81 protein-coding genes, 5 tRNA genes and 1 pseudogene (1 of these 87 only partly in view) are annotated in these 104,593 nt (G+C 67.3%); 63 read left to right on the top strand and 24 right to left on the bottom strand.

What is annotated here, in order from left to right:
* Positions 1–400: 400 nt before the first annotated feature.
* From BLT45_RS18215 to BLT45_RS18400, 6 genes are all read right to left on the bottom strand, one after another.
* Positions 401–772, bottom strand: coding sequence for a toxin-antitoxin system YwqK family antitoxin (locus BLT45_RS18215; RefSeq protein WP_139188047.1), 372 nt, complete (start codon positions 770–772; stop codon positions 401–403).
* Positions 773–1,204: 432 nt separating this feature from the next.
* Positions 1,205–1,495, bottom strand: coding sequence for a hypothetical protein (locus BLT45_RS16875; RefSeq protein ID WP_093303387.1), 291 nt, complete (start codon positions 1,493–1,495; stop codon positions 1,205–1,207).
* Positions 1,496–1,512: 17 nt separating this feature from the next.
* Positions 1,513–1,938, bottom strand: coding sequence for a hypothetical protein (locus BLT45_RS18210; RefSeq protein ID WP_139188046.1), 426 nt, complete (start codon positions 1,936–1,938; stop codon positions 1,513–1,515).
* Between the two features lie 58 nt (positions 1,939–1,996).
* Positions 1,997–2,368: a hypothetical protein gene (locus tag BLT45_RS16870; protein ID WP_093303382.1), complete on the bottom strand. Its 372-nt coding sequence runs from the start codon at positions 2,366–2,368 to the stop codon at positions 1,997–1,999.
* Between the two features lie 778 nt (positions 2,369–3,146).
* Positions 3,147–3,443 carry a hypothetical protein gene (locus BLT45_RS16865; protein ID WP_139188045.1) on the bottom strand — a complete coding sequence of 99 codons (297 nt, stop codon included), beginning with the start codon at positions 3,441–3,443 and terminating at the stop codon, positions 3,147–3,149.
* Between the two features lie 604 nt (positions 3,444–4,047).
* Positions 4,048–4,407 carry a hypothetical protein gene (locus BLT45_RS18400; protein ID WP_093303373.1) on the bottom strand — a complete coding sequence of 120 codons (360 nt, stop codon included), beginning with the start codon at positions 4,405–4,407 and terminating at the stop codon, positions 4,048–4,050.
* Positions 4,408–7,638: 3,231 nt separating this feature from the next.
* Between BLT45_RS18400 and BLT45_RS16855 the strand changes: the two genes are divergently transcribed.
* The 16 genes from BLT45_RS16855 to BLT45_RS16780 all read left to right on the top strand — a co-directional run bounded on the left by BLT45_RS16855 (position 7,639) and on the right by BLT45_RS16780 (position 20,985).
* Positions 7,639–8,658 (top strand): integron integrase, encoded by a 1,020-nt coding sequence (locus BLT45_RS16855; RefSeq protein WP_305775347.1) that lies wholly within the window; start codon positions 7,639–7,641, stop codon positions 8,656–8,658.
* Positions 8,648–11,041 (top strand): DNA internalization-related competence protein ComEC/Rec2, encoded by a 2,394-nt coding sequence (locus BLT45_RS16850; RefSeq protein ID WP_093303362.1) that lies wholly within the window; start codon positions 8,648–8,650, stop codon positions 11,039–11,041. The genes BLT45_RS16855 and BLT45_RS16850 overlap by 11 nt, the downstream gene beginning before the upstream one ends.
* Before the next feature lie 2 nt (positions 11,042–11,043).
* A complete protein-coding gene (locus BLT45_RS16845; protein WP_093303358.1) occupies positions 11,044–11,697 on the top strand; it encodes a MotA/TolQ/ExbB proton channel family protein in 654 nt (217 codons plus the stop codon).
* A gap of 9 nt (positions 11,698–11,706) precedes the next feature.
* Positions 11,707–12,129 (top strand): ExbD/TolR family protein, encoded by a 423-nt coding sequence (locus BLT45_RS16840; protein WP_093303352.1) that lies wholly within the window; start codon positions 11,707–11,709, stop codon positions 12,127–12,129.
* A 71-nt stretch (positions 12,130–12,200) separates the two neighbouring features.
* Positions 12,201–13,874: a lipid A export permease/ATP-binding protein MsbA gene (gene msbA, locus BLT45_RS16835; protein WP_093303527.1), complete on the top strand. Its 1,674-nt coding sequence runs from the start codon at positions 12,201–12,203 to the stop codon at positions 13,872–13,874.
* The gene (gene lpxK, locus BLT45_RS16830) at positions 13,871–14,881 is read left to right on the top strand and encodes a tetraacyldisaccharide 4'-kinase (RefSeq protein WP_093303348.1); all 1,011 of its coding nucleotides are present in this window, start codon (positions 13,871–13,873) and stop codon (positions 14,879–14,881) included. Before msbA ends, lpxK begins: the two co-directional genes overlap by 4 nt.
* Positions 14,882–14,906: 25 nt before the next feature.
* Positions 14,907–15,668 carry a 3-deoxy-manno-octulosonate cytidylyltransferase gene (gene kdsB, locus BLT45_RS16825; protein WP_093303343.1) on the top strand — a complete coding sequence of 254 codons (762 nt, stop codon included), beginning with the start codon at positions 14,907–14,909 and terminating at the stop codon, positions 15,666–15,668.
* Positions 15,665–16,129 carry a low molecular weight protein-tyrosine-phosphatase gene (locus tag BLT45_RS16820; protein WP_093303338.1) on the top strand — a complete coding sequence of 155 codons (465 nt, stop codon included), beginning with the start codon at positions 15,665–15,667 and terminating at the stop codon, positions 16,127–16,129. The genes kdsB and BLT45_RS16820 overlap by 4 nt, the downstream gene beginning before the upstream one ends.
* A 31-nt stretch (positions 16,130–16,160) precedes the next feature.
* On the top strand, positions 16,161–17,576 hold the full coding sequence (locus BLT45_RS16815) for a hypothetical protein (protein WP_093303332.1): 1,416 nt from the start codon (positions 16,161–16,163) through the stop codon (positions 17,574–17,576).
* Entirely contained in the window at positions 17,573–19,420 is a 1,848-nt protein-coding gene (uvrC, locus tag BLT45_RS16810) for an excinuclease ABC subunit UvrC (RefSeq protein WP_093303327.1), read from the top strand. The genes BLT45_RS16815 and uvrC overlap by 4 nt, the downstream gene beginning before the upstream one ends.
* Before the next feature lie 5 nt (positions 19,421–19,425).
* Positions 19,426–20,073 (top strand): CDP-diacylglycerol--glycerol-3-phosphate 3-phosphatidyltransferase, encoded by a 648-nt coding sequence (pgsA, locus tag BLT45_RS16805; RefSeq protein ID WP_093303324.1) that lies wholly within the window; start codon positions 19,426–19,428, stop codon positions 20,071–20,073.
* A tRNA-Gly gene (locus tag BLT45_RS16800) sits at positions 20,064–20,139 on the top strand. Before pgsA ends, BLT45_RS16800 begins: the two co-directional genes overlap by 10 nt.
* Positions 20,140–20,244: 105 nt before the next feature.
* Positions 20,245–20,318 (top strand) — tRNA-Cys (locus BLT45_RS16795).
* A 29-nt stretch (positions 20,319–20,347) separates the two neighbouring features.
* Positions 20,348–20,423, top strand: a tRNA-Gly gene (locus tag BLT45_RS16790).
* Between the two features lie 111 nt (positions 20,424–20,534).
* Positions 20,535–20,621: transfer RNA gene (locus BLT45_RS16785), tRNA-Leu, on the top strand.
* A gap of 82 nt (positions 20,622–20,703) precedes the next feature.
* Positions 20,704–20,985 carry a hypothetical protein gene (locus BLT45_RS16780; RefSeq protein WP_093303320.1) on the top strand — a complete coding sequence of 94 codons (282 nt, stop codon included), beginning with the start codon at positions 20,704–20,706 and terminating at the stop codon, positions 20,983–20,985.
* Between the two features lie 338 nt (positions 20,986–21,323).
* Here the strand turns inward: BLT45_RS16780 and BLT45_RS18395 are convergent, their stop codons facing one another.
* Positions 21,324–21,470, bottom strand: coding sequence for a hypothetical protein (locus tag BLT45_RS18395; RefSeq protein WP_175455894.1), 147 nt, complete (start codon positions 21,468–21,470; stop codon positions 21,324–21,326).
* Positions 21,471–21,626: 156 nt separating this feature from the next.
* Between BLT45_RS18395 and BLT45_RS16775 the strand changes: the two genes are divergently transcribed.
* The 5 genes from BLT45_RS16775 (at position 21,627) to pbpC (ending at position 33,833) form a co-directional block, all read left to right on the top strand.
* Positions 21,627–23,249, top strand: a complete 1,623-nt coding sequence (locus BLT45_RS16775; RefSeq protein WP_093303316.1) for an FMN-binding glutamate synthase family protein — start codon at positions 21,627–21,629, stop codon at positions 23,247–23,249.
* A 58-nt stretch (positions 23,250–23,307) separates the two neighbouring features.
* Positions 23,308–23,382 (top strand) — tRNA-Val (locus tag BLT45_RS16770).
* 289 nt (positions 23,383–23,671) lie between these two features.
* On the top strand, positions 23,672–26,359 hold the full coding sequence (gyrA, locus tag BLT45_RS16765; RefSeq protein ID WP_093303311.1) for a DNA gyrase subunit A: 2,688 nt from the start codon (positions 23,672–23,674) through the stop codon (positions 26,357–26,359).
* A gap of 87 nt (positions 26,360–26,446) precedes the next feature.
* Positions 26,447–31,390, top strand: coding sequence for an alpha-2-macroglobulin family protein (locus BLT45_RS16760; protein WP_093303307.1), 4,944 nt, complete (start codon positions 26,447–26,449; stop codon positions 31,388–31,390).
* 46 nt (positions 31,391–31,436) lie between these two features.
* Positions 31,437–33,833, top strand: a complete 2,397-nt coding sequence (gene pbpC, locus BLT45_RS16755) for a penicillin-binding protein 1C (protein WP_093303303.1) — start codon at positions 31,437–31,439, stop codon at positions 33,831–33,833.
* Between the two features lie 45 nt (positions 33,834–33,878).
* On the opposite strand, the gene BLT45_RS16750 is transcribed toward pbpC, so the two are convergent.
* The gene (locus BLT45_RS16750; protein WP_093303299.1) at positions 33,879–34,358 is read right to left on the bottom strand and encodes a peroxiredoxin; all 480 of its coding nucleotides are present in this window, start codon (positions 34,356–34,358) and stop codon (positions 33,879–33,881) included.
* 156 nt (positions 34,359–34,514) lie between these two features.
* On the opposite strand from BLT45_RS16750, the gene BLT45_RS16745 reads away from it, so the two are divergent.
* On the top strand, positions 34,515–35,405 hold the full coding sequence (locus BLT45_RS16745) for a DnaJ C-terminal domain-containing protein (RefSeq protein WP_093303294.1): 891 nt from the start codon (positions 34,515–34,517) through the stop codon (positions 35,403–35,405).
* A gap of 186 nt (positions 35,406–35,591) precedes the next feature.
* Here the strand turns inward: BLT45_RS16745 and BLT45_RS16740 are convergent, their stop codons facing one another.
* The gene (locus BLT45_RS16740) at positions 35,592–37,778 is read right to left on the bottom strand and encodes a M3 family metallopeptidase (RefSeq protein ID WP_093303524.1); all 2,187 of its coding nucleotides are present in this window, start codon (positions 37,776–37,778) and stop codon (positions 35,592–35,594) included.
* Between the two features lie 142 nt (positions 37,779–37,920).
* Here BLT45_RS16740 and BLT45_RS16735 point away from each other — a divergent pair, with 142 nt between their 5' ends.
* Positions 37,921–39,954 (top strand): amidohydrolase family protein, encoded by a 2,034-nt coding sequence (locus BLT45_RS16735; RefSeq protein WP_254771929.1) that lies wholly within the window; start codon positions 37,921–37,923, stop codon positions 39,952–39,954.
* A 22-nt stretch (positions 39,955–39,976) separates the two neighbouring features.
* Here the strand turns inward: BLT45_RS16735 and BLT45_RS16730 are convergent, their stop codons facing one another.
* A complete protein-coding gene (locus tag BLT45_RS16730) occupies positions 39,977–40,576 on the bottom strand; it encodes a hypothetical protein (protein ID WP_093303289.1) in 600 nt (199 codons plus the stop codon).
* Between the two features lie 116 nt (positions 40,577–40,692).
* On the opposite strand from BLT45_RS16730, the gene BLT45_RS16725 reads away from it, so the two are divergent.
* Positions 40,693–41,175, top strand: coding sequence for a glutathione peroxidase (locus BLT45_RS16725; protein ID WP_093303286.1), 483 nt, complete (start codon positions 40,693–40,695; stop codon positions 41,173–41,175).
* Positions 41,172–41,579 carry a hypothetical protein gene (locus tag BLT45_RS16720; protein WP_093303282.1) on the top strand — a complete coding sequence of 136 codons (408 nt, stop codon included), beginning with the start codon at positions 41,172–41,174 and terminating at the stop codon, positions 41,577–41,579. The genes BLT45_RS16725 and BLT45_RS16720 overlap by 4 nt, the downstream gene beginning before the upstream one ends.
* On the opposite strand, the gene BLT45_RS16715 is transcribed toward BLT45_RS16720, so the two are convergent.
* From BLT45_RS16715 to BLT45_RS16685, 7 genes and pseudogenes are all read right to left on the bottom strand, one after another.
* Entirely contained in the window at positions 41,564–42,346 is a 783-nt protein-coding gene (locus BLT45_RS16715) for an alpha/beta hydrolase-fold protein (RefSeq protein WP_093303276.1), read from the bottom strand. The two genes, BLT45_RS16720 and BLT45_RS16715, sit on opposite strands and share 16 nt — an antisense overlap.
* Positions 42,343–42,879 (bottom strand): TlpA disulfide reductase family protein, encoded by a 537-nt coding sequence (locus BLT45_RS16710; RefSeq protein ID WP_175455893.1) that lies wholly within the window; start codon positions 42,877–42,879, stop codon positions 42,343–42,345. Before BLT45_RS16710 ends, BLT45_RS16715 begins: the two co-directional genes overlap by 4 nt.
* Positions 42,880–42,958: 79 nt before the next feature.
* Positions 42,959–43,738, bottom strand: a complete 780-nt coding sequence (locus BLT45_RS16705; RefSeq protein ID WP_093303269.1) for a ferredoxin--NADP reductase — start codon at positions 43,736–43,738, stop codon at positions 42,959–42,961.
* A gap of 68 nt (positions 43,739–43,806) precedes the next feature.
* Entirely contained in the window at positions 43,807–44,937 is a 1,131-nt protein-coding gene (locus tag BLT45_RS16700; protein ID WP_093303517.1) for an NAD(P)/FAD-dependent oxidoreductase, read from the bottom strand.
* 134 nt (positions 44,938–45,071) lie between these two features.
* The gene (locus tag BLT45_RS16695; RefSeq protein WP_093303264.1) at positions 45,072–46,724 is read right to left on the bottom strand and encodes a pseudouridine synthase; all 1,653 of its coding nucleotides are present in this window, start codon (positions 46,722–46,724) and stop codon (positions 45,072–45,074) included.
* A gap of 233 nt (positions 46,725–46,957) precedes the next feature.
* Positions 46,958–47,512: pseudogene (scpB, locus tag BLT45_RS16690) on the bottom strand (SMC-Scp complex subunit ScpB); the annotation flags it as partial.
* Positions 47,513–47,557: 45 nt separating this feature from the next.
* Positions 47,558–48,463, bottom strand: a complete 906-nt coding sequence (locus tag BLT45_RS16685) for a segregation and condensation protein A (protein ID WP_093303259.1) — start codon at positions 48,461–48,463, stop codon at positions 47,558–47,560.
* Positions 48,464–48,844: 381 nt separating this feature from the next.
* Here BLT45_RS16685 and BLT45_RS16680 point away from each other — a divergent pair, with 381 nt between their 5' ends.
* The 12 genes from BLT45_RS16680 (at position 48,845) to BLT45_RS16625 (ending at position 66,863) form a co-directional block, all read left to right on the top strand.
* Positions 48,845–49,144: a YciI family protein gene (locus BLT45_RS16680; RefSeq protein ID WP_093303254.1), complete on the top strand. Its 300-nt coding sequence runs from the start codon at positions 48,845–48,847 to the stop codon at positions 49,142–49,144.
* A complete protein-coding gene (locus BLT45_RS16675) occupies positions 49,141–49,410 on the top strand; it encodes a BolA family protein (RefSeq protein ID WP_093303249.1) in 270 nt (89 codons plus the stop codon). The genes BLT45_RS16680 and BLT45_RS16675 overlap by 4 nt, the downstream gene beginning before the upstream one ends.
* Positions 49,411–49,497: 87 nt before the next feature.
* A complete protein-coding gene (gene bglX / locus BLT45_RS16670) occupies positions 49,498–51,762 on the top strand; it encodes a beta-glucosidase BglX (RefSeq protein WP_093303245.1) in 2,265 nt (754 codons plus the stop codon).
* Positions 51,763–51,947: 185 nt separating this feature from the next.
* Positions 51,948–52,976, top strand: coding sequence for a LacI family DNA-binding transcriptional regulator (locus BLT45_RS16665; protein WP_093303242.1), 1,029 nt, complete (start codon positions 51,948–51,950; stop codon positions 52,974–52,976).
* Positions 52,977–53,075: 99 nt separating this feature from the next.
* A complete protein-coding gene (locus tag BLT45_RS16660; RefSeq protein ID WP_093303239.1) occupies positions 53,076–56,120 on the top strand; it encodes a TonB-dependent receptor in 3,045 nt (1,014 codons plus the stop codon).
* Positions 56,121–56,186: 66 nt separating this feature from the next.
* The gene (locus BLT45_RS16655) at positions 56,187–57,707 is read left to right on the top strand and encodes a tryptophan halogenase family protein (protein ID WP_093303234.1); all 1,521 of its coding nucleotides are present in this window, start codon (positions 56,187–56,189) and stop codon (positions 57,705–57,707) included.
* Positions 57,708–58,092: 385 nt separating this feature from the next.
* On the top strand, positions 58,093–59,730 hold the full coding sequence (locus tag BLT45_RS16650; protein ID WP_093303515.1) for a glucoamylase family protein: 1,638 nt from the start codon (positions 58,093–58,095) through the stop codon (positions 59,728–59,730).
* Between the two features lie 81 nt (positions 59,731–59,811).
* On the top strand, positions 59,812–61,092 hold the full coding sequence (locus BLT45_RS16645) for a sugar ABC transporter substrate-binding protein (RefSeq protein WP_093303229.1): 1,281 nt from the start codon (positions 59,812–59,814) through the stop codon (positions 61,090–61,092).
* Positions 61,089–61,973, top strand: coding sequence for a carbohydrate ABC transporter permease (locus BLT45_RS16640; RefSeq protein WP_093303223.1), 885 nt, complete (start codon positions 61,089–61,091; stop codon positions 61,971–61,973). The genes BLT45_RS16645 and BLT45_RS16640 overlap by 4 nt, the downstream gene beginning before the upstream one ends.
* Entirely contained in the window at positions 61,970–62,791 is an 822-nt protein-coding gene (locus BLT45_RS16635) for a carbohydrate ABC transporter permease (protein WP_093303219.1), read from the top strand. Before BLT45_RS16640 ends, BLT45_RS16635 begins: the two co-directional genes overlap by 4 nt.
* 41 nt (positions 62,792–62,832) lie before the next feature.
* Entirely contained in the window at positions 62,833–66,054 is a 3,222-nt protein-coding gene (locus tag BLT45_RS16630; protein ID WP_093303214.1) for a discoidin domain-containing protein, read from the top strand.
* A gap of 137 nt (positions 66,055–66,191) precedes the next feature.
* Positions 66,192–66,863 (top strand): hypothetical protein, encoded by a 672-nt coding sequence (locus BLT45_RS16625; protein WP_093303210.1) that lies wholly within the window; start codon positions 66,192–66,194, stop codon positions 66,861–66,863.
* A 1-nt stretch (position 66,864) separates the two neighbouring features.
* On the opposite strand, the gene BLT45_RS16620 is transcribed toward BLT45_RS16625, so the two are convergent.
* The 3 genes from BLT45_RS16620 to glk all read right to left on the bottom strand — a co-directional run bounded on the left by BLT45_RS16620 (position 66,865) and on the right by glk (position 70,703).
* Positions 66,865–67,521 (bottom strand): bifunctional 4-hydroxy-2-oxoglutarate aldolase/2-dehydro-3-deoxy-phosphogluconate aldolase, encoded by a 657-nt coding sequence (locus BLT45_RS16620; RefSeq protein ID WP_093303205.1) that lies wholly within the window; start codon positions 67,519–67,521, stop codon positions 66,865–66,867.
* Between the two features lie 31 nt (positions 67,522–67,552).
* Positions 67,553–69,463, bottom strand: coding sequence for a phosphogluconate dehydratase (gene edd / locus BLT45_RS16615; protein ID WP_093303201.1), 1,911 nt, complete (start codon positions 69,461–69,463; stop codon positions 67,553–67,555).
* A gap of 232 nt (positions 69,464–69,695) precedes the next feature.
* Positions 69,696–70,703, bottom strand: a complete 1,008-nt coding sequence (glk, locus tag BLT45_RS16610) for a glucokinase (protein WP_093303197.1) — start codon at positions 70,701–70,703, stop codon at positions 69,696–69,698.
* Between the two features lie 432 nt (positions 70,704–71,135).
* On the opposite strand from glk, the gene ugpC reads away from it, so the two are divergent.
* Positions 71,136–72,218: an ABC transporter ATP-binding protein gene (gene ugpC, locus BLT45_RS16605; RefSeq protein ID WP_093303194.1), complete on the top strand. Its 1,083-nt coding sequence runs from the start codon at positions 71,136–71,138 to the stop codon at positions 72,216–72,218.
* A 48-nt stretch (positions 72,219–72,266) separates the two neighbouring features.
* On the opposite strand, the gene BLT45_RS16600 is transcribed toward ugpC, so the two are convergent.
* Positions 72,267–73,469, bottom strand: a complete 1,203-nt coding sequence (locus BLT45_RS16600; RefSeq protein ID WP_093303190.1) for an amino acid aminotransferase — start codon at positions 73,467–73,469, stop codon at positions 72,267–72,269.
* Between the two features lie 278 nt (positions 73,470–73,747).
* On the opposite strand from BLT45_RS16600, the gene smc reads away from it, so the two are divergent.
* The 17 genes from smc to BLT45_RS16520 all read left to right on the top strand — a co-directional run bounded on the left by smc (position 73,748) and on the right by BLT45_RS16520 (position 91,334).
* Positions 73,748–77,251 carry a chromosome segregation protein SMC gene (gene smc, locus BLT45_RS16595; RefSeq protein WP_093303186.1) on the top strand — a complete coding sequence of 1,168 codons (3,504 nt, stop codon included), beginning with the start codon at positions 73,748–73,750 and terminating at the stop codon, positions 77,249–77,251.
* A 34-nt stretch (positions 77,252–77,285) separates the two neighbouring features.
* On the top strand, positions 77,286–78,020 hold the full coding sequence (zipA, locus tag BLT45_RS16590; protein WP_093303181.1) for a cell division protein ZipA: 735 nt from the start codon (positions 77,286–77,288) through the stop codon (positions 78,018–78,020).
* Positions 78,021–78,113: 93 nt separating this feature from the next.
* Entirely contained in the window at positions 78,114–78,473 is a 360-nt protein-coding gene (locus BLT45_RS16585) for a hypothetical protein (protein ID WP_139188044.1), read from the top strand.
* Positions 78,474–78,595: 122 nt separating this feature from the next.
* On the top strand, positions 78,596–78,943 hold the full coding sequence (locus BLT45_RS16580; protein ID WP_093303175.1) for a DUF2200 domain-containing protein: 348 nt from the start codon (positions 78,596–78,598) through the stop codon (positions 78,941–78,943).
* 36 nt (positions 78,944–78,979) lie between these two features.
* Positions 78,980–79,366, top strand: coding sequence for a type II toxin-antitoxin system PemK/MazF family toxin (locus tag BLT45_RS16575; RefSeq protein WP_093303172.1), 387 nt, complete (start codon positions 78,980–78,982; stop codon positions 79,364–79,366).
* A 6-nt stretch (positions 79,367–79,372) separates the two neighbouring features.
* Positions 79,373–79,705 (top strand): low molecular weight protein tyrosine phosphatase family protein, encoded by a 333-nt coding sequence (locus BLT45_RS16570; protein WP_093303169.1) that lies wholly within the window; start codon positions 79,373–79,375, stop codon positions 79,703–79,705.
* A 9-nt stretch (positions 79,706–79,714) separates the two neighbouring features.
* Entirely contained in the window at positions 79,715–80,089 is a 375-nt protein-coding gene (locus BLT45_RS16565) for a VOC family protein (protein ID WP_093303166.1), read from the top strand.
* Complete coding sequence (locus BLT45_RS16560) at positions 80,086–80,445, top strand: GFA family protein (RefSeq protein WP_093303163.1); 360 nt, start codon at positions 80,086–80,088, stop codon at positions 80,443–80,445. Before BLT45_RS16565 ends, BLT45_RS16560 begins: the two co-directional genes overlap by 4 nt.
* Before the next feature lie 23 nt (positions 80,446–80,468).
* Positions 80,469–80,624, top strand: a complete 156-nt coding sequence (locus tag BLT45_RS18390; protein WP_175455892.1) for a hypothetical protein — start codon at positions 80,469–80,471, stop codon at positions 80,622–80,624.
* Positions 80,625–80,712: 88 nt separating this feature from the next.
* Entirely contained in the window at positions 80,713–83,070 is a 2,358-nt protein-coding gene (ligA, locus tag BLT45_RS16555) for an NAD-dependent DNA ligase LigA (RefSeq protein WP_093303160.1), read from the top strand.
* Positions 83,071–83,197: 127 nt separating this feature from the next.
* On the top strand, positions 83,198–84,169 hold the full coding sequence (epmA, locus tag BLT45_RS16550) for an EF-P lysine aminoacylase EpmA (RefSeq protein ID WP_093303157.1): 972 nt from the start codon (positions 83,198–83,200) through the stop codon (positions 84,167–84,169).
* 109 nt (positions 84,170–84,278) lie between these two features.
* Entirely contained in the window at positions 84,279–85,025 is a 747-nt protein-coding gene (locus tag BLT45_RS16545; RefSeq protein WP_093303154.1) for a DUF3011 domain-containing protein, read from the top strand.
* 47 nt (positions 85,026–85,072) lie between these two features.
* The gene (mtnA, locus tag BLT45_RS16540; protein WP_093303151.1) at positions 85,073–86,131 is read left to right on the top strand and encodes an S-methyl-5-thioribose-1-phosphate isomerase; all 1,059 of its coding nucleotides are present in this window, start codon (positions 85,073–85,075) and stop codon (positions 86,129–86,131) included.
* Positions 86,132–86,317: 186 nt separating this feature from the next.
* The gene (locus BLT45_RS16535; RefSeq protein ID WP_139188043.1) at positions 86,318–87,463 is read left to right on the top strand and encodes a GGDEF domain-containing protein; all 1,146 of its coding nucleotides are present in this window, start codon (positions 86,318–86,320) and stop codon (positions 87,461–87,463) included.
* 119 nt (positions 87,464–87,582) lie between these two features.
* The gene (locus tag BLT45_RS16530) at positions 87,583–89,385 is read left to right on the top strand and encodes a sensor histidine kinase (RefSeq protein WP_093303142.1); all 1,803 of its coding nucleotides are present in this window, start codon (positions 87,583–87,585) and stop codon (positions 89,383–89,385) included.
* Entirely contained in the window at positions 89,382–89,822 is a 441-nt protein-coding gene (locus BLT45_RS16525; protein ID WP_093303138.1) for a response regulator, read from the top strand. Before BLT45_RS16530 ends, BLT45_RS16525 begins: the two co-directional genes overlap by 4 nt.
* 3 nt (positions 89,823–89,825) lie before the next feature.
* Positions 89,826–91,334 (top strand): ATP-binding protein, encoded by a 1,509-nt coding sequence (locus BLT45_RS16520; protein WP_093303133.1) that lies wholly within the window; start codon positions 89,826–89,828, stop codon positions 91,332–91,334.
* Between the two features lie 27 nt (positions 91,335–91,361).
* Here the strand turns inward: BLT45_RS16520 and BLT45_RS16515 are convergent, their stop codons facing one another.
* The 3 genes from BLT45_RS16515 to BLT45_RS16505 all read right to left on the bottom strand — a co-directional run bounded on the left by BLT45_RS16515 (position 91,362) and on the right by BLT45_RS16505 (position 92,884).
* Positions 91,362–91,685, bottom strand: a complete 324-nt coding sequence (locus tag BLT45_RS16515) for a hypothetical protein (protein ID WP_093303124.1) — start codon at positions 91,683–91,685, stop codon at positions 91,362–91,364.
* A 144-nt stretch (positions 91,686–91,829) separates the two neighbouring features.
* A complete protein-coding gene (locus BLT45_RS16510; RefSeq protein ID WP_093303122.1) occupies positions 91,830–92,246 on the bottom strand; it encodes a hypothetical protein in 417 nt (138 codons plus the stop codon).
* Between the two features lie 281 nt (positions 92,247–92,527).
* Positions 92,528–92,884 (bottom strand): hypothetical protein, encoded by a 357-nt coding sequence (locus tag BLT45_RS16505; RefSeq protein WP_093303116.1) that lies wholly within the window; start codon positions 92,882–92,884, stop codon positions 92,528–92,530.
* A 195-nt stretch (positions 92,885–93,079) separates the two neighbouring features.
* Between BLT45_RS16505 and BLT45_RS16500 the strand changes: the two genes are divergently transcribed.
* From BLT45_RS16500 to BLT45_RS16465, 8 genes are all read left to right on the top strand, one after another.
* Positions 93,080–95,500, top strand: a complete 2,421-nt coding sequence (locus tag BLT45_RS16500; RefSeq protein WP_093303112.1) for a DEAD/DEAH box helicase — start codon at positions 93,080–93,082, stop codon at positions 95,498–95,500.
* A complete protein-coding gene (locus BLT45_RS16495; protein ID WP_093303109.1) occupies positions 95,497–96,363 on the top strand; it encodes a ribonuclease H-like domain-containing protein in 867 nt (288 codons plus the stop codon). The genes BLT45_RS16500 and BLT45_RS16495 overlap by 4 nt, the downstream gene beginning before the upstream one ends.
* A gap of 84 nt (positions 96,364–96,447) precedes the next feature.
* The gene (locus BLT45_RS16490) at positions 96,448–97,269 is read left to right on the top strand and encodes a hypothetical protein (RefSeq protein WP_093303104.1); all 822 of its coding nucleotides are present in this window, start codon (positions 96,448–96,450) and stop codon (positions 97,267–97,269) included.
* A 170-nt stretch (positions 97,270–97,439) separates the two neighbouring features.
* Positions 97,440–98,561, top strand: coding sequence for an HDOD domain-containing protein (locus BLT45_RS16485; protein ID WP_093303100.1), 1,122 nt, complete (start codon positions 97,440–97,442; stop codon positions 98,559–98,561).
* A gap of 156 nt (positions 98,562–98,717) precedes the next feature.
* Positions 98,718–99,323 (top strand): transcriptional repressor LexA, encoded by a 606-nt coding sequence (gene lexA, locus BLT45_RS16480; RefSeq protein ID WP_093303096.1) that lies wholly within the window; start codon positions 98,718–98,720, stop codon positions 99,321–99,323.
* A gap of 1 nt (position 99,324) precedes the next feature.
* Positions 99,325–99,951, top strand: a complete 627-nt coding sequence (gene imuA, locus BLT45_RS16475) for a translesion DNA synthesis-associated protein ImuA (protein ID WP_093303092.1) — start codon at positions 99,325–99,327, stop codon at positions 99,949–99,951.
* Positions 99,952–99,960: 9 nt separating this feature from the next.
* Complete coding sequence (locus BLT45_RS16470) at positions 99,961–101,379, top strand: Y-family DNA polymerase (protein WP_093303088.1); 1,419 nt, start codon at positions 99,961–99,963, stop codon at positions 101,377–101,379.
* Positions 101,376–104,593, top strand: the 5' portion of a protein-coding gene (locus tag BLT45_RS16465; protein WP_305775346.1) for an error-prone DNA polymerase. Its footprint extends 25 nt past the window's final position; only the first 3,218 of its 3,243 coding nucleotides appear in the window; its start codon is at positions 101,376–101,378; its stop codon lies off the right edge, out of view. The genes BLT45_RS16470 and BLT45_RS16465 overlap by 4 nt, the downstream gene beginning before the upstream one ends.

Below are 104,593 nucleotides of genomic sequence, written 5' to 3'. Positions count from 1 at the left end.
GGGCCAGCGTACAGATTGCGATGAGCATCCTCATAAGCGCTAACGCCTGAATTAAGCCGACCCGCGAAGCGGGTTCGGCTTGAATGAATTGTTAGACCGCATCTCGTTTCCTGATCTTGTCCGAGACCCACCAACACAGGCCCGCCGCAGCAATAACACCGAAGTAGAGCGTGAGTGATGGTGGAAAATCAGCAATCTCTGCTCCAGTACTAGAGGATCCAGTTGAGGCGATCTCATAGACATGCTCGTAGAAATTGTTGATCTGACGCAACCCATAGAAGAGCAGGAATGCCCCAAGAATGTTAAGCGCTAGAGTCAAAGGCTTAACTAGCGATCCTGTCATGCGGTCTAACGCCTGAATTAAGCCGACCCGCGAAGCGGGTTCGGCTTGAATGAATTGTTAGGCCTGCGGCCCGGTGCCATCACCCAGCACTCTCCATACAGAACCATCAGAACGAAACCACGTGTAACCCGGCACCCTCTGGTCCGCACGAAACACTCCTTGCTCCTTGATTTGTCCGTCAGGCCACCACGATTGATAGGCGCCATCGTACTGGCCATTAATTGTGCTGGCGGATACTTTGAGTTGACCGCTCTCGTCCCACTCGCGCAGCAATCCGTTGAGGACGCCGTGAAGATAAAAGCACTCGAAAAAAATCTGTCCGTTCTTGAAGAAGCGTCGTTGAATCCCGTGGGGAACGCCAGATAACGTCTCGCACTCCGACTCCTTCTCCCCAGTCGGGAAGAAATTAACGATAGGCGGATTGTCCATTGACGCCTCCAAGCAGGCCTAACGCCTGAATTAAGGCGACCCGCGAAGCGGGTTCGGCTTGAATGAATTGTTAGGCATCAACCAGGCTTGGCTGAGCCAGTTAGAACGAGAATAGCTGCGACTAAAGATCCGAAGCCGAGAAACGCAGTGGTGAAAGAAAGGCCGTAGGCCAGAACCTTACGAAGCGAGCCAGATGATCTATTACCGCCACGAATGAATAGGACGGCCGCGGGCAGAAAGAGTAGTCCAAGAATACTCCGATAGAAGAACGCGGTCGGGCCATCTACCCCAAGAAGCAGACCCCGATCGAGTGCGACGACCGAGAAAAGAGTGGTCAATGAAAGGAAGTAGGCGAATATCAGAGATCTTGCCATTGATGCCTAACGCCAGAATTAAGCCGACCCGCGAAGCGGGTTCGGCTTGAATGAATTGTTAGCGCACATGCCGACCAACTTGGAGTGCCCTAGCGTGATAGTACGGGGCAAGTGCAGCCCGCTCGATGACCAGCAGAATACCGGTGCAGACGAGAAGTGCGGGCAGCCAGACAATGGTGAACGCGACAAGTTGGAACCCCCAGTTCCAGGCGTAAGTGTCTGGATCAGGTGGGCCAGCCAGATAAGCAACTGTGCGGAAGTAGAACCAAACGACCGCACAGGCAACGACCAGAACGATCTGAGCAGTTGCTAGTACCCAGAACTTTGGTAGCCGAATACTGCTTTTCATGGGCGCTAACGCCTGAATTAAGCCGACCCGCGAAGCGGGTTCGGCTTGAATGAATTGTTGGGCGGCGCACCTCGAATGCGAGCCAACGCGGCATCTAACCACGTGGTGTTCTGATCAAAGCGCACCGCCAGGGAAGCCATCGCGGTCTCAACTATGACAAGCGATTCGTCGGTGCGCTCTGGCGTGGCAAGGCGAAGATGCTTACGAACGTCAAAATCGGGCCAATGCAGCAGACCTACATTGAGAAGAACTCGGTACTCCGGTAGGGATCGAACTTGCGGGCCAAGCTCCAGGACGATCTTTCCAACCCCGCCGAAGCTGAATCGGCTGGGGATAGAGCGACGTATCTCGATCTCGATCGGGTCCCAGATGGGGAGCAATTGCTTGTAGAGCTCCCGATCATGTTCCCGAAGAACAAGTTGAAAGTCGCGCAAATATGGCATAGCCGCCTAACGCCTGAATTAAGCCGAGCCGCGAAGCGGCTTCGGCTTGAATGAATTGTTAGCGCTGCCCCGTACAGTGAGCAACGCGGCTGACCACAATGTAGCCGATGGAGCTGTAGTAGTTGCCGATGCCAACGCGGTCAGGACCAAACGCATAGAACCTTCCGGATGGAACGACGCAGGCACCTTGCTCGGCCGGCAAAGATGCCTGCAACGACGCGGGCACTACAAGATCAATGCACGTGCGGTACGTGTCCGTAGCGGATGTGTCCGGGCAAAGATGGAATAGCTGATAGGCGCCGGATTGCCTGTGCAACTCGCCGGGGACGGAAACGCGTGATCCATCGCGATCCTGGCCAAGCTTGGCCAAAGGGATGGTCGACGTGGCGCAGCCGCCAAGCAGGATGACGAATGGCAAGAGTCCTTTCATAGCGCTAACGCCTGAATTAAGCCGACCCGCGAAGCGGGTTCGGCTTGAATGAATTGTTATGCGCGCGCGTAACTAATGGCATGCCGATATCAAAGTGCGAGCGTAAGTAAAGCGCCCGTTTGCTTGGGGTTCGAAGATGTGGACATTAGCACCGCACGTACCGGTGAGAACTGGTGCGCGCTGGTAGGTGCAGAGATGTAGAGCCCCCGTATCCGACTGTAACCAAACCCAATGATCCCGCTTTGGGTCGAGGAGAGCTGGGCGCTGTTCCGCCAAGTCGGCAACAAGTGCATCAACGTGAGCAGGTGGCAGATCAAGCGCAGCGGCGGGGCCAGCAACGCTACAAAGCTGAGCCGGCGCGGTAGCGCAGCCACTAGACGTTAGAAGACCGAGGACTAGAAAGGAGATACGCATAACGCCTGAATTAAGCCGCGCCGCGAAGCGGTGTCGGCTTGGATGAATTGTTAGGCCCCGGTATCGCTGGCGCCCGGCGAGGATCTTGCTATTACAGCCCGCGTTGACTCAAGGAAGTCGTGGATGGCAGCCGGATCGGTGGTTTGGCCAGGAGCAGTAAGGCCGGCATAGCAAAACAGAAAGTCCGATACTGACGTATCACCACGCGCGAGATAAGCGCTAACGAAGTGCTCCATGACTCGGTATGCGTCTTGGACCGAGATCACTTGTCGTAAAGAGTTATCCAGAACGGGAAGATCATTCATACGGGGCCTAACGCCTGAATTAAGCCGACACGCGAAGCGGGTTCGGCTTGAATGAATTGTTAGAGGGCGGGCACAGGAACAACCGGCACCTCTGGATCCCAATGATAGAGCAGAGAGTATTCGTGCCAACCACTCTCGTTAGAGTACATGGCCATGGCCGAGGCGGCTAGATGGCCGTGGAGCTCGGGCGCCTGGAAAATGGTGTCTTGGATCAGGCCCCAAAGCTCGGCAGAGCGCTCCGTGCCAAACGTGAAGTTGTAGTACGCGCCATCATCGTGGCCATTATCGAAGGAATGGCTCAGGACCAGATCGATCCGGGCGACTAAGGCTTGGAACGAGGTGGTCAGCGCAGCCATGTCGAGTCCGGGCGAGCGCTCTGGCTGTACTTGCACGGACAAAAATTTCACTGCCGCCCTCTAACGCCTGAATTAAGCCGCGCCGCGAAGCGGCGTCGGCTTGAATGAATTGTTAGCGCCCATCTTCGTTGCCATTTGTGCTGTTCATTGGGGTGCCAATAGTGGGCGGCTCCAAAGATCTACCCTTTGACTCCACTTGGGCGCCGCTGACTATAAACGTCTCGAAGTGGCGACCACGACCTCCGCGTTCGATGGCAATGATCCAGTTGGAGCCTTCATGGCAAGCGGCGAAGAAGCGCGAGAGTGGCAGATCCCCCATAAGGAGGTCGGTTGCGTTGAATGGCTCTCCCGCATCAGCCGTCCGGCCCACCCCTGTTGCGGCCTCAAATTGGCCGCGCACCGCGGTAGGTACTTGCTGCCAGCTCCTGACCGGGACGCAGACATTACCCGAGACGACGGCCGCCTCCCCGCCGGTCGCGGGCAGTGTAAGAACAAGGGCTGCAATGAAATTCCACATGGGCGCTAACGCCTGAATTAAGCCGGCCCGCCCAAGGGCAACCGGGTGATGCCGAGACCACGAAGCGGGCTCGGCTTGAATGAATTGTTAGGCGCGCTGCCACACCCCGTAGGCTGCGAGCATATGCGACTCGAAGGCCGGTGAGCCAGTCACCTCCCAAAACGACGAGTCCACCGCCAGTAGCTCAAACACGCGCTCTCCACTGGCAATGCCGACAAAGTGGCCATCAATTGTTTGGTAGATGCCGCGATACAGGTCCCGAAACTCTCCGTCCGACAGTGACAGACCGGAGGACGTGAGCTGCTCAATCTCCAGGGCGCGGTCTCCTAAGCACTGGTCGATGGTTATGTGCCAAGTGTCGGGCGGCACTAATTGATCTACATCAGCAAGGAAGCTCGCGATATCAAAGAGCTTGCTGTTGGGTCCGTGCTGCCGGATAACGACCATGCGCGCCTAACGCCTGAATTAAGCCGACCCGCAAAGCGGGTTCGGCTTGAATGAATTGTTAGACGGCATCTCAACCAAAGTTGACTGAAGTACATCAGCGAGCGAGTAGCAGTCGTGATGAACCTCGAGCCATGAGCGTCCAAGATAGTCGACTACCGATGTCTCGTTGAGTAGAGCAATCGCCGAGCCAGAGTGAATGGCGGACAGAAGTAACTGTGCACCGCTCAGAGCTCGATGACCTTCGTCGACCATCCATCCTCCGAAGGGTGCATCGTGCTCAAGACTGGCCAAGATGAGTCCGATGAGGTCACTGACTAGCCTCTCCGACTGAGGAATGTTGCTCATGCCGTCTAACGCCTGAATTAAGCCGACCCGCGAAGCGGGTTCGGCTTGAATGAATTGTTAGCTGTCAGCCGAGCTTCGTGAATGGCCCCGAGTCGCCAGCTTAGCCACACGACGGTCGCAACGATGCCACCCCACGCGACGAACTGCCAAATAGCGATGTTCGGTGGGTTGTGGGAATAGAAGAGAAAAGCGAATGCACCACCACAGGTGCCACCAAGAATGGTGGCGAACCACCACCGATCGAAGCCGAAACGCCTAGCAAGCAGCAGGGCTGGCACTTGGCCCCGAGCGAGGCTTTCGCATGTGAGGCTGACTAGCTTAGGAGTTTCCATGCACAGCTAACGCCTGAATTAAGCCGACCCGCGAAGCGGGTTCGGCTTGAATGAATTGTTAGGCCCCAAACCGCTGCACCACAGCCTTGCAAGCTGGGAGAGCTAGGGATGACGCCCACTCTGTTGCAGACCTTATCTCGGGTTCTAGCGCTTGCAGTGCCTCTGGATCCCAATTTCTGCGGACCTCGCCGATTGGAAGTGCGTCGGTCTCAGAATCGATTGCGGTGAAAGTATCAAAATCAGTGTCCGATTGATCCACCTGAGCCTCCCAGCGGAGGGAGGACAAGAGGCGGCAACCCTCCAAGACTGGAAATGTGCCGTCCAAGATGCCTGAGCAAATCTCAACCACACGAGTCCGAACGGATTGAATGTACTCCTCGTGGGACATGTGTTGCGTCATTGGGGCCTAACGCCTGAATTAAGCCGACCCGCGAAGCGGGTTCGGCTTGAATGAATTGTTAGGGCGCAGCCGACGCCCCGCGGCGACCAAGTAGCCATCTGATGGAATGTGCTTGGCTACCGAGAACAATAACCGAAGGCGCGAACCAGGTAAGCGCGTACTGCCAAAAGTACCCATGCTTGTGATCAAGAGCAGCCCAAAGAAGAGCGATAAGCCCAGATCCAATCAGGGTCGGGAGCGTGTAAGGGCGTGCAGATGCTTTGCGCGACCGTACCGTAAGCAAAATGATGGCAACAAGGCTCACAAGCCATGCAATTGGAAAGATGATCTCGACACCCATGATCTGCGCCCTAACGCCTGAATTAAGCCGACCCGCGAAGCGGGTTCGGCTTGAATGAATTGTTAGGCCTTGGACTGTGTGACCCGGTACGCATCACCTGAGGCCTGATCGACATAGTTGCCGCCATACATGCTACCCCGGTCTCGAATTAGAACAAGCCCGCTGTAGTAGCAGGTGCGATAGCTTGCAGTGAACTCAGCCTCGCCAGTTGAGTGCGATATCCAAGGATATGTGTACTTGCCGCCCGCGGTCAGCTGGGCAACGTAAACCTTGTGCTTGCGTTTCTGTGGCATGCAAGGCCTAACGCCTGAATTAAGCCGACCCGCGAAGCGGGTTCGGCTTGAATGAATTGTTAGGCCTCAACGCATTAACGCGTACATGTAGTAGGGCGAGATAGGAGGCCTTGGGAATTGTACGCCCAGGTATGTCTTGCGAAAGCAGCGAGATCTTGGCGTGTCCAAGTCTGATACGTACTGAACAACTTTGCCAGATGCATCAAGCACAAGTACCTGCTGTATTGGTTCTGCAGATTTCGCATAACAGCCATCACGCTGATCTAGCTTGTGCGCGTCATTAAAGTCGTTCCAAGTGTTCTCGTAGTCATCGATGTGGCTATCGGGAGGAAGGTTCTCCACTGCGCGATACGCCTCATCAAATGACAACGTCGACACAAATTGATTTGTCGTTGTACAGCCTGCCGCTACCAAGAGAAGGCAAGCAGCGAAGGGTCTGATCACAATAATCCTTCCATTGGGCCTAACGCCTGAATTAAGCCGACCCGCGAAGCGGGTTCGGCTTGAATGAATTGTTAGGTGCCATGCCGGGAGAGCTGAAAGACACCCGACTGAATCTCTTGTGGATTGATGCCGCTTACGCCGATTGAGCATGACTTGATGCGGTTGTAGCCGTCAACGAAGAACACCGCGGTCTCCCCGGGGAGCACAGATGCTCCGCACTCTGCTCCGCGAAGCTCGCCGCCAGGGAAAGTGCCCTTGAAATCACGAAGCGGGGTGACAGTGGGTTGATCCCGCGTCTCGTTGGAACCAAGAAGTGGTGGCGCAACAGAGTCGACGCGGCCATAGAAGACGTAAGTGGAGCCTTGAAATAGCCCCCTGGTCCATTGAGTTTTGGACTCGACAGGGTTGCAGGAGCAGTTCTGCCCAAGCGCAAGACTTGGAAAAAGTAGAAGTGCGGCTGCGACGATTCTCACCATGGCACCTAACGCCTGAATTAAGCCGACCCGCGAAGCGGGTTCGGCTTGAATGAATTGTTAGGTGGGGAACCCGTGAGGTCTTGCAGCTGAGTTGGCTTAAGCGGCATGCCGTCGGGTTGCTTGTCCACGCCTCTAATCCAGAGCTGTCCGTCTGAGCGAGCTTCAACCTCAACGGGGCGCGAGACCGAACAAAGAGCGGGCAGCGCTGGTGAAACCAGAAACCGGTGATTGACCGCGCCAAAATCTAGCGAAGACAGCGAAGTGATCGGGACAGTCGCGCTATCGCTCGGCCCTAGTACAAGATCACGACTCTCCATCGGAAGTGATAAGTCCACCCCGGAAGAGTTGATCAAGGTGACGGCACAAGCCGGATCGCCCGCGGTGGCGAACAGGAATGCAACTAAGCCTGGGGTTGTCGCCATCTTGTCATCCCCACCTAACGCCTATTAGACCCCGTTTAGGAGTGGTAGCGCGGAGTATTGAAGGGTTGCGCTGAGGCGTCAATCGGGGAACTTCCTAGCCGGTATCAATGACTTGCCCGATGGCAGGGAGGCCTTTTCGAGCCCAGGCTGTTTTCGTTATCCGCAGGGAGTGCGGTGGTATGGGTTATCGGCGTGGGGACGGGGCGGTAATGCCTGGGCAGGGGGTGGTGCGTGGGCCTACCCTGATCGACGAGGTGCGTCGAAGGATCCGGGCGAGGCACTACAGCGTTCGTACCGAGCGCGCCTATGTGGGCTGGATCCGTCGCTTCGTCCAGGCCAACGGTCGGCGACATCCGCGCGAACTCCGCGCCGTGCACGTGCAGGCCTTCCTTACCGCGCTGGCGGTGGAAGGGCAGGTGGCGGCGAGCACGCAGAACCAGGCATTGGCGGCGTTGCTGTTCCTGTACCGCGAGGTGCTCGGGTGCGCGCTGGAGGGATTGGAGGACGTCGTTCGCGCCAAGCGACCGCAACGGGTGCCGACCGTGTTGTCCCGCTCGGAGGTGTCGGCGCTGCTGCTTCATGTCGAGGGCCGGACGGCGTTGCTCGCCCGCCTGCTGTACGGCACGGGCATGCGGCTCATGGAAGGCGTGCGGTTGAGAGTGAAGGACGTCGATTTCGAGCGGTGCGAGATCACCGTGCGCGACGGCAAGGGGGGCAGGGACCGGCGCACGGTGCTGCCGTCTTCTCTGGTGGCCGCGCTGCGCGAGCAGGTAGCCTTCGCGCTTGCGATCCATGCCGCGGACGTGGAGGCGGGGGCGGGTGACGTCTGGCTGCCGCAGGCGCTTGCGCGGAAGCATCCCGGGACCGGACGGCAAGCGGGCTGGCAGTACGTGTTTCCGGCGCGCGGCTTGAGTGTGGATCCTCGCGACGGTCGCCAGCGTCGCCATCACGTGGATGAGGATGTGCTGTCGCGGCAGCTCAAGCGCGCCCGCATCGCGGCGGGCATCGTCAAGCCCGTGGGTGCGCATGTGCTGCGCCACTCGTTCGCCACCCACCTGATCGAATCGGGTTACGACATCCGCACGGTGCAGGAGCTTCTCGGCCACAAGGATGTGTCGACCACCCAGATCTATACGCATGTACTGAACCGGGGCGCCGGCGCGGTGCGCAGCCCGCTGGACCGCGTCGATGGTGCGTGAGGCACGCGTCACCCGACCCGTGCCGCCCTTGGGATTGGCATGCGCTGTGGCGTGGCTCGCGGGAGCGGCGTGCACGTTCTGGCGAAGCGACCTGCCCAACGGAACGGCACTCTGGGCAGGCCTGCTCGTGGGGGTGGCGTGGTGGATCACACCCACGCGTTGGCGATGGTGCGGGGCGGCATTGGTGGGTCTGGCCTGGACGGGCCTGCATGCGAGCTGGAGCCTGCAGTCGCAATTGCCGGTCGCATGGGAGGGCCGCGAGATCGTCGTGACCGGGCGCGTCGAGGGACTGCCCGAGCCGGAGGCGCGCCGCACTCGTTTCCTTTTCCGTGTCGATGACGATGCGGGTCAACCGGCACCCTTGCGGGGCAGGTCCGTGCGCGTCGCGTGGTACGACGACCATGGGGCGGACACGATCGGCCCCCGTCGCGCGCTCGGCGCGGGCGAGCGGTGGCGTCTCCACCTGCGGGTGAGGGCGCCAAGGGGGCTCGCCAATCCCGGGGGCTTCGATGCCGAACGCCATGCCATGGCGCAACGGATCAGTGCGACCGGCTACGTGCGTTCGCCGGAACGGGCCACGAGGCTCCGCACGGGTGTGGGTATCGATGCCTGGCGTGCCGGTCTCTCCGCCCGTATCGAAGCGGACGTACCTGCCGCATCGAATCGCTTCGTGCGCGCGCTTGCGCTCGGCGATACGCGCGGGTTGTCGCAGGAGGACTGGCAGGTGTTGCGGGCGGCGGGCCTCACCCACCTGATCGCGATTTCGGGATTCCACGTCGGCCTGGCGGCAGGCGCGTTCGCCCTGGTGGCCGCCGCGGCATGGCGACTGTTCCCGGCGCTTGCGCGCCGGATGCCTCGACCGCAGGCGATCGGGTGGCTGGCCCTGGCCGGAGCGCTCGGCTACGCGGCGGTGGCGGGATTCGCATTGCCTACCTTGCGGACCGTGTTGATGATCGCGGTGGTGGTGCTCGCCCGCACGTCGCGACGCCCCGTGCGCGTGGTGGATGCGCTGGTACTGGCGATGCTCGCCCTGCTCGTCGTCGATCCCTTGTCGCTGCTGGCACCGGGGTTCTGGCTGAGCTTCGCTGGCGTCGCCTGGCTGGCGTGGTGCCTGCCGGCGTCGCTGCACTGGGCGAAGGCCTTCCTGCCCGCGCAGGGCGTCGCCACGTTGGGATTGTTGCCCTTGACGGCCGTGCTCTTCGGGCAGGCGTCGCTCGCCGGCCCGATCGCGAACCTGCTGGCGATCCCGTGGTGGAGCCTGGTGGTCGTTCCGCTGGCACTGGTCGGCACGCTGGCGGAACTGGTCCATCCGGGCGCGGGCGGCATCGCGTGGCGCGCCGCGGCCGCCTGCTTCGATCTGGCGTGGCCGGTCTTCGCCTGGTTGGCGGAGAGCCCTTTCGCTTTATGGTGGTTGCCGGAGCCTTCGGGGTGGGCGTTGCCGTTCGCGCTGGTCGGTGCTGCCTGGATGCTGCTGCCGCGAGGCGTGCCGGGGAAGGTGCTGGCCTCGCTGCTCTGGCTGCCGCTGTTGTGGCCCGATCGCGGATGGCCGCGCGAGGGCGAGGTGGAACTGGTGGTGCTCGATGTCGGGCAGGGGCTCTCCGTCCTGGTGCGTACCGCCCACCATGCGCTGTTGTATGACGCGGGACCTGCGGTGGAAGAGGGGTTCGATGCCGGCGAGCGCGCGGTCGTCCCCGCACTGCGGGCCCTGGGCGTGCCACGCCTGGATGCGCTGGTGGTCAGCCATGGGGACAACGACCATGCCGGCGGCGTCGCGGCCGTTCGCGCCGCCGTGCCCGTTCGGGCCACGCTCGCACCTGCGGCATCTCCGACCGCGGCGGACGCCCCGTGCGTGGGCGGCGCGACGTGGCGATGGGACGGCGTCGAGTTCCGTTTCCTCCACCCTCCGCCGTACTTCCCGTACTTCGGCAACGAGGCGAGCTGCGTGCTGAGCGTGCGCACGGCGCACGGGGTGGCGCTGCTGCCCGGGGACATCGGCACGCAGGTCGAGGCAGGGCTGGTGCGCAGGCAGGCCGGATGGCTCCGCAGCGACGTCGTGGTCCTGCCGCATCACGGCAGTGCCGGCTCATCGGCGGGCGGGTTCGTGCGCGCGGTGGGCGCGCGACTGGCGGTGGGCTCCAGCGGGTTCGGCAACCGCTTCCGCCATCCGCGTGACGACGTGGTCGCCCGCTGGCGTGAATCGGGTGCCGAGGTGCTGGACACGCAGTCCAGCGGGGCGGTGCGCGTCTGGGTGGGACGCGGGGGGCTCGCGGTCCGTGAGCGGCGTCACGACCGGGCGCATCCCTGGGACGCCGTGCGGCGCCAACGGGCCGGTGGGCTATCCTATCGGCTCGAAGACGGACGGCCGGGTGCGCCGGAGGACTGAACGTGCTGGAACTGGTGAAGGCCGGCGGTTGGCCGATGATCCCGCTGCTGCTGCTCGGCGTGCTGGCGCTGGCCATCGTGGTGGAACGCTTCTGGTCGCTGCGCCGCAAGGACATCCTGCCGCCCGGCCTGGGCGAGGAAGTCCGCACCTGGGCCGCCCGCGGCCAGCTGGAGCCGGCCCATATCGAGTCGCTGCGCCGCAACTCGCCGCTGGGTGAACTGCTGGCCGCGGCGCTGGATGTGAGGAACAAGCCGCGCGACCAGATCCGCGAGCGCATCGAGGACACCGGCCGCCATCTGGTCCATCGCATGGAGAAGTTCCTCAATGCGCTGGGCAGCATCGCCTCCGCGGGTCCGCTGCTGGGCCTGCTGGGCACCGTGGTCGGCATGATCCAGATGTTCCTCGGCATCCAGGACAGCGGACTCGGCGACGTCAACGCGCTGGCCGGCGGCATCGGCAAGGCGCTGGTGTGTGCGGCCGCGGGCATGATCGTGGCGATCCCGGCGCTGCTGTTCCACCGCTATTTCCGTGGCCGGGTGACCGGCTATGTGATGGAGATGGAGAAGGAGGCCAGTGCGCTGGTGGATGCCCTGGAGGCCCGCCATCCGCGCGTGGTGCCGCGTCCGGCCGCCACGCCGGCGGCGACGGGTTCCTGAGGCCGCCGCATGCGCATCCGTGACGACCGCGCGCAGGACGAGCCCGATCTCAACCTGGTGCCGCTGATCGACGTGATCCTGGTGCTGATCATCTTCTTCGTGATCACCACCACCTTCGACGCACGTTCGATGCTGCAACTGCAGTTGCCGAGCGCGAACGGCGAGCCCGTGGCCGCGCAGGTGAAGACGCTGAGCGTGCTGGTGAACGCCGATGGCCGCTACTTCGTGGACGAACACGAAGTGCTGCGCACCGATATCGACGCGCTGAAGCAGACCCTGGAACAGGTGGCGGGCAGCGACCGCACCCGTCCCGTGCTGTTGCGCGCGGACGCGCGCACGCCGCACCAGGCGGTGGTCACCGCGCTGGATGCGCTGGGCCAGCTCGGGTTCCGCCGGATCAACATCGCCACGGCGCCGGAGGCGCGGAAGTGATCGGCACCGAGTCGCCCTGGCAGGTCTACAAGCGATTGCTCGGCTTCGCCAAGCCCTACCGCCTGCTGCTGATGGCGGCGGCGTTCGGCGCCCTGCTGGAAGCGGCGGCCGGCAGCGGCTTCCTGATGCTGATGAGCCCGGTCACCAACAACCTGGTGACGCCGAGCGACATCAACCAGTGGATGCCGCTGGCGATCATCGGCCTGTTCGTCGTGCGCGGCGTGGCCGGCTACATCACCGACATGAGCATGGGCAAGGCGGCGCGCAGCATTTCGCGCGACCTGCGCGTGCGCGTGCTGGCCAAGTACCTGCGCATGCCCGGCCAGCGCTTCGACAGCGAACCGGTCCCGTCGATGCTGGTCCGGCTGGGATCGGACAGCGATCAGGTGTCGCAGGCAGCGATCGATGCGATGAAGGTGGTCGTGCAGCAGTCGCTGCAGGTCATCGGCGCCCTCGGCGTCATGCTCTATTACAGCTGGCAGGTGACCCTGACCATCCTGGTGCTGGCGCCACCGCTGGCGTGGGTGATGGACAAGGTGGCCAAGCGCTACCGGCGCATCAGCCACCGCATCCAGGAGAGCGCCGGGCACCTGCTGCAGGCGGCCGACCAGACGCTGTCGAACCAGCAGGAAGTGAAGGTCTACGGCGCGCAGCGGGTCGAGATGGACCGCTACGCCTCGCTGGCCGACACCAACCTCAAGCTGTCGATGAAGGTGGAGTCGACGCGCGCGATCTCCTCGGCCATGGTCCAGCTGATGGGCGCCACCGGCCTGGCGGCGCTGCTGTTCATCGCCGGGCGCGAAGCGATGGCGGGGCGGCTCACCGCAGGCGACTTCGTCTCGCTGATGACGTCGATGATGGCGATCATTCCCGCGCTGAAGCAGCTGACCAACGTCCAGAACATGACCCAGCGCGGCGTGGCCTCTGCGCAACGCCTGTTCTCGGTACTGGATGCCGACGACGAACAGGATGCCGGCACGCGCGTTCTCGACCGTGCGCAGGGCCTGCTGGAATTCCGCGACATCACCACGCGCTATCCGGGGCAGGCGCGCCCGGCCCTGGAAGGCATCAGCTTCACGGCGCGGCCCGGTACGGTCACCGCCATCGTCGGCCGCTCCGGCAGCGGCAAGTCGACGCTGATCAAGCTGATCCCGCGATTCTATGAAGCGGAATCGGGCCAGATCCTGCTGGATGGCCATCCGCTGCAGGAGTATCCGCTCGCCGACCTGCGCCGGCAGATCGCGCTGGTGGGCCAGCAGGTGATGCTGTTCGACGGCACCGTCGCCGCCAACGTCGCCTATGGCGAACTGCAGGGCGCGGACGCGGCCGGCATGGAGGCGGCCGTCCTTGGCGCGAATGCGATGGAGTTCGTGCAGGAATTGCCGGACGGCATGCAGGCGCCCATCGGGAACAAGGGCGGACGCCTGTCGGGCGGCCAGCGCCAGCGCCTGGCCATCGCGCGCGCGATGCTGAAGGACGCGCCGATCCTCATCCTCGACGAAGCGACCGCGGCGCTGGACAACGAATCTGAGCGCTTGGTCCAGAACGCACTGCAGAAGCTGATGCCCGACCGCACCACGCTGGTGATCGCGCACCGCCTCTCCACCATCGAACATGCCGACCAGGTCCTCGTGCTCGACCAGGGACGCTTGGTGGAGCAGGGCACGCATGCCGAACTCCTCGCGCAGGGCGGGCTCTATGCGCATCTGCACCAGATGCAGTTCCGCGAGGGCGAACCGGGGTGAGCAAGCGCGTGGCGCAGACCCCCGGCTACTGGTTCGGCGATGCTCCCGTGCCCCTCTGGGCCCGCGCGCTGTCCGGCGTCTATGCCGCGCTGATCGCCTTGCGCCTGCGCCTCTACCGCGACGGCGTGTTGCGTCGGCAGCGTGTCGGCGTGCCGGTGATCGTCGTCGGCAACATCACCGCGGGCGGCACCGGCAAGACACCGCTGACCATTGCATTGGTGGAGCGCCTGCGCGCCGCGGGATTCAAGCCCGGTGTCGCCAGCCGGGGCTATGGCCGGCGCGACGAAGCCACGGCGCGCTGGGTCGATGCGGCCACGCCGCCCGGAGAGGGCGGCGACGAACCGGTATTGATCGCGCGGCAGACGGGGACGCGCGTGCGTGTCGATCGCGACCGGGTGGCCGCGGCACGCGCGCTCGCCGCCGCCGGCTGCAACGTGATCGTCTGCGACGATGGCCTGCAGCACTACCGGCTGCAGCGCGACATCGAGATCGAGGTCATCGACGGCGCGCGCCGCTACGGCAACGGCCGGATGATGCCGGCCGGTCCGCTGCGTGAACCGGTGGCGCGTTCGGCCGAATGCGATTTCCGCGTGCTCAACCTGGCCTCGCCCGACGCCGCCGCGGCTTTCGGCGAATGGCCGATGCAGCTGCAGTCCGAGGTCGCCGTGCCGCTGCGTGGCGGGCGTCCGCGCGCACTGTCTTCGTTCGCGGGCCAGCGCGTGCACGCGGTCGCGGGCATCGGCCATCCGGCGCGCTTCTTCGCCATGCTGCGGGGCTGGGGCCTGGGCGTGGTGCCGCACGCGTTCGCCGATCATCACGACTACCGCGCGGAAGATTTTTCGTTCGGCAGCGAACTGCCCGTGCTGATGACCGAGAAGGACGCCGTGAAATGCGTGGGCCTGGCCAACGACTGGTTCTACAGCGTGCCGGTGGCCGCCCAGTTGCCGGAAGCCTTCTGGATCGCGCTGCTCGACAAGCTGGGCGCGCCGCCCCGTCCCGTGTCCTGACCCTGCACTGGAGCAGCCGCCCGCCATGCCGTCCTTCGTCGTCGCCATTCCCGCCCGCTACGCCGCCTCGCGCCTGCCGGGCAAGCCGCTTCGATTGCTGGGAGGCACGCCCCTGGTCGTCCACGTGGCACGCCGTGCGCTGGCTGCAGGTGCGGAGCAGGTCTGGGTGGCCACCGACGACGCCCGCATCCGCGATGCGCTGGCCGGAACCGAAGTGCAGGTGGCGATGACCTCCGAGCGCCACGCCTCAGGCAGCGACCGCCTGGCCGAATGCGCCGACATCGCCGGCTGGGACGACGCTGCATTGGTGGTCAACCTGCAGGGCGACGAGCCGTTCGCGCCACCGGCCGGCATCCGCGCCGTCGCCGAAACGCTGGCGGACAGCGGCGCGCCGATGGCGACCCTGGCGGTCCCCATCGAGGACGCGGCGACCTTGTTCGACCCCAATGCGGTCAAGCTGGTCCGTGCGGCCAACGGCGATGCGCTGTACTTCAGCCGGGCGCCGATCCCGTGGCACCGCGACGGCTTCGCGCGGTCGCGCGACGAACTTCCCCCGGGGCAGTGGCTGCGGCATATCGGCATCTATGCCTACCGTGCGGGTTTCCTGCGCCGTTTCTCCGAGCTGCCACCGGGCCGGCTCGAGCAGATGGAATCCCTGGAGCAGCTGCGTGTCCTCGAAGCGGGTCATCGGATCGCCGTGGCGCTGACCCCGGCGCCGTTCCCGCCGGGCGTCGACACCCCCGAAGACCTGGCGCGCGCCGAGGCACTGCTGCAGGGCGGTGCGTGAAACTGCTGATGGTCTGCCTGGGCAACATCTGCCGTTCGCCCATGGCCGAGGGCGCCCTGCGTGCCCGGCTTGAGGCCTCGCGGCTGGCGGGGCGCGTCGAGGTGGATTCGGCCGGGACCGGCGGCTGGCATGCGGGGGAGGCACCGGACCGCCGCGCGATCGCCTGCGCCCGCGGACACGGCGTGGACATCAGCGGCCAGCGTGCGCGTCAGTTGCGGCCCACGGATTTCGACGACTTCGACTGGCTGCTCTGCGCCGACGAGAACAACCTGCGCGATGTGGTGCAGCGCGCACCCGCCGGGCGCCGCGATCGGGTCGTCCTGCTGCTCGACTGGGCCGGGACGCAGCCAAGCGGCGAGATCCCCGACCCTTACACGGGCGGCCCCGAGGACTTCCAGCAGGTCTGGCGACTGGTCGATTCGGCAGCACAGGCGGTCGTGGCCCGGCTCTGCGCCATGTGAGACTTGGGCATAATCAGGGAAGATGACTGACATGACCATGGCTCCCGAGCTGCCGCGTGGCCTGCAATGGCTGAATGCGCCCGCCACCACGCTGCACGAGCAGCGGGGACGGATCGTCGCGCTGGCGTTCGTCAACAGCGCCTCCGCCTGGTGCGCGCAGCGGCTGAACGATCTGGCCGTGCTTCAGGCCCGCTATCTCGGCCGCCTGCAGGCATTGGCCATTCATGTTCCGCGCTTCGACAGCGAACGCGACCCCCAGCAAGCCCTCAAGCGCCTGCGCCGGCACGGCAACGCGCTGCCGCTGGCGCACGATGCCGACTGGGTGGCCTGGCAGCGCTACGGCGTGGATGCCTGGCCGACGGTCCTGCTGATCGATGGCGAAGGCCAGGTGCGTCATCGGGCCGTGGGCGCCGATGGCCTGCAGGAGCTGGAGCGCCAGATCGCCCGCCTGTGCGACGGCCTGCACGCGCCACCGGACGACGACCTGCGCAGCTTTCGCGAAATCCACCCGGAACCGCGGATGCCGCTGTGCTTCCCGACCGGACTGGTGGCCACGCCGGACCGCCTGTTCGTGGCGGACAGCGGCCATCACCGCGTGCTCGAGTGCAACCACCAGGGACGGGTGATCCGCCAGTTCGGCATGGGCACCGCGGACTTCGCCGATGGCGAACTCAACCATGCCGCGTTCCGCCGGCCCCAGGGACTCGCGCTCGTACGCGAGTCGCTCTATGTCGCCGACACCGGCAACCATGCGCTCCGCCGCATCAACCTGCCCACCAGCACGGTGGACACCTTGTGCGGTAACGGCCGGGCCGGCGAGCCCACCGACGGTGTGGTCGACGTGGCGCGGAACGTCGCGCTCAACCAGCCGCAGGCGCTGGTAGTGAACAACAACCAGATCTTCATGGCCATGGCCGGCGACAACCGGGTATGGAGCTACGACCTCGGTACGCGCGAACTCCGCGCACGCGCGGGCTCCGGGCAACTCGACGTCCGCGACGGCAGCGGGCCGATGGCGGCGTTCGCGCAGCCTGCGGGCCTGGCGGCGGTGCTGCAGACGCTCTACGTGTGCGACGCCGTGGGCTCGTCGCTGCGTTCCATGCAGTTGCGTGGCGACACCGTGCAGACGCTGGTGGGGCAGAACGCCTGGACCTTCGGTGCGGACGATGGCCCGCGCGAGGGGGCCCGACTGCAACACCCGCAGGCGATCGCCCTCAGTCCGGACTCGCCGGTGATGTGGATCGCCGACAGCGGCAATGGCAGCCTGCGCACGCTGCGGCTCGGCGGCGGCGACCTGACGACCGTCGCGCTGCCGCGCGCGCTGCACGGGCCGGCCGGTCTTTCCGTGGCCGCCGGCGCGGTGTGGATCGCCGAAACCGACGCTCACGCGGTCCTGCGCTACGATATCGCCACCGGCGAATTGAGCCACGTTCCGATCGACGAATGAGTCGCAGTCCCCAGCCGGCCTTCGACGGCAAGGTCTTCGCGGCCGGCCTGAGCACGGCCCCCGGCGTTTACCGCATGTATGCCGCCGACGACAGCCTGCTGTACGTCGGCAAGGCGGGTGCGCTGCGCAAGCGCGTCACCAGCTACTTCAACAACTCGCCCAAGTCGCCGCGGATCCTGTCGATGCTGACCCAGGTCGCGCGCATGGACGTGACCGTCACCCGCACCGAAGCGGAAGCGCTGCTGCTCGAGAACCAGCTGATCAAGTCGCTGACGCCGCGCTACAACGTGCTGCTGCGCGACGACAAGAGCTATCCCTACGTGCTGCTGACGCGCGAGGAATGGCCGCGCATCGCGTTCCACCGGGGGGCGCGGGCCACGCCGGGGCGGTACTTCGGCCCGTATCCCGGTGCCACGGCGGTGCGCGAGACGTTGAACCTCATGCAGAAGCTGTTCCGCATCCGGAACTGCGAGGACAGCGTGTTCCGCAACCGGTCGCGTCCCTGCCTGCAGTACCAGATCGGACGGTGCAGCGCGCCGTGCGTGGGGTTGGTCCCGGAAGCCGATTACGCGGAATCGGTGCGGCAGGCGGGGCTGTTCCTCGACGGCCGCAGCGACGAACTGACCGGGGAACTCGCCCAGGCGATGGAGCAGGCGAGCGTCGCGCTCGAGTTCGAACGTGCGGCGCACCTGCGCGACCTCGTCGCGTCGATCCGCACGCTGCAGGCGCGCCAGTACGTGGATGGGCGCGCGGCGGATCTGGATGTGCTCGCGTGCGCGATGCAGGGCAGCCAGGCCTGCGTGCTGTTGCTGGCGTTCCGTGACGGCCGCAACCTGGGCACCCGCACCTTCTTCCCGAAGACCAATGGCGAGGATAGCGCCGCCGAAGTGCTGGGCGCCTTCGTTTCGCAGTACTATGCCGAGCAGCCGGCGCCGCAGGAAATCATCCTCGACCGCGAGATCCCGGAAGCGGAGCTGATCGAGCACGCGCTGGCCGCGTCGGCCGGGCGGAAGGTCCAGCTGAAATGGAACGTACGCACCGAGCGCGCGGGCTACCTGGACCTGGCCAGGCGCAACGCGGAAATCGCGCTGACCACCGAGCTCACCAGCCGCAATGCGCAGACCGCGCGCAGCGAAGCCTTGAAGGAGCTGCTGGGTTTGCCCGAGGTGGCCAAGCGCATCGAGTGTTTCGACATCAGTCACACGATGGGCGAGGCGACGGTGGCGTCGTGCGTGGTGTTCGATGCCAATGGCGCGGTGCGCTCGCAGTACCGCCGCTACAACATCACCGGCATCACCCCCGGCGACGACTTCGCCGCCATGCATCAGGCGATCGAGCGGCGTTTCCGCCGCGCGGTGGAGGAGGGCGGGGTGCTTCCCGATGTGCTGCTGATCGACGGCGGCGCCGGCCAGCTGGCGCAGGCGCAGGCCGCGCTGGCGGACCTGGGCGTCGCGGGCGTCACCCTGGTGGGCGTCGCGAAGGGCGTCGAACGGCGCGCCGGCCATGAGACGCTCGTGCTGCCGGATGGGCGCGAGTTGCGCCCCGGGGCAGCGTCGCCCGCGCTGCAGCTGATCCAGCAGGTGCGCGACGAGGCGCACCGCTTCGCGATCACCGGGCATCGCGGCAAGCGCCAGAAAGCCCGGATGACGAGCAAGCTGGAAGACATCCCCGGCATCGGGCCGCGCCGTCGCGCCAGCCTGCTGAAGCATTTCGGCGGCCTGGCAGGGCTGAAGGCCGCGGGCGTGGACGAGATCGCACGCGTCGAGGGCGTGAATGCCGCGCTCGCGGAGCGAATCTACGCTAACCTGCACGGGCTGCCGTCGCCCGAGGCCGGAACCGAGTAAGTTCGATGAAGTTGACCGTTCCCACCTGGCTCACGCTGCTGCGGATCCTGCTGATCCCGGTGCTGGTGCTGGTGTTCTACCTGCCGTACACGTGGACCAACTTCGCGGCGGCCTTCATCTTCATCCTCGCGGCGGTCACCGACTGGCTGGACGGCTGGATCGCGCGCCGGTATCACCTGTATTCAGCCTTCGGGGCTTTCCTGGACCCGGTCGCCGACAAGCTGATGGTGGCGGTGTCGCTGTTCCTCATCGTGCAGGACAACCCCACGATGTGGATGGCGATCTGGGCCGCGGTCATCGTCGGGCGCGAGATCGCGGTGTCTGCGCTGCGCGAGTGGATGGCCGAGCTGGGCCAGCGCGCCACGGTCAAGGTCGCCGCGCTGGGCAAGATCAAGACCATCGTGCAGATGGTGGCGCTGTCCTGCCTGCTGTACGCATCCACGCCGGGCTCGCAGGAACTGGCCGACATCTGGATGGGGCGATGGGTATTCGTCCTGGGCGACTGGCTGCTGGCCATCGCGGCCCTGCTGACCCTGTGGTCGGGCATCCAGTACCTGCTCGCGGCATGGCCGATCCTGCGCGAGGGCGAGAAGAAGACGGTTGACAGTTCCGAACAACCCGCTACAATTTCGCCTCTCACGACGCGGGAATAGCTCAGTTGGTAGAGCACGACCTTGCCAAGGTCGGGGTCGCGAGTTCGAGTCTCGTTTCCCGCTCCAAATTGGCCTCGAGAGGGGCAGCGACAGAACCCCGCATGCGGGGTTTTGTTTTGCAGGCGCCTTGAAAACGCGCCGTGATTGCGCCAGTCTGGCGCGGTCGCCATCGGCCTGGTGGCAGAGTGGTTATGCAGCGGACTGCAAATCCGCGTACGCCGGTTCAATTCCGACCCAGGCCTCCACATCCGGAAAGACGCAATGTCTTTCTCACGCGGGAATAGCTCAGTTGGTAGAGCACGACCTTGCCAAGGTCGGGGTCGAGGGTTCGAGTCCCTTTTCCCGCTCCATATTCGCTCCCCTCGGGGAGTACGCCGAAGCCCCGCATGCGGGGCTTCGCTGTTTCCGCAGGGGCAGGTGCCGCTTTCCAAGCCGGCACGACTGAGGCAGGCTATCCGCGTGCCCGGATGGCGAAATTGGTAGACGCATCGGACTTAAAATCCGCCGGCCGCGAGGCCATGCCGGTTCGATTCCGGCTCCGGGCACCAACATGCAGTCCATCGAATTACGGATGAGTCTGGCGGACTGGGAGAATCACGCGGTCATCGAGTAAGGCAAGGATGGCGAGAAATGACGGCACTTCTACTCACTCTCAATATCCTCAATGCGCTGCTGTTCGCAACGGCTTTGGTCGTGCTGATCGTGAACTGGAAGGCCCATACGCTGCGCGTCGGCAAGGTCATCCTCGGCTTGGTCGCCACGTTCTTTCTCGTATTGACGGCGATGATCTTCGTGGAGGGCTCATTGCCCTACATGAAGAAGTGGGGGGTGGCCTTTGGGGTTCTCGGCTTCTTGAGCAACTATCTCGAGCGGCGCTATTACAGGCGTGTAGCCTCCGGCACCCACCAGTAGCCGCATCCATTTCCGGTCAATGGAGATCGCGCCACCGAGTATCGAGGGCGGCGCTATCCGGTTCGCTGTGGCCAGGAGTCGACCCGACAATGGGAGGCACGATCGGCAGCAAGCAGCCACGCTGAGGGCCGGTGGCTCGTCAGGTGCGTCCCGGGAAGCGCAGCAGCCCACCTGGCTCCCCGTGTCCGTCCCCCGCATTGGTGATGTGCTGCGGGGGACCACTCGCCGGAAGCGTGCGTTGGATCGCGAATTGGAAACGCTTTGATATCAAACGGATACACGCTGGAGTGCCGTAGTCAGTCGCTGCGGTTGAAGGTCCGGCACCGCTTCCCCGCGTTTCAACGCGGCTGGCGCTTTTCCTCTTCGCGCACCTTCCTGCGCACGAACATCGCCACCGCGAAGGCGATGCCCACCATCACGATGCTGCCGCCGATGGCCAGCCAGCCCACCGGCTCGAGCAGGATTTCGCGAAGGATCGGATGCATGTCGTTCTCCCCTTGGTTTGTGGTGCCGCCACGCTCGCACCGCGCCGGGTCCGCGGCATTGATCCGGATCAACCCTCGCGTGCGCATATGCGCAGGCTGCGGCCTGCGGTCGCAGGGCTTGGCTTAGAATCTCCGCTGGCCCACGGGAGACTGCCGATGCAGCGTTACCTCGCCTATGCCGTCGTCCTGGTGCTCACCGTCGCGATGCTCGTAGCGGCGCTGTCCTGGCCATCCGCCTGGTGGGGCGTGGCGATCTTCGGTGCGCTGGCCTTGCTGGGCACGTGGGACGTGCTACAGACGCGCAGCACGTTGCGCCGCAACTACCCGGTGCTGGCGCACTTCCGCTACGGGTTGGAATCGGTGGGACCGGAAATCCGCCAGTACTTCATCGAAGGCGATACGGCCGAAGTACCGTTCTCGCGCCAGCAGCGTTCGCTGGTCTACCAACGCGCCAAGGGCGTGATGGACGTCGTTCCGTTCGGCAGCCAGCAGGACGTGTACAGCGTCGACTACGAATGGATCAACCATTCCATGGCGCCGACACACGTCGATTCGCACGATTTCCGCGTGGTCATCGGCGCGGGTTCCACGCAGCCGTACTCGGCCAGCGTGTTCAACATCTCGGCGATGAGTTTCGGCGCGTTGTCGGCGAATGCGGTGCGCGCGCTGAACGAGGGCGCGCGACGCGGCAATTTCTACCACGACACCGGCGAAGGCTCGATCTCCCCGTACCACCGAGAGAAGGGCGGCGACCTGGTGTGGGAGATCGGCTCGGGCTACTTCGGTTGCCGCGACGAGCAGGGCCGCTTCAGCGAGGCGCACTTCGTCGAGAACGCGCGGTCGCCGCAGGTGAAGATGATCGAACTGAAGCTGTCGCAGGGCGCCAAGCCCGGCCACGGCGGCGTATTGCCGGCGGCGAAGGTCAGCGCCGAAATCTCGGCCACGCGCGGCGTGCCGATGGGACACGATTGCGTCTCCCCGGCGAAGCACTCGGCCTTCTCCACGCCGGTCGAACTGCTGCAGTTCATCGCCCGGTTGCGCGAACTGTCGGGCGGCAAGCCCACCGGCTTCAAGCTCGCCATCGGCCATCCCTGGGAATGGTTCGGCATCGCCAAGGCCATGCACGAGACCGGCCTGCTGCCGGACTTCATCGTGGTGGACGGCGCGGAAGGCGGCACCGGCGCGGCGCCGGCGGAATTCATCGACCACGTCGGCGTGCCGATGCACGAGGCGCTGCTGCTGGTCCACAACACGCTGGTGGGCCTGAACCTGCGCGATCGCGTGCGGGTCGGTGCGGCCGGCAAGATCATCAGCGCCTTCGACATCGCCCGCACGATGGCCATGGGCGCGGACTGGTGCAATGCCGCCCGCGGCTTCATGTTCGCGCTGGGCTGCATCCAGTCGCAGAGCTGCCACAACGACCGGTGCCCCACGGGCGTCGCCACCCAGGACCCCGCGCGCTGGAAGCACCTGGACGTGGGGGACAAGTCGGTACGCGTGCAGCAGTTCCACGACAACACCCTGAAGGCCCTGCGCGACATGCTGTGCGCGGCGGGCCTGGACCACCCGCAGCAGCTGGGGCCGGAACACATCCTGCGCCGGGTGTCGCCGGTCGAAGTGCGTTCGCTGGCGTCGCTGTACCGGTTCCTGGAGCCGGGGGAACTGCTGGACCGGGTGCCGGCGCATGCGGTGTTCCGCGACTTCTGGGCCGAGGCGCGCAGCGATGCGTTCGCGCCGCCGCGGCGGGTCAGCGCCCTGTGCGACACCAAGGATCGCTGAAGCCGGTGCGTTGACCGGCTCCCCGGTCCCCGTTTATCATGCGCGCCCCGACGAATTCGGGCGGTTAGCTCAGCGGTAGAGCACTGCTTTCACACGGCAGGGGTCACAAGTTCGAAACTTGTACCGCCCACCAGTTCCAGCGAGAAGCCCGGCCTTGGCCGGGCTTTTTCGTGTCCGGCGCCCGGCGTTCGAGCCTGCGCCGGCGGTGAATCCGCCAGGCTCCGCGCAAGGGCCGTAACGGACCCCATAAGTGCTTGTTTCTCGGGCCGAAAAGGTCGGTTGGGCGCGCCCGTTGTGATACACTCCGCAGGTTGCAGAACCCGCCGGAATCCCCGCCTGTCGCTGCCTCGCTGGCCCACGCCGGCTAGGCCCGTTTTGGCCCGGATTCAGGCCCGAGACAATCAGCGAAACACGGAACCCGAATGGCCGAGACCGCCAAGGAAATCATCCCCGTCAACCTCGAAGACGAGATGCGTCGCAGCTATCTCGATTACGCGATGAGCGTGATCGTGGGGCGCGCGCTCCCGGATGTCCGCGATGGCCTGAAGCCCGTCCACCGGCGCGTCCTGTTCGCGATGAACGAACTGGGCAACCACGCCAACAAGCCGCACGTGAAGTCCGCCCGCATCGTCGGTGACGTGATCGGTAAGTACCACCCGCACGGCGACCAGTCGGTCTACGACACGCTGGTGCGCATGGCGCAGCCGTTCTCGCTGCGCTACATGCTGGTCGACGGCCAGGGCAACTTCGGCTCGGTCGACGGCGACGCCGCGGCGGCCATGCGATACACCGAAGCGCGCATGGCGCGGCTCACCCACGAGCTGCTGGCCGACATCGACAAAGAGACCGTCGATTTCCAGCCCAACTACGATGAGAAGGAACAGGAGCCGACGGTCCTGCCGACGCGCTTCCCGAACCTGCTGGTCAACGGTTCGGCCGGCATCGCGGTGGGCATGGCGACCAACATCCCGCCGCACAACCTCTCGGAAGTGGTCAACGGCCTGATCGCGCTGATCGACAATCCGGAGCTGGATGTCGACGGGCTGATGCAGTACATCCCCGGCCCGGACTTCCCCACCGGCGGCATCATCAACGGCACCGCCGGCATCGTGGCGGGCTACCGTACCGGCCGCGGCCGCGTGCGCATGCGCGCCAAGGCCGACATCGAGGTCAACGACGACAACGGCCGCGAGTCGATCATCGTCACCGAGATCCCGTACCAGGTGAACAAGGCGCGGCTGATCGAGAAGATCGCCGAGCTGGTGAAGGAGAAGAAGCTCGAAGGCATCAGCGAGCTGCGCGACGAGTCCGACAAGGACGGCATGCGCATCTATATCGAGGTCAAGCGCGGCGAATCCGCCGAGGTCGTCCTCAACAACCTGTACCTGCAGACGCCGATGGAGTCGGTGTTCGGCATCAACATGGTCGCCCTGGTCGACGGCCGCCCGCAGCTGCTGAACCTGAAGCAGATGCTGGAAGCGTTCGTGCGCCATCGCCGCGAAGTGGTGACCCGCCGGACCATCTTCGAACTGCGCAAGGCGCGCAACCGCGCCCACATCCTGGAAGGCCTGACCGTCGCGCTCGCGAACATCGACGAGATGATCGAGCTGATCAAGACGTCGGCCAACCCGCAGGAAGCGCGCGAGCGCATGCTGGCCAAGACCTGGGAACCGGGCCTGGTCGGTTCGCTGCTCGCCGCCGCCGGCGCCGAGGCCTCGCGTCCGGAAGACCTGCCTGCCGCGATCGGCTTCGTCGATGGCCGCTACCAGCTCAGCGAGGCGCAGGCCACGCAGATCCTGGAAATGCGCCTGCACCGCCTGACCGGCCTGGAGCAGGAAAAGCTGACCGAGGAATACCGCCAGTTGCTGGAGGTCATCGCCGGCCTGATCCGCATCCTCGAGAACCCGGACGTGCTGCTGCAGGTGATCCGCGACGAGCTGCTGAACGTCAAGGCCGAGTTCGGCGACGAGCGCCGCAGCGAGATCCGCCACAGCGAGGAAGACCTCGACATCCTGGACCTGATCGCGCCGGAAGACATGGTGGTGACGCTGTCGCATGCCGGTTACGCCAAGCGCCAGCCGGCCAGCGCCTACCGCGCGCAGAAGCGGGGCGGTCGTGGCCGGAGCGCGGCGGCGACGAAGGAAGAGGATTTCATCGACCAGCTGTGGCTGGTCAACACGCACGACACGCTGCTGACCTTCACCAGCCGTGGCCGGGTGTTCTGGCTGCCGGTCTACCAGCTGCCCGAAGCCGGCTCCAATGCGCGCGGCCGTCCGATCATCAACTGGATCCCGCTGGAAGCCGGTGAGAAGGTCCAGGCCGTGGTGCCGGTGCGGGATTACGAAGAGGGCAAGTTCGTCTTCTTCGCCACCAAGGACGGCACCGTCAAGAAGACCCCGCTGACCGAATTCGCGTTCAAGCTGGCGCGCGGCAAGATCGCGATCAACCTGGATGAAGGCGATGCCCTCGTCGGCGTGGCCCTGACCGACGGCGAGCGCGACATCATGCTGTTCGCGTCCAACGGCCGCGCGGTTCGCTTCTCCGAGGCGCTGGTGCGCGCCATGGGTCGTACCGCGACCGGCGTGCGCGGCATGCGCCTGGCCGAAGGCGCCGATGCCGAGGCGGAAGGCGAGCAGGACGAGGGCGAGGCGGATGGCGACACCGCGGCCCCGATCGCCGAAGCCGGTTCCGAGGTGGTCAGCCTGGTGGTCGTCGATGGCGACGGCGACATCCTGACCGCCAGCGAGCGCGGCTACGGCAAGCGCACGCCCGTGGCGGACTACCCGCGCAAGGGCCGTGGCACCCGCGGCGTGATCGCGCTGAAGACCACCGAGCGCAACGGCCGCCTGGTCGGCTCCATCCAGCTGTCCGATCACCATGAAGTCCTGCTGATCTCCGACGGCGGCACCCTGGTGCGTACCCGCGCGGCGGAAATCTCGCAGGTGGGCCGCAACACGCAGGGCGTCACCCTGATGCGCCTGGGCGAGGGCGAGACGCTGCAGGCGGTGGAGCGCCTGGATGCGTCGCTGGACGAGGACGAGGCGGTGGAAGGTGGCGTCGGCGCCTTGCCGGCCGCGCCCGACGCCAGCGAAACCGCTCCGGAGGCCTGATCGAACCCGGAGGCGTGCGGGCGATGACCCCGCCGCCTCCATCCCTGCGTTCTATACTGCCGACACGACCACGGCAGGGAATGGCACATGGGATCGGTACATCGGAACAGGACGAACGCGCGTAGCCGCTGGGTGCGCGCGTTTTTTATTGCCTTGCTGGCCGCCACCGTACTGGCGGGCTGCAAACGCAATGAAACCGGACAGCTGCCCGAAGCGAGCGGCGAACCGATCAAGGCCGAGACGGCCAAGGTCGAGGGCTTCGCCCTGGTCGGCGCCTATCCCGACCAGCACGACGGCGACCTGGCGATCGCGTTGGAGTTCAGCCGCCCCTTGGTCAGTTCCCAGGCGTTCGACGACCTGCTGGTGGTGAAGGACGCCAACGGCGCGGCGGTGAAGGGCAGCTGGGTGCTGGACGACAAGGGTCTCATCCTGCGCTTCCCGTCGGTGGAGGCAGCGAAGGACTACGACGTCACCCTGAAGGCGGGCCTGTCGGCGGCCGACGGCACGCGCCTGGGCAAGGACGACACGCGCAAGGTGCACACCGGCGAACTGGACCCCGCGGTGGGGTTCGCCTCGCAGGGCAGCGTGCTGCCGGCGCGCGAGAGCCGCGGCCTGCCGGTGGTGTCGATCAACGTGCCGGAAGTGGACGTGGAGTTCCTCCGCGTCAGCGAGAAGCAGCTGCCGAAGTTCTTCGCCGAGTACCAACGCGGCGGCCGCCGCGGCAGCTGGGATCTGGACAGCGAGTACGGCGACAACACGCCGATCGGCGAGCTCGCCGAACCGGTCTATCTCAACCGCTTCGTGCTGGGCGGCAAGCCCAACGAACGCGTGCTGACCTACCTGCCGATCCAGGACATCCGCGAACTGCAGGACCCGGGCCTGTACTTCGCGGTGATGAAGCGCACCGGCAAGTTCGCCGGCGAATTCGAGACCGCATTCTTCACCGTCAGCGACATCGGCCTGCACACGCGCGCGTACAAGGACACGCTGTTCGTGCATACCGCGTCGCTGCAGGACGGCGCGGCCATCGGCGGCGTCGAGCTGAAGGTCCTGGATGCGCGCGGTGAGGCGGTGCTGACCGGCAAGACGGACGGCAACGGCAACGCGCTGTTGAAGTACGCCCTGGACGCCGGCCACGTGCTGGTCGCCACGCGCGGCAAGGACGTGTCCATGCTGCCGTTCAACCAGCCGGCGCTGGACCTGTCCGAGTTCGCCGTGGCCGGGCGCGAGCAGGCCTGGTTCGATGTGTTCGCCTGGTCCGGCCGCGACCTGTACCGGCCCGGCGAAACCGTGCGCATCTCCGCCCTGCTGCGCGACCACGACGGCAAGCCCGTGCCTGCGCCGAAGCAGGGCGGCGGCCAGCCTGTGTTCCTGCGCCTCAAGCAGCCGGACGGCAAGGTATTCCGCGAAACCCGCCTGCAGGCGGGCGCGCAGGGCTATTTCAGTTTCGAGCAGGCGATCCCGGTGGAAGCGCCGACCGGTCGCTGGCAGGTGGAATTCCGTACCGATCCGGCCAGCAAGGAGGCGGTGCAGGGCATGACGCTGCGCATCGAGGAATTCCTGCCCGAGCGCATGAAGCTGGATCTGGATACGGCGCGGCCCGTGCTGAAGCCGGGCGAGCCGCTGAAGCTCAAGGCCACCGCCGCCTATCTGTACGGAGCGCCCGCCAGCGGCAACCGCTTCACCGCCAAGCTGGCGGTGGCGGTGGAACAGCATCCGCTGGAACAGTTGCCGGGCTACTTCTTCGGCGACCCCACCCTGGAGCTGCCGAAGGACGCCAAGGACGTCATCGATGCGACGTTGCCCGAGAACGGCGTGCTGCAAGAGGACATCGCACTGCCCGCAGAAGCCAAGCCGCGCAGCACCATCGCCGCGATCGTGTCCGGCAGCGTCTACGAGACCGGTGGCCGCACGGTGAACCGCACGCTCAAGCGGGTGCTGTGGCCGGCGGATGCGCTGGTCGGCATCCGTCCGCTGTTCGACGACACGGACGGCGCCGATGCCAACGCCAATGCCGCCTTCGAGCTGGTGCGCGTGGACGCGGCAGGCAAGCCGCAGCCGGCGAAGGGCCTGAAGGCCACGCTGGTGCGCGAGCTGCGCGACTACCACTGGAACTACGACGAGGACGGCGGCTGGGATTACGACTTCACCCGCCGCTTCGAGAACAAGGACACCCGCACGCTGGAGATCGGTACCGGTGCGGCGAAGATCGATTTCCCGGTGGAGTGGGGCGAATACCGGCTGGATGTGTTCGATCCGGCCACGGGCCTGACCACGCGCTATCCGTTCCGCGCGGGCTGGAGCTGGGACGACCAAAACCGTGGCCTCGACGCGCGCCCCGACAAGGTCAAGCTGGCCCTGGACAAGACCGGCTACAAGGCGGGCGACACGCTCAAGGTCACCGTCACGCCGCCGCACGCCGGCAAGGGCCTGCTGATGGTGGAAGCCGACCGCATGCTGTACGTGCAGGCGATCGAGGCCAAGCCGGGCAGCACGTTCTCGATTCCGGTCACCAAGGAATGGGAGCGCCACGACGTCTACGTCACCGCGCTGGTGTTCCGTGGCGGATCGGCCCCCAGCAAGATCACCCCGGCGCGCGCCGTCGGCGTGGCGCACGTGCCGATGGACCGTCGCGACCGTCGCGTCGCGGTCGGCCTGTCGGTGCCGAAACAGATGCGTCCGGAGCAGGACCTGCGGGCCAGCGTCAGCGTGCCGGAACTCGCTGGCCAGACGGCGCACGTCACCGTGTCCGCGGTCGACGTGGGCATCCTCAACATCACCCGCTTCCCGGTGCCGGACGCCAACGCGCAGTTCTTCGCCCAGCGGCGCCTGGGCGTGGATGCCTACGACATCTACGGCCGCGTGATCGAGAGCTTCGAGGGCGGCAGCGCGAAACTGCGTTTCGGCGGCGACATGGCGCTAGCGGCACTGCCGCAGGCGAAGCGTCCCACCTCGCGCGTGCAGACGGTGGACCTGTTCTCCGGGCCGGTGAAGCTGGACGGCAAGGGCAACGCGCGGATCGCGCTTAAGGTGCCCGATTTCAACGGCACGCTGCGCGTGTCTGCGCTGGTCTATTCGGATACGCGCTACGGAAATCGCGACCGCAAGACCGTGGTGCGCGCACCGATCGTGGCCGAAGCCAGCCTGCCGCGCGTGCTCGCACCGGGCGACAAGAGCACGGTAACCCTGGACGTGCAGAACTTCACCGGCAAGACCGGTGCGTTCAAGGTGCTGGTCAACGGCGAGGGGCCGCTGGACATCGGCGAGGGCAGCCGCAGCGCCGACCTCGCCATCGATGCCAAGCGCACGCTGACGTTCCCGATCACCGCGGGCGAGGGCTACACCACGGCGCAGGTCCGCGTGCGTGTCGAAGGCAACGGTTTCAAGGTGGACCGGCGCTACGACGTTCCGGTGCGGGCGGGTTGGCCGGCGGTGCTGCGCTCGCGCACGCAGGTGCTGGACAGCCTGGCGCCTGTGGAGATGGGCGCAGGCTTCGCCGACGGGCTGATGCCGGGTTCGGTGACGGCGCGCATGACCGTCAGCGCATTGCCGCCGATCCCGTTCGCCAGTGCATTGAAGGGCGCCCTGGAATATCCGTATGGGTGCGCCGAACAGACCACCAGCAAGGGCTATGCGGCGCTGGAACTCGACGACGCCACGGCGAAGCTGCTCGGTATCGAGGGCCTGGAGGCGAAGAAGCGTCGCGAACGCATGGAAGGCGCGTTCGGTCGCCTCGCCTCGATGCAGGTCGCCAATGGGCATTTCTCGATGTGGGGCAACGACGACTACGTCAATCCTGGCCTGACGCCGTACATCGCCGAGTTCCTGCTGGACGCGCGCGAAGGCGGCTTCGCCGTGCCGGACGCCGTGCTGCAGAAGGCGCTGACCCGCCTCAACGAGGACCTGCTGGCCGGAGGCGCGCAGTTCTACGGCTACGACCGGCGCGACCATCTGAAGTTCGCCAACCAGGCCTATGCCGGCTACGTGCTCGCGCGGGTCAACCGTGCGCCGCTGGGTACGCTGCGCGCGCTGTACGACAACGAGCGCGGCAAGACGTTGACCGGTCTTCCGCTGGTGCATCTGGGCATCGCGCTGACGCTGCAGGGCGATCGCAACCGCGGCGCCAAGGCGATCGCGGAAGGCTTCGCCAAGACCGGCGACCGACCGGAGTACCTGGGCGACTACGGCACCAAGCTGCGTGACGATGCGCTGATGATCGCGCTGGTGCACGAACGCAAGCTGGCCAAGCCCGAGTACGACCGCCGCGCGATCTCGCTGGGACGCGAACTGGACGCGCGCCGCAACAGCGGCTGGTTGTGGCTGAGCACGCAGGAGCAGGTGGCGTTGGCGCGGCTGGGCAAGGCGTTGATGGTGGACCAGAAGAAGCTGGTCTCGGGACAGTGGAGTATCGGTGGCGACGCGGAGGCTGTGGCGCCGGTGCGCCTGTTCGGTCGCAGCGTCGATCACGCCGCGCTGGCCCGGGGCGTGCGTTTCGTGCCGGAAGGCTCGCCGCCGCTGTACGCCTCGCTGGATGTGGCCGGCATCCCGCGCAGCGCGCCTGCGCCGGATAACCGCCAGATCGGGATCGAGCGCCGCTACTACACGACCGATGGCCAGGAGTGGAAGGGGGGCGCGCTGAAGGAAGGCGAGGCGCTGATCGTGCGGGTGGGCATCACCGCGAACGTGGCGATGCCTGATGCATTGTTCACCGACCTGCTGCCGGCCGGCCTCGAGATCGAGAACTTCAACCTGGGCGACGCCAAGCAGTGGGCCGAGGTGGTGGTGGATGGCATCGCCATCAGCGATCGCGGCAGCGCTGCCGACGTCAAGCACGAGGAGTTCCGCGACGATCGCTACGTGGCGGCGCTGAAGCTGGATCGTGGCGGCACGGCGAAGCTCTTCTACCTGGTCCGTGCGGTCACGCCCGGTACGTACACGGTGCCGCCGTCGCTGGTCGAGGACATGTACCGTCCCGACATCCGCGGTGTCGGCAAGGCATCGCCGGCGACGCTGACGGTGGTGCAGCCGTGAGGGACACGCCTTCTCCCCGCATGCGGGGAGAAGGAGCCCGTACGGGATGAAGGACGCAGCACGCTTCGGATCCGCGCGTGAGCGCATCGCGAAAGGCCTGCATCGCGCACGCCGGCTGTTGCCGTGGTTGCGTTGGGGTACCGTCGCCGTACTCGTGACGGTGCTCGTGCTCGACCTCGCGTTCCCGCCCCCGCTACCGAAGACGCGCGACACCAGCACGCTCGTCGTCGCGCGCGACGGCACGCCGCTGCGTGCCTTCGCCGATCGTGAGGGCGTGTGGCGCTATCCCGCCTCGGTGGACACGGTGTCGCCGCTTTATCTGCAGGCGCTGCTGAGCTACGAAGACCGTTGGTTCTGGCGGCATCCGGGCATCAATCCCTGGGCACTGGTGCGCGCGGCGGGCCAGTTCGTCCGCCATGGCCGCGTGGTATCCGGCGGATCGACGCTCACCATGCAGGTCGCGCGCATGCTGGACCGGCACTCGCGCACGCCGTGGGGCAAGGCCAAGCAGATGTTGCGGGCGGTGCAGCTGGAGGCGCACCTGTCCAAGCGCGAGATCCTGACGCTGTACCTGGAGCGCGCGCCGTTCGGCGGCACCATCGAAGGCGTCGAAGCGGCCAGCTGGGCGTATCTGGGCAAGCCGGCGTCGCGCTTGTCGCACGCCGAAGCCGCGCTGCTCGCGGTGCTGCCGCAATCGCCCAGCCGGCTTCGCCCCGATCGCCATCCCGAGGCCGCGCAGGTGGCGCGCGACAAGGTGCTGCAGCGCATGGCCGATCTCGGCGTCTGGTCGCCCGCGGAGGTGGAAGACGCCGGCATCGAGCCGGTCGTCGCGCGTGCCCTGCAACCGCCGTTGCAGGCGGCATTGCTGGCGGAGCGGCTCCGACGGGAGCAGCCGCGCGCGGCGCGGATCGTGTCGACGCTCGATGCAGGCCTGCAGCGCACCCTGGAAGAGCGCGTGCAGGGCTATTTCTCGACGCTGCCGCCGCGCACCTCGGCGGCGCTGCTGGTGGTCGACAACGCCACGATGGAAGCGCGCGCCTACGTGGGATCGGTGGCGTTCGGCGACCGGGAGCGGCTCGGCCACGTCGACATGGTGCAGGCATGGCGGTCGCCCGGCTCGACGTTGAAGCCCTTCCTGTACGGCCTGGCGCTGGACGATGGCCTCATCCATTCCGAAAGCCTGCTGGTCGACGCGCCGCAGGCGTTCCATGGCTACCGGCCCGGCAACTTCGACGCCGCGTTCAACGGACCCGTCAGTGCGGCCGATGCCTTGCGTCTTTCGCTCAACGTGCCCGCAGTGGACCTGCTGGACCGCGTCGGGCCGGATCGCTTTTCCGCGCGACTGGCCAACAATGGCCTGGTGTTGCGCTATCCGCGCGGCGCCAAGCCCAATCTGTCGCTGATCCTCGGCGGCACCGGCGCGCGCCTGGAAGATCTCGTCGGTGCGCATGCGGCCCTGAATCGCGACGGGTTGTCGGGCAGGGTGCGCTATACGACGCAGGATCCGCCTTCGGACCGCCGACTGCTGTCGCCGGGCGCGGCCTGGATCATCCGCGAAGTCCTCGAAGCGCACCCACGACCCGGCTATGGCAGCGGCGTACTCGACACCGGCCTGCGGCCGCGCGTGGCGTGGAAGACCGGCACCAGCTACGGCTTCCGCGATGCCTGGGCGTTGGGCGGGACGCGCCGCTATACGGTCGGCGTGTGGGTAGGGCGCCCCGATGGCACGCCGTTGCCGGGACAGTACGGGGCGGTCACCGCGCTGCCGCTGATGTTCGAAGTGATCGACAGCCTGCCGCGCGCGCGCGGCGACGCCGAGCCGCGGGCCCGACCCGCCGACGTCGCGGCGACCGACATCTGCTGGCCCCTGGGTCTGCCGCCGGAAGCCGATGCGCCTTCGCTATGCCAGCGCAAGAGAGAGGCGTGGACGCTGGGGGGCAACGTGCCGCCGACGTTCGCCGAGCGCGATGCGCGGTTGTGGAGCGTGGGGCGCGAGCGTTTCGACATCGACGCGCGAAGTGGCCTGCGCCTGTCCGCCGAATGCGCGCGCGGGCATGAGGTAGGCAGCTCGGAGATCGCGCGCTGGCCGGCGCTCGCATCACCGTGGCTGCCGGCGCAGACGCGGGCGGCCTCCCGGCTCCCGCCGCTGTCGCCCGATTGCCAGCCCGATGGCCGTGATGCCACCGAGGAACTGCGCATCGAAGGCCTCAGCGATCGCGCCACGCTCGCCCGCGCGCCGGGCAGTCCGCATGGCGTGCGGCTGCAACTGCGCGCGCTCGGAACGGAATCGCGCATCCAGTGGTTGCTGGATGGCCGCTGGATCGCGGAAACGCAGGGCGCCCAGGCCTTCCAGCGGGATTTCGGGGAGCCTGGCGAACACCAGCTCACGGCGCTTGCCGGCAGCGGTGCGTGGACGAGGGTGCGGTTCGAAGTACTGCGCTAGGGAGCCCGTACCCGTGATGGCGGGGCCATCGCGGGTGGAGGCGCATCAGCCAAGCTGCTCGAGCATGTGCTCCGCACCCGAGACCTTGTATTCGCCCGGCGCTTCGACGAAGACGTGCTTCACCACGCCGTCTTCCGCATACAGGGAGAAGCGCTTGGCGCGCACGCCCATGCCGTAGGCGCTGGCGTCCATCTCGAGGCCCAATGCCTTGGCCAGGTCGGCGTTGCCGTCGGCCAGCATCTGCAGGCCGTCGGGCACGTGCTGGGTCTTGCCCCAGGCCTGCATCACGAACGGGTCGTTCACCGACACGCAGAACACCTCGATGCCGCGCTTGCGGAATTCCTCGAAGTGCTGCACGTAGCTCGGCAGGTGCTTCTCGGAGCAGGTCGGGGTGAACGCGCCGGGCACGGCGAACAGCACCGCCTTGCGGCCATCGAACAGGGCGATGGTGTCCACCGTCTCCACGCCCTCGCGGATGCGCTTGAGGGTCACTTCGGGAATGCGCTCGCCAACCTGGATGCTCATCGGACTGCCTGGTAGTGGGGGTATGCGATCCAGTGTAGCGCGCCGGCGTCGCGCCACCGTGACTGCGCCGCCTCCACGCCGCCGGCACCGCGGGCGATTAGAATTGCGCGGTGGCGCCCGCCGGTGCGGGCCGCCTCCGGAGACGGCGGAGTTCGCATGCAGTTCAAAGACTATTACGCGGTGCTGGGCGTGGAACCTTCGGCCGGTGACGCGGAGATCAAGACCGCCTACCGGCGCCTTGCCCGCAAATACCATCCGGATGTCAGCAAGGAAGCCGGCGCCGAGGATCAGTTCAAGGCCGTGAACGAGGCCTACGAGGCGCTGCGCGATCCGCAGAAGCGCGCCGCGTACGACCAGCTGCGCGCGCGTGGCTACCGTCCCGGCGAAGAATTCCGTCCGCCGCCTGATTTCGGGCGCGGCGGGCCGGGCTCGCAGGAGTTCGATTTCGAAGAGATCTTCGGCGGCGCGGGCGGCGGCGGGGGCGGTGCGGGCTTCAGCGATTTCTTCGAAGGCCTGTTCGGCCGGCGCGGCCGCGCCGAGCAACCTTCGCAACGCGGACCCCAGGGGCCGCGCGATTCGCGGGCCAAGCTCGCGGTGCCGCTGCAGGCGGTGCATGACGGCGGCAGCGTGCGCGTCAACGTCAACGGTCGCCAGCTCGATGTCCGGGTGCCGACCGGGGTGAAGCCGGGCCAGGTCATCCGGCTTGCCGGGCAGGGCAGCCAGGGCGGCAACCTGCTGCTGGAAGTGGAGTACGCGCCGCATCCCCAATTCGAGGTCGACGGCCGCAACATCATCCACGTGTTGGCGCTGACGCCGTGGCAGGCCGCGCTGGGCGCTTCGCTCAGCGTGCCAACGCTGGGCGGTGCGGTGGAGCTGAAGATCCCGCCGGATTCGGATTCCGGGCGCAAGCTGCGCCTGCGTGGCCGCGGCCTGCCGGGCACGCCGCCGGGCGACCAGATCGTCGAACTGGAAATCACCGCGCCGCGCGCGGAGACCGACGAACAACGCAAGGCGTACGCCGCCTTGGCCAGCGCGTTCGGCGAATGATGCGGCCGGCCTGGCGAAATAATCGCCAGGCCGCTTGACAGCCCCGGCCGGCAAGGCCGCGCGACGCTTATCCACAGATTGGTGCAGTACTCATCCACACCCGGTGTGGACAACGTGGAGCGTTTGCGTGGGCCAAAAAAAAACCACGCCACCCGAAGGTGGCGTGGCCGGCGACGAGGAAGTCGCTTACTTGACCTGCTTGGCCGCCGGCGCAGCTGCCGGTGCCGTCAGGCCGCGCTTCTCCAGCAGCGGCTCGATCTTCGGATCGTGGCCGGCGAAGTCGCGGAACAACTTCATCGCGTCCTGGCTGCCGCCCTGCGAGAGCAGCGTCTTACGGAAATGGTCGCCGTTCTCGCGCTTCAGGCCACCGTGGCTCTTGAACCACTCCACGCTGTTGGCGTCCAGCACTTCGGACCAGATGTACGCGTAGTAGCCGGCCGAGTAACCGCCCATGATGTGGCTGAAGTAGGGCGTCTTGTAGCGCGGCGGCACCGGTGCGTAGTTGATGCCGTCGGCGGTCAGCGCGGCGGCTTCGAACTTCATCACGCCGGCGGCGGCGGGGACCTGGTCGGCGGTGATCTGGTGCCAACGCTGGTCCAGCATCGCGGCGCCCAAGTACTCGGTGGTCTTGAAGCCTTCGTTGAACTTGGAAGCAGCGATCACCTTGTCCAGCAGCGCCTGCGGCAGCGGCTCGCCGGTCTTGTGGTGCTTGGCGTAGTTGGCCAGGATCGACGGCCAATCGGCCCACATCTCGTTGACCTGCGACGGGTACTCGACGAAGTCGCGCGGCACGCTGGTGCCGCTGAAGTACGGGTACTTCACGTCGGAGAACATGCCGTGCAGCGCGTGGCCGAACTCATGGAACGTGGTGGTCACTTCGTCCCACGTCATCAGCGTGGGTTCGCCCGCCGGCGGCTTCGGTACGTTCAGGTGGTTGGCGACCACCGGCTTGTCGCCGCTCAGGCCCGACTGCGACACGTAGGAGTTCATCCACGCGCCGCCGCGTTTGGAGTCGCGCGCGTACGGGTCGAAGATGAAGATCGCCAGCGGCGAACCGTCGGCGTTGAACACATCGTAGGTCCAGGTGTCGGCGTGATACTTCGGCAGGTCCGTGCGTTCCTTGAAGGTCAGGCCGTACAGCTGGTTGGCGGCGAAGAACACGCCGTTCTCCAGCACGTTCTTCATCTCGAAGTACGGCTTGAGCTGCGACTCGTCGAAGTTGTACTTCGCGGCGCGGACCTTCTCGGAGTAGAACGCCCAGTCCCACGGTTCCAGCGCGAAGGTCGGCTGGCCCTTGGCCTTCTGCTCCTGGTCGATCATGGCCTGCAGGTCGGCGGCCTCGCGCTTGGCGTTGGCCACGGCGGCCGGCGCCAGCTTGCCCAGCATCGCGTTCACCGCTTCCGGCGTGCGCGCGGTCTGGTCTTCCAGGCCGTAGGCGGCGTGGTTGGGATAGCCGAGCAGCTTCGCGCGGTCGGCGCGCAACTTCATGATGCGCGAGACCAGTGCGGTGGTGTCGAATTCGCCGCCATGGCTGCCGCGCGCGACCGAGGCCTCGTGCAGGCGCTGGCGCAGCGCGCGGTCGGTCAACTGCGATTCCGGCGGCTGGCCGGTGGTGTTCAGCAGGGTCAGCACGTACTTGCCTTCCAGGCCGCGCTTCTTGGCGACGTCGGCAGCGGTGGCGATCTGCGCTTCGGTCAGGCCGTCGAGCTGCTTCACGTCGTCCACGACCACGGCCGAGGCGTTCACGTCCTTCAGCACGTTGTCGCTGAAGGTCGTGGCCAGCGAAGCCAGTTCGCCGTTCATCGTCTTCAGCGTCGCCTTGTCGGCGTCGTTGAGGTTAGCGCCCGAGCGCACGAAGCTGGTGTGGTAACGCTCGATCAGGCGCACGCCCTCGGCGTCCAGGCCCAGGTCGTTGCGCTTTTCGAACAGCGCCTTGATGCGCGCGAACAGCTTCGGATTCAGGCTGATGGCATCGCCGTGGGCGGCGAACCTGGCCGAGTAGTCCGCGCGCAGCTTGTTGCGCGCGTCGTTGGTGTCGGTCCCCACCAGGTTGAAGAACACGGTGGTGGCGCGGTCCAGCACCTGGCCGCTCTTCTCCATCGCGATGATGGTGTTCTCGAAGGTGGGCGCGGCCGGGTTGTTGGCGATGGCGTCCATTTCCTTCAGCTGCTCGGCCATGCCGGCATCGAAGGCGGGTGCGAAATCGCTGTCCTTGATCTTGTCGAACTGCGGGTAGTGCAGCGGCAGCGGGCTTTCGGCGAAGAAGGGATTGGCGGCCTGGGCGGCCTGGGTGGCCGGCGTGGCGGCCTGGCTGTAGGCGGGCATGGCGAGTCCGAGGGTCGCGGCGAGCGCGATGGCGAGGCGGGTGGTCATGTAGCACGACATCCTGACGGGTAGACATCCAAGGGTAACCCAGGGGGTGGGGCCGGACCCATGACGAAAGGCATGGGCATGCCCCCGGAAAGCCCGTCAATCTGCGGCAGAATGCCTCGAGCGCCCCTTGTCGGAGAGTCCCGTGAAGCCTGTCCTTGCTTTCTGCTGCGCGCTGCTGCTGGCGCCTTCGGCGATGGCCGCCGAGACCCTCAAGTACGTCGCGCTGGTGGATGGCGGAAAAAAGGCGGGCGAACAGACGGTCACCACCGGCGATGACGGCGTCACCCGGGTGGACTTCATCTTCAAGGACAACGGCCGCGGGCCGGAGCTGAAGGAGGAGTACCGGCTCGGCGCGGACGGCACCTTCCAGCGTTACCAGGTGAAGGGAGTCTCGACCTTCGGCGCGCCGGTGGACGAGACGTTCAGCCGTGACGGCGATCGCGGCCAGTGGAAGAGCACGTCCGACAGCGGCACGCATGCCTTCACCGGTACGGCGCTGTACACGCCTCTCGGCGGTACGCCGGCCACGACGTCCGTCGCACTGGCGGCGCTGGCCAAGCGCCCGGACGGCCGGTTGCCGCTGGTGCCGAGCGGCACGCTGACGCAACGCAAGCTCGCATCGATGGACATCCGCAGCGGTGCGCAGTCGCGCACGGTCGACCTGCTGGCGTTGACCGGCATCGGCTTCACGCCGTCGTTCGTGTGGGTGACGCGCGACGCCGAACCGCGCATGTTCGCCTTCATCTATCCGGGCTTCCTCCAGCTGATCGAAGACGGTTGGCAGGGCAGCGCCAACGCGCTGGAAACACGCCAGAAGACCGCCGAACGCGAGGCGCTGGTGGCGATGCAGCAACGCCTGGCGCATCCGTTGCCGGGCACCACGCTGATCCGCAACGCGCGGGTCTTCGACAGCGAGCGGGCGGTGCTGGGCGCGGCGTCGGACGTGGTCGTGCGCGACGGCAGGATCCTGTCGGTGTCGCCCGTGGGCGGGTCGAAGGTCGCCGCCGACGCGGTGGTGGACGCGGGCAACCGCGTGCTGCTGCCGGGGCTCTTCGACATGCATGCGCACGTCGGTGGCTGGGATGGCGGGCTCCAGATCGCGGCGGGCGTCACCAGCGTGCGGGACATGGGCAACGACAACGGGACCCTGCAGGAACTGATCGGGCAGGAGAAGGACGGCTCCCTGCTGCTTCCCCGGATCATCCCGGCAGGGTTCATCGAAGGGGAAGGCGAGCACTCCGCGCGCAACGGGTTCGTGGTGAAGGACCTGGCCGGCGCGAAGCGGGCCATCGACTGGTATGCCGACCACGGTTACCCGCAGATCAAGATCTACAACTCGTTCCCGAAGGCGATCCTGCGCGACACCACCGCGTACGCGCACCAGCGCGGCCTGCGGGTCAGCGGCCACGTGCCCGCCTTCCTGCGCGCGCAGGACGTGGTGGAACAGGGCTATGACGAGATCCAGCACATCAACCAGCTGCTGCTGAACTTCTTCGTCACCCCCGAGACCGACACGCGCACGCTGGCGCGCTTCTACCTGGTCGCGGAGAAGACCGATGGCCTGGACCTCGACAGCAAGCCGGTGCAGGACTTCATCGCGGAACTGGCGAAGAAGCAGATCGTGATCGATCCCACGCTGGCGACGTTCGAATTCTTCCACCAGCGCGAAGGACAGCTGTCGCCGATCGTGGCGGATATCGCCGACCACCTGCCGCCGGACGTGCAGCGCGGCCGGCGTGCGGCGGAGATGGACATCAAGGACGACGAGACCGGTGCGCGCTACAAGCGCAGCTTCGACAAGCTGGTGGAATTCACGGGGCGCATGTACCGGGCCGGCGTGCCGATCGTCGCGGGGACCGACGAACTGCCCGGCTTCACCCTCCAGCGAGAACTGGAACTGTACGTGCAGGCCGGCCTGACGCCCGCGCAGGTGCTGCAGGTGGCGACCTGGAACGGCGCCAAGTACTCGCGCACGCTGGAGGAGGCGGGCTCCATCACGCCCGGCAAGCGCGCGGACCTGGTGCTGGTGGATGGCGACCCGACGACGGACATCGCCGACGTGCGCAAGCTGGCGCTGGTGATCAAGGGCGGGCAGGCGTACTACCCGGCGGAGATCCACGAGGCACTGGGCATCGGCCCCTTCACCACGCCGGTGAAGCTGCAGCCCGTGCGGTGAGCGCCCGGGCCGGAGCGGAGCGCTACATCAGGATCTCGTAGCGGCGCCAGATCCAGCCCAGTTCGTACAGCAGCGCGACCACGGCGAACGCGCCATGGAAGCGGGGGTTCCGCGTCGTGGCCGCCACCAGGCTGCCGGCCACATAGGCCCCGTTGCGGACCCAGTACTCGGTACCTAACTGCTGCGCATAGGCGGTGCCCTTGATCAGGGTGTCGCCTGCGTCGACGACGAACATCAGGGCCAACAGGCCGAAGAACCACCGCCGGCGCCCGTAGTAGTACTCGCGGTAGCCGCCGCCTTCCGGCAGCGATTCCGGGAATACCAGGGCGCACAGCAGGTACAGCAGCAGCGCATACAGCGTGATGTAGAGGTAAAGGCTGAAATTCCAGTGCGCCTGGCGGGACAGGCTGAATTCCCACCACCAGAAATGCAGCAGGTAGACGAACATGAAGGCGGCCCAGACCAGGTGCACGCCGTAGATGCGGTGCGCGTTCGGCCGTTCCACCAGGCGCGCCACGTGGCGCAGCAGGTGCGTGAGGCCCAGGCCGACGACCATGCCCATCAGGATTCGGACATGGATATAGAGATTGGCGTGGCTGGCGGGATCGGCGGCTTCTTGCATGGGCAGCGTCCTGGATCCGTGGCGCGGCCACGGTAGCCGATCATCGGGCGCGTTGCACGGTGCCTTGCCCTGCACGCGCGGGCGGTGTCTGATAGCGCCTTTCCCGGAGAGCCCGCATGACCACTGCCTACGACTTTTCCGCCCAGGACATCGACGGCCGCGAGCGGTCGCTCTCGGAGTACCAGGGCAAGGCGTTGCTGATCGTCAACGTCGCGTCCAAGTGTGGCTTCACCCCGCAGTACACCGGACTGGAAGCCCTGTGGCGCGAGTTCGGCCCGCAGGGGCTGGTGGTGCTGGGCTTCCCCTGCGACCAGTTCGGCCACCAGGAGCCGGGCGACGAAGCCGAAATCCGCAGTTTCTGCTCGCTCAACTACGACGTGACGTTCCCGATGTTCGCCAAGGTCGACGTGAACGGCGATGCCGCGCATCCGTTGTGGAAATGGCTGAAGCAGGAGAAGAGCGGGCTGCTGGGCATCAGTGCGATCAAGTGGAACTTCAGCAAGTTCCTGGTCGGTCGCGATGGCCGGGTGCTCAAGCGCTACGCCCCTACCGATACGCCGGAATCCCTCGCGGGCGACGTCCGCAGCGCGCTCGCGTGAAACCGGTGCCCGGCGCGGCCGACGGTCCGTTGTTCCATATCGAGTTCGCCACGACGGACTACGGGCTGCGCGCCTGGGCGACGGGCGTCAACGGATCGCTGGACACGACGCTGGCGTACTGGCGCACGATCGCCGAAGAGGTGCGCCGGTCGCGCCCGAAGGCGCTGCTGGTCGTCGACGACATGGATGGCGAACCGCCACCGCCGGGACAGTTGCTGGAATTCATCCAGGCGATGCAGGGGCAGGGGATGGAGGCGGTGCGCATCGCTTACGTCGAGCGCCATGCCGAGCAACTGCCTCAGGTGGAATTCGCCGGGCTGTTGGCCAACGAACACGGATTCGACGCCCGGGTCTTCGCCGATGAAACAGCGGCGGCCCTGTGGTTGCGCTACGGCGAGCGCTGATCCAATCGCGCAGGACCCGCCGCAGCGAGCATGCGTTGCGTCAGGGGCGACCACACCTTCCATGCGTGGCCTCCTTCCACCACGACCACGTGGTCTTCCGGCAGCAGCTCCGCCAGCGGCGGCATGGCGCCCGCGAGTCGGTCCTGTGCGCCATAGCCCAGCCACACGCTACCCGTACGTCCTGCGTCGTGCTGCCATGACTGAAGGTGGCGCCAGAGCTCGCGCTGGTAGTTGTCGGCGTCCACTTCGGCGGGTGCGGGCCCGGGCTGCCACCGCGCCAGGCCGGCAGCGCGGATCTCATCGATGAGCGACCGCTTTCCCAGATACGGCGCCAGCAGGATCAGCCCGTCCGCCTCACCGGGGTAGGCGCGGTCGTACATCAGGCTGCCCATCCCGCCCATGGAGGCGCCCACCAGCCAGACCTCGCGGTAGCCGCGCTGGCGGGCCGGCCCGATCACTTCCTGGTGCAGGCGTTGCGGCGCGCGGCCCTGCATGTAGTACGCGAATCCGAGGCCCGTCAGCATCACGTCCGCGTCCGGCCATGCGGCCTGCACCGCAGGCGCGATGCCGCTGGCACGCAAGGCGGCAATGTCGTCACCGCGGCCGGGCAGCACCACGACCAGGCGGCTGGCCGGTCCGTCGGCGGGCACCAGCGCCTGCGGTATCGGCGCGCGCGCATCCCCGCCTCCCGGCAGGCAGGCACCGAGCATGGCCGTGGCGACGAACAGCAGGAGAAGCAGGCCTGCGCCTGGACGGGAAGGCGTCACGGTGCCTGGACTTCGCGTTGCAGCGCTTCTTCCGGCAACAGCTCGAGCAGTTCCTGCATGAAGGACTGCAGGACATTCTCCGAATAGCCGCGATGCCTCTGCACGATCACGCCGTCCTGGCCGATGATGAACATGTTGGGCAGGGCGGTGACGCCATAGCGATCGCTGACCACGCCCCGCTCGTCGTGCACGAAGGTGAGGTGCTGATCCTTGTTGGCGCGCAGGACGGCGTTGAAATCGCGCCGTGGCTCCTTGAAGTTGATCGCGATGACTTCCAGGTGCTCGCGACCCACGATCTCCTGCACCTTGGCCAGCATCGGCAGTTCGCGGCGACAGGGTCCGCACCACGACGCCCAGAACGTCACCACCACCAGCTTGCCCTGCAGGGCGCCGAGGTCGACGACGTTGCCGCCGCGATCCTTCAGGCCTATCGGGGGTGGCGTTTCGCCTATCCCGGGCTGCGGCACCGATTCGGCGGCGTGGGCACAGCTACTCACGGCCAGCAGGGCTGCCAGCCACAGGCGATGCATCATGCGCATGTCCTCCCCAGGACGTTGGGGCGAGGGTAGCACCTGTTGCGCGGTCCGGTGGCGGTCTCGCCGGGGCCGGGACCTACTTCTCCACGAAGGCGCGTTCGAACACGTACTGTCCCGCCGTGCCGATGCGCGGCGCGGCCGTGAAACCGCGGCCATCGAGCAGTGTCCGGAAGTCGGCCAGCATCTGCGGACTGCCGCAGATCATGGCGCGGTCGTGTTCCGCGTCCAGCGCCTCGATACCCAACGTCTCCATCATCTCGCCGCTGGCCATCAGGTCGGTCAGGCGCCCGCGGTTCGGGAAATCCTCGCGGGTCACGGCGGGGTAGTACAGCAGCTTCTCGCGGATGGTCTCGCCGAGGAACTCATGCTGCGGCAGTTCCTTCTCGAAATAGTCGCGATAGGCGAGGTCGTCCACGCTGCGCACGCCATGGGTCAGGATCACCTTGTCGAAGCGCTCGTAGGTTTCCGGGTCCTTGATCACCGACAGCCAGGGCGCCAGGCCCGTGCCGGTACCCAGCAGGTACAGGTGGCGGCCGGGGTGCAGGTCGCTGATCAACAGGGTGCCGGTGGGCTTGCGCCCGATCAGCACGCGGTCGCCGGGTTTGATGTGCTGCAGGCGCGAGGTCAGCGGGCCGTTGGCCACCTTGATGCTGAAGAACTCGAGCTGCTCTTCCCAGTTGGCGCTGGCGATCGAATAGGCGCGCAGCAGCGGCTTGCCGTCCACTTCCAGGCCGATCATCACGAACTGGCCGTTCTCGAAGCGGAAGCCGTCGTCGCGGGTGGTGGTGAAGCTGAAGTAGGCGTCCGTCCAGTGACGGACATCGAGCACCGTTTCGGTGCCGAACGCGGAGGACATGTGGGGGTCTTGGCTATCGAATCAACGGCCTATTGTAGCCGACGACGCCACGCCGGCCTTGATCGAACTCAATCGTGCTGCACGGGAACGCCCGTGTCCGGCTCCGGAACCCCATGGCCGCGCTGGTGGAAGTACAGCTGCTCGGCGAGGCGCCGCATGAAGGGCGTCCTCAGCGCCAGGTCGAATGGCGCATCGAACTGCGCGTGGTCGAAGGCCCAGCGCAGCGCGCGCTTGGTCCGGAAGGCCGGCACGGCATCCGTCGCGACGTGGACATCGCCCTCGCCGGGGTGCTGCAGGCGGCGCGCCATGGCCTCGCCCACCGCGCTGCCATGGCGCAGCCCGGCGTGGATGCCGCCGGCGGTGACCGGCGACACCATGCCCGCCGCATCGCCGGCGAGCAGGACGCGGCCCCGCTGCCGGAGATGGACCGGTCCGCCGCAGGGGATCAGGCCGGCGCGGATGCTGTCCGGACGCCGCGATGCCGGGAGTCCGGTCATGGCGGCGGTATGGCGGAGGAAGCCGTCGATGTCGGGCACGGCGGTCGAGCCGGGCAGATGCCGGCGCGCCAGTCCGGCCTGCACACCGGTCGGGGTCTGCGCCACCCAACCGATGTAACCCGGCGCGTACCGCTTGCTGATGAAGCAGTGCAGGGCATCCGGCTCGCGCAGGGCCACGCCATCGAATTCGTGTTCGACGCCCTGCAGCCAGCGGTCCACCTGTCCCAATCCCAAGCGCGCAGCCACTCGCGACTTGGCGCCATCCGCGCCGACCAGCCAGCGCGTCCGACCGATGCCCGGCAACCGCCAGTGCGCGCCTTCGCGCACCCCATCGCGGAACGGGGTACCCAGGCGCAGTGCGATGCCGCGCTGCACGAGGCCTTCGCCAAGCCAACGCATCAGGGCGGGTGTGTCCGTGGTGTAGAAACGGTAGCCCGGTGCGGCGAGCAGCACGCTCCTGAGGCTGGGCGCGTACAGCCGCGCATGCGGCACGGCGCGCACGAGCGCGGCGGGCAGTCCGGCGAGGCAGGGATGATGCAGGGCTTCGGCGACGAGAATGCCGGTCGTGTGGAGGCGTTCGCCCAGGTCGCGCTTGCGGTCGATCACGCAGACGCGTGCGCCGTGCCGTGCGAGCGCCTGCGCACAGGCGACACCGGCGAAGCCGGCGCCCACCACGATGACGTCGTAAGTCGTTTCCTGCATGTAGGCGGACGCCCGTTTTCCTTGGGCGTCCAACGTGCCGCGCAGGTGCGGAGTCGCCATGAAGCGACGGTGAAGCCAGCGGGCTCACCCTGCCTGCAAGAAGAAAGGCGCCCCGGAGGGCGCCTTCGCTTCACTCAACCGTGGCCGCCACCGCGCGGACCGCGCTGGCCTCCGCCACCGGGGCGTCCGCCCGGGCCGCGGCCGCCGGCAGGACGTCCACCGGGACGCGGCCCGGCATGCTGCGGCCGATTGCCGCCGCCACCAGGACGACCCTGCGGACGCGGACCGCGGGGCTGCTGGCCGTAGGGGTTGAAGCCGGGATTCGCGTGATCCGAGGGGAAGCTCGGCGCATTGCCGGGGTGGCCGTACGGGCGCGCCGCGCGCTGCGGCTTGCCCGCACCCGCACCCGCGCCCTGCGCACCCCGCGGGCCGCGCTCCGCGGCGAAGCCACCGCCGCGGTCGTTGCCGAAGCGATCGCCACCGAAGCCGCCGGCACCTGCGCCGGGGCCGCGCTTGCCCGCACTCCCGGGCTTGCCGCCCGCGCCGGGGCGCCCGCCGGGCTTGCCGCCGTAGGGCTTCTTCGGACCACCGGGACCGGCATTGCGATGACCGGCAGGACCGGTGTCCACGCCGTCCGGCACGTACCAGCTACGGAACGCGGCGGGATTGCCATCCGGCAGCGGCTTCGGGCCCTTCGGCGTGCGCTGCTTGAACGGCTTCTGCGATTGCTTGGCCGCTTGTTCGCCGCTGACGGTCAGGCCGCCGTGCGGCTTCTTGCCGCGACCGCGGCCGCGGTCTTCGCGGACGTGATCGAAGCGGCGCAGTTCGCGGCCTTCATCGGCCGTGTTGTGGCCGTTGACGTAGGCGCTGCCGCTGCGGCCGCCGCCCAGGTGAACGGTGGACTTGGAGGCCTTGCGCTGGCCGATGACCGGCTGCAGCGTGAGCGCGGCGGGCGCGCCGTCTTCCAGACCCAGATCCTTGCGCAGCGCCTCGACCTGCGCGTCGGCCAGTTCCTGCGACTGGCCGCGCAGCAGCGGCTGCGGCAGGCTGACTTTGCCGTAGCGCACCCGCTTCAGGCGGCTGACCTGGCAGCCCTGCGATTCCCACAGGCGACGCACTTCGCGGTTGCGGCCTTCCTTGACGACCACGCGGAACCAGTCGTGCGAGTCGGTGCCGCCGATGCGCTCGATCTCGTCGAACTTGGCCGGGCCGTCGTCCAGCGCCACGCCGCGGCGCAGGCGGTCGACGACGTTGTCCGGCACGCTTTCCTGGCCTTCCGGCGCGCGCACGCGCACCACGTACTCGCGCTCGACTTCGTACGACGGGTGCATCATCGCGTTGGCGAGTTCGCCGTCGGTGGTCAATACCAGCAGGCCGGTGGTGTTGATGTCCAGGCGGCCGATCGCGATCCAGCGCGCGCCCTTCAGCGCGGGCAGCGCTTCGAAGATCGTCGGACGGCCTTCGGGATCTTCGCGGGTGGTGACTTCGCCTTCCGGCTTGTTGTAGATCAGCACGCGGGCCGGTTCGGTCAACGCGCTGGCGACGAAGGTCTTGCCGTCGAGCTCGATCTTGTCGCCGGCCTTGATCGACAGGCCGGTCTGCGCGGTTTCGCCATTGACCTTGATCAGGCCATCGGCGATGCGCTGTTCCAGCGCACGGCGCGAGCCGAGCCCGGCCTGCGCCAGCACCTTGTGCAGGCGCTCTTCCAGGCGTGCCGCTTCGACCGGCGCGCTCTCACGCTTCAGGGACAGCTTGCCCAGCGTGGTTTTCTTCGGGGTGTTGCTCATTGCTTCTGCTCCGACGGTGCCCGGTCTTCCTCGTCGGAAGCAGCGGCGTCGTCATCTTGGGGGTGGGAGTCATCGGCATCGCCGGCGTCTTCGCCGGTCTCGTCCGATGCGTTGTCTTCGTTGTCGCCGTCGTCGTCCGACGCGGCGATATCGTCATCGCCGTTGCCGGCATCATCTTCATGCCCGTCCACCGGGGCATCGCCACTGGCGATGCTGACCGGCAGCGGTGCGCCGTCCAGCGGCAGCTGCGGTTCCAGTTCGCCGATGTCCCTGAGTTCGGACAGCGGCGGCAGTTCGTCCAGGCGCTTGAGCCCGAAATAATCCAGGAAACCCTTGGTGGTGCCGAACAGCGCCGGCTTGCCCGGCACGTCGCGATGGCCGACCACGCGGATCCATTCGCGCTCTTCCAGCGCCTGGATGATGTTGCTGCTCACCGCCACGCCACGGACCTGTTCGATCTCGCCGCGGGTGATCGGCTGGCGGTATGCGATCAGGGCCAGCGTCTCCAGGGTGGCGCGGGTGTACTTGGTCTTGCGCTCCGTCCAGAGCCGGGCGACCCAGCCGTGCACGTCGGCCTTGACCTGATAGCGATAACCGGACGCCACTTCGACCAGTTCCACGCCGCGGTCGGCGCAGGCGTCGGTCAGCTGCAGCAGGGCGGCTTCGACGCTGCCTTCCGGCGCCGGTTCCTCTTCTGGGAACAGGCCATGCAGCTGCGCCAGCGTCAGCGGCTGGGTGGCCGCCATCAGGGCGGCCTCCACGATGCGGTTGATGAGCGATTGATCCATGCGGTCCTGTCGTTCGGGCAGGCAGCGGGCGCGGGGCCGGCTGCGTCAGGGGGTGTCGTTGGCGGCGTCGGTGTCGTCGAACTCGCTGGAGAACTGCAGCGGTTCGTTGGTGTTGTTCAGCGCCAGCGACTTGACGTAGATCGGGGCGAGCGGCGCTTCCTGCACGATGTCGAGCAGCTGCTCCTTGGCCAGTTCCAGCATGGCCAGGAAGGTCACCAGCACGCCCAGCTTGCCTTCCTCGGCGGTGAACATGCTTTCGAAGCGGTGGAACTTGCCGTCCTCCAGCCGCGTCAGCACATCGCCCATGCGCTGGCGCACGCTGAGCGCCTCGCGCCGGATGGCGTGGCCGCTGAACAGCTCGGCGCGCTTGAGCACGTCGTGCAGCGCCAGCAGCATTTCCTTCAACTCCACCGGCGGCGGCAGCTTCACCGCCGCGCGGTCGGGCACGTCCGCGCTCACCGGCGTGGTGTCGCGGTCCTGGCGGGGCAGGGCGTCCAGGTCCTCGGCGGCCTGCTTGAAGCGTTCGTATTCCTGCAGGCGGCGCACCAGCTCGGCGCGCGGGTCGCCTTCGTCGCCTTCCTCGGAGACCGGCCGCGGCAACAGCATGCGCGATTTGATCTCGGCCAGGATGGCGGCCATGACCAGGTACTCGGCCGCCAGCTCGAACCGCAGCTCCTGCATCACATTGATGTAGTCCACGTACTGCCGGGTGATCTCGGCGACGGGGATGTCCAGGATGTCCAGGTTCTGCCGGCGGATCAGGTACAGCAGCAGGTCGAGCGGGCCCTCGAAGGCGTCGAGGATGACTTCCAGCGCGTCCGGCGGGATGTACAGGTCCTGCGGGATCTGCAGCACCGGCTGCCCATGCACGACCGCCAGCGGCATTTCCTGCTGCTGCGGATGCGTGGACGGGTTGGACGGAGTCGCGTCGGACGCGAGTTCTGGGCTCATCAAGAAACAGCCATCGTGCTAATCACAGCCTCGGCATGCGTAGGGCGCGCGGCAGGGGCGGCGCGGTTCCGGCAATGCGCTAACAACATCATGCGTCGCAGGGCGAACGCTTCCCTTAAAGCAACCAGCAATGCACACCGCGGGGGCCGCGGGGGCGGACAGCGAGAGGTCGTCGGGCGCGGGCGGGTGGGGGCAGCGAATCGAACGTCCCGGTGTCCCCGTGGAGGGGTGGGCGGACCGTGGTGGCCGGTGCCTCCCCTGGACGGGCCGCTGCTTCCGGCCGTGCAATGGAAGACAGGGTAAGCGCTGGCCGGGACCGTGTCCAGCGCCGTACGGCGGAGGCGCACGTACAATTCAGGCTTCGACTCGGGAGTGAAGACCATGTGGTATGCCATTGAAGGCCATGACGCGGCCGACGTCCTGACCAAGCGCCTGGAGGCCCGCGCGGCCCATCTGGCCCGGCTGACGGCCCTGCGCGACGAAGGGCGCCTGCTGCTGGCCGGCCCCTGTCCGGCCATCGATGCCGAGGATCCGGGCCCGGCCGGTTTCAGCGGCAGCATCGTGATCGCCGAGTTCGACTCCCTCGAGGAGGCGCGGACCTGGGCCGACGCGGACCCGTATGTCGCGGCCGGGGTCTATGCCCGGGTGGACGTGCGCCCGTTCCGCAAGGTCCTGCCGTGACCCGGATCGAGCGCATCCGCGCGGCGCTGCAGGAGGCCCTGCAGCCGGTCGCGCTGGCGGTGGTGGACGACAGCCACAAGCATGCCGGGCACGAGGGTGCCCGCGATGGGCGTGGCCATTTCACCGTACGGGTCGTCAGCCCGGTGTTCGCCGGCAAGCCGCCGCTGGCCCGCCACCGCGCGGTCTATGCCGCCCTGGGCGAGATGATGCAGACCGACATCCACGCGCTGGCCATCGAGGCCCGGACCCCGGACGAGGCGGGCTGAGCCGGGTCGCGTTTTCCGGCACTGCGGCATGCAGTGCGCTGTGAAAACGTTTACATTCGCCCCCTTTCGTATCGCCGGGAGGGCGCCATGACCCGTAACCACCACCCCCTTGCTCCCACACCCCTGCGGGTCGGCCTGCTGGCCGCGCTGCTTGCCGCCCCCGTCGCGGCCAAGCCGCCGGTCTATGCCACCCCGGCCGAAACCGCGTTCGTCGACGCCCTGCTGGCGAAGATGACGGTCGAGGAGAAGCTGGGCCAGCTGAACCAGCCGCCGGGCGTCGGCAACAACACCGGCCCGGCCGCGATGGCGGGCAACGAGGACCAGATCCGCCGCGGCGAGATCGGCTCCTACCTGGGCACCCAGGGCGCTGCGCTGACCTGCCGTCTGCAGAAGATCGCGGTGGAGGAATCCCGGCTCGGCATCCCGCTGCTGTTCGGGTACGACGTGATCCACGGCCACCGGACCGTCTTCCCGGTGCCGCTGGGCGAATCTTCGAGCTTCGATCCGGATGAAGTCCAACATGCCGCGCGCATCGCCGCGGTCGAGGCGGCGGCGCACGGCATCCACTGGACCTATGCGCCGATGGTCGACATCGCCCGCGATCCGCGCTGGGGCCGCATCGTGGAAGGCGCGGGCGAAGATCCTTATCTGGGCTCGGTCCTGGCGGCGGCGCGCGTGCGCGGCTTCCAGGGCGATGACCTGCGCAAGCCGGATGCGGTGCTGGCCACGGCCAAGCATTTCGTCGCCTACGGTGCGGCCGAAGCCGGTCGCGATTACAACGTGGCCGACATCTCCGAACGCACCCTGCACGAGGTCTACCTGCCACCGTTCAAGGCGGCCGTCGACGCGGGCGCGCAATCGATCATGGCCTCGTTCAACGAGATCGCCGGCGTGCCCATGCACGCGCACCGGCCGTTGATCCAGGACCTGCTGCGCAAGGAGTGGGGCTGGGACGGCCTGCTCGTCAGCGACTACACCGGCGTGATGGAACTGATGCCGCACGGCGTGGCGGCGAATCCGGAGCAGGCCGGCACGCTCGGCCTGCGCGCGGGCGTCGATGTGGACATGGTCAGCCAGATCTACGTCAAGGACCTGCCGGCCGCCGTCAAGGCCGGTCACGTGCCGATGGCCGAGGTGGATGCCTCGGTGCGCCGCGTGCTCAACGCGAAGTACCGGCTGGGCCTGTTCGACGATCCCTACCGTTCCTGCACCGCCGATGGCGCGCGCGAGCGCGCGCTGACGCTGACGCCGGATCACCGCGCCGCCGCACGCCGGATGGCGCAGAAGTCGATGGTGTTGCTGGAGAACGAAGGCAACGTGCTGCCGCTGTCGAAGTCCGTCCGCACCTTGGCGGTGATCGGCCCGTTGGCCGATCATCGTCGCGCGATGCTCGGCAACTGGGCGGTCGCGGGACGCGAGGAAGACGCGATCACGCCGCTGGAAGGCCTGAAGGCGGCGCTGGGCGACAAGACCCGGCTCGTCGTGGCCAAGGGCGCCGACATCGACAGCCAGGACACGTCAGGCTTCGCCGATGCCGTCGCCGCCGCGAAGCAGGCCGACGCCGTGGTGATGTTCCTCGGCGAACACCCGGACATGAGCGCCGAAGCCAACAACCGCACCACGCTCGACCTGCCGGGCGTGCAGGAGCAGCTCGCGCTCGCCGTCGCCGCGACCGGCAAACCGGTCGCCCTCGTGTTGCTCAACGGCCGCCCGCTGTCGATCGGCGGATTGAAGGGCAAGGTGCCTGCGATCCTCGAAGCCTGGTTCCCGGGCGTGGAGGGTGGCCCCGCGATCGCCGACGTGCTGTTCGGCGACGTCAACCCGTCCGCGAAGCTGCCGGTGACCTTCCCGCACAACGTCGGCCAGGTGCCGATCTACTACGCGCACAAGAACACCGGCCGTCCGCCGCGCGAGGAAGAGAAGTACACCAGCAAGTACCTCGACGTGCCGTGGACGCCGCTGTACGCGTTCGGCCATGGCCTGAGCTACACCACGTTCCGCTACGACGCACCGGTCGTGTCGAAGAAGACGCTCGCGCCGTCCGCGCTCGCCCAACAGGTCAGCGTGCGGGTCACCAACACCGGCAAGCGGGCAGGCGACGAGGTCGTGCAGCTGTATGTGCGTGACGACGTGGCCAGCGTCACCCGGCCAGTGAAGCAGTTGCGCGGCTTCCAGCGCGTGGCGTTGAAGCCCGGCGAATCGAAGGTCGTCACCTTCGCGCTCGGCTTCGACGACCTGTCGATGCTGGACGACCGCATGCAGCGCGTGGTCGAGCCGGGCAGGTTCACCGTGTTCGTCGGTGGCAGTTCGGATGCGACGCGCGAAGTCGCCTTCGAGGTGGCGAACAAGTAAATGTGAGGTGCAGCAGCAGGCGTGAATATGCTGCAACGCAAAATACTTGCGGATACCTGCGTGTATCCGCAAGTGCCTGAATTTCAGGCGTTTTCGCGATGGAATAACGCGGGCTTTACACGTTTCCGTGAAAACGGTTACAGTCCGCGCCACTTGTAGCAGTCATCACCGCGGAGGGGCGGGGAATGGCGCGAACCTCGGTCACCATCAAGGATGTCGCACGTGAGGCACGGGTTTCCGTGGCGACCGTGTCGCGTGCCTTGAATGGACATGAGAATGTCGCCGAAGCCGTGCGCCAGCAGGTCCTGGCCACCGCCGACCGCCTGCGCTACCAGCCCCACGCCGCCGCCCGCAGCCTCAGCAGCCGTCGCACCCAGACCATCGGCGTCGTGCTGCCCGATCTCTACGGCGAGTTCTTCTCTGAACTGATCCGCGGCATCGACCAGGTGGCGCGTGCGCGCCGCCAGCACCTGCTCGTGTCGAGCTACCACGGCCATCCCGAGGAGCAAGGCGAAGCCCTGCGCGCCATGCGTGGCCGCGTGGACGGCCTGCTGGTGCTTTCGCCCTACACCGACCAACCCGGTTTCCTCGTCGACAACCTGCCGTCGTCGCTGCCGGTGGTGCTGATCAACACCGATGTGCAGGAAGCCGCCTATCCGGCGCTGACGATCGACAACTACAGCGCCGCCGTGGCGATGGTCGAGCATCTGGCGCAGGCCGGCCACCAGCGCATCGCCTTCATCGGCGGACCGGAAGGCAACTTCGATGCGCGTGAACGCCTGCGCGGGTATCGCGACGCGCTCGCGCGCTTCGTGCCGGGCGCGACGCCGCAGGAATTCGCGGGCGACTTCAGCGAATCCGCCGGCTACGAAGCCGGCAAGCGCATCGCTCAGGCGAAGGAGCGGCCGCAGGCCGTGTTCGCCGCCAACGACATGACGGCGCTCGGCTGTCTGTACGCATTCAACGAGGCCGGCGTGCGCGTGCCGCAGGACGTGGCGCTGGCGGGCTTCGACGACATTCCGTTGGCGCGCTTCGTTCACCCGACCTTGACCACGATGCGGGTCAGTATTGCCGAGCTCGGTGGACAGGCGATGAGCCGGCTGCTGGACACGATTGATTCCGACGGCGAGCGCGTGGCGCCGTCGGCGACGCTGGTTCCCGAACTGATCGTGCGGGAATCGAGCATCGGAGCGGTGCCCCAGGCGAAGAAATAGCGAGAGAGGCACCCGCTTTTTTTTGGGCGGGCTTGTAACCGATTACAGGCGGCATCAAGCCGGCCCGCAATGAAACAACTTTTTGGAGGGAGAGAGCCAATGAAGCATCGCAACCGTTCCACCTATCAACCCAAGCGCAAGCTACTGACCTGTGCGCTCGCCAGCGTGCTGGTCATTGCAAGCGGCCATGCCATCGCGCAGTCCTCGAATGCCACGCTGCGCGGCAAGGCCGATGCCGGCGCGCAGGTCACCGCCGTCAACACCGCCACCGGCACCAAGCGCCAGGTGACGGCGACCGCCGATGGCAGCTACGCGCTCGTCGGCCTGGCACCGGGCACCTACAAGGTGACGTCCGGTGGCACCGAACGCACCGTCACCCTGCAGGTCGCGACCTCGGTCAGCCTGGATCTCGCCGGTGACGCGCCCGCGGCACCCGCAGGCGACGCGACCACGCTGGACACCGTCCGCGTGTCGGCGCCGCCGCTGCAGGAAGTCAAGACCTCTGAAGTCGGCACCAACGTGTCGCTGAAGCAGATCAACACCATTCCGCAGCTCACGCGCAACTTCCTCGAGTTCGCCGATACCGTGCCCGGCATGCAGTTCGAGACCGATTCGAGCGGCCAGTCCAAGTTGCGTGGCGGTGCGCAGAAGACCAGCGCCATCAACGTCTACATCGACGGCGTCGGCCAGAAGAACTATGTCTTGACCGGCGGCGTGTCCGGCCAGGACCAGAGCCGAGGGAATCCCTTCCCGCAGCTCGCCATTGGCGAATACAAGGTCGTGACCTCGAACTACAAGGCCGAGTTCGACCAGGTGGGTTCGGCGGCGATCATCGCCCAGACCAAGTCGGGCACGAACGAGTTCAAGGGTGAGCTCTTCACGCGCTACACGAATACCTCGATGCGCCAGCGGACGGTGAGCGAAGTCGCGGCCGGCCAGGAAAAGGACAAGACCAAGCAGAACGAGTACGGCTTCGCCCTGGGCGGTCCGATCATCCAGGACAAGATGCACTTCTTCTTCAGCTACGAAGCGAAGGATTTCGTCCTCAACGTCAATCCGGTCGCGGCCCCCACTCAGTGGACCTCGTTCGAGCCCTTCCTGCCTGATCGGATCCGGCAGCAGCTGGGCCCGACCACCGAGCCTTTCAATGAGGATCTCTACTTCGGCAAGTTGAGTTGGGACGTGGGCGACAACGACCGCCTCGAGCTCTCTGCGAAGGTCCGTGATGAAGAGGGCCTGACCGGCGCAGGCGACAGGACGACCAACAGCGCGGCCAAGGTGAACTTCAACACCGACAAGCGCTACGACTTGCGTTGGCTGCACTACGGTGAGACGTTCCTTAACGAAGCGCGCGTCACCTACGAAGATGCATTGTTCAATCCGGCGGCGTACACCATCGGCAACCAGTCCATCTATACGCGCGGCCTGGTCGAGGCCGACACGCTCATCATCAGTGACTCGACCAGCAGCCTCTCGATCCAGCGCAAGGGCCAGAAGGGTCCGGCTTTCCAGAATGACCTGACGTTCAACTCCTTCGAGTGGATGGGCGACCACGTCATCAAGGTCGGTGCAAAGTTCAAGTCCGTCGAGTTGACCCAGAGCGAGAACTCGGCGATCAACCCGACGTTCCGCTATTCGGTGAACGACGGCTCGCTGGGGCCGAGTCCTTACCTGCCGGTCGGCACGAACGCCATTCCCTACCAGGTCAATTTCAATGCGCCGTTCGAAGGCGCGTCTCCGATCGTCACGACGAAAGCCAAGCAGTACGGCATCTACATCCAGGACGATTGGGACGTCACCGATCGCCTGCAGTTGAACCTCGGCATTCGCTGGGACTACGAGGAAATCCCGTCCTACCTGGACTTCCAGACGCCGACCGAAGTGCTGGCCGCGCTGTACGGGCCGGGCACGGGTAGTAACTCGGGCGGCATCTACGCGGACCAGCTCCGCGCGGGTGGCGTCAACATCGAGGATTACATCGGCACCGGCAACAACCGCAAGGCGGACAAGAACAACTGGGCGCCGCGCCTGGGCTTCTCGTACGACCTCACCGGGGACGAGCGCTGGGTGGTCTTCGGTGGCGCGGGTCGTAGCTACGACCGCAACCTGTTCGACTACATGGGCCTCGAGCAGGTCAAGTCCGCGCTGTCCGGCTACGAAATCAACTTCGTCGAGAGCTCCGGCTGCACGCCGGCAGCCGGCACCTGCGTGAACTGGGACCCCCGCTTCCTCAACGGTATCGATGAACTGTATTCGCTGGTCACGTCGAACGTGCGCAACGGCGAGATCGACCTGCTCAACAACGACCTGGTCACGCCGTACTCCGACCAGTACTCGTTGGGTATCCGCGGGACGATCGGCGAATGGAACACGTCGGCGACCGTCGCCTATGTCCACAGTAAGGAAGGCTTCGTCTTTACCTTGGGCAACCGCTATCCGAATGGCGCCTTCTATGGCGCACCGTCTTGGAACGCGAACGACATCGCCCAGCCGTGGGAACACAATCCGCCGGGCTTCGGTTCTCTGATCCTGGGCGACAACGGCATCGAGACCAAGACCACGCAGCTGTTGCTGTCCGCCGACAAGCCGTACACCGAGGAGTCCGGCTGGGGCTTCACGGCGGCCTATACGTTCTCGCGTGCGCGAGGCAATCGCGGCGGCGACGAGCACTACTCCTTCGACGCTGCGACGATTCGGGATTATCCGTTCATCGACCTGCGTGCGACTCCGCGTCATCGCCTGGTGTTGACCGGTATCTACGATCTTCCGTGGGGTTTCACCGCGTCGGCGAAGGTGACGCTGGCGACCCCGCCGCCGATCAATGCTGTCGTGGGCTGGTGGGAGTACGGCTCGGCCACGGCGGTACCGCCGCTGATCGTCGCCACGGATGCACCGGGTACGTTCGGCACCAAGCAGCTCGACCTGTCGCTGTCCAAGCATTTCGACATCGCCGAAGACATGGGCTTCGAGGTGCGGGCGGACATGATCAACGTGCTGAACGAGGAGAATTTCAACTCGTACCGCACGACATGGGGCACGGGTGGCGTTTACGATCCCGACACCAGCTTCGTGACGACGGGCAACGGTGTGAACAGCTACACGCCGCCGCGCACACTGTTCGTCAGCGCGCGTCTGACCTGGTAACAGGACGACGGTATCGGCCATGTTCGGGACCCGCGCAAGCGGGTCCCGTCATATGGGGGAGGGGAGATGGACGGGAATTCGATTCGCGAGGTCGTCGTCGTGGGCGGCGGTTCGGCGGGCTGGATGGCCGCGGCGGCGCTGGTCAGGCATCTGGATCGCACCTGCAAGGTCCGGCTGGTGGAGTCCGACGAGATCGGCATCATCGGCGTCGGCGAGGCGACGGTGCCGCACATCCGCACGTTCAACGCGCAGGCACTGGGGCTGGAAGAAGCCGAGTTCGTCCGCGCCACGCAGGGCACGTTCAAGCTCGGCATCGAGTTCCGCGACTGGGCGCGCATCGGCGACCGCTACATGCATGGGTTCGGCACGGTCGGTCACGATCCCGGCCCCGCAGCCTTCCATCACTACTGGCTGCGGCTGCGGCTGGCGGGCAAGGACGTCGGTGACATCGGCGCCTACCAATTGCAGACGGTCGCGTCGCGCGAGGACCGATTCCTTCCGGGTGCGAGCGACGTTCCGCCGACATCGCCGTTGGCCTCCGTGGCCTATGCCTACCACTTCGATGCGACGCTCTATGCGCGCTACCTGCGCGGATTCGCGGAGGGGCAGGGCGTCGAGCGGATCGAAGGCAAGGTCGTCGACGTGGAACTTCGTCCCGAGGAGGGCTTCGTCTCCGCCGTGGTCATGGCCGATGGACGCAAGGTCGAGGGCGACCTCTTCATCGATTGCTCCGGTTTCCGCGGCCTGCTGATCGAGCAGGCGCTGAAGACGGGTTACGAGGATTGGAGCCACTGGCTCCCCTGCGACCGCGCGGTGGCCGTGCCGTGCGCACGCGTGGGAGATCCGACGCCGTACACGCGTTCCACCGCGCGTACGGCGGGCTGGCAGTGGCGGATTCCGTTGCAGCACCGTACCGGAAACGGGTTGGTGTACTGCAGCCGTTTCCTGAGCGACGACGAAGCGGCCGGCACCTTGCTGGCCAACCTGGATGGCGAGGCGCAGGCCGAGCCGCGGCCCTTGCGTTTCGTGACCGGCAAGCGGAAGCAGTTCTGGAACCGCAACGTGGTGGCGGTCGGCCTGGCGAGCGGCTTCATGGAGCCGCTGGAGTCGACGAGCCTGCTGCTGATCCAGACCGCGATCCTCCGCTTGCTGGACATGTTCCCGAGGCAGGGCATCGATCCCGGCCTGGTGGCGCGTTACAACGAGCGCACGCATTTCGAATACGACCACATCCGCGACTTCCTGATCCTGCATTACAAGGCCGTGGAGCGCGACGAGCCGTTCTGGCGCAAGTGCCGGGAGATGGCCATCCCCGACACGCTGCGGGCCAACATCGACCTGTTCCGCAACAGCGGGCGCTTCTATCGCGACGGCGAGGAGTTCTTCGCGCTGCAGAGCTGGATCCAGGTGATGCTGGGCCAGCGCATCGTGCCGAAGGCGTACTCGCCGCTTGTGGATCGCCTGTCGGAAGCCGAAGTCGAGGCCTTCGTGGCCAACGTCCGGCAGACGATCGAGCGCTGCGTGCAGGCGATGCCCAAGCACCAGGCGTTCATCGAAAGGCACTGCCGCGCACCTGCGGTGGGCTGAGCCTTGCACGGCCCATGCCGACGTTGCGATGCAGCATGACCCGTCCCGGATTTCCTCTGGGGAAACAAGCGCTTGCGGGTCGGGTCGCTCCCATCTGGCCGGTTTTGCCATGGGTGATGAAAACGGTTACATTTCAGTGGTGAGATGTCATCCGTGGAGGGCGGACGTGACGCACGAGAGGCTTATCCGACGCGCGCCGCATGCAAATGCAGCGGCGCAGAAGCGAAACGCACCGGTGCATCCGGTGACGGGAGCCCGTGCCTTCTCCGCGCCTTGCCTGCCAGGCAACGGAATACCCCTTTTCCTTTGAATCGCCGGTGGAACCTGTCGCCGCTTCGGCGCGCAGTGCTCCGCCTTCGCATGTAAACGTTTACAGCCCAGCATGATGACCACGAACAAAGCCCGCTTTCGACTGACCCGCAGCATCACGGCGCTCCTCTTCATCGTGGCGATCGCCGCCTGCCAGAAGGCGCCGGAGCCCACACCGAAGCCCGAGGCGAAGCCGGCGGCACCTGTCGTCGCCGCCAAGCCCGAGCCGCCGGCCAAGCCGGAGCTGCCGCCGCTGTTCCGCGACGTCGAGCGCCGCACGTTCCAGTTCTTCTGGGACACGACCAACGAAGTGAACGGACTGACGCCCGACCGCTATCCGTCGCGCCCGTTCGCCAGCATCGCGTCGGTCGGCTATGCGCTGACGGCGTATCCGATCGGCATCGAGAACGGCTGGGTCAGCCGCACGCAGGCGGTGGATCGCACGCTGACCACGCTGAAGTTCCTGCGTGACGTGCCGCAGGGCGCGCAGAAGGAAGGGCGGGGCGGCTACAAGGGGTTCTACTACCACTTCCTCGACATGGACACCGGCCAGCGCTTCAACAGCTGGGTGGAACTCTCCAGCGTGGATACCTCGTTGCTGATGATGGGCGTGCTGTTCGCGCAGTCCTATTACGACCGCGACGATGCGCGCGAGAAGGAGATCCGCGAGATCGCCGACACGCTGTACAAGCGCGTGGACTGGACCTTCCTGCAGAACAACAAGCCGCTGATCTCGATGGGCTGGTTCCCCGAGAGCGGCACCATCCCGCACGACTGGAAAGGCTACAACGAAGCCATGATGGTCTACGTGCTGGCGATGGCCTCGCCGACGCATCCGGTGGGCCAGGACGCGTGGGAAGTGTGGACGCGCAGTTACGGCGAGCTCTGGGGCGTGTTCCAGGGCCAGGAGTACCTGACCTTCGCACCGCACTTCGGCCATCAGTACAGCCACGTCTGGATCGACTTCCGCGGCATCCAGGACGCGTACATGCGCGAACGCGGCATGGACTACTTCGAGAACAGTCGTCGTGCGACGTATGCGCAGCGCGCCTACGCCACCGAAAACCCGATGAAGTGGAAGGACTACGGCGAGAACGTCTGGGGCCTGACCGCGTCCGATGGCCCGCAGCAGACCTTGCAGGAGTACCGAGGCGAGCAGCGCCAGTTCCGCCACTACTCCGCACGCGGCGCCGGCTTCCGCGAGAACTTCGACGACGGCACCATCGCGCCGACCGCGGCGATCGCCTCGCTGCCGTTCGCGCCCGAGATCGTGATCCCGGCCACCGAGGAGATGCACCGCCGCTATGGCGACTATCTCTACTCGAGCTACGGTTTCCTCGATTCGTTCAACCCGAGCTTCGACTACGACATCCCGTTGAAGACCGGTCGCATCGTGCCGGGCAAGGGCTGGGTGGCCAGCGACTACATCGGCATCGACCAGGGCCCGATCCTGGCGATGATCACGAACTACCGCAGCGAGTTCGTCTGGAACGTGATGAAGAAGAACCCCTACATCCGCGATGGCCTGAAGAAGGCGGGGTTCGAAGGCGGCTGGCTGGATGCGAAGACCGAGCAGGCGGCCCAATCCGCGGCGATCGCACCCACCGCGCCGCCGGATCTCGATGCCGCCGCAGCGCGTGCGCTGGGCACGGCGGAATCGCGCGCCAACCAGGCGGCACAGCCCGAGGCGGCGCGTCCGCAGCAGCCGGAGTAAGCTGCACGCATGGTCGAGCGCGTGCCAGCGTCGTTCTCTCCAGCACGCATCAGGGCCTCCTTCGCTGGAAGGCGGGCCTTGATGCGCTGCTGTTCACTGCTCGTGATCGTCGGCCTTGCCGTAGGGTTGGCAGGCTGCGCGCGCACCGAAGACACGCGCACGACGGTGCGTTTCTGGGTGATGGGGTATGAAGGCGAGGTGGTGGCGAAGCTGCTGCCCGAATTCGAACGTCAGCATCCGGACATCCATGTCGACCTGCAGATCGTGCCGTGGCTGTCGGCACACGAGAAACTGCTGACGGCCTTCGCGGGCGATTCGCTGCCCGACGTCTGCCCGATCGGCAACACGTGGATCCCGGAGTTCGCCGCACTCGGCGCACTGGATCCTCTCGACGACGAGATCGGGGCGACGGCGGGTTTCGACCAGGCCGATTTCTTTCCCGGCGTCTGGGATACCGGCGTGATCGACGGCCGCGCCTACGCGGTGCCGTGGTATGTCGAGACGCGCCTGCCGTTCTACCGCCGCGACGTGCTCGCGAAGGCCGGCGTGAAAGCGCTGCCCACCAGCTGGGCCGAGTGGCGCATCGCGCTGCGCAAGGTCAAGCAGGTGGCGGGCGAGGGCAACTACTCGATCCTGCTGCCGCTCAACGAGTTCGAGCCCTTGTTGAGCCTGGCCATCCAGCAGCCCGAGCCGTTGCTGCGCGACGGCGGACGCTACGGCAACTTTCGCAGCGAAGGCTTTCGCCACTCGCTGGGTTTCTACAAGGAGATGTTCGACCAGGGTTGGGCTCCGGTGGTGACCAACAACCAGATCTCGAACGTGTGGGACGAGTTCGGTAAGGGCTTCTATTCGTTCTACATCTCCGGTCCCTGGAACATCGCCAAGTTCAAGGAGCGGCTGCCGGCCGCGCAGCAGGACGACTGGATGACGATGCCGCTGCCCGGACCGAACGGCCCCGGCGCGTCGCTGGCCAACGGCACCAGTTTCGTGGTGTTCAAGAACTCGCCGAACAAGGACGCGGCCTGGAAGCTCATCGCCTGGCTGTCGTCGCCGCAGGTGCAGACCGAATTCCATGCCCTGACGGGCGACCTGCCGCCGCGCCGTTCCCCGTGGCTGACGCCGGCGCTGGCCGAGGATCCGTACGCCAAGGCTTATCGCGAGCAACTGGAGCGTGCCGTGTCGACGCCGAAGGTGCCGGAATGGGAGCGTATCGCCACGGAGATGCGGCTCGTCGGCGAGCAGGTCGCGAACGGGCGCATGACGGTGGATCAGGCGGTCGAAGAACTGGATCGCCGCGCCGACCGCATCCTTGAGAAGCGTCGCTGGATGCTGGACCACGCCAAGGCGGGGGCCGCGCCATGAGGTCCTCGCACGCGCTCGCGGGGTGGCTGTTCGCCGCGCCGGCCCTGACCGTCATCGTCGTGTTCTTCGGGTTGCCGGTACTGGCCGCGTTCGTGCTGAGCCTCACCGATTTCGATATCTACGCGCTGGCCGACATCGGCAACCTGCGCTTCGTCGGCCTCGACAACTACCTCGGTCTGCTGCAGAACCCGCTGTTCTGGAAGTCGCTGGGCAATACCGTCTATTTCGTCGTCGTGGGCGTGCCGCTTTCGGTGGCGGTGTCGCTGGGCGCCGCACTGCTGCTGCATTCCAAGCTGGGGCGTTTCAAGGGCTTCTTCCGCACCGCGTTCTTCGCACCCGTGGTCACCACGGTGGTCGCGGTGGCGGTGATCTGGCGCTATCTCTTCCACACCAAGTACGGCCTGGTGAACTGGGGCCTTTCGTGGGTGGGCGTGGACGCGGTGGACTGGCTGGGCGACCCGACCTGGGCGATGCCGACCATCATCCTGTTCGCCGTGTGGAAGAACTTCGGCTACAACATGATCATCTTCCTGGCCGGCCTGCAGAGCATCCCCGAGGATCTCTACGAAGCCGCGCGCATCGATGGCGCCTCGCGCTGGGCCCAGTTCCGCCACGTCACCCTGCCGCAACTCGGTCCGGTGCTGTTGCTGGTCGGCATCCTGACCATGGCCGGCTACTTCCAGTTGTTCGCCGAACCCTACGTGATGACCCAGGGTGGTCCGCTGGAGAGCACCAAGAGTGTGCTGTACCTGATGTACGAAGAAGGCTTCAAGTGGTGGAACCTGGGCAACGCATCGGCGGTGGCGTTCCTGCTCTTCATCCTGATGACGGTCGTCACCAGCGGCCTGCTGTGGTTCGCCCGCAAGCGGGGCGTGGAATGAACAACCGTCTCGCCGCGATCGCCGTGAACGGTCTGCTGGTGGCCCTGGCGGTCGTCAGCCTCGGGCCGCTGCTGTGGATGCTGTCGGTGTCCTTCATGCAGACCGGCGAAGCCGGCCATTTCCCACCGCCGCTGCTGCCGTCCGCGCCCACGCTGGACAACTACCGCGACCTGTTCGTGCGCGCCGGCATGGGCCGCTATCTGGTGAACAGCTTCATCGTCTCGACCAGCGTCATGCTGCTCTCGCTGCTGTTCAACACCATGGCCGGCTACGCGTTCGCCAAGCTGCGCTTCAGGGGCCGCGACAGTACCTTTCGCGCGCTGCTCGCCGCGCTGGTGATCCCGGCACAGGTCGCGATGATGCCGCTGTTCCTGCTGCTCAAGCAGATGGGGCTGGTGAACACCTATGCCGGCGCCATCGTGCCGGGCATGGCGGCGATCTTCGGCATCTTCCTCGTGCGACAGTACGCGCGCTCGATCCCCGATGAACTCCTCGAGGCCGCCCGCATCGACGGCGCCAGCGAGGCGCGCATCTTCTTCCAGATCGTGCTGCCGGGCCTCAAGCCCATCCTGGTGACGCTGGCGATCTTCAGCTTCCTCGGCGCCTGGAATGATTTCATGTGGCCGCTGATCGTGCTGAGCGACGACGCGCTGCAGACCCTTCCCGTGGCGCTGGCGGCGTTGTCGCGCGAGCACGTGATGGACTACGAACTGATGATGGCCGGCTCGGTCGTCACCATCCTGCCGGTGCTGCTGCTGTTCCTCGTGCTGCAGCGCTACTACATCCAGGGCTTGCTGCTGGGCAGCGTGAAGGGCTGAGCCCGCCACGCCTGCCGCCCGTGTCTGACGGAGATGACAACATGGTGTCGACTTTCGCCCGCCTGACGGCCGGGTGGGTATTGCTTCCGGCGGTCTGCGCCGGTGCCCACGCCGCCAATCCCGTGCGCGTGCTGGATGCGTTCGATGACGCGTCCACGTGGCGCGTGGTCACGTCCAATCAGGTCAGCGGCGCCCTGCGCCCGGTCGAGGGCGTGGATGGCAAGGCGATGTGCCTGGACTACGACTTCAACGGCGTGTCGGGTCATGCGGGCATCCAGCGCGATCTGGTGCTCGAGTATCCGCAGAACTACCAGTTCGGTTTCCAGCTCCGTGGCGATTCGCCGCGCAATGACCTTCAGTTCAAGGTCATCGACGCCAGCGGCGACAACGTATGGTGGGTCAACCGGCCGAAGTACGATTTCCCGAGCGACTGGACGCCGGTGCGCTACAAGACGCGCCACATCGACAAGGCCTGGGGCCCGGATCCGGACCGCGTGCTGCGCAAGAGCGTCAGGCTGGAATACACGATCTACAACAACGTCGGCGGCAAGGGCTCGGTCTGCTTCGACCAGCTGACGTTCCAGCCGCTGCCCGTCGATGACGGCGCGCCGCTGACGGGCAGGGCGAGCGCCAATGTCGCGTTCCCCGCCGGTCCGGCTGCAATGGCAGTGGACGGGAAATCCGATACCGCCTGGTCCGCGGACCTGCATGGCGACAAGGATCCGCAGCTGACGCTGGACTTGGGCAAGGTGCGTGAGTTCGGTGGTTTGGTGCTCGACTGGAAGGCGGGCCAACACGCGTCCGACTATCTCGTGCAGGTCTCGGACGATGGCGCGCGCTGGCGCGATGTCCGCACGGTGGTGGACGGCAATGGCGAACGCGACTACCTGGCGCTGCCGGAATCCGAAGCGCGCTACATCCGCCTGTCCGTTGGTGATGGTCCGGGCACGTCGTTCGCGCTCGCCGGGCTGGAGGTCAGGCCGCTGGCCTTCGCCGCGCATCCCAACGATCTGATCAAGGCGATGGCCGCCGACGCGCCGAAGGGCTGGTTCCCGCGCGGATTCAGTGGCGAGCAGCCGTACTGGACCATCGTCGGCCTGGATGGCGGACGAGAACAGGGCCTGATCGGCGAGGACGGCGCCATCGAGTTGTACAAAGGGGGCGCCAGTATCGAACCCTTTGTGGTCAGCGATGGGGAGTTGATCTCATGGGCTGACGTCAACGCCAAGCAATCATTGCAGGATGACTACCTGCCGATTCCATCGGTAACCTGGACCCATCCTCAATTTTCTCTGAAGACGACGGCTTTCGTTGAGGGGAAAGTCGAGCGTTCGCGCTTGCTGGCGCGGTACGTACTCACCAACACGTCTGGCCAGGAGCGCGACTATGCGATTGTCCTGGCGATCCGGCCTTGGCAGGTAAACCCGCCAGCACAATTTCTCAATACCCCAGGTGGATTCAGCGCGATCAGCGCGTTGAAGATGCGTGAAAGCAGTATCTCCATCAACGGCGATCGTGCTGTGCAGCTACGCTTCGTGCCGACCTCCTCGCTTGCCAGCAGCCTGGATTCTGGTGAGGTTGTGGGGCGACTTAATACGGTCGACTGGCGCGCCTACATGGCGCGTCCTTATGACGCGGGCGTGCCGTTGCAGGGGGGAGAAGTCAGTGACAGTGTGGTCGATTCCACTGGAATGGCGTCCGGTGCAAGTGTCTTGCGTGTGAGATTGCGTCCCGGAGAAAGTAGGGAAATCGGCTGGACGTCGATGCTCACCGACGACGGAGTGAAGCCGGCCGGGCCGCCAGCCCCGCCGCCGGTGACCATGGAGGAAGAGCAGGCAGCTGTGTCCGCATATTGGCGCAGCAGGTTGGACGAAATGAAGCTGCAAGTGCCGGCCGCAGGTCAGCCTGTCGCCGATACGCTGCGCACTGCGCTGGCGCACATGCTGATCTCGCGGATCGGGCCGCGCCTGCAGCCCGGCACGCGCTCGTACTCGCGCAGCTGGATCCGCGACGGCGCCATGATTTCCGAAGGCCTGCTGCGCCTGGGGCGCCCGGAAGTGGTGAAGGAGTACGTCGAGTGGTACGCGCCGTACCAGTTCAAGAACGGCAAGGTGCCGTGCTGCGTGGACGATCGCGGCAGCGATCCCGTGCCGGAGAACGACAGCCACGGCGAGCTGATCTTCAACATCGCCGAGTACTACCGCTACACCGGCGACAAGGCTTTCCTGCGGGCGATGTGGCCGCACGTGCAGGGCGCGTTCGCCTACATGGAAGAACTCCGCCTCAGTGAGCGCACCGAGGCCAACCGCGCCGTCAACGCGGCGTTCTACGGGATGATGCCGGCCTCGATCAGCCACGAAGGCTACTCGGCCAAGCCGATGCATTCGTACTGGGACAACTTCTGGGCGCTGCGCGGCTACAAGGATGCCGTCGAGGTGGCCGAGGCGTTGGGCGAGGTGGGCGAGGCGAAGCGCATGGCGGCCTCGCGCGACCAGTTCCGCGATGACCTCTATGCCTCACTGCGTGCGGCGACCGAGCGCAACAAGATCGACTACCTCCCCGGTGCGGCCGAGATCGGCGATTTCGATCCGACTTCGACCACCATCGCGCTCGCGCCGGGCGGCGAGCAGGGCAAGCTGCCGGCCCATCTGCTGGACAACACCTTCCAGCGCTACTGGCGCGAATTCGTGCAGCGCCGCGACGGTCAGCGCGAGTGGAAGGACTACACGCCGTACGAGTGGCGCAACGTCGCCGCGTTCGTGCGGCTGGGCTGGCGCGAACGGGCATGGGAAGTGCTGGACTTCTTCTTCAAGGATCGCGCACCGCAGCCCTGGAACCAGTGGGCGGAGGTCGTGTCGCGCACGCCGCGCAAGCCGTTCTTCGTCGGCGATCTTCCGCACGCCTGGGTCGCCTCGGATTTCGTGCGCTCGGCGCTGGACATGTTCGCGTACACCCGTGAGGTCGACGACAGCCTGGTGTTGGCGGCCGGCGTGCCGGCGGCGTGGCTCGATGGCCAGGGCATCGCGATCGACGGGCTGCGCACGCCCAATGGCGTGCTGGGTTACCAGCTGCGCAACGCCGACGGACGACTCCAGTTGGACGTGAAGGCAGGCATGACGCTCCCCGCCGGTGGCCTGGTGCTGCCGTGGCCCTATGCAGGCGAGCCGGGCGAAACCCGCATCAACGGCAAGCCCGCGCAATGGACGAACGGCGAGCTGCGTATCACGACGCTGCCGGCGAAGGTCAGCATCCGCACACGCTGAGCGCTTGGTAGAGCGGAGCTTGCTCCGCGGCTCCGATGCCGATGCATGCTCGACCTGATCGAGCCGAGCAGGCTCGGCTCTACGTCGTGTCGCTGGAGGGAGTACATTGCCGGGCACCGTCCCTCCGCGTCGCCGCCATGCCTGCCGATGACGCCCGCATCCCGCTCTGGCCGCTGCCGTTGCTGATCGCGCTGCTGTTCCTGGTCGCGGCGCATGCGGCTTATCTGCTGTCGATCCAGGCGGGGCATGTGCCGGCCTGCGTGCCGTACCTGGAAGGCTGCGTCTCGATCAGCCGGGCGGCACGCCATGGCGTGGGAAACCATCTCTTCCGGTTGATGGTGATGCCTTGCGCGGTGCTGCATGCGCTGGTCTGGCTGCTGGCGCACCGTTGGTTGCGCGGCGGCCACGGGATGGTCGTGTTGGGCGTGGTCTCGGCCACCGCGCTCGCGGTCTACGCGACCTTCCTCGGCATCGAGGGCGAGACCTACCGCTTCCTTCGCCGCTACGGCGTGGTGGTCTATTTCGGCTTCGGCTATCTAGCGCAGCTGGCGTTGATGCGTCGCGCGTCGCGGACGGATGCGTTGCCGACCCGTGTCATCACGTGGATGTCGTGGATCGCCGCCGCGATGCTGGGCCTGGGCATCGCGAACGTCGTGGCGGGGCTGGTCGTTGCGGACGCATCGGCGAAGGATCGTTGGGAGAACGTCTTCGAATGGTGGCTCGGCCTGCTGATGGTTGGCTGGTATGCCGTGCTGGCAATCGGATGGCGACGAAAACGTGTCGCCGCCCGGTTGTCATCCGTCGACTGACTCAGCCGCGCACGCCCTTGACGATAGCGGCGGCCTTGGCCGAACTGGCGGTGACCTTGTCCCACTCGCCGTTGTCCAGCCAGCCCTTCGGCACCATCCACGAACCGCCGATGCAGACCACGTTCGGCTGCGACAGGTAGTCGGCCGCGGTGTCTTCGGTGATGCCGCCGGTGGGGCAGATCTTCAACTCCGACAGCGGACCGGCCAGGCCCTTGAGCATGGCCAGGCCGCCGACGGCGGTGGCGGGAAACAGCTTGCAGACGCGGAAACCGCGCGCCATCAACGCCAGCAATTCGGTCGGTGTGGCGGCGCCGGGCACCACCGGAATGTCGGCGGCGGCCAGTGCGTCGGCCAGCGCCGGCGGCGTACCGGGCGTGACCAGGAAGTCGGCACCGGCATCGATGGATTGCTTCATCTGCTCCGTGGTCAGCACCGTGCCGGCGCCGATCACGATGTCCGGCAGTTCCTTCTTCAGCATCGCCAACGCCTCCATCGCCACCGGCGTGCGCAGCGTCAGTTCGATCGCTGGCAGGCCGCCCTTGAGCAGCGCCTCCGACACGCGACGTGCTTCATCCAGCGTGTGCACGGTGACGACCGGCAGGATGCCGGCGGCGTGGAGGAGGGTGGCGGCTTTCTGCTGGCGGGCTTCGATGGTCATGGTGTGTGCAGTCGGTGGAGGATGACGACGCTCAGGCGTCCTTGGCTTCGTGCGGGGCTTCGGCCGCCAGCGCGGTGTCGCCGAGTTCGTATTCCGCGTCGTACTCCCAGGTGCCGTCGTGGAACGGCAGGCCGCAGGAGATGGACATGCCGCCGCGATCGGCGGCGGTGACGACATCGCGGTTCACGGCGAACAGGTTGCGACCGAGGTCGAGCCCGGCCGGCGTGGTGTTGGGCGCCAGTTCGCGCGCGGCCCACTCGTCGGCGTCGACGAGCGCTTCCAATGTCCCGGCCTCGGCATCCAGGCGCAGGATGTCGCCTTCGCGCAGCTTCGCGAGCGGGCCACCCCGCGCGGCTTCCGGGGTCAGGTGGATGGCGGCGGGAATCTTGCCGGAGGCGCCGGACAGGCGACCGTCGGTGACCAGTGCGACACGGCGGCCCTGGTTCTGCAGCAGGCCCAGCAAGGGCGCGAGCGAATGCAGTTCCGGCATGCCGTTGGCGCGCGGTCCCTGGTAGCGGACGACGGCGACGAAATCCTGCGGTAGCGCGCCGGCGGCGTGCAGCTTGTTGAGCGCGCGCGGATCGTCGACGACGACGGCGGGCGCTTCGATGAAACGGTACTCCGGCTTCACCGCCGAGGTCTTGATCAGCGAGCGGCCGAGGTTGCCGCGCAGCAGGCGCAGGCCGCCCTGCGCTTCGAACGCGCGTGCCACCGGGCGCACCACGTCTTCATCTGCGCTCTGGGCGATGCCCGGCGCGTAGGCGAGGCCACCGTCCTGCAGGCGCGGCTCGTCGCAGAACGCGCGCATGCCGCCCGGCACGATCGTCGGCAGGTCGTGCATGAGGCCCGCATCGAGCAGTTCGCGGAACACGAACTGGGTACCGCCGGCGGCAGCGAAACGGTTCACGTCGGCTTCGCCGTTGGGATACACGCGCGCCAGCAGCGGCACGGTCTGGGCGATCACATCCATGTCGTCCCACGTCAGCACCACGCCCGCCGAGCGCGCGACGGCGATCCAGTGGATCGTGTGGTTGGTGGAACCACCGGTGGCCATCAGCGCGGCCATCGCGTTGACGATGGCGCGCTCGTCGATGAGGCGGCCGATCGGACGATAGTCATCGCCCAGCGCCGTGATGCGCAGGGCGCGGTCCGCGGCCGCACGCGTCAGCACGTCGCGCAGAGGCTGGTCGGGATTGACGAAAGAGGTGCCCGGCAGTTGCAGGCCCATCGCTTCCAGCAGCACCTGGTTGGAATTCGCCGTGCCGTAGAACGTGCAGGTGCCGGCGGCGTGGTAGCTCGCGGCTTCGGCCTCCAGCAGTTCCTCGCGCGTCGCCTGGCCGGCCGCATAGCGTTCGCGGACAGCGGCTTTTTCCTTGTTCGGAATGCCCGGCGTCATCGGACCGGCGGGGACGAACACGGCCGGTAGGTGGCCGAACGCCAGCGCGCCGATCAGCAGGCCGGGGACGATCTTGTCGCAGACGCCCAGGTACAGCGCGGAATCGAACATGTCGTGGCTGAGCGAGATCGCCGTGGCCTGCGCGATCACATCGCGCGAGAACAGCGAGAGCTCCATGCCGGGACGGCCCTGGGTCACGCCATCGCACATCGCCGGTACGCCGCCGGCGACCTGCGCGGTGGCACCGAGGTCGCGCGCCACCTGGCGGATGATTTCCGGGTAATGCTCGAACGGCTGGTGCGCCGACAGCATGTCGTTGTAGGCGTTGATGATGCCGAGGTTGGGCGTGGCATCCGCGCGCAGGCGACCCTTGTCGGTCGGACCGCACGCGGCGAACGCGTGTGCGAGGTTGCCGCAGCTCAGGCGCTCGCGCTGCGGACCTCCGCGGTGCGCGGCGTCGATGCCGTCCAGATAGGCGCGGCGCAACGGGGCGCTGCGCTGGCGGATGCGTTCGGTGACTTCCTGGATGCGGGGGTGCAGGCTCATGGGCGTAGGGCTAGGCTGCAGACGTGGGAATTCTGCATGGCGTGGCGGAAAAGGTCGTGAGAAGCGCGCCGCACCCGGGGCTCCACGTGCGGAGCGGCAGGACGGAGGAAGACGGCGACGGCATGCTGCTTTCTACCGCCTTTGACGCAGGCGCGAAAGCGACCAAAGCCAGACCAGTCTTGGTGCGCGCCGCGGCATCGTGCTGCGATGCAGCGCGCAAATGCGCGAAACCTCAGGCGCGCGCGGGTTGTCCCGGGCCGAACAGTTCCACCGCGTACGCCGCCGCACCCAGCAGGCCGGGACGCGGATGCACGTTCGCCAACGTGGGCACGCGACCCATCGCCGGCGAGAATCGGCCTTTGTGTTCGAAGCGCTGGCGGAAGCCGGAATGCTGCAGCGAAGGCAGCAGCTTGGGCACCAGTCCGCCGGTGAGGAACACGCCGTCCCAGGCGCCGGTGGTGAGCACAAGGTCGCCCGCGATCGCACCGAATACGGCGCAGAACACGTCCAGCGTGCGCACGCAGCGCGGATCGCCGGCCGCGGCGCGCGCGGTGACGTCCTTCGGTTCCAGCGGACCACCCGGATCCTCGCCCGCGATCTCGCTGAGCGCGCGGTACAGATTGACCAGGCCGGGGCCACAGATCAGGCGTTCGTTCGACACGCGGCCGAACTGCGCGGACAGGATTTCGAGGATGCGGATTTCTTCCGGCGTGCCGGGCGGGAAGCTGACGTGTCCGCCTTCGGTTTCCAGCGGATACGCGCGGCCATCGCGGATCACCAGCGCGGCCACGCCCAGGCCGGTGCCGGGACCGATGACGGCGTACGTGCGCGGCACCGACAACGGTGCCGGCGCCCAGCGCGCACCGCCGATGGCGACCACGTCGCGCGGCGTCAACAGCGACACCGCCATCGCCTGCGCGGCGAAATCATTGACCAGCTTCAGGCCCTGGAAACCGAGCGCCTGGCGCGTGCGGTTCACCGAGATGACCCACGGGTGGTTGGTGATGCGGGCCTCATCGCCATCGACGCGGCCGGCGACGGCGAATACACCGTTCTGCGCGGTGGCGCCGGTCTCGTCGAGGTAGTGCTGCGCGGCATCGGCGAGCGACGGAAAATCGGCCACCACGAACTCGCGCACGCTGTCGTCGAGCAACGGCACGACGGCATTCGGATCCGCCAGCGCGAAGCGCGCATTGGTGCCGCCGATGTCGGCGAGGAGGACGCGATCAGCGTGGCTCATGCGGGAAACATCCTGTTCGCTGCAGTGTGGCTTCCGAAACTGATCCGCTGCATTCGCCTGGTCGATCCTGTATTGCCGTGGAGAGGCCACGTCGCGTGGGCGGCGCATGATAGCGCGCACCTGCGCCGCGGGGATGCCGTGGCGCGTGCGTATGCGCCATGCGTATACGTATGCGCGATTCCGGCATACGCCGGTGCGGGGGCGAACGTGCGGGGCGAAGGAGAACGCATGGGCGGCTGGACGTACGGGGGGACTTCAGGACATCGGCGCCGAGGCCGCTTGCGCTGTGAAAACGGTTACATGGCAGAATAGCGCAACTTCCCCGCCCACGGAACGGGAAGCGAACGCGTCGCCTGCGAGGGCGGCGGCTGCGACCGGGAGGGGCCCGGCGGCGGCAACCCAGCAGACGGGCGATGCCCGACCGGAGCAGTAATGGCCAGTGTCCAACTCGACCGCGTGCGCAAGGTGTACGACAACGGCCAAGTGGCCGTGCACGGGGCCAGTTTCGAGATCGCCGACGGCGAGCTCATGGTGCTGGTGGGGCCGTCCGGCTGCGGCAAGTCCACGCTGCTGCGGATGATTGCCGGCCTGGAGGACATCACCGACGGCAACCTGCTGATCGGCGGTCGCCGGGTCAACGACATGGCGCCCAAGGATCGCGACATCGCGATGGTGTTCCAGAGCTATGCGCTGTACCCGCACATGACGGTGGCGGAGAACCTTGCGTTCGGCCTGAAGTTGCGGGGCGTGCCGCGCGCCGACATCGACCGCCGCGTCAATGCCGCGGCCGAGACGCTGGGCATGACCCACATGCTGGGCAAGCTGCCGCGTGAGATGTCCGGCGGACAACGCCAGCGCGTGGCGTTGGGGCGCGCCCTGGTGCGCGAGCCCTCCGTGTTCCTGTTGGACGAGCCGTTGTCCAACCTCGACGCCAAACTGCGCCATTCCGTGCGCACCGAGATCGGCCGCCTGCATCGCCAGCTCGGCGCGACGATGGTCTATGTGACCCATGACCAGGTCGAGGCGATGACGCTGGGCCAGCGCATCGTGGTGTTGAAGGACGGCGAGATCCAGCAGATCGATACGCCGATGGCGCTGTACGAGCGGCCGGCGAACCTGTTCGTCGCCGGCTTCCTGGGCAGCCCGGCGATGAACATCGTGCAGGGCACGCTGCGGCAGGAAGACGGCCTGCGCCTGGTGCTCGACGACGGCGCAACCCTGCCGCTGCCTTCGACGGTGGTCGCCGATGCCTGGCTCGGCCGGCGGGTGGCGATGGGGCTGCGTCCGGAACACCTGCAGCCGGCGGGCATCGGCAAGCCGGCGTTCGAGGCGCAGGTCGAATTGATCGAGCCGGTGGGCAACGAGGTGTTCGTCAATCTGTCCTACGCCGGCCATGCGCTGGTCGCGCGCATGCCGCCGCAGCATCTACCCGAACCGGGCCATGTGCTGCGGGTGACCGTCGAGAACGCCGTGCCGCATTTCTTCGACCCGGACAGCGGGTTGCGGCTGACATGAAAAAAGGGAGGCCGAGGCCTCCCTTTTCCGTTGCGAGGACGTCTTCCGTCAGCCGCGGCTGACGGTGTGGACAGCCTGTGCCACGTAGTCCAGGTTCTGCTGGTTCAACGCCGCCACGCAGATGCGGCCGGTGCCAACGGCGTAGATGCCGAACTCGTCGCGCAGGCGATCCACCTGCGGCTTGCCCAGGCCGGAGTACGAGAACATGCCCGCCTGCTGCTGGATGAAGGCGAACTCCGGCGCGCCGAGCCTGGCCAGCTTGTCGACCAGGCCGGCGCGCAGGGCGTGGATGCGCTCGCGCATGCTGCCCAGTTCGATTTCCCACAGCGCACGCAGCTCGGGGCTGGCCAGCACGCCGGCCACCAACGCGGCGCCGTGCGTGGAGGGGCTGGAGTAGATCGTGCGGATGATGCGCTTGACCTGCGACTGCACCGCCTTGGCGGCGGTGGCGTCCGGGGCGACCACGGACAGCGCGCCGACGCGTTCGCCGTACAGCGAGAACGACTTGGAGTACGAGTTGGCGACCACGAAGCTGTCGATGCCGGCCTCGGCGATGATCCGCACGGCCGCGCCATCCTCGGCGATGCCCTTGTCGAAGCCTTGGTAGGCCATGTCGATGAAGGGGAACAGCCCGCGCTCCTTCAGCACGCCCGCCACCTGCTTCCACTGCTCGACCGTCAGGTCGGCGCCGGTGGGGTTATGGCAGCACGCATGCAACAGCACGACGGTGCCGGGCGTGAGCTTGCCAAGATCGGCGAGCAGGCCGGCGAAGTCCAGGCCGTGGCTGGCGGCGTCGAAATAGGTGTAGTCGACGATGTCGAAGCCGGCCGCACCGAAGACTGCGCGGTGGTTTTCCCAACTGGGGTTGCTGATCGCCACGGTGGCGTGCGGCAGCAGCTTCTTCAGCAGGTCCGCGCCGACGCGCAGCGCACCGCTGCCGCCGACGGTCTGGGTGGTGGCCACGCGGCCGGCGGCCACGAGGGCCGACTCCTTGCCGAACACCAGCTCACGGGTCGCGGCGTCGTACGCGGCCAGGCCGTCGATCGGCAGGTAGCCGCGCGGTTTGGCGGCGGCGGCCAGCGCCTGTTCCACCTGGCGCACGCAGTCGAGCAGGGGAATGCGGCCCTGTTCGTCGTAGTAGATGCCGACGCCCAGGTTGACCTTCTGGGTACGGGAATCGGCGTTGAAAGCCTCGGTCAGCCCCAGGATGGGGTCGCCGGGCACCAGTTCGACGGATGAAAAAAGAGACACGGAATGTGGGCCGTTGCTGTGGGAGAGGGGGAGGGGTGGAGCGGCCTGCGATGCTAACAGGCGCGGGGGTTTCCCGTACTTTGCGGCAGGGGCGGCGTACGGCGTCGGGAGGCCCGGGCACAGCGTGGCGGGGGCCGCTATACTCATCGGTTGGTGCGCCGTTGGGTGCATCGGATTGCCATACAAATCAATAGATTGGCGATCAAAGCTGATCCCATTACACACTTGCGGCAGCGCGCCGGCCCGGTCCGGTCGCGGTGCCCGGAAGACACCGCCGCATGCGCCTTTCCACCATCAAGCTGTCCGGTTTCAAGTCCTTCGTCGACCCCACCGTGCTCCACCTGCCGACCAACATGACCGGCGTGGTCGGGCCGAATGGCTGCGGCAAGTCGAACATCATCGACGCCGTGCGCTGGGTGATGGGCGAGAGCTCGGCCAGCCGCCTTCGCGGCGACTCGCTGACCGACGTGATCTTTTCCGGAAGCTCCGCGCGCAAGCCCGTCAGCCAGGCGACGGTGGAACTGATCTTCGACAACAGCGACCACGCCATCAGCGGCGAGTTCGCTGCGTTCAACGAAATCTCGGTCAAGCGCCAGGTCAGCCGCGACGGCCAGAGCAACTACTACCTCAACGGCACCAAGTGCCGCCGTCGCGACATCACGGACCTGTTCCTCGGCACCGGCCTGGGCCCGCGCAGCTACTCGATCATCGAGCAGGGCATGATCAGCCAGATCATCGAGGCCCGCCCGGAAGACCTGCGCGTGTACCTGGAAGAGGCCGCCGGCATCTCCAAGTACAAGGAGCGCCGCAAGGAAACCGAGACCCGCATCCGCCATACCCGCGAGAACCTGGACCGCCTCAACGACCTGCGCGAAGAGATCGGCAAGCAGCTCGAGCACCTCAAGCGCCAGGCCAAGCAGGCCGAGCAGTACAAGGCCCTGCAGGAAGAGCGCCGGGTGAAGGATGCCGAGTGGAAGGCGCTGGAGTACCGCGGCCTCGACGGCAAGCTGCAGGGGCTGCGCGAGAAGCTGGGCCAGGAAGAGACCAAGCTGCAGCAGCTGATCGCCGAACAACGCGAGGCCGAGCGCCTGCTGGAAACCGACCGCGTGCGTCGCGAGGAAGCCGCCGACGGCCTCAACAAGGCGCAGGGCGAGGTCTATCAGGTCGGCAGCACGCTGGCCCGCGTCGAACAGCAGATCCAGCACCAGCGCGAACTGGCCGAACGCCTGAAGAAGGCGCGCGACGAAGCCCACAACGCCCTGCAGGAGCTCGGCCAGCACATCAGCGGCGACGAGACGCGCCTGAACGTACTGCGCGACTCCGTGGCCGACGCCGAGCCGCAGCTGGAGCAGCTGCGCGAGGAAGACCTCATGCGCCAGGACGCCCTGCGCGAGGCGGAAACCGCGCTGGCCGACTGGCAGCAGCGCTGGGAAACCCATAGCCGCGAGACCGCCGAGGCCTCGCGCGCCGGTGACGTCGAGCGCACCCGCGTCGACTACCTCGACCGCCAGGCCTTCGAAGCCGAGCGCCGTCGCGAGGCGCTGGCCGGTGAACGCATCGGGCTGGACCTGGACGCGCTGGCGAGCGCGTTCGAACAGCTGCAGCTGCAGCACGACACCCAGAAGGAATCGCTGGAGACGCTGACCGAACAGGTCGAGGCGCGCAAGCAGGGCGCCACCGACGTGCAGGAACAGCAGCGCGGCACGCAGACCGAGCTGTCCGACGTGCGCAAGCGCGCGCAGGAAGCCCGCGGCCGCCTGTCCTCGCTGGAGACGCTGCAGCACGCGGCGCTTGGCCAGGAGCAGGGCGCGGCGATGAGCTGGCTGCAGGCGCGCGGCCTGGACAGTGCGGCGCGCGTGGGCGAGAAGCTCACGGTCGAGCCGGGCTGGGAGAACGCCGTGGAAGGCGCGCTGGGCCAGCTGATCGAAGGCGTGCTGGTCGATGCGCCCGAGTCCCTGGTCGACGCATTGGGCGAACTCGGCGAAGGCCGCATCGCGCTGGTGTCGGATGAGGCGGGCGAGGTCGCCTTCGCGCCCACTTCGCTCGCCGCCAAGGTGCAGGGCCCGGCCGCCATCCGCCGGCTGCTGGCCCGCCTGCATGTCGCCGACGACCTGGCCGAGGCGCGTCGCCTGCAGGTGCAGTTGCCCGAAGGCGATTCGGTCATCACCCGCAACGGCGAGCGGCTGGGCAGTGGTTGGGTGCGCGTGCTGCGCTCCGGCGCGGCCAAGCAGGGCGCGTTGCTGCGCGAGCGCGAGATCCAGTCGCTGCGCGGCGAAATCGAAACGTTGCAGGCGCGCGAAGCCGAACTGGAAGAGCGTCTGGCCAGCCTGCGCGACCAGCTGCTGGCCGCCGAGCAGCAGCGCGAGGACGCCCAGCGCACGCTGTACGTCGCCCACCGCGGCGTGTCCGAACTGGCCGGCCAGCTGCAGAGCCAGCAGGGCCGCGTGGACGCCACCCGCACCCGCATCGAACGCATCGACGGCGAGATCGCCCAGCTCGTCGAGACCCTGGACGCCAGCCGCGAGCAGGCGCGCGAAGCCCGCACCAAGCTGGAAGACGCCGTCGACCGCATGGGCGATCTGGAATCCGCCCGCCAGGCACTGGAGAGCGAGCGGCGCGAACGCGTCGACGCCCGGGACCAGGCCCGCGAAGCCGCCCGCACCTCGCGCGACACCGCCCACGCCCTGGCGCTGACGCTGGAGTCGCAGCGCGCCCAGATCGTCTCGCTGAGCCAGGCCCTGGACCGCATGGGCGGCCAGCGCGGCCAGCTGGATTCGCGCCTGGAAGAACTCACCCTGCAGTTGAACGAAGGCGATTCGCCGGTGCAGGAACTGGATGCCCAGCGCCAGGCCGCGCTGGAGCACCGCGTCACCGCCGACCGCCAGCTGGCCGAGGCGCGCGCGCTGCTGGACGGCATCGACAACGAGCTGCGCCAGTACGAACAGACCCGCCAGCAGCGCGACGAGCAGGCATTGGCCCAGCGCGAGCGCATCTCGCAGCGCAAGCTGGACCAGCAGGCGCTCGCGCTGAAGGCCGAGCAGCTGTCCGAGGCGGTGGTAGCCGGGGGCTTCGTGCTGGAAGACGTGGTCAACACGCTGCCGGAGGTCGCCGACATCCGCGAGTGGGAGCAGGCCGTCACCCAGATCGATGGCCGCATGCGCCGCCTGGAGCCGGTCAACCTGGCCGCTATCCACGAGTACGGCGAAGCCAGCCAGCGCTCCGAGTATCTGGAAGCCCAGAACGCCGACCTCACCAGCGCGCTGGATACGCTGGAAGAGGCCATCCGCAAGATCGACCGCGAGACCCGCGGCCGCTTCAAGGACACCTTCGACCGCGTCAACGCCGGCGTGCAGCAGCTGTATCCGCGCCTGTTCGGCGGCGGCCACGCCTACCTGGAACTGACCGGCGAGGACCTGCTGGACACCGGCGTGTCCATCATGGCGCGCCCGCCGGGCAAGCGGGTGTCCAACATCTCGCTGCTGTCCGGCGGCGAGAAGGCGATGACCGCGGTGGCCTTGGTGTTCGCCATCTTCCAGCTCAATCCCGCGCCGTTCTGCCTGCTGGACGAGGTGGACGCGCCGCTGGACGAGGCCAACGTGGGCCGCTTCACCACCATGGTGAAGGAGATGAGCGAGAAGGTGCAGTTCCTGTTCGTGTCCCACAACAAGGCCACGATGGAAGCCGCACACCAGCTCAGTGGCGTTACCATGCGGGAACCCGGTGTCAGCCGCCTGGTGTCGGTGGACCTGGAAGAGGCCGCCCGCCTGGCTGGCGCCGCCTGACCCTGATCGATCCCAACCTGCCGGAGAATCCCCTGTGTCCGACATGGCCATGCTTCGTATCGGAATCCTCGTCGCCGGCGTCCTGCTGCTGGCGGCGATCTTCCTGTTCGGACGTCCCAAGAAGCCCAGCCAGGGCCGCCGCATCGAAACCACCGAGCGCGATACCGCGCGCGTCGAACCGAGCATCGCCGGCGACGACACCAGCGAGCAGGTGCAGGACTACAGCGGCGAACGCGTCAGCCAGCCGCAGCTCGGCCTGGCCGGCGGTACGCCGGTCGCCGGGGTGGACAGCGACCTGGGCAAGCGTCCCAGCCAGGACTTCGACAAGATCGTCTCGCTCTACGTCGCGGCCAAGGCCGGGCACGTGCTGCGCGGCGAGGACATCGTGGTCGCCGCCGAGAAGACCGGCCTGACCTTCGGCCACATGAACGTGTTCCACCGCCTGGTGGAAGGCCACCCGGAACGCGGCCCGGTCTTCAGCATGGCCAACATCATGCAGCCGGGCAGCTTCGACATGGCCCACATCCGCGAGCTGGAAACCCCGGCCATCGCGTTCTTCCTGACCCTGCCGGCGCCGATGACCGCGCTGGAGGCCTGGGAGAAGATGCTGCCCAACGTCGAGCGCATGGCCGAACTGCTGGGCGGCGTGGTCCTCGACGACAGCCGCAACACCCTCGGCCGCCAGCGCATCCAGCACATCCGCGAAGAACTGCGCGCCTACGACCGCCAGCACGAAGCACCGCCGCTGACGAAGGCGCCGCGGTGGTGAGTCCGGCTGGTCTTGGCTGACGCACCGCACACGCCAGTCTTGCGACGTGTCGGCGATGCCCGCCACGTCCTCACGTTCGCCACGATTCTTTTCGTGGCCCTGTTCGCCGTCGGTGTTGTCGAGGGATTCCTGCGCGCGGGCAACGGCGTCACGGCGCTAGGCGCTTGGTCTGCATGGATCGGTTATTTCGCGCAGCTGATCGTCTCAACGCTGGTTTTCCTTTGCATGACCTTGCGACGGCCCACGAACGCGTTCCGGAGCGCTGTGCTGGCACTGATGGTGGAGCAGGCGATGGGTTTGTGCGTGGCGCTGGTGCTGGTATGGATGTGGCCGTGGTTCGGCGCGCCTGACATGGTGCTTGCCGCGTTGGGGTTCGCGGTGACCTTCGCCGGCATGATGCTGGGCATCGCGTGGGGCATCCACGTGACAGGTCGGAATTCCGATCTGCCGTAGGCCGGGTTGAAGCGAAGCGTAAACCCAGCGCTTTTGCCTGGAGTTCATGGATGCTGGGTTTACGCTGCGCTTCAACCCAGCCTACGAAAGCGCACGTACACGTTTCTAAGGGAGTCGAGCAGATGACCACCCACCGCATCTTCACCGCGTCCTTCGCCAGCGTGTATCCGCTCTACGTGCAGAAGGCCGAGCGCAAGGGGCGCACGAAGGCGGAGGTCGACGAGGTCATCGGCTGGCTGACGGGATACGACGCGGCCGGGCTGGCGCGGCAGATCGAGGCGAAGACGGATTTCCAGACCTTCTTCGCCGAAGCCCCTGGACTGCATCCCCACGCATCGCTGATCACCGGCGTGGTCTGCGGCGTGCGGGTCGAAGAGGTTGAAGATCCGTTGATGCAGAAGATCCGCTACCTCGACAAGTTGGTGGACGAGTTGGCGAAGGGGAAGGCAATGGCAAAGATCCTGCGCTGACATCGTATTGGGATGTGGCGGCTTTACCATTGCCCCATGGACAGAGAACTCGAGACGCCCGTTGCAACGTGCTCCATTCGGCGCGGCGACATCTTCTGGGTAGAAGCCGACGCGTCCCGCGGATCGGTGCCCGGCGTGCCGCATCCGCATCTTGTCGTGCAGGACGATGTCTTCAATCAGTCCCGCATCGGGACAGTCGTGGTCTGCGCGCTCAGCTCTAACCTCCATCGTGCCTCCGAGCCGGGCGTGGTCCTGCTGGATGCCGGCGAGGGCGGGCTGACCCGGCAGAGCGTGGTGATCGCGTCGCAGATATCGTCGCTCTACAAGCACCGCCTGCAGGACCACATCGGCCGCCTCAGCGAGGCGCGCGTCGATCAGGTCGTGGCCGCGCTCCGGTTCCTGCAAGCCTCCTATCACCGCTGATCCCCCATGTCCCGCAACGTCCTCTTCATCTGCACCCAGAACCGCCTGCGCAGCCCGACGGCCGAACAGGTGTTCGCTGATTGGGCGGGTATCGAAACCGCGTCTGCAGGGTTGGGCAACGACGCCGAAGTTCCGGTTTCGCCCGAGTTGCTGGCGTGGGCGGATATCGTCTTCGTGATGGAGAAGGCGCATCGAAACCGCCTGTCGGCGAAGTTCGGCGCCCACCTCAAGGGTGCGCGCGTGATCTGCCTGGATATCCCGGACGAGTACGAATACATGGACCCTGAGCTGGTCCGCCTGTTGAAGCAGAAGGTCACGCGTTTCCTGCCCGCTGGATGAGGCCTCCCGATGATCAACCTGAAACTCACCGATGTCCGCCCCTTCATCGGCAGCAAAGACTTCGACGTCTCACGGGCCTTCTATGAAGCCCTCGGCTGGACGACGGACTACCTCGACGACCAGCTCGCCCTGATGACGAACGGCGCCCACGGTTTCTACCTGCAGCGCTACTACCAGAAGGACTGGCTGGAGAACACGATGCTGCACATCACCGTGGCCGATGCCGCCGCGTGCCACACGCAGGTCGCCGCGGTGTTGGCCAGCGGCGCGTACGGCGAAGCCCGCGTTGCGCCAACCAAGCACGAGGACTACGGTGCTCTGGTGACGTACGTCTGGGACCCTGCGGGTGTATTGCTGCACCTGGCGCAGTGGGGCGACGCATGAGCCGTCCCCTGCAGACCTACACCGGCCGCTGCCATTGCGGCGCGATCCGCTTCGAGATCGATAGCGACTTTCCCGAGCTGACGCAGTGCGACTGCTCCATCTGCCGCAAGAAGAACGCGCTGATGGTGAAGGTGCACGAGAGCGCTTTCCGCCTGCTGGCGGGAACGGAGGCACTGGCCGAGTACCAGTTCCATACCCATACCGCGCGCCACCACTTCTGCAAGGTGTGCGGCATCTACCCGTTTCACCGCAAACGCGTAACCCCGGACTACTACGGCATCAACGTCTACTGCCTGGACGGGTTCGATCCGGCCGGCATCCCGGTGCGGATGACGGTGGGCGCGGGCATGCCGTGAGGCGGGTCCGCTAGACTGCGCCCATGTGCCGATTCGTCACCGCCACGCTGCCTGTCACCGTGCCGATCGCTGCGTTGGATGCGATCGCGCGCGCAGGGCCGGCAGTTCGCCCCCTGGCCAGGCTGCCGAAGGTCCTGCGCGAGCTGGACGAGGACGTGCTGTACCTGTTCCACGCCTGACACTCGGAGAGGTGACGGAGGACAGCGACAGCCCTGGACCGCCGGTGTTGCACCGCCCCCTCACGGCCCGGGGCTTTAGAATTCCCCCATGACGCCCACCGCCGCCGCCCGCATCGCCGACCTCCGCCGCCAGCTGGAGGACGCCAACTACCGCTACCACGTCCTCGACGAACCCAGCATCCCGGACGCCGAGTACGACCGCCTGTTGCGCGCACTGGACGAACTGGAAGCCGCGCACCCCGACCTGGTCACCGCCGATTCGCCCACCCAGCGCGTGGGCAACGCGCCGGCCGGCAAGTTCGCCGAAGTGCGCCACGCCATCCCCATGCTGTCGCTGGGCAATGCCTTCAGCGACGAGGAAGTTCAGGATTTCGTCCGCCGCATCGCCGACAAGCTCAAGCGCCCGGCCTTGCGGTTCTCGGCCGAACCCAAGCTCGACGGCCTGGCGATCAGCCTGCGCTACGAGAACGGCGCCTTCGTCCAGGGCGCGACCCGCGGCGACGGCGCCACCGGCGAGGACGTCACCCTCAACCTGCGCACCATCAAAGCGATTCCCTTGACCCTGCGCGGCACCGGCTGGCCCGCCGTGCTGGAAGTGCGTGGCGAGGTGTACATGCCGCGCGCGGACTTCGAGAAATACAACGAACACGCGCGCAAGCACGGCGGCAAGGTGCTGGCGAACCCGCGCAACGGCGCCGCCGGCTCGCTGCGCCAGTTGGACCCGCGCATCACCGCGCAGCGGCCGCTGGCGTTCTTCGCCTACGGCACCGGTCTGGTCGAAGGCGGCGAGCTGCCGGATTCGCATTCGGCCACGCTGAAGCAGCTGCGCGGCTGGGGCTTCCCGGTCAGCAGCCTGAGCGACGTGGTGGAAGGCGTGGACGGCCTGCTCGATTACTACCGGCGCATCGGCGAGGCGCGCGATGGGCTGCCGTTCGACATCGACGGCGTGGTCTACAAGCTCGACGACGGCGAAGGGCAGCGCGAGATGGGCTTCGTCTCGCGGGCGCCGCGCTGGGCGATCGCGCACAAGTTCCCGGCGCAGGAACAGATGACGGTACTGGAGTCCATCGAGGTCAACGTCGGCCGCACCGGTGCGGTGACCCCGTGGGCGCTAATGCAGCCGGTGCACGTGGGCGGGGTGACCGTCACCCGCGCCACCCTGCACAACGCCGACCAGGTGGCGCGCCTGGACGTGCGCAACGGCGACACGGTGATCGTGCGCCGCGCCGGCGACGTGATCCCGGAAGTCGTCGGCGTGGTGCCGGAACGACGCCCGGCCGGCACTGTGCCATGGCAGATGCCTACCGCGTGCCCGGTCTGCGGGTCGGAGATCGTCCGCGAGGAAGGCGAAGCCGTCTGGCGTTGCAGCGGCGAGCTGACCTGCCCGGCGCAGCGCAAGGAATCGATCATCCATTTCGCCTCGCGTCGCGCGATGGACATCGAAGGCCTGGGTGAGCGCTTCGTCGAGGATCTGAGCGACCTCGACTTCGTCCAGAACGTGGCCGACCTCTACAAGCTGACCGTCGACGACCTGCTGGCGATGAAACGCCGCGTGGACGAACGCGACGGCACCACCCCCCTCGCACTTACTAAGAGCGGCGTGAAGGCCGGCAAGGTGGCGACGAAGTGGGCCGAAAACCTGATCGAGGCCATCGACCGCAGTCGGCAGACCACGCTGGAGCGTTTCCTGTTCGGACTGGGCATCCAGCACGTGGGCGAAAGCACGGCCAAGGCGCTGGCGCAGTGGTTCGGCGACCTGCAACTGATCCGCCGCCTGCCGTGGCCGCTGTTCAAGCGCGTGCCCGACATCGGCGGCGAAGTGGCGCGCTCGCTGGGGCATTTCCTCGACCAGCCGGGCAACCAGCAGGCCATCGACGACCTGCTGGCGCGTGGCGTAGTGATCGGCGACACGCGTCCGCCGTCGGGCAAGCTGCGCGCCGGCCTGGAGCTGGCCACGCTGCTGGTGGACCTGGAGATTCCCAAGGTTACCCGCGTGCGCGCCGAGCAGCTGGCGTCCGCCTTCCCGTCGGTGCAGGCGCTGCTGGACGCGCCGGTGCACAACTTCGTCACCGCCGGCCTGCCGAGCGACTCGGCCAACGCGTTCGCCACGTGGTTGGAGGACGACGCCAACGCGCAGCTGCTGTCGCGCAGCGGTGACGCGCTGGAAGACCTGCGGCGCGTCACGCCCGACGACGTCGCCGCGTCCGCGGGCCCGCTCGACGGCAAGACCGTGGTGCTCACCGGCGGGCTGGCCGCGATGAGCCGCGACGAGGCCGGCGAGAAGCTCGAAGCCCTCGGCGCCAAGGTCGCCGGCAGCGTGTCGAAGAAGACGCACCTGGTGGTGGCGGGCGAGGCCGCCGGTTCCAAGCTGGCCAAGGCGCAGGAACTGGGCATCGAGGTCTGGGATGAAGCGCAGTTGCTGGCGTTCCTGGAGAAGCATGCGTGAGCGGCAGGGATGATCGGTGTGGGAGCGACGTAAGTCGCGATCGCTCTTGTTGGAGTGTGCAGGCTGTGGAGGGTGCGCGGGCTCCGTCCATCGCGACTGACGTCGCTCCCACGCCGGGCGTTGCGTGATGACCTGGCAACCCTCCGCCTCGATGGATGCGCTGCGCCTGCGTGCGCAGCTCAACCGCCTCGTCCGCGAGTTCTTCCACGCGCGTGACGTGCTGGAAGTCGAGACGCCGATGATGTCGCGCGCCGGCAATACCGACGCGAACATCGCCTCGTTCTCGCTGGAGTTCTCCGGCCGAACCGACGGCGCGCCGCGCACGCGCTGGTTGAGGACCTCGCCGGAGTTCCCGCTGAAGCGCCTGCTCGCGGCGGGCGTGGGCGACTGCTTCGAGCTGGGGCGCGTGTTCCGCGATGGCGAAGCCGGCGGGCGGCACAACCCGGAGTTCACCATGCTGGAGTGGTACCGCATCGGCTGGACGCTGGAACCGCTGATCGACGAGACGGTGGCGCTGGTGCAGGCGGCGCTGGCGATGATCGGGCGGGAAGCGACGGTCGTGCGTTCGAGTTTCCGCGACCTCTACGCACAGCGCCTGGGATTCGATCCGATGACGGCCGACCTGGACGTGGTGCGCAACGCGGCGGCCGGCATCGCCATCGACGGCGAAGGCCTGACCCGCGACGACTGGCTGGACCTGCTGATGACGCACGTGCTGCAGCCGGGGTTCGTCCGCGACGAGATCCGGGTGGTGCACGACTACCCGGCCACGCAGTCGGCGCTGGCGCGCGTGGTGGCGCGCGACGGCGTGCCGGTGGCGGAGCGCTTCGAGCTCTACCTCGGTGCGCTGGAGCTGGCCAACGGCTACCACGAACTCACCGACGCGGTGGAACAGCGGGCGCGCTTCGAACGCGATGTCGCCGTACGGCAGGCCCGGGGCGATGTCGCACCGCCCATCGACGCCGCGCTGCTGGACGCGCTGGCGCACGGGATGCCGGCGTGCGCCGGCGTCGCGTTGGGCGTGGACCGACTGCTCATGGCGATGCTCGACACGCCCCGCATCGCCGACGTGGTGGCGTTCGATTTCGCGCGCGCCTGAAAGCCAGCCAAACACGCCGAGCACGCCCGTTTCGCTGCAAACGTTTACGTGGGCGCGCGTTCATGATCGCTGCGTAGATTGCGGTCCAACACCCACGAGGACGCACGCCATGGAACGCTCCCTGATCGCAACGCTGGTGCTGGGCACCGTCGCCTTGTTCGGCACGGCCGCGGCCAAGGCGGCCCCGCAGTACGACGATCGCTACTACGGCAACGGCCAGGTCGTCCGCTGCGAATCCACCGACAACCGCTACCGTGAGTGCCGCATGGATACGCGGGGCGGTGTGCAGGTGGTGCGGCAGATCTCCAAGACGCGTTGCGAGGAGGGCCGCAACTGGGGCCAGGGGCGCGAGGGCGTGTGGGTCGATCGCGGCTGCCGCGCCGAGTTCGCCAGCGGCCGTGGCCAAGGGGGCGGGTGGGGCAACGGCCAGCGCATCCGCTGCGAGTCGAACGACGGCCGTTCGCGCACCTGCGCCATCAACGGCCGTGGCGACGTGCGCCTGGTCCGCCAGCTGTCCAAGGCGCAATGCACCGAAGGCTACAGCTGGGGCCAGGACCGCAACGCGATCTGGGTGTCTCGCGGCTGCCGTGCCGAGTTCGAGGTGTACGGCCGGGGGAACGGATGGAACAGCGGGGGTGGCTGGAACAACGGCGGCAACGGGTACGGCAACGGCCAGACCTTCCGCTGCGAGTCGGACAAGGGCCGCACGCGTACCTGTGGCGTGGACGGCCGCGGCCGCGTGCAACTGGTCCGGCAGCTCTCCAATGCCGCGTGCATCGAGGGCCGCACCTGGGGCCGCGATGGCCGCGGCGTCTGGGTCACCGACGGCTGCCGGGCCGAGTTCCGCAGTTGGTGATCGCCCGGGTGTGAGGCGAGGCGGGGAGGGGCCGGTACAATGGCCCCATGACCGACCCCATCGATTACGCCCGCTACGACCGCATCCGCCCCATCCGCTGGACCGGGAGCGCACTGGAATTGCTGGACCAGCGCAAGCTTCCCTTCGTAGTGGAGTACCTGAGCTGCACGACCAGCGATGAAGTGGCTGCGGCCATCCACGATCTGGCCGTGCGCGGCGCCCCGGCGATCGGCATTGCCGCCGCCTGGGGCGTGGTGCTGGCCTCGCGCGAGGTGCTGGCCGCCACGCCGGTCGACGCGGCAGAGAAGCTGGAACCCGCGTTGCAGCGCCTCAACGCCGCACGACCCACGGCGGTGAACCTGGCCTGGGCGCTGGCCCGCATGCGCGCGGCGTTGAAGACCGCCGGCAGCGACTGGCGCGGCGTGCTCGAGCTGGAAGCGCTGGCGATCGCCGAGGAAGACCTCGCCGCCAACCGCCACATGGGCGAACTGGGCGCGGCGCTGATCCCGGCCGGCAGCGGCGTGCTTACCCACTGCAATACCGGCTCGCTGGCCACCGCGGGGTTCGGCACCGCGCTGGGCGTGATCCGCGCCGGCGTGGCGCAGGGCCGGATCGGCAAGGTCTTCGCGGGCGAGACCCGTCCGTGGCAACAGGGCGCCCGCCTGACCGCGTGGGAGCTGCAGCAGGACGGCATTCCCGCCACCCTAATCGCCGACTCAGCCGCATCGCACCTGATGAAGACCGGGGCCGTGCAGTGGGTGGTGGTGGGCGCGGACCGCATCTGCGCCAACGGCGACACCGCCAACAAGATCGGCACCTACCAGTTGGCCATCGCTGCGCGCCACCACGGTGCGAAGTTCATGGTGGTGGCGCCGTCGTCCACCGTGGACATGGCCACGCCGAACGGCGATGCCATCCACATCGAGGAGCGCGACCCGGCCGAGCTGCTGGGGATCGGCGGCACCCGCATCGTCGCCGAGGGCGTGCCGGCCTGGAACCCGGTATTCGACGTGACCCCGGCTGCGTTGATCGATGCCATCGTCACCGAGAAGGGCGTGATCGAGCAGCCCGACGAAGCCCGCATGCGGGCGGCCTTCGGCGGCTAGGCCTGCCATGCGGGGGGCGCACGGGGAGCCTGAAAGCGACGCAGCGCGTCAGCCCGGCGCGCGCGCCCGTACCCCGCCGGAGCGCCTTGCATGAGGCGCCGGCGCCGACGTGGGCTGCCGGCTGCGAGCGGCACGCAGATGGCACGGGAGTTGCAGCGCCAGGGTGAACCGGCCGAGGCCTCGCGCATGCGTTCCCGCTCCCTTCCATTCGCCCCCATCGTGGCTCCGGGCCTGTTCCGCAGCCTGCGGGGCCTGCTCGCGCGGGATTCCACGCGGGGCCTGGATGCCGCCGAGCGCGAGGACCTGACACAGGCGCAACTGCGCGCCACGCGCCCCATCGTCAGTGGCGTGCTGCTGTGTGGCGCCGTGCTGCTGGTGATCATTGCCGCGTTCGAACTCGTGGGCGCCACGCCCACCATCGGCTATCCGGCGTGGCTGCAACTGGCCGTCGCGGCGGTCGTCGCCGGATGCGCCGCCGGCGTGGCACGCCTTACCCAATGGCAGCAGCGCCTCGTGCTGACCCTGGTGGCCACGTTGCTGACGGGCATCTTCATGAGCATGCCGCTGCCGGGCGCGACCGGGCAGCTGGCGCTGCGCACGGGCCTGTTCCAGTTGTTGCCGCTGGCGCTGATGGCGCTGATGGTCCGGCCGGTGTCGTTGCTGGCGTTCGCGCTGCTGATCGTGGTGATGGCGCAGTTGCGCATCGTGCTCCATGGCGCGCCGGGCACGGGTAGCGCGCTGTACTGGCTGTACACGCTGACGACCATCGGCTTCGGCCTGGTGCTGGCCGGCTATCGCACGGACTTCGCCGTGTCGGCGTGGCAGATGCGCCGTCGCCTGGTGGAACAGGCGCATACTGACGCCCTCACCGGTCTGCTCAACCGCAACGGCTGGAGCGAGCGCGCCGAGGCCGCGCATGCGCGCGCCACCGCGTCCGGCGTGCCCGTCGCGCTGGTGGTGCTGGACATCGATTACTTCAAGCGGATCAACGACCGCCTCGGGCACGACGGCGGCGACGCGGTGCTGCAGCGGCTCGGCGCGATCATGCGCGCCCGCACCGGTGGCGAGGAAGGCTGCGCCGCGCGGATCGGCGGCGAGGAATTCGCGGTCCTGCTGAAAGGGGAAGACGCCCTGTCCGCCCCGGCCTTCGCCGAGCGCGTGCGTCGCGAGTTCGGCAAGGAGCACGACGGGGTGGTCGCGACGCTCTCGGCCGGGGTGGCCGAGCACGTGAGCGGCGAATCGCTGCGTGAACAGATGCGGCGTGCCGACCAGGCGCTCTACGAAGCGAAGCGGGAAGGCCGCGACCGCGTCTGCGTGGCGCCGCATTCCTGAACATCATGCTGAACGGTCGGCCTTCATTCCCAAGGTGACGATCCTGCGCTAGCATCCCCAGACTCTTCCGCGCGGCGACTGTCGGAGTCGCCCGCGCGATCTTTACCAGCCAGGGGACCATGAACGACGACCTCGCCCGCGCGACGTGGGGAAAGTGGCGCCTGCCCTTGTTGGGGCTGGTGATCCTGCTGATCGTGGTCGGTCCGGTGATCCTGCTCCAGCAGCTGGCGCGCTCCACCCAGGCCGCCGCCGACGAAGTCGTCCATACGCACGAGGTGGAAGCCACCGTGCTGGGGCTGGCGCTGGACGTCCGCGAGATGGAAAGTTCCGCCATGCTGATCGCGCTGGGTGCGGATCATCCGCTCGCGCGCGAGCGGCTGGCGACGGGCCGGTCATCCCTGCCGCAGCGCTTCGAAGCCTTGGCCCGCCTGACCGTCGACAATCCCGAGCAGCTGGTGCGGATCGGACGCCTGCGCGAGCTGGTCGATGCGCGCATCGAGGTGGTCGACCAACTGCTGGAGGCGCCGGACGCCTACCGGGGCTCGGTGGTGGCTCCGTTGGCCACACGCTTCCCCATCCGCGGGTTGTTGAGCGAAATCCTCGCCGACGAGCGCGCATTGCTGGAAAAGCGCAGCAGTGATGCCACCGCGCAGCGCAGCCGGATGGAATGGATCCGCATGGCCGCGCTGGGTGCGCAGCTGCTGCTGATCGTCCTGGTGGTGATGTCGCTGGGGCGGCAGGTCGCGCGCCGGCTGAACGCGGAGAAGGAAACCGCGCGTGCCAGCCAGCGCGCGGTGGTGATGCTGGAGACCGTGCGGGAGCCGATCGTGCTGGTGGACGGCGAGCAGCACGTGCAGATGTACAACGCGGCCTTCGCGGAGCTGTACGGCATCGAGAAGGGCCGTGTCGTCGGCGGCCTGGACGAGCTGGGCGACGCCTGGAGCGACAAGGTGATGCGCAAGCGCCTGGACGACGTGCTGGCGCGCGGCCGCGAGTTGTGGGATTACGAACTCCAGCAGGAAACCGCCGACGGTCTGCGCCGCACCGTGCTGCTCAACGCGCGTCGCATGCCGCTGCCGGACAAGGACGATCATGCGGTGCTGATGACCGTCAGCGACATCTCGCTGCAGAAGACCGCGCAGCAGGAGATCGCCGCGCTGAACCGCCAGCTGGAAGGCAAGGTGGAACAGGTATCGGAAGTGAACCGCGAGCTGGAGGCCTTCAGCTATTCGGTCTCGCACGATCTGCGCGCGCCGCTGCGCCACGTGGCCGGCTTCTCGGACAAGCTGGGACGTCACCTGGGCGACGGCATCGACGACAAGAGCCGCCACTACCTGGACGTGATCGGCACTTCCGCGCGCCGCATGTCGCAGCTGATCGACGACCTGCTGGTCTACTCGCGCCTGGGCCGCAGCGCGCTGCGCCTGCAGGCGGTGGACATGCAGTCGCTGGTCGCCGAGGCGCGCGCGATGCTGGACGCCAACGAGGCCGGCGACGGACGTGCGGAACGGGTGGAGTGGCGGATCGCGCCGATGCCCATCGTGCTGGCCGACGAGAACATGATGCGCCAGGTGTGGGGCAACCTGCTGGGCAACGCCGTGAAGTACAGCAGCCAGCGCGACCGTTCCATCATCGAGGTGGAGCACCGCCGCCAGGAAGACGGCAGCCACCTCTTCAGCGTGCGCGACAATGGCGCGGGCTTCGACATGGTCTACGCGGGCAAGCTGTTCGGCGTGTTCCAGCGCCTGCACAAAGCCAGCGAATTCCCCGGCACGGGCATCGGTCTGGCCAGCGTGCGCCGCGTGCTCGGCCGCCACGGCGGCCGCATCTGGGCCGAGTCGGTCCCCGACCAGGGCGCGACATTCTTCTTCACCCTTCCCGCGGCGCTCGATGCTCCGCCCTCCAGAGAGAAAGACGCATGAGCGCCATCCGCACCATCCTGCTGGCCGAAGACAGCCTGGCCGACGCTGAAATGGCGATCGATGCGCTGCGGGAGGCCAACCTAGCCAACCCCATCGTGCACGTGGAGGACGGCGTCGAGGCGCTGGACTACCTGTTGCGCCGGGGCGCGCATGCCAACCGCGAAGAGGGCCTGCCGTCGGTGTTGCTGCTCGACATCAAGATGCCGCGGATGGACGGGCTCGAGGTGTTGAAGACCATCCGGAACGACGAGAAGCTGAAGCACCTGCCGGTGGTGATCCTGTCGTCCTCGCGCGAGGAGAGCGATCTGGCGCGCAGCTGGGACCTCGGCGTGAATGCCTATGTGGTCAAGCCGGTGGACATCGACCAGTTCTTCCAGGCGGTCAAGACCCTGGGCACGTTCTGGGCCGTGATCAACGAAACGCCGGTGCGGGACTGATCGATGCCGCGAACCGGGACACCGCTGGGGCGCGTGAGGATCCTCCTGGTCGAGGATTCCGAACTCGACGCCGAACTGCTGGTCGAGCAACTGCATGAAGCGGGACTCGACGCCGAGTTCGTGCGCGTCGACGACGCCTCGGGCATGGGCGCGGCACTGGCCGGCGAGCCGTTCGACCTGGTGGTCTCGGACATGGAACTGCCGGGCTTTTCCGGTTACCAGGCCCTGGAGATCGTGCGTGCCCATGATGGGCGTCTGCCGTTCGTGTTCTTCTCCGGCACGATCGGCGAGGAGACCGCGGTCAAGGCGCTGCAGGAAGGCGCCAGCGACTACGTGCTCAAGCACAGTCCGGTACGCCTGCCCTCCGCGGTGGCGCGTGCCATCCGGGAAACCCGCCTCGAGCGTGAGCGCGAATACGCGGAGCGCGAACTGATGCGCTCGCAACGCCTCGATTGCCTGGCGATGCTGGCCGCGGGACTGAGCCACGACCTGCGCAACATCCTGCAGCCACTGCTGATCGTCCCCGACCTGCTGTCCACCTACAGCAACGATCCGAAGATCCTGCGCCTGGGCGCGGTGATCTCCGAGAGCGGCAAGCGCGGCCACGAGATGGCCGACTCGATGCTGTCCTTCGTGCGCGGTTCGCGCAAGGCGAGCGAGCGCATCGAGGTGACGGCGCTGTTCCAGGCCGTCCAGTTGCTGATGCAGGGGTCGCTGGCCAAGCGCGTCCGCCTGGTGATCGAGGCGCCGGAGGACGGCTTGCAGATCGAGGGCAACTACACCGAATTCCAGCAGTGCCTGATCAACCTCTGCCTCAATGGCATCCAGGCGATGGCGGAGCAGGGCGGCGCGTTGACCCTGTCGGCGCGGCGCGTGGCCGATGCCGAGGGAAGCGACCACGTGGTGATCCGCGTCGCCGACGAGGGCAGCGGCATGGACGAGGCCACGCGGCAACAGCTGTTCACGCCGTTCTTCACCACCAAGTCCAGTGGTACCGGTCTGGGATTGATGTCGTGCAAGCGGATCGTCGAGTCGGTGCAGGGCCGTATCCAGGTCGAAAGCAGCGTGGGCCAGGGCACGAGTTTCGAACTGTGGCTGCCCGCGGCGCCATCGCTGGAATGGAGCGCGCCCGAAGGCACGGTGTTCCACGATGGTGAGGGCCGTCGCATCCTGCTGGTCGATGGGGACGCCACGCGGCTTTCGCTGCTGGGCAACGCGCTGGCGGCGCAGGGCTACGACCCCATGATGGCGCCGGACGGCGCCATCGCGTTGCAGCAGATCGCCCGCATCGGCCTGCCGGCGCTGGCGATCCTGGACGACGACATCCTGCTGCTGTCGGCCGCGGACGTGCTGGCGGTGCTGCAGGAAGCGGGCTTCGATGGTCCGGTGATCCGCCTGCGCGAACCGGGCCTCGACGATGACCGACACGACTGCGCCGCGGTCGTCACCAAGCCCGTGCAAATCCAGTCCCTGTTCGGCGCGATCGAATACGCGCTCAGCCCGCGCGCCTGACGCCCGGGCCGCGCGGGCCCTCGGTCTTCAGACGTGGCCGACGGTGGCGGGCTTCAGCCGCTGCCATACCGCACGCATGATCGGCTGCGCGCGGTACCAGCCGATCGGCGTATCCGGACAGTAGCGCTGCAGGCGGTCGCGCAGGGCGGGGGCGATGTCGTCGAACTCGTGCTGGTGGTGCAGCAGGTAGGCGTCGTAACCGACCTTCAGGCATTGCTCCAGATCGCCGACCGTGGCGCCGACCACCTGGAACGTGTCTTCGTTCAGGCGCGTTTTCCAGTACGCGAGTTCGGCGTCGATATCGACGATCTGCGCGGTGTGCTGAGTGGAACGGCGGTGCAGGCTGGCCATGGTGATCCCCGTATCGGTATGGTGGTCTGACACGGCGGAGTGTTGGTTCGCGGAAGTGACGCTTAAGTGAAATAAAGAGCGTTTTAACCCGTATTTAACCGCGCGCGCGCGTTCTGGTTCACCTTTGCATCGCCTGCGTGAAGGTCAGCGCTGACGCATCGCCGCGGCGAGGATCGCGCGCTCGTCCATCAAGGCGACAGGCGAGGGCGGGAACAACGGCGGATCCTCTTCCAGCGGCGCATTGAGGCGCTCCCACACGCGCTCGATGACGGCCTGCGCGAGCGGCCAGTCGAGCCGTAGGCCGCGCACGTTGCCGGTGTGGTAGCGCGCGGGCAGGGTCGGCAGCAACTCGTGCAGCGATTGCCGGTGCGAGAGCAGGTAGACGTCGTACGCGAATTTCAGGGTGGGCACGTAGTGGCGGAACGGCGTGCCGGAACGATGGAACGGCTGGCTGGCGTAGGTGTGTTCCCAGAACAGCAGCTCGGCGTGGATATCGATGACGGCGCAGGGGGCGTGCGCGTCCGCCCAGGCCGGGGCGATCGGTTTCTGAAGGCATGACATGCGGTCCCACTCCCTGGCGCAAGGCCTGGCGGAGCATGGACTGACTGGATGAAGCACGGCTTACCGACGCGTGACAGCCGCGTTCCCGTCCCCGTCGCGCATCCGACAGCGCGACCCCCTGTAGCGACGTCTCCTGCCCGTGTCCGCACGCGGACGCGGTCCATGATCCCGCCGGTTCTTGTTGTTATCGACTGCCCCTGCTTACAGGGACACGCACTGCCGCACGCGATCCGGTCACCGTTCGTCGTCGCGTCGCGCACGCGACGACGAAGCGCGCGCGCTCAATGCACGCGCGCGGGCGTGGGCTCGTGTTCGTCGAGCCAGCGCCACGCCTCGCGCAGCAGCGTGCGCGCGACCGGCCACTCGGGGCCGCTGTCGCCGCGCAGGCGGTCCCAGTGGTCTTCGAGCTCCAGTTCGGTATCCAGATCCAGGTGCTCGCCACCATGTTCCGCGTGCGAGGCCGCGGCGAAGGCATAGGCCCGGCAGGCATCTTCCCAGGCGACGTCGGGATGCAGGCGGCGGCGGCGGCCGTAGTCGTGCGCCGTGAACGCGGCGAACGCGTCGTCGGCCCGCTCGGGTGAACGGAACGGTGTCTGCCGCAAGGTATCGAGCTGCTCGCGATAGAGGTGTCGGTTCATGGGCGTACGCCTCCGGTGGGGGTGATGCCGTGGTAACCCGGCGCGCGTTACCCATGGGTGAGAAATACCTTCAATCGCCGATCACAAAACTGAGGATTCAGCGAGGTGATGGCCACGAACCCGTCTCAGCGGGTGAGACGCCGCTGTCGTCTGATGCGCGCTCGCCCGCAGACGGGCACGCACAGAGAGCCGACCATGCCCGCCCAAACCTCGTGGATCCGCCGCCACGCCGACGAGGCCTCGCTGTTGCCGGCCTTGCCCGGCGATGGCAACGCGCTGGCCGACCGCCTCGCCGGCAAGTACCACGACCGGGTGACGGGGCGCTTCGTCATCCCCGGACGTGAAGGTCGCTACGCCGACCTGCCCGATGATCTGCCGCCGTCGCTCTCGGCGGCGTTGCGCGCGCGCGGCATCGGCCGGCTGTATTCGCATCAGGCCGAGGCCTGGCAGGCCGCGCAGGCGGGCAAGCACCTGGCCATCGTGACGCCGACGGCGTCGGGAAAATCGCTGTGCTACACGATGCCGGTGGTGGCCTCGGCGCTCTCGCGCAAGGGCAAGGCGCTGTACCTGTTCCCAACCAAGGCGCTGGCGCAGGACCAGGTGGCCGAGCTGCTGGACCTCAGCCGCGCAGGCGACCTCGGGCTGAAAGCGTTCACCTTCGACGGCGACACGCCCGGCGATGCGCGCCAGGCGATCCGCCTGCACGGCGACATCGTGGTCAGCAATCCGGACATGCTGCACCAGGCCATCCTGCCGCACCACACCAAGTGGGCGCAGTTCTTCGAGAACCTGCGCTATGTAGTGATCGACGAGGTGCATACCTACCGCGGCGTGTTCGGCAGCCATGTGGCCAACGTCCTGCGACGGCTCAAGCGGGTGTGCGCGTTCTACGGTGCGGACCCGCAGTTCATCCTCTGCTCGGCCACCATCGGCAACCCGAAGGCGCACGCCGAGGCGCTGATCGAGGCGGACGTCGAGGCGATCACCGAATCCGGTGCGCCTACCGGCGACAAGCATGTGTTGCTGTGGAATCCGCCGGTGGTGAATCCCGACCTGGGCCTGCGCGCCTCGGCGCGTTCGCAGAGCAACCGGATCGCCCGGCTGGCGATCAAGGCCGGATTGAAGACGCTGGTGTTCGCGCAGTCGCGCACGATGGTGGAAGTGCTGACCAAGTACCTGAAGGACGTGTTCGACCACGATCCGCGCAAGCCGGCGCGGATCCGCGCCTACCGCGGCGGCTACCTGCCCACCGAGCGGCGCGACGCCGAGCGCGCGATGCGCGACGGGCGCGTGGACGGCATCGTCTCGACGTCCGCGCTGGAGCTGGGCGTGGACATCGGCAGCCTGGATGCGGTGGTGCTGAACGGCTATCCGGGCTCCATCGCGGCGACGTGGCAGCGCTTCGGCCGGGCCGGGCGTCGACAGCAGGCCTCGCTGGGCATCCTCGTCGCCAGTTCGCAGCCGCTGGACCAGTACGTGGTGCGGCACCCGGAGTTCTTCGCCGACAGTCCGCCGGAGCATGCGCGCATCGCGCCGGACCAGCCGATGATCCTGCTGGACCATATCCGCTGCGCCGCCTTCGAGTTGCCGTTCCTGGCCGGCGAGATGTACGGGCCGGTCGATCCGTCCCCGTTCCTGCAGTTGCTGGACGAGGACAGCGTGGTCCATCGCGAGGGCGACCGCTACGAGTGGATCGCCGACAGCTATCCGGCCAACGCGGTCAGCCTGCGCTCGGTGGCGGACGGCAATTTCGTCGTGGTCGACCGCACCGACGGGCGCCAGGTAATCATCGCCGAAGTCGATTTCAGCGCCGCGCCGCTGACACTGTACGAAGGCGCGATCCACATGGTGCAGTCCACGCCCTACCAGGTGGAGCGGCTGGATTGGGAAGGCCGCAAGGCCTACGTCACCCGTACCCATGTGGACTACTACACCGATGCGATCGACTACACCAAGCTGAAGGTGCTCGAACGCTTCGACGGCGGCATCGCCGGGCAGGGCACGTGCCACCACGGCGAAGTGCACGTGGTGCGGCGCGTGGCCGGCTACAAGAAGATCCGCTACTACACGCACGAGAACATCGGCTACGGCCCGGTGAACCTGCCGGACCAGGAGATGCACACCACCAGCCTGTGGTGGCAGCTGCCGCCGCAGCTGCTTGAAGCGTCGTTCGGCTCGCGCCAGGAGGCGCTGGACGGCTTCCTCGGCGCGGCGCATGCGCTGCACATCGCGGCGACGGTCGCGGTCATGGCCGAGGGTCGCGACCTGCAGAAGGCGGTCGGCGATGGCGACGGCGCCTGGTTCGCGCTGCCGGACACGCAGGGCAGGGGACAGCTGCGCAGCGGCGAGGGCCAACTGCTGTCGCCGGCGTCGGGCGACCGCTTCGTGCCGACGGTCTACCTCTACGACAACTACCCCGGCGGCATCGGCCTGAGCGAACCGCTGTGGCGACGCCAGGCGGAACTGGTGCGCCGCGCCGCGGACCTGGTGGGCCGCTGCGACTGCAAGGCCGGGTGTCCGGCGTGCGTGGGTCCGGTGCTGGCCGTCGATGAGGAGGCGGACACGACCCCGCGTGCGCTCGCGATGCGCGTGTTGCAGCTGCTGGATGCCGCATGAGCGTCAGTCTGGAGAAACTGCAGCGGTTGCGGCGGCAGGCTGGGCATGACGGCCCCGCTTCGCCCTCCAGCGCGTTGCCGCCGGTGCACGATCCACTGCCTGCCTTGCGTCGCATGCTGGGCATCCGTGAGCGTGCTCGCCCGTCTTCGGTGGTACGCGCCTGCGATCGGGCGTTGCCGGGCGACGAGATTGCCCCGGGGTTGTTGTTGCTCGAACAGGTGCTGCCGTTCGATCCGGTGCCGGACGACGTGGACGGTGCGTTCGCGCGCACCGGCTTGTTGCCGACCCGCGGCATGCTGTTCTTCGATACCGAAACCACCGGCCTGTCCGGCGGCACCGGCACGCGCGCCTTCATGGTGGGCGCGTCGGATTTCGTGCCGGGCGGCCTGCGCGTGCGCCAGTTGCTGATCACGCACCTGTCCGCGGAGCCGGCGATGCTGCGCGAGTTCTCGCGATGGCTGGCCGAGGACACGCGCCTGATCAGCTACAACGGGCGCTGCTACGACGCGCCGCTGCTGGCCACGCGTTATCGCCTCGCACGACAGGGCACGCCGCTGGCCGGCCTCGAGCACCTGGACCTGCTGTTCCCCACGCGTCGCCGGTATCGCGGAGTGTGGGAGAACTGCCGGTTGGCGACCATCGAGCGCCATGCGCTCGGCATCGTCCGCGAGGACGATCTGCCGGGATCGGAAGCGCCGGGCGCGTGGCTGCAGTACCTACGTGGAGGCGATGCCGGCCTGCTGCGGCGCGTGCTGCTGCACAACTTCCAGGACGTGATGACATTGGCGCAGCTGCTCCTGCATCTCTCGGCGCCGGACGACGTGGCGCCGGATGGAAGTGCGTTTACCTGCCTTCCGCCTTGACCCCGTGGCGGGGCGGGCGGATGCTGGCGACGTCGGAACCCACGAAGACGCACTGCCTGTCCGCCCTGCCACAGGAGCCGTCCCATGCACCGTCCCGTCGTCCTCGGCCTGCTGTTCGCAGGCACCTCGTTCACCGCCGCCGCACAGGACCGCTTGCCGGCCGTCGACCGCTTCTACATCGGTGCAGGCCGGTACTGGGCCGACCACGATCTGGACACGCGCTGGGACGCCAGCGATGGCTCGATGGGTACGCACGTCAATTTCCAGCGCGACCTGGGCTTCATCGACCGCCAGGATGCGCTGGTCTGGAACATCGGCGGCAGCTTCGGCGAGGAGCGGCGGCACAAGCTCGATGCGTTCGGCTACGACTACGACGATGACACCCGCCGCCTGTTGGACCGCACGCTGCAGATCGGCGACAACGCGTACCCCGTCGATGCCGACCTGACCGGCCGCCTGGACCTGAAGATCACCGGCGTCTCCTACACCTGGTTCTTCCTCCAGGACGGCCAGCGCGCGGCCGGCGTGGGGCTGGGCGCGATGCGCTACGACATCGAGGCCGAGCTGGACGCCACCGCCACCGTGGCCGGCTCACCGGTGGCCTACGCGAACGACCTGTCCGAGGACGAGTGGGCGCCGATGCTGCGGGTCGAGTACGCGCATGCACTGTCGGCGCACTGGCGCTGGGGGGCGTCGCTCGCCTATACGCGCAAGGACAGCGGCAACGTCACCGGCGATGCGCTGGATGCGCAGGTTGAACTGGAATATTTCCCGTGGGAGCGCTTCGGCTTCTCGCTGCGCTACAACTACAACGACGTGGATCTCGATTTCGAGCGCACCCGCTTCGACGGCAACCTCAACCTCAACAACCGCGGACCGCAGGTGCTGGGCATGTTCCGCTTCTGAACGCGGGGCTGTCGGGGATCCACCGACAGCGGAGTGTGAAGCGCTGCGCACTCCGCCACATCGCCCTTCAAGAAGCGGCGGCGGCGGCCGACATCCTTGCTAGATTTCATCCGTCCGTGCCGCGCGACCGCGTGGGCACGCATCGAACCTGCAAGAAAAGGGGCCGTGCCTTGCGCATTCTGTACGTTGGCGATACCGCCTGCCTGCCTGACGATCTGGCCGACTACATCGGCGACATGGGGGACGAGTGGACCGTGGAGACGGTCGCCGACGGCAAATCGGCGATGTTCGCGGTCGCCAACGGCCCGGTCGACGTGGTGATGGTCGGTCCCGGCCTGCCGGACCTGCCGCCGGCCACGCTGCTGGGGCAGATCCGCACGTTGCGTCCCGAGACGATCCGCATCGCCCTGCTGGAAGGCAGTTCCGACAGCCTGTCGGCACCGATCAAGCTGATCGGCGTGGCGCACCGCTTCCTGCCGTTGCCGCTGTCGTCGGAGACGGTGCTGGAATCGATCCACAGCCTGGAAGAGCTGCGCGACCTGCTGGACAGCCCGCGCCTGCGCCGGGCGATCGGCCGGGTCGAGCATCTGCCGTCGCCGCCGCACCTGTATTTCGCGCTGACCCGCGCGCTGGAAGAAGACGAAGGCACCGCCAACGACATCGCCACGCTGGTGGCGGGCGACCCGGCCATCGCGGCCAAGGTGTTGCAGTTGTGCAACTCGGCGTACTTCTCCAATGGCCGCTCGGTCACCGACCTGCGCGCTGCCGTGACGCGTCTGGGCCTGGGTACGCTGCGCGACCTGGTGCTGGCCAGCGAGGTGTTCTCGATGAAGACAACCTCCAGCGTCGACCGTGCCGCGCTGCAGAACCGTGCGCTGTTGGCCTCGCGCCTGGCGGCGAAGATCCTGCCGCGCACCAGTTCCGAACTCGGCGCCACCGCGGCGCTGCTGGCCGACATCGGCCTGCTGCTGCCGGGCGTGCGCGACGAGCGTGACACCCCGGCGACCGAGGACGACGACCGTCCCGGCCACACCGAGGCGGGTGCCTACCTGCTGGGCCTGTGGGGCCTGCCGATGCCGATCGTCGAGGCGGTGGCCTTCCACCGCCAGCCGCAGCGCTCCAGCCTGCGCAGCTTCTGGGTACCTGGCGCCGTGCACGTGGCTGGCGCGCTGGCCAGCAACGAGCCGGTGGACGAGGGCTACCTGAAGTCGCTGGGCGTGCTGGACCAGTTGCCCAACTGGCGCCAGATGGCCGAAACCCTGGTCGAGCGCGCCGAAGAGCAGGCCGCCTGAGCGACGTAGCCCGGGTAAGCGAAGCGCACCCGGGGGAAACACATCGCGGACATCCCGGGTGCGGCCTATGGCCTTACCCGGGCTACGTGCTAACCGATGACCGGCGGCTCCGCCAGTCTCGCGCTGAGCGACGGATAGGTGTACAAATGTACACCCATGAACCCCATCGACCTGCCTCCCCAACGTGCCGCCGTCCTGGCCTTCCTGCGCCAGGAGCTGGCGGCCGGGCGTGCGCCCAGCCTGGCGGATATCGCCGACGCGTTCGGCTTCGCCTCCCGCAATGCCGCGCAGAAGCATGTGCAGGCCCTGGTGGCTGATGGCCTGCTGGAGCAGGCACCCGGCCAGAAACGCGGCCTGCGTCTGCCGGGCGGCACGGCCGACCTGCTGCCGTTGCCGGTGCTCGGCCGGGTGGCCGCCGGCCAGCCGATCGGGGCCGACATCGGCCTGGACGAACAGCTGTGGCTGGACCGCCGGCTCTTCTCGCCGCAGCCGGATTACCTGCTGAAGGTGCAGGGCGATTCGATGATCGGCGACGGCATCGTCGACGGCGACCTGGTCGGCGTGCACCGCACGCCCGACGCGCGCGACGGGCAGACCGTCGTGGCCCGCATCGACGGCGAGCTGACCATCAAGCGCCTGCAGCGCGAACGCCGGCGCATCCGCCTGCTGCCGCGCAATCCCGCGCACGCGCCCATCGAGGTGCAGCCCGGTCAGGACTTCGCCATCGAAGGCGTGTACTGCGGCCTGGTAAGGCGCGGCTGACATGGGTGCGGTCGTCGCCCTCGACACGTTGCTGGCCGCGCGCACGCTGTGGCATGCGGGCCGCAGCGTGGCCATCGCAGCGGACGGCGAGCCCACCGGCCATGCCGCGCTCGATGCGCTGCTGCCGCAGGGCGGCTGGCCCCGTCGCGCGCTGACCGAACTGCTGCTGCCTGCCGACGGCGTGGGCGAACTGGCGCTGCTGCTGCCCACACTGGCGCGCATGACCCAGGCCGGCAGCACGGTGGCACTGATCGCACCGCCGTACATCCCGTATGCGCCCGCCTGGCAGCACGCGGGCGTGGACCTGGCATTGCTGGAGATCGTCGAGGCTGCGCCACGCGATGCGCTGTGGGCCTTCGAACAATGCCTGCGCAGCGGCGCCTGCGCCGCCGTGCTGGGCTGGCCGGTACAGGCGGATGGACCGGCCTTGCGTCGCCTGCAGGTGGCGGCCGACAGCGGCGAGTGCCTGGGCTTCGCGCTGCGCGACCGTCGCCATGCCGCCAATCCATCGGCGGCCGCGCTGCGCGTGGAAGCCACCCGCGATGCGCAGGGCGGCACGCACTGGCAGGTGCGCAAATGCCGCGGTGGCCCCGCGCCCGCGCAAGCGTTCGCGCCGGCCGCGCATTGAGGCCCGCGCATGCTCTGGGCCTGTGTACTGCTGCCGCAGCTGGCGCTGGACGCCGTCCTCCGGCGTTTGCCCGAACCCGAGGCACCGCTGGCGCTGGTCGGCGGCGCCGCGCAGCTGCGCACCCTGCATGCGGTGAATGCCTCCGCCGCGCAGGCGGGTCTGCGGGCTGGCATGCGGCTGACCGCCGCGCATGCGCTGCTGCCGGATTTCGCGATGGTCGAATACGACCCGTCGGCCGAAGCGCGCTGGCAGCGCTTCCTCGCCGCGTGGGCGTACCGGCACAGCTCGCTGGTCAGCGCGCAGTGGCCGGGTTGCCTGGTGCTGGAGGTGCGCGCCAGTTTCCGCCTGCTGGGACCGTGGCCGCGCATCGAGGCGCGATTGCGCGAGGAATTGTCGATGCTCGGCTTCGCCCATCGCATCGCCCTGGCGCCGACGCCTCGCGCGGCGCATGTGTTCGCCGGCTTGCGCGACGGTCTGGCGGTGATGCAGCCGGCCGCAATGGCGGACATGCTGGACCGCGTGCCGGTACGGCGCGCACGCCTGCCGGACGACGCCGGCGAGCGCCTGCACCGCATGGGCATCCGCGACCTGCGCACGCTGCGCGACCTGCCGCGCGACAGCCTGCGCCGTCGCTTCGGCCTGCCGGTGCTGGAGCATCTGGACCGGCTGTACGGGCAGGCCGACGATCCGCTGGCGTACTACGCGCCGCCCGACCATTTCGACGCGCGCATCGAACTCGGCTACGAAGTCGAGAGCCACATGGCGCTGTTGTTCCCGCTGCGCCGGCTGATCGGCGACCTGTCCACCTACCTGTCCATCCGCGACGGCGGCGTGCAGCGTTTCGTCCTGCGGCTGGAACACGAGGAAGGCCATACCGATGTCGAGGTGGGCCTGCTGGCCGCCGAACGTGAACCGGCGATGCTGTTCGAGCTGACCCGCAACCGGCTGGAGCGCGTGCAGATCGCGCAGCCGGTGGTGGGCGTGCGCCTGCTCGCGCGCGAGCTGCCGCCGTTCGTGCCGGCAGCGCGCGACCTGTTCGATACGCGGCCGCAGCAGCAACTGCCGTGGCCACAGCTGCGCGAACGCCTGCGCGCGCGCCTGGGCGATGAAGCGGTGCATCGCGTGACGCCCGCCGGCGACCCGCGACCGGAGCGTGCGTGGCGGCGCGTGCACGGCGATGGTGCCCGCATCGAACAAGCGCCGGTACGTCCGCCGCGACCGGCCTGGCTGCTGCCGCAGCCGGTGCCGCTGCGCGATCCGCATCCGCGCATCGTCTCCGGTCCGGAACGGCTGGAGAGCGGCTGGTGGGACGGCGAGGACGCGCGTCGCGATTACTACGTGCTGGAAACCTCGCAGGGCCAGCGTGCCTGGGCGTTCGCGCCGCCGGGCGAGCAGGGAAGCTGGATGCTGCACGGGTGGTTCGCGTGAGCCGCGAGGAAGAGCGCGGCGACTATCCGGGTGCGCACGTGCCGCGTGCCTGGGAGACCGCACAGCGGCTGCGCACGCATGCGGCGGCCAATGACGACGCGCCGGTCGACGACGGCCTGCCGGCCTATGCCGAACTGCACTGCCTGTCGGATTTCTCCTTCCTGCGCGGCGCCTCCAGCGCGGAGGATCTGTTTCTCCGTGCGCAGCAGTGCGGCTACGAAGCGCTGGCGATCACCGACGAGTGCTCGCTGGCCGGCATCGTGCGCGGGCTGGAAGCCTCGCGCGCGACGCAGCTGAAGTTGATCGTCGGCAGCGAGTTCACCCTGGTCTGCGGTTTGAAGTGCGTGCTGCTGGTGGAAACCCTGCACGGCTACACGCGCCTGTGCGAACTGATCACCACCGCACGCCGTGCCGCCGCCAAGGGCACGTACCGGCTCACGCGCCAGGATGTGGAACAGGTGTTGGGGAACGCCGATCCGGAGGCCGGTGGCCTGTTCGCGCTGTGGCTGCCGGGCCGCACGCTGGACGATGCGCAGGGCCGCTGGTTGCAGCAGGTGTTCGGCGCGCGTGCGCACCTGGCGGTGGAGTTGCACCGTGAACAGGACGACGCGACGCGCCTGCAACAGGTGCTGGCGCTGGCGCAGCGATTGTCGATGACGGCCATCGCCAGCGGCGACGTGCATATGGACGTGCGCCGGCAGCGGGCGTTGCAGGACACGATGACGGCGATCCGCCACAGCATGCCGCTGTCGGAGTGCGGCGAACACCTGTTCCGCAACGGCGAACGCCACCTGCGCACGCGGCGGGCGCTGGGCAACATCCATCCCGCCGCCTTGCTGGAGAACGCCGTCGCCCTGGCGCAGCGCTGCACGTTCTCGATGGAGGAGGTGAAGTACAAGTATCCGGCCGAACTGGTGCCGGACGGCCATACGCCGGCCAGCTGGCTGCGCGCGCTGACCGAGCGGGGCATGCGCGAACGCTGGAAGGACGGCGTGCCGCCCGCCCTCGTCGCGCAGATCGACGAGGAACTCGCCCTCATCGCGCGCCTGAAATACGAGGCCTTCTTCCTCACCGTCGAGGACATCGTCCGCTTCGCCAGGTCGAAGGACATCCTGTGCCAGGGCCGCGGTTCGTCCGCCAATTCCGCGGTCTGCTTCGCGCTCGGCATCACCGTGGTGGATCCGGCCGAAAGCCGCCTGCTGATGGCGCGCTTCCTGTCCGAGGAGCGTGGCGAACCACCGGACATCGACGTGGATTTCGAGCACGCACGCCGCGAGGAAGTGCTGCAGTACGTCTACGGCAAGTACGGTCGGCGCCGCGCGGCGCTGGCGGCGACCGTCATCCGCTACCGCGGCAAGAGCGCGGTGCGCGACGTCGCCAAGGCGTTCGGCCTGCCGCCGGACCAGGTCGGCCTGCTGGCCGAGTGCTATGGCTGGGGCAATGGCGAGACGCCGATGGAACAGCGCCTGCGCGAGGCCGGTTTCGAGCCGGAGAACCCGCTGATCCATCGCGTGCTGGCGGTGACCACCCAGCTACGCGGCCATCCGCGCCACCTCTCGCAGCATGTCGGTGGCTTCGTCATCAATGACGGACCGTTGTCCGAGGTCGTGCCGGTCGAGAACGCCGCGATGGACGACCGCACCATCATCCAGTGGGACAAGGACGATCTGGAGACGATGAAGCTGCTGAAGGTCGACTGCCTGGCGCTGGGCATGCTGACCTGCATCCAGAAGGCCGTGGACCTGGTGGCGAAACACCGTGGCTATCCGATCGACCTGGCGAAGATTCCCGGCGGCGATGCGCCGACCTACGCCATGATCCAGGCGGCCGATACGGTGGGCGTGTTCCAGATCGAATCGCGCGCGCAGATGAGCATGCTGCCGCGCCTGAAGCCGGCGAAGTTCTACGACCTGGTGATCGAAGTGGCCATCGTCCGTCCCGGCCCCATCCAGGGCGGCATGGTGCACCCCTACCTGCGGCGACGGCAGGGCAAGGAACCGGTGACGTATCCGTCCGAGGGCATCGAGGCCATCCTCGGCAACACGCTGGGCATCCCGCTGTTCCAGGAACAGGTGATGGAACTGGTGATCCACGCCGGCTACACGCCGTCGGAAGCCGATGGCCTGCGTCGCTCGATGGCGGCCTGGGGCAGAGGCGGCGACATGGCGCCGCACCGCGACAAGATCCGTCGGCTGATGGAAGAGAAGAAATATTCATCCGAGTTCATCGACCAGATCTTCGAGCAGATCAAGGGCTTCGGTTCCTACGGCTTTCCGCAGAGCCATGCAGCTTCGTTCGCCAAGCTGGTCTACATCAGCTGCTGGCTGAAGCGGCATGAGCCGGCCGCCTTCGTCTGCGCATTGCTCAACGCGCAGCCGATGGGGTTCTACTCGGCGAGCCAGATCGTGCAGGACGCACGCCGCGGGCAGGGCGGACGCGTCGGCATCGAGATCCGGCCGGTGGACGTGGCCTGCAGCGACTGGGACAACACGCTGGAAGGCGGCCAGGCGAGATGCGGCGTCGACGATGGTGGACAGGCGGCGCTGCGCCTCGGTTTCCGACAGGTCGGCGGGCTGTCGGAGGCGGTAGGCCAGGCGATCATGGCGGCCCGCGCGCAGCGGCCGTTCGTGGATGTGCGCGACCTCTGCCTGCGCGCGCATCTCGACGAGAAAGCCCGCAGCGCCCTGGCCGAAGCCGGCGCACTGCAGTCGCTCGCCGGCCATCGCCACGCCGCGCGCTGGGCCGTCGCCGGGGTCGAGCGCCAGCGTCCCCTGCTGCCGGGCAGTCCCGACGAGGACGACATCGTGTTGCCCGCGCCGAACTCGGTCGAAGACGTGCTGTCGGATTACCGCGTCACCGGACTGACGCTGGGCACGCATCCGCTGGCCCTGTTGCGCGATCGCCTGCGTCGCGAGCGCGTGGTCGATTCGCGCCAGCTGCAAGACCTTCCGCATGGGCGCGGCGTGCATGTGGCCGGCATCGTCACCCAACGGCAGCGCCCCGGCACGGCCAGCGGCGTCATCTTCGTCACCCTGGAAGACGAACACGGCGTGATCAACGTGGTGGTCTGGGCGCGCATCGCCGAGCGTCGGCGCAAGGCGCTGCTGGGGGCGCGCCTGCTGGGCGTGCGTGGACGCTGGGAGCACGTCGACGGCGTGCGCCACCTGATCGCCCAGGATCTGCACGACTTCAGCCATCTGCTCGGCGAGCTGCA

Origin of the sequence: Pseudoxanthomonas sp. CF385 (assembly GCF_900104255.1) — a bacterium.
Taxonomy (GTDB): Bacteria; Pseudomonadota; Gammaproteobacteria; order Xanthomonadales; family Xanthomonadaceae; genus Pseudoxanthomonas_A.
Note: the sequence above shows the minus strand (reverse complement) of the source record. Positions and strands in the feature narration are given on the sequence as shown.

Excerpts from the sequence above, each read along its gene's own strand:
- BLT45_RS18215 (WP_139188047.1), bottom strand. The coding sequence starts at position 772 with ATGGACAATCCGCCTATCGTTAATTTCTTCCCGACTGGGGAGAAGGAG.
- BLT45_RS16875 (WP_093303387.1), bottom strand. The coding sequence starts at position 1,495 with ATGAAAAGCAGTATTCGGCTACCAAAGTTCTGGGTACTAGCAACTGCT.
- BLT45_RS18210 (WP_139188046.1), bottom strand. The coding sequence starts at position 1,938 with ATGCCATATTTGCGCGACTTTCAACTTGTTCTTCGGGAACATGATCGG.
- BLT45_RS16870 (WP_093303382.1), bottom strand. The coding sequence starts at position 2,368 with ATGAAAGGACTCTTGCCATTCGTCATCCTGCTTGGCGGCTGCGCCACG.
- BLT45_RS16865 (WP_139188045.1), bottom strand. The coding sequence starts at position 3,443 with ATGGCTGCGCTGACCACCTCGTTCCAAGCCTTAGTCGCCCGGATCGAT.
- BLT45_RS18400 (WP_093303373.1), bottom strand. The coding sequence starts at position 4,407 with ATGGTCGTTATCCGGCAGCACGGACCCAACAGCAAGCTCTTTGATATC.
- BLT45_RS16855 (WP_305775347.1), top strand. The coding sequence starts at position 7,639 with ATGGGTTATCGGCGTGGGGACGGGGCGGTAATGCCTGGGCAGGGGGTG.
- BLT45_RS16850 (WP_093303362.1), top strand. The coding sequence starts at position 8,648 with ATGGTGCGTGAGGCACGCGTCACCCGACCCGTGCCGCCCTTGGGATTG.
- BLT45_RS16840 (WP_093303352.1), top strand. The coding sequence starts at position 11,707 with ATGCGCATCCGTGACGACCGCGCGCAGGACGAGCCCGATCTCAACCTG.
- msbA (WP_093303527.1), top strand. The coding sequence starts at position 12,201 with ATGGCGGCGGCGTTCGGCGCCCTGCTGGAAGCGGCGGCCGGCAGCGGC.
- kdsB (WP_093303343.1), top strand. The coding sequence starts at position 14,907 with ATGCCGTCCTTCGTCGTCGCCATTCCCGCCCGCTACGCCGCCTCGCGC.
- BLT45_RS16815 (WP_093303332.1), top strand. The coding sequence starts at position 16,161 with ATGACCATGGCTCCCGAGCTGCCGCGTGGCCTGCAATGGCTGAATGCG.
- uvrC (WP_093303327.1), top strand. The coding sequence starts at position 17,573 with ATGAGTCGCAGTCCCCAGCCGGCCTTCGACGGCAAGGTCTTCGCGGCC.
- pgsA (WP_093303324.1), top strand. The coding sequence starts at position 19,426 with ATGAAGTTGACCGTTCCCACCTGGCTCACGCTGCTGCGGATCCTGCTG.
- BLT45_RS16780 (WP_093303320.1), top strand. The coding sequence starts at position 20,704 with ATGACGGCACTTCTACTCACTCTCAATATCCTCAATGCGCTGCTGTTC.
- BLT45_RS18395 (WP_175455894.1), bottom strand. The coding sequence starts at position 21,470 with ATGCATCCGATCCTTCGCGAAATCCTGCTCGAGCCGGTGGGCTGGCTG.
- BLT45_RS16775 (WP_093303316.1), top strand. The coding sequence starts at position 21,627 with ATGCAGCGTTACCTCGCCTATGCCGTCGTCCTGGTGCTCACCGTCGCG.
- gyrA (WP_093303311.1), top strand. The coding sequence starts at position 23,672 with ATGGCCGAGACCGCCAAGGAAATCATCCCCGTCAACCTCGAAGACGAG.
- BLT45_RS16760 (WP_093303307.1), top strand. The coding sequence starts at position 26,447 with ATGGGATCGGTACATCGGAACAGGACGAACGCGCGTAGCCGCTGGGTG.
- pbpC (WP_093303303.1), top strand. The coding sequence starts at position 31,437 with ATGAAGGACGCAGCACGCTTCGGATCCGCGCGTGAGCGCATCGCGAAA.
- BLT45_RS16750 (WP_093303299.1), bottom strand. The coding sequence starts at position 34,358 with ATGAGCATCCAGGTTGGCGAGCGCATTCCCGAAGTGACCCTCAAGCGC.
- BLT45_RS16745 (WP_093303294.1), top strand. The coding sequence starts at position 34,515 with ATGCAGTTCAAAGACTATTACGCGGTGCTGGGCGTGGAACCTTCGGCC.
- BLT45_RS16740 (WP_093303524.1), bottom strand. The coding sequence starts at position 37,778 with ATGACCACCCGCCTCGCCATCGCGCTCGCCGCGACCCTCGGACTCGCC.
- BLT45_RS16730 (WP_093303289.1), bottom strand. The coding sequence starts at position 40,576 with ATGCAAGAAGCCGCCGATCCCGCCAGCCACGCCAATCTCTATATCCAT.
- BLT45_RS16725 (WP_093303286.1), top strand. The coding sequence starts at position 40,693 with ATGACCACTGCCTACGACTTTTCCGCCCAGGACATCGACGGCCGCGAG.
- BLT45_RS16710 (WP_175455893.1), bottom strand. The coding sequence starts at position 42,879 with ATGATGCATCGCCTGTGGCTGGCAGCCCTGCTGGCCGTGAGTAGCTGT.
- BLT45_RS16705 (WP_093303269.1), bottom strand. The coding sequence starts at position 43,738 with ATGTCCTCCGCGTTCGGCACCGAAACGGTGCTCGATGTCCGTCACTGG.
- BLT45_RS16700 (WP_093303517.1), bottom strand. The coding sequence starts at position 44,937 with ATGCAGGAAACGACTTACGACGTCATCGTGGTGGGCGCCGGCTTCGCC.
- BLT45_RS16695 (WP_093303264.1), bottom strand. The coding sequence starts at position 46,724 with ATGAGCAACACCCCGAAGAAAACCACGCTGGGCAAGCTGTCCCTGAAG.
- BLT45_RS16685 (WP_093303259.1), bottom strand. The coding sequence starts at position 48,463 with ATGAGCCCAGAACTCGCGTCCGACGCGACTCCGTCCAACCCGTCCACG.
- BLT45_RS16680 (WP_093303254.1), top strand. The coding sequence starts at position 48,845 with ATGTGGTATGCCATTGAAGGCCATGACGCGGCCGACGTCCTGACCAAG.
- bglX (WP_093303245.1), top strand. The coding sequence starts at position 49,498 with ATGACCCGTAACCACCACCCCCTTGCTCCCACACCCCTGCGGGTCGGC.
- BLT45_RS16665 (WP_093303242.1), top strand. The coding sequence starts at position 51,948 with ATGGCGCGAACCTCGGTCACCATCAAGGATGTCGCACGTGAGGCACGG.
- BLT45_RS16660 (WP_093303239.1), top strand. The coding sequence starts at position 53,076 with ATGAAGCATCGCAACCGTTCCACCTATCAACCCAAGCGCAAGCTACTG.
- BLT45_RS16655 (WP_093303234.1), top strand. The coding sequence starts at position 56,187 with ATGGACGGGAATTCGATTCGCGAGGTCGTCGTCGTGGGCGGCGGTTCG.
- BLT45_RS16650 (WP_093303515.1), top strand. The coding sequence starts at position 58,093 with ATGACCACGAACAAAGCCCGCTTTCGACTGACCCGCAGCATCACGGCG.
- BLT45_RS16645 (WP_093303229.1), top strand. The coding sequence starts at position 59,812 with ATGCGCTGCTGTTCACTGCTCGTGATCGTCGGCCTTGCCGTAGGGTTG.
- BLT45_RS16640 (WP_093303223.1), top strand. The coding sequence starts at position 61,089 with ATGAGGTCCTCGCACGCGCTCGCGGGGTGGCTGTTCGCCGCGCCGGCC.
- BLT45_RS16635 (WP_093303219.1), top strand. The coding sequence starts at position 61,970 with ATGAACAACCGTCTCGCCGCGATCGCCGTGAACGGTCTGCTGGTGGCC.
- BLT45_RS16630 (WP_093303214.1), top strand. The coding sequence starts at position 62,833 with ATGGTGTCGACTTTCGCCCGCCTGACGGCCGGGTGGGTATTGCTTCCG.
- BLT45_RS16625 (WP_093303210.1), top strand. The coding sequence starts at position 66,192 with ATGCCTGCCGATGACGCCCGCATCCCGCTCTGGCCGCTGCCGTTGCTG.
- BLT45_RS16620 (WP_093303205.1), bottom strand. The coding sequence starts at position 67,521 with ATGACCATCGAAGCCCGCCAGCAGAAAGCCGCCACCCTCCTCCACGCC.
- edd (WP_093303201.1), bottom strand. The coding sequence starts at position 69,463 with ATGAGCCTGCACCCCCGCATCCAGGAAGTCACCGAACGCATCCGCCAG.
- glk (WP_093303197.1), bottom strand. The coding sequence starts at position 70,703 with ATGAGCCACGCTGATCGCGTCCTCCTCGCCGACATCGGCGGCACCAAT.
- ugpC (WP_093303194.1), top strand. The coding sequence starts at position 71,136 with ATGGCCAGTGTCCAACTCGACCGCGTGCGCAAGGTGTACGACAACGGC.
- smc (WP_093303186.1), top strand. The coding sequence starts at position 73,748 with ATGCGCCTTTCCACCATCAAGCTGTCCGGTTTCAAGTCCTTCGTCGAC.
- BLT45_RS16580 (WP_093303175.1), top strand. The coding sequence starts at position 78,596 with ATGACCACCCACCGCATCTTCACCGCGTCCTTCGCCAGCGTGTATCCG.
- BLT45_RS16575 (WP_093303172.1), top strand. The coding sequence starts at position 78,980 with ATGGACAGAGAACTCGAGACGCCCGTTGCAACGTGCTCCATTCGGCGC.
- BLT45_RS16570 (WP_093303169.1), top strand. The coding sequence starts at position 79,373 with ATGTCCCGCAACGTCCTCTTCATCTGCACCCAGAACCGCCTGCGCAGC.
- BLT45_RS16565 (WP_093303166.1), top strand. The coding sequence starts at position 79,715 with ATGATCAACCTGAAACTCACCGATGTCCGCCCCTTCATCGGCAGCAAA.
- BLT45_RS16560 (WP_093303163.1), top strand. The coding sequence starts at position 80,086 with ATGAGCCGTCCCCTGCAGACCTACACCGGCCGCTGCCATTGCGGCGCG.
- BLT45_RS18390 (WP_175455892.1), top strand. The coding sequence starts at position 80,469 with ATGTGCCGATTCGTCACCGCCACGCTGCCTGTCACCGTGCCGATCGCT.
- ligA (WP_093303160.1), top strand. The coding sequence starts at position 80,713 with ATGACGCCCACCGCCGCCGCCCGCATCGCCGACCTCCGCCGCCAGCTG.
- epmA (WP_093303157.1), top strand. The coding sequence starts at position 83,198 with ATGACCTGGCAACCCTCCGCCTCGATGGATGCGCTGCGCCTGCGTGCG.
- BLT45_RS16545 (WP_093303154.1), top strand. The coding sequence starts at position 84,279 with ATGGAACGCTCCCTGATCGCAACGCTGGTGCTGGGCACCGTCGCCTTG.
- mtnA (WP_093303151.1), top strand. The coding sequence starts at position 85,073 with ATGACCGACCCCATCGATTACGCCCGCTACGACCGCATCCGCCCCATC.
- BLT45_RS16535 (WP_139188043.1), top strand. The coding sequence starts at position 86,318 with ATGCGTTCCCGCTCCCTTCCATTCGCCCCCATCGTGGCTCCGGGCCTG.
- BLT45_RS16530 (WP_093303142.1), top strand. The coding sequence starts at position 87,583 with ATGAACGACGACCTCGCCCGCGCGACGTGGGGAAAGTGGCGCCTGCCC.
- BLT45_RS16525 (WP_093303138.1), top strand. The coding sequence starts at position 89,382 with ATGAGCGCCATCCGCACCATCCTGCTGGCCGAAGACAGCCTGGCCGAC.
- BLT45_RS16520 (WP_093303133.1), top strand. The coding sequence starts at position 89,826 with ATGCCGCGAACCGGGACACCGCTGGGGCGCGTGAGGATCCTCCTGGTC.
- BLT45_RS16515 (WP_093303124.1), bottom strand. The coding sequence starts at position 91,685 with ATGGCCAGCCTGCACCGCCGTTCCACTCAGCACACCGCGCAGATCGTC.
- BLT45_RS16510 (WP_093303122.1), bottom strand. The coding sequence starts at position 92,246 with ATGTCATGCCTTCAGAAACCGATCGCCCCGGCCTGGGCGGACGCGCAC.
- BLT45_RS16505 (WP_093303116.1), bottom strand. The coding sequence starts at position 92,884 with ATGAACCGACACCTCTATCGCGAGCAGCTCGATACCTTGCGGCAGACA.
- BLT45_RS16500 (WP_093303112.1), top strand. The coding sequence starts at position 93,080 with ATGCCCGCCCAAACCTCGTGGATCCGCCGCCACGCCGACGAGGCCTCG.
- BLT45_RS16495 (WP_093303109.1), top strand. The coding sequence starts at position 95,497 with ATGAGCGTCAGTCTGGAGAAACTGCAGCGGTTGCGGCGGCAGGCTGGG.
- BLT45_RS16490 (WP_093303104.1), top strand. The coding sequence starts at position 96,448 with ATGCACCGTCCCGTCGTCCTCGGCCTGCTGTTCGCAGGCACCTCGTTC.
- lexA (WP_093303096.1), top strand. The coding sequence starts at position 98,718 with ATGAACCCCATCGACCTGCCTCCCCAACGTGCCGCCGTCCTGGCCTTC.
- imuA (WP_093303092.1), top strand. The coding sequence starts at position 99,325 with ATGGGTGCGGTCGTCGCCCTCGACACGTTGCTGGCCGCGCGCACGCTG.
- BLT45_RS16470 (WP_093303088.1), top strand. The coding sequence starts at position 99,961 with ATGCTCTGGGCCTGTGTACTGCTGCCGCAGCTGGCGCTGGACGCCGTC.